98 protein-coding genes and 4 tRNA genes (1 of these 102 running past the window's edge) are annotated in these 115343 nt (G+C 61.6%); 52 read left to right on the forward strand and 50 right to left on the reverse strand.

Annotated elements, in window-relative coordinates; all coding sequences use genetic code 11:
* Window positions 1-478: 478 nt before the first annotated feature.
* Window positions 479-1708, reverse strand: a complete 1230-nt coding sequence (locus TU73_RS18440) for an acyl-CoA dehydrogenase (RefSeq protein WP_043049964.1) — start codon at window positions 1706-1708, stop codon at window positions 479-481.
* A gap of 151 nt (window positions 1709-1859) precedes the next feature.
* On the opposite strand from TU73_RS18440, the gene TU73_RS18445 reads away from it, so the two are divergent.
* From TU73_RS18445 to TU73_RS18455, 3 genes are all read left to right on the forward strand, one after another.
* A complete protein-coding gene (locus TU73_RS18445) occupies window positions 1860-2795 on the forward strand; it encodes a LysR family transcriptional regulator (protein ID WP_043049963.1) in 936 nt (311 codons plus the stop codon).
* 94 nt (window positions 2796-2889) lie between these two features.
* Window positions 2890-3282: a MerR family transcriptional regulator gene (locus TU73_RS18450; RefSeq protein WP_057013421.1), complete on the forward strand. Its 393-nt coding sequence runs from the start codon at window positions 2890-2892 to the stop codon at window positions 3280-3282.
* Window positions 3283-3298: 16 nt separating this feature from the next.
* Window positions 3299-4198: a hydroxymethylglutaryl-CoA lyase gene (locus TU73_RS18455; protein WP_057013422.1), complete on the forward strand. Its 900-nt coding sequence runs from the start codon at window positions 3299-3301 to the stop codon at window positions 4196-4198.
* A gap of 540 nt (window positions 4199-4738) precedes the next feature.
* On the opposite strand, the gene TU73_RS18460 is transcribed toward TU73_RS18455, so the two are convergent.
* Window positions 4739-6376 carry an AMP-binding protein gene (locus TU73_RS18460; protein WP_057013423.1) on the reverse strand — a complete coding sequence of 546 codons (1638 nt, stop codon included), beginning with the start codon at window positions 6374-6376 and terminating at the stop codon, window positions 4739-4741.
* Between the two features lie 150 nt (window positions 6377-6526).
* Here TU73_RS18460 and TU73_RS18465 point away from each other — a divergent pair, with 150 nt between their 5' ends.
* The 4 genes from TU73_RS18465 to TU73_RS18480 all read left to right on the forward strand — a co-directional run bounded on the left by TU73_RS18465 (window position 6527) and on the right by TU73_RS18480 (window position 12171).
* Entirely contained in the window at window positions 6527-7690 is a 1164-nt protein-coding gene (locus TU73_RS18465; protein WP_057013424.1) for an isovaleryl-CoA dehydrogenase, read from the forward strand.
* 11 nt (window positions 7691-7701) lie between these two features.
* Window positions 7702-9309, forward strand: a complete 1608-nt coding sequence (locus tag TU73_RS18470; protein ID WP_057013425.1) for a carboxyl transferase domain-containing protein — start codon at window positions 7702-7704, stop codon at window positions 9307-9309.
* Between the two features lie 133 nt (window positions 9310-9442).
* Window positions 9443-10249 (forward strand): gamma-carboxygeranoyl-CoA hydratase, encoded by an 807-nt coding sequence (locus TU73_RS18475; protein ID WP_057013426.1) that lies wholly within the window; start codon window positions 9443-9445, stop codon window positions 10247-10249.
* A complete protein-coding gene (locus tag TU73_RS18480) occupies window positions 10246-12171 on the forward strand; it encodes an acetyl/propionyl/methylcrotonyl-CoA carboxylase subunit alpha (protein WP_057013427.1) in 1926 nt (641 codons plus the stop codon). The genes TU73_RS18475 and TU73_RS18480 overlap by 4 nt, the downstream gene beginning before the upstream one ends.
* Here the strand turns inward: TU73_RS18480 and TU73_RS18485 are convergent.
* Window positions 12168-12803 carry a LexA family protein gene (locus TU73_RS18485; RefSeq protein WP_057013428.1) on the reverse strand — a complete coding sequence of 212 codons (636 nt, stop codon included), beginning with the start codon at window positions 12801-12803 and terminating at the stop codon, window positions 12168-12170. The two genes, TU73_RS18480 and TU73_RS18485, sit on opposite strands and share 4 nt — an antisense overlap.
* 130 nt (window positions 12804-12933) lie before the next feature.
* On the opposite strand from TU73_RS18485, the gene TU73_RS18490 reads away from it, so the two are divergent.
* Both TU73_RS18490 and TU73_RS18495 read left to right on the forward strand, forming a co-directional pair.
* Complete coding sequence (locus TU73_RS18490) at window positions 12934-13284, forward strand: DUF6124 family protein (protein WP_057013429.1); 351 nt, start codon at window positions 12934-12936, stop codon at window positions 13282-13284.
* Window positions 13285-13748: 464 nt separating this feature from the next.
* Window positions 13749-14900, forward strand: coding sequence for a M14 family metallopeptidase (locus TU73_RS18495; RefSeq protein WP_057013430.1), 1152 nt, complete (start codon window positions 13749-13751; stop codon window positions 14898-14900).
* A gap of 34 nt (window positions 14901-14934) precedes the next feature.
* Here the strand turns inward: TU73_RS18495 and TU73_RS18500 are convergent, their stop codons facing one another.
* The 5 genes from TU73_RS18500 to TU73_RS18520 form a co-directional block, all read right to left on the reverse strand.
* Window positions 14935-15474 carry a cytochrome b gene (locus TU73_RS18500; protein WP_057013431.1) on the reverse strand — a complete coding sequence of 180 codons (540 nt, stop codon included), beginning with the start codon at window positions 15472-15474 and terminating at the stop codon, window positions 14935-14937.
* The gene (locus TU73_RS18505) at window positions 15471-16553 is read right to left on the reverse strand and encodes a catalase family peroxidase (RefSeq protein WP_057013432.1); all 1083 of its coding nucleotides are present in this window, start codon (window positions 16551-16553) and stop codon (window positions 15471-15473) included. The genes TU73_RS18500 and TU73_RS18505 overlap by 4 nt, the downstream gene beginning before the upstream one ends.
* A 120-nt stretch (window positions 16554-16673) precedes the next feature.
* Window positions 16674-17438 carry an enoyl-CoA hydratase-related protein gene (locus TU73_RS18510; RefSeq protein WP_057013433.1) on the reverse strand — a complete coding sequence of 255 codons (765 nt, stop codon included), beginning with the start codon at window positions 17436-17438 and terminating at the stop codon, window positions 16674-16676.
* A gap of 47 nt (window positions 17439-17485) precedes the next feature.
* Entirely contained in the window at window positions 17486-18772 is a 1287-nt protein-coding gene (locus TU73_RS18515; protein WP_082642636.1) for a hypothetical protein, read from the reverse strand.
* Entirely contained in the window at window positions 18765-20372 is a 1608-nt protein-coding gene (locus TU73_RS18520) for an amino acid adenylation domain-containing protein (RefSeq protein WP_057013434.1), read from the reverse strand. Before TU73_RS18520 ends, TU73_RS18515 begins: the two co-directional genes overlap by 8 nt.
* 196 nt (window positions 20373-20568) lie before the next feature.
* Here TU73_RS18520 and TU73_RS18525 point away from each other — a divergent pair, with 196 nt between their 5' ends.
* The 4 genes from TU73_RS18525 to TU73_RS18540 all read left to right on the forward strand — a co-directional run bounded on the left by TU73_RS18525 (window position 20569) and on the right by TU73_RS18540 (window position 24352).
* Window positions 20569-21075, forward strand: a complete 507-nt coding sequence (locus TU73_RS18525) for a sigma-70 family RNA polymerase sigma factor (protein WP_057013435.1) — start codon at window positions 20569-20571, stop codon at window positions 21073-21075.
* Window positions 21072-21809: an anti-sigma factor family protein gene (locus TU73_RS18530; RefSeq protein WP_057013436.1), complete on the forward strand. Its 738-nt coding sequence runs from the start codon at window positions 21072-21074 to the stop codon at window positions 21807-21809. Before TU73_RS18525 ends, TU73_RS18530 begins: the two co-directional genes overlap by 4 nt.
* 111 nt (window positions 21810-21920) lie before the next feature.
* Window positions 21921-23015, forward strand: coding sequence for a cell division protein ZapE (zapE, locus tag TU73_RS18535; RefSeq protein ID WP_057013437.1), 1095 nt, complete (start codon window positions 21921-21923; stop codon window positions 23013-23015).
* A gap of 38 nt (window positions 23016-23053) precedes the next feature.
* Complete coding sequence (locus TU73_RS18540; RefSeq protein WP_057013592.1) at window positions 23054-24352, forward strand: leucine-rich repeat-containing protein kinase family protein; 1299 nt, start codon at window positions 23054-23056, stop codon at window positions 24350-24352.
* Window positions 24353-24473: 121 nt separating this feature from the next.
* On the opposite strand, the gene TU73_RS18545 is transcribed toward TU73_RS18540, so the two are convergent.
* Window positions 24474-25181 (reverse strand): YebC/PmpR family DNA-binding transcriptional regulator, encoded by a 708-nt coding sequence (locus TU73_RS18545; protein WP_005789254.1) that lies wholly within the window; start codon window positions 25179-25181, stop codon window positions 24474-24476.
* Between the two features lie 109 nt (window positions 25182-25290).
* Window positions 25291-26616, reverse strand: a complete 1326-nt coding sequence (locus tag TU73_RS18550; RefSeq protein WP_057013438.1) for an MFS transporter — start codon at window positions 26614-26616, stop codon at window positions 25291-25293.
* Window positions 26617-26874: 258 nt separating this feature from the next.
* Here TU73_RS18550 and TU73_RS18555 point away from each other — a divergent pair, with 258 nt between their 5' ends.
* A complete protein-coding gene (locus tag TU73_RS18555; RefSeq protein ID WP_057013439.1) occupies window positions 26875-27765 on the forward strand; it encodes a LysR substrate-binding domain-containing protein in 891 nt (296 codons plus the stop codon).
* Here the strand turns inward: TU73_RS18555 and TU73_RS18560 are convergent.
* Entirely contained in the window at window positions 27741-28595 is an 855-nt protein-coding gene (locus TU73_RS18560) for a LysR substrate-binding domain-containing protein (protein ID WP_057013440.1), read from the reverse strand. The two genes, TU73_RS18555 and TU73_RS18560, sit on opposite strands and share 25 nt — an antisense overlap.
* A gap of 112 nt (window positions 28596-28707) precedes the next feature.
* Between TU73_RS18560 and TU73_RS18565 the strand changes: the two genes are divergently transcribed.
* The 6 genes from TU73_RS18565 to TU73_RS18590 all read left to right on the forward strand — a co-directional run bounded on the left by TU73_RS18565 (window position 28708) and on the right by TU73_RS18590 (window position 34566).
* Entirely contained in the window at window positions 28708-29817 is a 1110-nt protein-coding gene (locus TU73_RS18565) for a 2-aminoethylphosphonate--pyruvate transaminase (protein ID WP_057013441.1), read from the forward strand.
* 27 nt (window positions 29818-29844) lie between these two features.
* Window positions 29845-30672, forward strand: coding sequence for a phosphonoacetaldehyde hydrolase (gene phnX, locus TU73_RS18570; RefSeq protein ID WP_057013442.1), 828 nt, complete (start codon window positions 29845-29847; stop codon window positions 30670-30672).
* Between the two features lie 114 nt (window positions 30673-30786).
* A complete protein-coding gene (locus TU73_RS18575) occupies window positions 30787-31335 on the forward strand; it encodes a cytochrome b (RefSeq protein ID WP_057013443.1) in 549 nt (182 codons plus the stop codon).
* Window positions 31336-31626: 291 nt separating this feature from the next.
* A complete protein-coding gene (locus TU73_RS18580) occupies window positions 31627-32313 on the forward strand; it encodes an MtnX-like HAD-IB family phosphatase (RefSeq protein WP_057013593.1) in 687 nt (228 codons plus the stop codon).
* Window positions 32306-33700 carry an aspartate aminotransferase family protein gene (locus TU73_RS18585; RefSeq protein WP_057013444.1) on the forward strand — a complete coding sequence of 465 codons (1395 nt, stop codon included), beginning with the start codon at window positions 32306-32308 and terminating at the stop codon, window positions 33698-33700. Before TU73_RS18580 ends, TU73_RS18585 begins: the two co-directional genes overlap by 8 nt.
* Entirely contained in the window at window positions 33697-34566 is an 870-nt protein-coding gene (locus tag TU73_RS18590) for an alpha/beta hydrolase (protein ID WP_057013445.1), read from the forward strand. The genes TU73_RS18585 and TU73_RS18590 overlap by 4 nt, the downstream gene beginning before the upstream one ends.
* Before the next feature lie 13 nt (window positions 34567-34579).
* On the opposite strand, the gene TU73_RS18595 is transcribed toward TU73_RS18590, so the two are convergent.
* Window positions 34580-35473: a 1-aminocyclopropane-1-carboxylate deaminase/D-cysteine desulfhydrase gene (locus TU73_RS18595; RefSeq protein ID WP_057013446.1), complete on the reverse strand. Its 894-nt coding sequence runs from the start codon at window positions 35471-35473 to the stop codon at window positions 34580-34582.
* Between the two features lie 56 nt (window positions 35474-35529).
* On the reverse strand, window positions 35530-37569 hold the full coding sequence (locus TU73_RS18600) for an NADPH-dependent 2,4-dienoyl-CoA reductase (protein WP_057013447.1): 2040 nt from the start codon (window positions 37567-37569) through the stop codon (window positions 35530-35532).
* Between the two features lie 210 nt (window positions 37570-37779).
* Here TU73_RS18600 and TU73_RS18605 point away from each other — a divergent pair, with 210 nt between their 5' ends.
* The 3 genes from TU73_RS18605 to TU73_RS18615 all read left to right on the forward strand — a co-directional run bounded on the left by TU73_RS18605 (window position 37780) and on the right by TU73_RS18615 (window position 41281).
* Window positions 37780-38910 carry a carbon-nitrogen hydrolase family protein gene (locus TU73_RS18605; RefSeq protein ID WP_057013448.1) on the forward strand — a complete coding sequence of 377 codons (1131 nt, stop codon included), beginning with the start codon at window positions 37780-37782 and terminating at the stop codon, window positions 38908-38910.
* Between the two features lie 3 nt (window positions 38911-38913).
* Window positions 38914-39948 (forward strand): AraC family transcriptional regulator, encoded by a 1035-nt coding sequence (locus TU73_RS18610; RefSeq protein ID WP_057013449.1) that lies wholly within the window; start codon window positions 38914-38916, stop codon window positions 39946-39948.
* 328 nt (window positions 39949-40276) lie between these two features.
* Entirely contained in the window at window positions 40277-41281 is a 1005-nt protein-coding gene (locus TU73_RS18615) for a transketolase-like TK C-terminal-containing protein (protein WP_057013450.1), read from the forward strand.
* A 39-nt stretch (window positions 41282-41320) separates the two neighbouring features.
* Here TU73_RS18615 and TU73_RS18620 read toward each other — a convergent pair whose 3' ends face one another.
* Window positions 41321-41791: a MarR family winged helix-turn-helix transcriptional regulator gene (locus tag TU73_RS18620; RefSeq protein ID WP_057013451.1), complete on the reverse strand. Its 471-nt coding sequence runs from the start codon at window positions 41789-41791 to the stop codon at window positions 41321-41323.
* 144 nt (window positions 41792-41935) lie between these two features.
* Here TU73_RS18620 and aceE point away from each other — a divergent pair, with 144 nt between their 5' ends.
* Window positions 41936-44596: a pyruvate dehydrogenase (acetyl-transferring), homodimeric type gene (aceE, locus tag TU73_RS18625; protein ID WP_057013452.1), complete on the forward strand. Its 2661-nt coding sequence runs from the start codon at window positions 41936-41938 to the stop codon at window positions 44594-44596.
* A 1-nt stretch (window position 44597) separates the two neighbouring features.
* On the opposite strand, the gene TU73_RS18630 is transcribed toward aceE, so the two are convergent.
* Together TU73_RS18630 and TU73_RS18635 are read right to left on the reverse strand one after the other, a co-directional pair.
* Entirely contained in the window at window positions 44598-45410 is an 813-nt protein-coding gene (locus tag TU73_RS18630) for a DUF2242 domain-containing protein (protein WP_057013453.1), read from the reverse strand.
* 89 nt (window positions 45411-45499) lie between these two features.
* A complete protein-coding gene (locus TU73_RS18635; RefSeq protein WP_057013454.1) occupies window positions 45500-46399 on the reverse strand; it encodes a LysR family transcriptional regulator in 900 nt (299 codons plus the stop codon).
* Between the two features lie 115 nt (window positions 46400-46514).
* On the opposite strand from TU73_RS18635, the gene TU73_RS18640 reads away from it, so the two are divergent.
* On the forward strand, window positions 46515-47696 hold the full coding sequence (locus tag TU73_RS18640) for an MFS transporter (protein ID WP_057013455.1): 1182 nt from the start codon (window positions 46515-46517) through the stop codon (window positions 47694-47696).
* 117 nt (window positions 47697-47813) lie between these two features.
* Entirely contained in the window at window positions 47814-49157 is a 1344-nt protein-coding gene (gene nhaA / locus TU73_RS18645) for a Na+/H+ antiporter NhaA (RefSeq protein ID WP_057013456.1), read from the forward strand.
* A gap of 81 nt (window positions 49158-49238) precedes the next feature.
* Here nhaA and TU73_RS18650 read toward each other — a convergent pair whose 3' ends face one another.
* The 10 genes from TU73_RS18650 to TU73_RS18695 form a co-directional block, all read right to left on the reverse strand.
* The gene (locus tag TU73_RS18650; protein ID WP_057013457.1) at window positions 49239-51113 is read right to left on the reverse strand and encodes a SurA N-terminal domain-containing protein; all 1875 of its coding nucleotides are present in this window, start codon (window positions 51111-51113) and stop codon (window positions 49239-49241) included.
* Between the two features lie 230 nt (window positions 51114-51343).
* Window positions 51344-51631 carry an HU family DNA-binding protein gene (locus TU73_RS18655; RefSeq protein WP_221034285.1) on the reverse strand — a complete coding sequence of 96 codons (288 nt, stop codon included), beginning with the start codon at window positions 51629-51631 and terminating at the stop codon, window positions 51344-51346.
* Window positions 51632-51764: 133 nt separating this feature from the next.
* On the reverse strand, window positions 51765-54161 hold the full coding sequence (gene lon, locus TU73_RS18660; protein ID WP_057013458.1) for an endopeptidase La: 2397 nt from the start codon (window positions 54159-54161) through the stop codon (window positions 51765-51767).
* A gap of 182 nt (window positions 54162-54343) precedes the next feature.
* Complete coding sequence (gene clpX, locus TU73_RS18665) at window positions 54344-55627, reverse strand: ATP-dependent Clp protease ATP-binding subunit ClpX (RefSeq protein ID WP_017136464.1); 1284 nt, start codon at window positions 55625-55627, stop codon at window positions 54344-54346.
* Window positions 55628-55739: 112 nt separating this feature from the next.
* Complete coding sequence (gene clpP, locus TU73_RS18670) at window positions 55740-56375, reverse strand: ATP-dependent Clp endopeptidase proteolytic subunit ClpP (protein WP_043048706.1); 636 nt, start codon at window positions 56373-56375, stop codon at window positions 55740-55742.
* A 91-nt stretch (window positions 56376-56466) separates the two neighbouring features.
* On the reverse strand, window positions 56467-57777 hold the full coding sequence (tig, locus tag TU73_RS18675) for a trigger factor (protein ID WP_034120380.1): 1311 nt from the start codon (window positions 57775-57777) through the stop codon (window positions 56467-56469).
* A gap of 398 nt (window positions 57778-58175) precedes the next feature.
* Window positions 58176-58251: transfer RNA gene (locus TU73_RS18680), tRNA-His, on the reverse strand.
* Window positions 58252-58329: 78 nt separating this feature from the next.
* Window positions 58330-58414, reverse strand: a tRNA-Leu gene (locus TU73_RS18685).
* 56 nt (window positions 58415-58470) lie between these two features.
* Window positions 58471-58546, reverse strand: a tRNA-His gene (locus TU73_RS18690).
* Between the two features lie 32 nt (window positions 58547-58578).
* Window positions 58579-58655, reverse strand: a tRNA-Arg gene (locus TU73_RS18695).
* A 276-nt stretch (window positions 58656-58931) separates the two neighbouring features.
* Between TU73_RS18695 and folD the strand changes: the two genes are divergently transcribed.
* Both folD and pbpG read left to right on the forward strand, forming a co-directional pair.
* A complete protein-coding gene (folD, locus tag TU73_RS18700; protein WP_057013459.1) occupies window positions 58932-59786 on the forward strand; it encodes a bifunctional methylenetetrahydrofolate dehydrogenase/methenyltetrahydrofolate cyclohydrolase FolD in 855 nt (284 codons plus the stop codon).
* 206 nt (window positions 59787-59992) lie between these two features.
* The gene (pbpG, locus tag TU73_RS18705) at window positions 59993-60916 is read left to right on the forward strand and encodes a D-alanyl-D-alanine endopeptidase (RefSeq protein ID WP_057013460.1); all 924 of its coding nucleotides are present in this window, start codon (window positions 59993-59995) and stop codon (window positions 60914-60916) included.
* 78 nt (window positions 60917-60994) lie between these two features.
* Here pbpG and TU73_RS18710 read toward each other — a convergent pair whose 3' ends face one another.
* A complete protein-coding gene (locus tag TU73_RS18710; RefSeq protein WP_057013461.1) occupies window positions 60995-61657 on the reverse strand; it encodes a peptidase C39 family protein in 663 nt (220 codons plus the stop codon).
* A gap of 211 nt (window positions 61658-61868) precedes the next feature.
* On the opposite strand from TU73_RS18710, the gene TU73_RS29185 reads away from it, so the two are divergent.
* Window positions 61869-62030 (forward strand): hypothetical protein, encoded by a 162-nt coding sequence (locus tag TU73_RS29185; RefSeq protein ID WP_164486381.1) that lies wholly within the window; start codon window positions 61869-61871, stop codon window positions 62028-62030.
* Here the strand turns inward: TU73_RS29185 and TU73_RS18715 are convergent.
* A complete protein-coding gene (locus TU73_RS18715) occupies window positions 62027-62437 on the reverse strand; it encodes a PA0061/PA0062 family lipoprotein (RefSeq protein ID WP_057013462.1) in 411 nt (136 codons plus the stop codon). The genes TU73_RS29185 and TU73_RS18715 overlap by 4 nt on opposite strands.
* A 202-nt stretch (window positions 62438-62639) precedes the next feature.
* On the opposite strand from TU73_RS18715, the gene TU73_RS18720 reads away from it, so the two are divergent.
* The 3 genes from TU73_RS18720 to TU73_RS18730 are packed head-to-tail and all read left to right on the forward strand — an operon-like array spanning window position 62640 to window position 68422.
* Entirely contained in the window at window positions 62640-65861 is a 3222-nt protein-coding gene (locus tag TU73_RS18720) for an efflux RND transporter permease subunit (RefSeq protein WP_057013463.1), read from the forward strand.
* Window positions 65851-67020, forward strand: a complete 1170-nt coding sequence (locus TU73_RS18725) for an efflux RND transporter periplasmic adaptor subunit (protein ID WP_057013464.1) — start codon at window positions 65851-65853, stop codon at window positions 67018-67020. Before TU73_RS18720 ends, TU73_RS18725 begins: the two co-directional genes overlap by 11 nt.
* Window positions 67004-68422 (forward strand): efflux transporter outer membrane subunit, encoded by a 1419-nt coding sequence (locus tag TU73_RS18730; RefSeq protein WP_057013465.1) that lies wholly within the window; start codon window positions 67004-67006, stop codon window positions 68420-68422. Before TU73_RS18725 ends, TU73_RS18730 begins: the two co-directional genes overlap by 17 nt.
* Window positions 68423-68570: 148 nt before the next feature.
* Here the strand turns inward: TU73_RS18730 and TU73_RS18735 are convergent, their stop codons facing one another.
* Both TU73_RS18735 and TU73_RS18740 read right to left on the reverse strand, forming a co-directional pair.
* Entirely contained in the window at window positions 68571-69854 is a 1284-nt protein-coding gene (locus TU73_RS18735) for a Zn-dependent hydrolase (protein ID WP_057013466.1), read from the reverse strand.
* A 46-nt stretch (window positions 69855-69900) separates the two neighbouring features.
* Window positions 69901-71388, reverse strand: a complete 1488-nt coding sequence (locus tag TU73_RS18740; RefSeq protein ID WP_057013467.1) for an NCS1 family nucleobase:cation symporter-1 — start codon at window positions 71386-71388, stop codon at window positions 69901-69903.
* 592 nt (window positions 71389-71980) lie between these two features.
* Here TU73_RS18740 and hydA point away from each other — a divergent pair.
* From hydA to preA, 3 genes are all read left to right on the forward strand, one after another.
* The gene (hydA, locus tag TU73_RS18745) at window positions 71981-73420 is read left to right on the forward strand and encodes a dihydropyrimidinase (protein ID WP_057013468.1); all 1440 of its coding nucleotides are present in this window, start codon (window positions 71981-71983) and stop codon (window positions 73418-73420) included.
* A gap of 145 nt (window positions 73421-73565) precedes the next feature.
* On the forward strand, window positions 73566-74933 hold the full coding sequence (locus tag TU73_RS18750) for an NAD(P)-dependent oxidoreductase (RefSeq protein WP_057013469.1): 1368 nt from the start codon (window positions 73566-73568) through the stop codon (window positions 74931-74933).
* A complete protein-coding gene (gene preA, locus TU73_RS18755; RefSeq protein WP_057013470.1) occupies window positions 74933-76207 on the forward strand; it encodes an NAD-dependent dihydropyrimidine dehydrogenase subunit PreA in 1275 nt (424 codons plus the stop codon). Before TU73_RS18750 ends, preA begins: the two co-directional genes overlap by 1 nt.
* A gap of 121 nt (window positions 76208-76328) precedes the next feature.
* Here the strand turns inward: preA and TU73_RS18760 are convergent, their stop codons facing one another.
* A complete protein-coding gene (locus TU73_RS18760) occupies window positions 76329-76949 on the reverse strand; it encodes a TetR/AcrR family transcriptional regulator (protein WP_043048725.1) in 621 nt (206 codons plus the stop codon).
* Between the two features lie 115 nt (window positions 76950-77064).
* On the opposite strand from TU73_RS18760, the gene copC reads away from it, so the two are divergent.
* From copC to TU73_RS18800, 8 genes are all read left to right on the forward strand, one after another.
* Window positions 77065-77430, forward strand: a complete 366-nt coding sequence (gene copC, locus TU73_RS18765) for a copper homeostasis periplasmic binding protein CopC (protein ID WP_057013471.1) — start codon at window positions 77065-77067, stop codon at window positions 77428-77430.
* 3 nt (window positions 77431-77433) lie between these two features.
* Window positions 77434-78291 carry a copper homeostasis membrane protein CopD gene (gene copD / locus TU73_RS18770; RefSeq protein WP_057013472.1) on the forward strand — a complete coding sequence of 286 codons (858 nt, stop codon included), beginning with the start codon at window positions 77434-77436 and terminating at the stop codon, window positions 78289-78291.
* Window positions 78292-78465: 174 nt separating this feature from the next.
* Window positions 78466-79728, forward strand: a complete 1263-nt coding sequence (locus TU73_RS18775; protein WP_057013473.1) for an OprD family porin — start codon at window positions 78466-78468, stop codon at window positions 79726-79728.
* Window positions 79729-79967: 239 nt separating this feature from the next.
* Window positions 79968-80786, forward strand: coding sequence for an NAD-dependent epimerase/dehydratase family protein (locus TU73_RS18780; RefSeq protein WP_057013474.1), 819 nt, complete (start codon window positions 79968-79970; stop codon window positions 80784-80786).
* Window positions 80787-80816: 30 nt separating this feature from the next.
* On the forward strand, window positions 80817-81692 hold the full coding sequence (locus TU73_RS18785) for an SMP-30/gluconolactonase/LRE family protein (RefSeq protein WP_057013475.1): 876 nt from the start codon (window positions 80817-80819) through the stop codon (window positions 81690-81692).
* Between the two features lie 51 nt (window positions 81693-81743).
* The gene (locus TU73_RS18790) at window positions 81744-82706 is read left to right on the forward strand and encodes a TRAP transporter substrate-binding protein (protein WP_057013476.1); all 963 of its coding nucleotides are present in this window, start codon (window positions 81744-81746) and stop codon (window positions 82704-82706) included.
* A 65-nt stretch (window positions 82707-82771) separates the two neighbouring features.
* Complete coding sequence (locus TU73_RS18795; protein WP_046068737.1) at window positions 82772-83299, forward strand: TRAP transporter small permease; 528 nt, start codon at window positions 82772-82774, stop codon at window positions 83297-83299.
* 2 nt (window positions 83300-83301) lie between these two features.
* Window positions 83302-84582: a TRAP transporter large permease gene (locus TU73_RS18800; protein ID WP_057013477.1), complete on the forward strand. Its 1281-nt coding sequence runs from the start codon at window positions 83302-83304 to the stop codon at window positions 84580-84582.
* 81 nt (window positions 84583-84663) lie between these two features.
* On the opposite strand, the gene TU73_RS18805 is transcribed toward TU73_RS18800, so the two are convergent.
* From TU73_RS18805 to pedF, 12 genes are all read right to left on the reverse strand, one after another.
* On the reverse strand, window positions 84664-85815 hold the full coding sequence (locus TU73_RS18805) for an HlyD family secretion protein (protein WP_043048736.1): 1152 nt from the start codon (window positions 85813-85815) through the stop codon (window positions 84664-84666).
* Complete coding sequence (locus tag TU73_RS18810; RefSeq protein ID WP_057013478.1) at window positions 85812-87458, reverse strand: MFS transporter; 1647 nt, start codon at window positions 87456-87458, stop codon at window positions 85812-85814. The genes TU73_RS18805 and TU73_RS18810 overlap by 4 nt, the downstream gene beginning before the upstream one ends.
* Window positions 87459-87736: 278 nt before the next feature.
* Entirely contained in the window at window positions 87737-89200 is a 1464-nt protein-coding gene (locus TU73_RS18815; RefSeq protein WP_057013479.1) for a DASS family sodium-coupled anion symporter, read from the reverse strand.
* A gap of 77 nt (window positions 89201-89277) precedes the next feature.
* Entirely contained in the window at window positions 89278-90648 is a 1371-nt protein-coding gene (locus tag TU73_RS18820) for an ATP-binding response regulator (RefSeq protein WP_057013480.1), read from the reverse strand.
* Window positions 90632-91795: an alcohol dehydrogenase-like regulatory protein ErcA gene (gene ercA / locus TU73_RS18825; protein ID WP_057013481.1), complete on the reverse strand. Its 1164-nt coding sequence runs from the start codon at window positions 91793-91795 to the stop codon at window positions 90632-90634. The genes TU73_RS18820 and ercA overlap by 17 nt, the downstream gene beginning before the upstream one ends.
* A 103-nt stretch (window positions 91796-91898) precedes the next feature.
* Window positions 91899-91970, reverse strand: a complete 72-nt coding sequence (gene pqqA / locus TU73_RS29025; RefSeq protein ID WP_124086857.1) for a pyrroloquinoline quinone precursor peptide PqqA — start codon at window positions 91968-91970, stop codon at window positions 91899-91901.
* Window positions 91971-92212: 242 nt separating this feature from the next.
* Window positions 92213-93733, reverse strand: coding sequence for an acetaldehyde dehydrogenase ExaC (gene exaC / locus TU73_RS18830; RefSeq protein ID WP_057013482.1), 1521 nt, complete (start codon window positions 93731-93733; stop codon window positions 92213-92215).
* 121 nt (window positions 93734-93854) lie between these two features.
* Window positions 93855-95630, reverse strand: a complete 1776-nt coding sequence (locus tag TU73_RS18835) for a PQQ-dependent methanol/ethanol family dehydrogenase (protein WP_057013483.1) — start codon at window positions 95628-95630, stop codon at window positions 93855-93857.
* Window positions 95631-95737: 107 nt separating this feature from the next.
* Window positions 95738-96667, reverse strand: a complete 930-nt coding sequence (locus TU73_RS18840; protein WP_057013484.1) for a quinoprotein relay system zinc metallohydrolase 1 — start codon at window positions 96665-96667, stop codon at window positions 95738-95740.
* 16 nt (window positions 96668-96683) lie between these two features.
* Complete coding sequence (locus TU73_RS18845; RefSeq protein WP_057013485.1) at window positions 96684-97433, reverse strand: quinoprotein dehydrogenase-associated SoxYZ-like carrier; 750 nt, start codon at window positions 97431-97433, stop codon at window positions 96684-96686.
* A 9-nt stretch (window positions 97434-97442) separates the two neighbouring features.
* Window positions 97443-98318, reverse strand: a complete 876-nt coding sequence (locus tag TU73_RS18850; RefSeq protein ID WP_057013486.1) for a substrate-binding periplasmic protein — start codon at window positions 98316-98318, stop codon at window positions 97443-97445.
* 3 nt (window positions 98319-98321) lie between these two features.
* Complete coding sequence (gene pedF / locus TU73_RS18855) at window positions 98322-98783, reverse strand: cytochrome c-550 PedF (protein ID WP_057013487.1); 462 nt, start codon at window positions 98781-98783, stop codon at window positions 98322-98324.
* Between the two features lie 255 nt (window positions 98784-99038).
* Here pedF and exaA point away from each other — a divergent pair, with 255 nt between their 5' ends.
* Both exaA and TU73_RS18865 read left to right on the forward strand, forming a co-directional pair.
* On the forward strand, window positions 99039-100943 hold the full coding sequence (gene exaA / locus TU73_RS18860) for a quinoprotein ethanol dehydrogenase (protein WP_057013488.1): 1905 nt from the start codon (window positions 99039-99041) through the stop codon (window positions 100941-100943).
* A gap of 164 nt (window positions 100944-101107) precedes the next feature.
* Window positions 101108-101749: a pentapeptide repeat-containing protein gene (locus TU73_RS18865; protein WP_057013489.1), complete on the forward strand. Its 642-nt coding sequence runs from the start codon at window positions 101108-101110 to the stop codon at window positions 101747-101749.
* 44 nt (window positions 101750-101793) lie between these two features.
* Here TU73_RS18865 and TU73_RS18870 read toward each other — a convergent pair whose 3' ends face one another.
* Together TU73_RS18870 and TU73_RS18875 are read right to left on the reverse strand one after the other, a co-directional pair.
* Window positions 101794-102420, reverse strand: coding sequence for a response regulator transcription factor (locus TU73_RS18870; protein ID WP_057013490.1), 627 nt, complete (start codon window positions 102418-102420; stop codon window positions 101794-101796).
* Entirely contained in the window at window positions 102417-103679 is a 1263-nt protein-coding gene (locus tag TU73_RS18875; protein ID WP_057013594.1) for a HAMP domain-containing sensor histidine kinase, read from the reverse strand. The genes TU73_RS18870 and TU73_RS18875 overlap by 4 nt, the downstream gene beginning before the upstream one ends.
* Before the next feature lie 167 nt (window positions 103680-103846).
* Between TU73_RS18875 and TU73_RS18880 the strand changes: the two genes are divergently transcribed.
* The 6 genes from TU73_RS18880 (at window position 103847) to TU73_RS18905 (ending at window position 108872) form a co-directional block, all read left to right on the forward strand.
* On the forward strand, window positions 103847-105019 hold the full coding sequence (locus TU73_RS18880; RefSeq protein ID WP_057013491.1) for an ABC transporter substrate-binding protein: 1173 nt from the start codon (window positions 103847-103849) through the stop codon (window positions 105017-105019).
* Window positions 105020-105047: 28 nt separating this feature from the next.
* Window positions 105048-106007 (forward strand): YVTN family beta-propeller repeat protein, encoded by a 960-nt coding sequence (locus TU73_RS18885; protein ID WP_057013492.1) that lies wholly within the window; start codon window positions 105048-105050, stop codon window positions 106005-106007.
* Window positions 106004-106744 (forward strand): ABC transporter ATP-binding protein, encoded by a 741-nt coding sequence (locus TU73_RS18890; protein WP_057013493.1) that lies wholly within the window; start codon window positions 106004-106006, stop codon window positions 106742-106744. The genes TU73_RS18885 and TU73_RS18890 overlap by 4 nt, the downstream gene beginning before the upstream one ends.
* Window positions 106741-107532: an ABC transporter permease gene (locus TU73_RS18895; RefSeq protein WP_057013494.1), complete on the forward strand. Its 792-nt coding sequence runs from the start codon at window positions 106741-106743 to the stop codon at window positions 107530-107532. Before TU73_RS18890 ends, TU73_RS18895 begins: the two co-directional genes overlap by 4 nt.
* A gap of 107 nt (window positions 107533-107639) precedes the next feature.
* The gene (locus TU73_RS18900; RefSeq protein ID WP_057013495.1) at window positions 107640-108179 is read left to right on the forward strand and encodes a PQQ-dependent catabolism-associated CXXCW motif protein; all 540 of its coding nucleotides are present in this window, start codon (window positions 107640-107642) and stop codon (window positions 108177-108179) included.
* A gap of 27 nt (window positions 108180-108206) precedes the next feature.
* A complete protein-coding gene (locus TU73_RS18905) occupies window positions 108207-108872 on the forward strand; it encodes a response regulator transcription factor (RefSeq protein WP_057013496.1) in 666 nt (221 codons plus the stop codon).
* Between the two features lie 67 nt (window positions 108873-108939).
* Here the strand turns inward: TU73_RS18905 and TU73_RS18910 are convergent, their stop codons facing one another.
* The 5 genes from TU73_RS18910 to TU73_RS18930 all read right to left on the reverse strand — a co-directional run bounded on the left by TU73_RS18910 (window position 108940) and on the right by TU73_RS18930 (window position 114635).
* Window positions 108940-110880 (reverse strand): PAS domain-containing hybrid sensor histidine kinase/response regulator, encoded by a 1941-nt coding sequence (locus TU73_RS18910; RefSeq protein ID WP_057013497.1) that lies wholly within the window; start codon window positions 110878-110880, stop codon window positions 108940-108942.
* Window positions 110822-111967 (reverse strand): nitric oxide-sensing protein NosP, encoded by a 1146-nt coding sequence (nosP, locus tag TU73_RS18915; RefSeq protein WP_057013498.1) that lies wholly within the window; start codon window positions 111965-111967, stop codon window positions 110822-110824. Before nosP ends, TU73_RS18910 begins: the two co-directional genes overlap by 59 nt.
* Before the next feature lie 229 nt (window positions 111968-112196).
* Window positions 112197-113003 (reverse strand): sulfite exporter TauE/SafE family protein, encoded by an 807-nt coding sequence (locus tag TU73_RS18920; RefSeq protein WP_057013499.1) that lies wholly within the window; start codon window positions 113001-113003, stop codon window positions 112197-112199.
* Complete coding sequence (locus tag TU73_RS18925) at window positions 113004-114248, reverse strand: NAD(P)/FAD-dependent oxidoreductase (RefSeq protein ID WP_057013500.1); 1245 nt, start codon at window positions 114246-114248, stop codon at window positions 113004-113006.
* A gap of 51 nt (window positions 114249-114299) precedes the next feature.
* On the reverse strand, window positions 114300-114635 hold the full coding sequence (locus tag TU73_RS18930; protein WP_043048744.1) for an ArsR/SmtB family transcription factor: 336 nt from the start codon (window positions 114633-114635) through the stop codon (window positions 114300-114302).
* A gap of 94 nt (window positions 114636-114729) precedes the next feature.
* On the opposite strand from TU73_RS18930, the gene TU73_RS18935 reads away from it, so the two are divergent.
* Window positions 114730-115343: the 5' portion of an MBL fold metallo-hydrolase gene (locus TU73_RS18935; RefSeq protein WP_057013501.1), read on the forward strand. The gene runs 250 nt beyond the window's last position; the window shows 614 of its 864 coding nt (coding positions 1-614); it begins with the start codon at window positions 114730-114732; its stop codon lies off the right edge, out of view.

Genomic DNA, 115343 nt, shown 5'->3' on the forward strand with positions numbered 1-115343 from the left:
AAGCAGCATCTTGAGCAATGCGGCTTTACGTTCGGGTGAATAGTACTTCACAAGCTGTCTCTTTCCGCCCTCGGTATGCTTTTGGGGGTAAACCAGGAGAGGCGACAACTATCCTGACACCGGGGGCACCACTCGGCACCTCGCTCAGGCTCGGTGTGCCCGTAATTCGCCAGTGATTTGGGGGGTCGCCGCCACGCGCCATCCATGGCGCGGGGCTGCTAAACCGGCATCCCTGCCGGTTTACCCCCCAAACCCCTGTCGAATTCCGGCCAGCGTGGTTTAACGGGGCGCCTAAGATCAAAAGCAGATCAAGATCAAGAGCGACTCGCTTCGCATCGTGGTTACCGTCGGCTGCTACAGCCTACAAAGTTGCGTAGATACCTATGCTCATCGGGGGCAAGCCCCCTCCCACACTTGGATTTGTGAATACAGTCAAAATGTGGGAGGGGGCTTGCCCCCGATTGCAGGCGACGCGGTGCTACTGCCCGCTACGCATCAACTCCCGCGGCACATACTTGCCAATCTCAAACTTGCCGATCGCCGCACGATGCACCTCGTCCGGGCCGTCGGCCAGGCGCAGGGTGCGTTGCATGGCGTACATATAGGCCAGCGGGAAATCATTGGAAACCCCGGCGCCGCCATGGATCTGGATCGCACGGTCGATCACCTTCAAGGCCACATTCGGCGCCACCACCTTGATCTGGGCGATTTCGCTTTTCGCCACTTTATTGCCCACGGTGTCCATCATGTACGCCGCTTTCAAGGTCAGCAGGCGCGCCATGTCGATCTCCATGCGCGAGTCGGCGATCTTGTCGATATTGCCCCCCAGGCGCGCCAAGGGCTTGCCGAACGCGGTGCGGCTGACCGAGCGTTTGCACATCAATTCCAAGGCGCGTTCAGCCATGCCGACCGAGCGCATGCAGTGATGGATACGGCCCGGGCCAAGGCGGCCCTGGGCGATCTCGAAGCCACGCCCCTCCCCCAGTAAAACGTTTTCGTAGGGCACGCGCACGTTGTCGAACAGCACTTCGGCGTGGCCGTGGGGCGCGTCGTCGTAGCCGAACACCGGCAGCGGACGCAGGATCTTCACCCCGGGGGTGTCCACAGGAACGAGGATCATCGAGTGCTGCTGGTGACGCGGTGCATCCGGGTTGCTCAGGCCCATGAAGATCAGGATTTTGCAGCGCGGGTCGCAAGCACCTGAAGTCCACCATTTCTTGCCGTTGATTACCCACTCGTCGCCCTGGCGTTCGGCGCGGGCAGCCATGTTGGTGGCATCCGAGGAGGCCACGTCCGGTTCGGTCATGGCGAAGGCAGAGCGAATCTCACCGCGCAGCAGCGGTTCGAGCCAGCGCTGTTTCTGTTCTTCGTTGGCGTAGCGCACCAGCACTTCCATATTGCCGGTGTCGGGCGCGGAGCAGTTGAACGGCTCCGGGCCGAGCAAGGAGCGGCCCATGATTTCCGCCAGCGGTGCGTATTCAAGGTTGGTAAGCCCTGCGCCCAGTTCGGATTCGGGCAGGAACAGGTTCCACAAGCCCTCGGCTTTAGCCTTGGCCTTGAGTTCTTCCATGATGGCGGTGGGCTGCCAGCGATCACCTTCGCTGACCTGGCGTTCGAACACCGGCTCGGCCGGGTAGACGTAAGCGTCCATGAACGCGGTGACACGTTCACGCAGTTCCTGAACCTTGGGCGAATAGGCGAAATCCATGGGCAGCTCCCTTCTCTGAGAGGTTGTTTAGGGCATGCAATCGATGCTAGAACAGCGCTGATAATTTACCTAGCCTATTCTCGGCGTGTATTAACATTCATCACCGATATATGATCGGCGTATGGACTTCTAACAATAAGAGCGCAACGAAATGAATCTGAGCAAGGTCGACCTCAACCTCTTCATCGTCTTTGATGCGATCTACACCGAAGCCAATCTGACCCGCGCCGGGCAGATCGTCGGTATCACCCAACCGGCGGTGTCGAACGCCCTGGCACGCCTGCGCGAGACCTTCAACGACCCGTTGTTCGTGCGCACCGCCCAAGGCATGGTGCCCACGCCCATGGCGCAGAACATCATCGGCCCGGTGCGCAATGCGCTGTCGTTGCTGCGGGTGTCGGTGCAGGAAAGCCGCATCTTCAACCCGCAGCAGGCGGCCAAGACCTACCGCATCAGCATGACCGACCTCACCGAGGCGGTGATCCTGCCGCAGCTGTTCCAGCGCCTGCGCCGCCTGGCACCGACCGTGGTGATCGAGAGTTTCCTGTCCAAGCGCCGCGAGACCACCAAGGAACTGGCGGCCGGGCGCCTGGATTTTGCCGTGGATGCGCCGCTCAACACCGACCCGCAGGTGCGTCACGTCAAGCTCATGGAAGACCGCTACGTATGCGCCATGCGCAAAGGCCACCCGATGGCGGGCAAGGACAAGTTCAGCCTGGATGACTACCTGGCGTTGACTCATATTCATATCTCCAGCCGCCGTAACGGGCTGGGCCATGTGGACCTGGCCCTGGGCAAGATGGGCATTCAGCGCAAGATCGCCCTGCGTTCCCAGCATTACCTGATGGCCTCCCAGGTGTTGCAGCAGACCGACATGGTAATGACCGTACCCGAGCGCTTCGCCCGCCGTCATGAACTGCACTGGTTCAATTTGCCGGTCAACGACGTACCGCTGGTAGAAACCCACCTGTATTGGCATGAAAGCACCGACCAGGACCCGGCGAACCGCTGGATGCGCGAGCAGATGATCGAGCTATGCCAGCAGGTGACGGCCCATGAAAAGAAACTCGACAAACAACAAGCCTAAGGTTGCAGGAGTCCGCCTGTGGGAGGGGGCATGCCCCTTGACGTTTACGTCAACCTCCAATTAGCTTAGTGCCAAGACCTTCTTGAGCATCGCCATGAGCACCACCTACAGCATCTCCGACCTCGCCCGCGAGCTCGACATCACCACCCGCGCCATTCGCTTCTATGAAGAACAAGGCCTGCTGGCCCCGGAACGCCGGGGCCAGGAGCGCATCTACTCGGCGCGGGACAAAGTCAGCCTCAAGCTGATCCTGCGCGGCAAGCGCATCGGCTTTTCCCTGGCCGAATGCCGCGAGCTGATCGAACTCTACGACCCCACCGGCGGCAACCAGATCCAACTCAACAGCATGCTGGCCAAGATCGCCGAACGCCGTGAACAGCTTGAGCAACAGTTGCTGGATATCGAACAAATGAAACTCGAGCTGGACACCGCAGAAGAGCGTTGCACCCAAGCCCTCGCCCACACCCTCAGCCAAGCCGGCCATTGACCAGAAGGTAACTGCCATGTCCCTCCCCTCACACGTACGCCTGGTGGAAGTCGGCCCACGCGACGGTTTGCAGAATGAAGCCCAGCCCATCAGCGTGGCGGATAAGGTCCAACTGGTGGACGCCTTGAGCGAAGCCGGGTTGAGCTATATCGAAGTCGGCAGTTTTGTCTCGCCCAAATGGGTGCCGCAAATGGCCGGCTCAGCCGAGGTGTTTGCACAGATCCAGCGCAAGCCCGGCGTGACCTATGGCGCGCTGGCGCCGAACCTGCGCGGGTTTGAGGATGCGCTGGCGGCCGGGGTCAAGGAAGTTGCGGTATTTGCCGCAGCATCCGAAGCGTTTTCCCAGCGCAATATCAACTGCTCCATCAGTGAAAGCCTGGCGCGGTTCGCGCCAATCATGGCCGCGGCCAGGCAGCATGGCATCAGCGTGCGCGGGTATGTGTCGTGCGTGCTGGGTTGCCCGTACGAAGGCGCTATCGCCCCAGAGCAAGTGGCGGCCGTCGCGCGTGAACTGTATGCCATGGGCTGTTATGAAGTGTCCCTGGGCGACACCATCGGCACCGGCACGGCGGGGGCAACCCGGCGGCTGTTCGAAGTGGTCGGCGCCCAGGTACCGCGGGACAAACTGGCCGGGCATTTCCATGACACCTACGGCCAGGCCATCGCCAATGTCTACGCCAGCCTGCTGGAAGGTATCCAGGTGTTCGACAGCTCTATCGCCGGCCTCGGCGGTTGCCCCTATGCCAAAGGTGCCAGCGGTAACGTCGCCACCGAGGATGTGCTGTACCTGCTCAACGGCCTGGGTATCGACACGGGTATCGACCTGGAGCGCTTGATTGGCGCGGGCCAGCAGATCAGCAGAGTGCTGGGGCGGCCGACCGGTTCGCGTGTGGCCAAGGTCCGTAACGCCGGATGAGGTAGCACGGCTGTGACAATGTGTTACCGCGAGCCTGCTCGGCGGGTAACGCGGGAACAGAATTTAGCGCACATACGTAAAGATATTTCCTACGAAAAAACTAACTTGTTGATTTTAAAGGGATTTAAAAAGTTGGCACGGCTTCTGCTATCTCTATGGCATAACAAGAATAAAAAGCACCAAACCTAATAAAAATAAGACGAAACGACTCTGACATAACAAAAACAACACGGCAGAGACGCAGCTAACAGATTTTTTTGGAGAAGATGGCTTCTCAGGGTACGGCATGCCGCAACCCGCAACCGGATAGAGAAAAATAAAACTACCTCAGGTAGCTACCCACTGGTTGGATCGTTTACGAAGAAGCAGGTCAGCGTTCAAAAAAATACGTTTGCTCTTGACCCCGGATGGGGGTCGCCAAAAACAGCGGTACGGGCCACGGCTACCAAAAACAACAACAGGCCGCCCCTCAATAATAAGAAAAGAGCAGGCAACGACAAATTAAAGGGGACCTTCGGGTCCCCTTTGTGCGTTCTGGTGTTACTGAGGCGGCTTTCGCAGCTCGTCGATAGAGATTTCGCGCATGCGGAATTTCTGAATCTTGCCCGTCACCGTCATGGGGAACTCCTCCACAAACCTGAAGTGCCTGGGCGTCTTGAAGTGGGCGATACGGTCCTTGCACCAGCTCAACAGTTCCAGCTCGTTGGCCACATGGCCGGGGTGGAACTTGATCCAGGCGACGATTTCTTCACCATAGCGCTCATCCGGAATACCGATGATCTGCACGTCGGCCACGGCCGGATGGGTGAAGAAGAATTCCTCCAGTTCACGCGGGTACACGTTCTCGCCGCCGCGAATAATCATGTCCTTGTTGCGCCCGGCGATGCAGACGTAGCCGTGCTCATCCATGGTTGCCAGGTCGCCGGTGTGCATCCAGCCGGCGTCGTCGATGGCCTCGCGGGTACCTTCGGGGTTGTTCCAGTAACCGAGCATCACACTGTAGCCACGGGTGCACAGCTCACCTATAACCCCGCGTGCGACGGTATTGCCGGCCTCATCGATAATCTTGGTTTCCAGTTGCGGTTGGGTGCGGCCCACCGTGGTGACGCGCCGCTCTATATCGTCATCCGCACCGGTCTGCAGTGACACCGGGCTGGTTTCGGTCATGCCGTAGGCGATCTGCACTTCACTCATGTGCATTTCGTTGATGACTCGGCGCATCACTTCGATAGGGCACGTCGCCCCGGCCATGATGCCGGTGCGCAGGCTGGCCAAGTCAAACTCGGCCCGTCGCGGGTGATCGAGCATGGCGATAAACATGGTCGGCACGCCATACAGGCCGGTAGCTTGTTCTTCGGCGACGGCGGTCAGTGTCAGCAACGGGTCGAAACCGTCATTGGGATAGATCAGGGTGGTGCCATGGGTAATGCAGCCGAGGTTGCCCATCACCATGCCGAAGCAGTGATACAGCGGCACCGGGATGACCAGGCGATCCTGCGTGGTCAAGCCCAGGCTTTCGCCGACCATGTAGCCGTTATTGAGGATGTTGTGGTGACTGAGGGTGGCGCCCTTGGGGAAGCCGGTGGTGCCGGAGGTGTACTGGATATTCACGGGCTGGTCGAAGTGCAGGCTGGCCTCGCGGCTGTGCAGTTGCTCGGGCGGGACACCGGTGCCCAGGCCCGACAGCTGCGACCAGGGCATGAAGCCCGGCGGCGGGCTGGGATCGAGGCTGATGAGGCCGCGCAAATCGGGCTTCAGCGCCTGGAGCATGGCGTGGTAATCGGAGGTCTTGAAAGCACCGGCGCACACCAGCCATTGGCAGCCGGATTGCTTGAGCACGTAGTCCAACTCACTGCTGCGGTACGCCGGGTTGATATTGACCAGGATCACCCCGAGCTTGGCGCTTGCCACCTGACAGATCAGCCACTCGGCGCAATTGGGTGCCCAGATGCCCAGGCGGTCGCCGGTTTGCATGCCCAAAGCCAGGAATGCCCGCGCATGCAGATCAACCGTCTCGGCCAGTTGCCGCCAGGTGTAGCGCCGCTGTTGATGGCGGACCACCAAGGCTTCGCCATCGGGACACTGCGCGGCGGTGCGATCAAAGGCCTGGCCAATAGTCATGGCCAGCAAGGCTTTGTCCTGGGAGCCACGGCTGTAGCTCTGATTCGGTTGATCCATAACGACCCCTGTTGTCTTTTTTGTAGGTTGACGTATACGTAAACTACGATTGACAGCGCCGTAACGCAAGCTTACGTTAACGTAAAGGTGAGCGCCCTCCCCTGGCGCCCAACCCACACAACAACAAAGCTCACATTAAGGTGCCTGTCCATGAATTACCCGTCCCTGAACTTCGCCCTCGGCGAGACCATCGACATGCTGCGCGACCAGGTGCAGGCGTTCGTGGCCAAGGAGATCGCACCGCGCGCGGCCCAGATCGACATCGACAACCTGTTCCCCGCCGACCTGTGGCGCAAGTTCGGGGACATGGGCCTGCTGGGCATCACCGTGCCGGAAGAATACGGCGGTGCCGGCCTGGGTTACCTGGCCCACGTGGTGAGCATGGAAGAAATCAGTCGCGGTTCGGCGTCGGTGGCGCTGTCCTACGGCGCGCACTCCAACCTGTGCGTAAACCAGATCAACCGCAACGGTAACCACGAGCAAAAACTCAAGTACCTGCCCAAGCTGATCAGCGGCGAGCACGTCGGCGCCCTGGCCATGAGCGAGCCGAATGCCGGCTCCGACGTCGTCTCGATGAAACTGCGCGCAGATAAACGCGGCGACTGCTACGTCCTCAATGGCAGCAAGACCTGGATCACCAACGGCCCGGACGCCAATACCTATGTGATCTACGCCAAGACCGACCTGGAAAAAGGCCCCCACGGCATCACCGCCTTCATCGTCGAACGTGACTGGAAAGGCTTCAGCCGCAGCAACAAATTCGACAAGCTGGGCATGCGCGGCTCCAACACCTGCGAGCTGTTTTTCGATGATGTCGAGGTACCTGAAGAAAACATCCTCGGCGTGCTCAATGGCGGCGTGAAAGTGCTGATGAGCGGCCTGGACTACGAACGCGTGGTGCTGTCCGGCGGCCCTACCGGGATCATGCAAGCATGCATGGATTTGATCGTGCCCTACATCCACGACCGCAAGCAGTTCGGCCAGAGCATCGGCGAATTCCAGCTGATCCAGGGCAAGGTCGCAGACATGTACACCCAGCTCAACGCCAGCCGCGCCTATCTCTACGCGGTGGCCCAGGCTTGCGAGCGCGGCGAGACCACGCGCAAGGACGCCGCCGGCGTGATCCTATACAGCGCCGAGCGCGCCACGCAGATGGCCCTCGATGCGATCCAGATTCTCGGCGGCAATGGCTATATCAACGAATTCCCCGCCGGCCGCCTGCTGCGCGACGCCAAGCTGTATGAAATCGGCGCCGGTACCAGTGAGATTCGGCGGATGTTGATTGGCCGCGAACTCTTCAACGAAACCCGCTGAAGGAGCGCGTCATGGCCACCCTGCATACCCAACTCAACCCACGCTCGGCGGAGTTCGCCGCCAACAGTACGGCGATGCGTGAACAGGTCGACGCCCTGCACAGCCTGCTCGCCCACGTGCAACAAGGTGGCGGCGCCAAGGCCCAGGAACGCCACACCTCACGGGGCAAGTTGCTGCCCCGCGAGCGTATCAATCGCCTGCTCGACCCGGGCTCGCCGTTTCTCGAGCTCAGCCAGTTGGCGGCTTATCAGGTGTATGGCGAAGACGTACCGGCGGCCGGAGTCATTGCCGGCATCGGTCGCGTGGAAGGCGTCGAATGCATGATCGTCGCCAACGATGCCACGGTCAAAGGCGGCTCCTACTACCCGCTGACCGTGAAAAAGCACCTGCGCGCCCAGACCATCGCCGAGCAGAACCGCCTGCCATGCATCTACCTGGTGGACTCCGGCGGCGCCAACCTGCCGCGCCAGGACGAGGTGTTCCCCGACCGCGAGCACTTTGGGCGGATCTTCTTCAACCAGGCCAACATGAGCGCCCAGGGCATCCCGCAGATCGCCGTGGTGATGGGCTCATGCACCGCCGGCGGCGCCTACGTGCCGGCCATGGCCGACGAAGCGATCATGGTGCGCCAGCAAGCCACGATCTTCCTTGCCGGGCCACCGCTGGTGAAGGCGGCCACCGGTGAAGTGGTCAGCGCCGAAGACCTAGGCGGCGCCGATGTGCACTGCAAGATCTCCGGCGTGGCCGACCACTATGCCGACAGCGATGAACATGCCCTGGCCCTGGCTCGGCGCAGCGTGGCCAACCTCAATTGGCGCAAGCAAGGCCAATTGGTGCAACGGCCGCCAGTGGCGCCGCTGTACAGCAGCGAAGAGCTGTACGGTGTGGTCCCGGCGGATGCCAAGCAGCCCTTCGATGTACGCGAAGTGATCGCACGGCTGGTGGACGCCTCAGTGTTCGATGAGTTCAAGGCGTTGTTCGGTACCACCCTCGTCTGCGGCTTCGCGCATTTGCATGGCTACCCGATTGCGATCCTGGCCAACAACGGCATCCTGTTCGCCGAAGCCGCGCAGAAAGGCGCGCACTTTATCGAGCTGGCCTGCCAGCGCGGGATTCCCCTGCTGTTCCTGCAGAACATCACCGGTTTCATGGTCGGCCAGAAGTACGAAGCCGGCGGCATCGCCAAGCATGGCGCCAAGCTGGTGACCGCCGTGGCGTGCGCCAAGGTGCCGAAGTTCACCGTGATCATCGGTGGCAGCTTTGGTGCCGGTAACTATGGCATGTGCGGCCGCGCCTACGACCCACGCTTCTTGTGGATGTGGCCCAACGCACGCATCGGCGTGATGGGTGCCGAACAGGCCGCCGGGGTGCTGGTGCAGGTCAAGCGGGAGCAGGCCGAGCGCGCAGGCAACGCGTTCAGCGCCGATGAGGAAGCTTCAATCAAGCAACCGATACTCGACCAGTATGAAACCCAGGGCCACCCCTACTACTCCAGCGCGCGCTTGTGGGATGACGGCGTCATTGACCCGTTGCAGACCCGCGACGTACTGGCCCTGGCCTTGTCGGCCTCGCTGAACGCCCCCATCGAGCCGAGCCGCTTCGGCGTGTTCCGCATGTAACCTGTAGGAGCGAGCTTGCTCGCGAAGAACGTCAGGGCAACGCGAACATCCAGGATACCCGCGTTATCGTTGACGACCTTCGCGGGCAAGCTCGCTCCTGCAGGAGGCCTCTCATTATCATGGAGATCCTTGCATGAACGACTTCAACACCCTCGAACTGATCACCGACAGCCGTGGCTTTGCCACGCTGTGGCTCAGTCGTGAAGCCAAGAACAACGCGTTCAACGCCGAGATGATCCGCGAACTGATCATTGCCCTGGACCGGGTGCAAGGCGACCCGTCCCTGCGTTTTTTGATCTTGCGCGGGCGCGGCAAGCATTTCAGTGCCGGCGCCGACCTGGCCTGGATGCAGCAATCGGCCGAGCTGGACTACCACACCAACCTGGACGACGCCCGTGAACTGGCGGAGCTGATGTATAACCTGTCCAAGCTGAAAATCCCCTCGCTGGCCGTGGTGCAAGGCGCGGCCTACGGTGGCGCCCTGGGCCTGATCAGTTGCTGTGACATGGCCATTGGCGCCGATGATGCGCAGTTCTGTTTGTCGGAAGTGCGCATCGGCCTGGCGCCAGCGGTGATCAGCCCCTTCGTGGTGCAGGCCATCGGCCAACGCACTGCCCGTCGTTATGCCCTGACGGCCGAGCGGTTCGGCGGCCAGCGAGCACGGGAAATCGGCTTGCTGGCAGAAAGTTATCCGGCCGAAACCCTGGATCAGCAGGTGGACCAGTGGGTCGAAAACCTGCTGCAAAACAGCCCGGCGGCGATGCGCGCCAGTAAGGACTTACTGCGTGAAGTGGGTAACGGAGCTCTCACGCCTGCGCTGCGACGTTATTGCGAAAACGCCATCGCACGCATTCGGGTGAGCGCCGAGGGCCAGGAAGGTTTGCGTGCGTTCCTGCAAAAGCGTGCGCCGAGCTGGCAAGCCCAGGAGCCGCGTTCATGAGCACACTCACCACCGTACTGGTGGCCAACCGTGGCGAGATTGCCTGCCGGGTCATGCGCACCGCCAAGGCCATGGGCCTGACCACCGTGGCCGTGCACAGCGCCATCGACCGCGATGCGCGCCATAGTCGCGAGGCGGACATCCGTGTCGACCTGGGCGGCAGCAAAGCCACCGACAGCTACCTGCAAATCGACAAACTGATCGCCGCCGCCCACGCCAGCGGCGCCCAGGCAATCCACCCGGGCTACGGCTTCCTCTCGGAAAACGCTGGCTTCGCCCGTGCCATCGAGGCCGCCGGCTTGATTTTCCTCGGCCCGCCTGCCTCGGCCATCGACGCCATGGGCAGCAAATCGGCGGCCAAGGCCCTGATGGAAACCGCTGGCGTGCCCCTGGTGCCGGGTTACCACGGCGAGGCCCAGGACCTGGAAACCTTCCGCGCCGCCTGTGAGCGTATCGGCTACCCGGTGCTGCTCAAGGCCACGGCCGGCGGCGGCGGCAAGGGCATGAAGGTGGTCGAGGATGTCAGTCAATTGGCCGAAGCCCTGGCCTCTGCCCAGCGCGAAGCGCTGTCATCCTTCGGCAATGGGCAGATGCTGGTGGAGAAATACCTGCTCAAGCCACGGCATGTCGAGATCCAGGTGTTTGCCGACCAGCATGGCCACTGCCTGTACCTCAATGAGCGCGACTGCTCGATCCAGCGTCGCCACCAAAAGGTCGTCGAAGAAGCCCCGGCGCCGGGCTTAAGTGTCGAGCAACGCAAGGCCATGGGCGAAGCAGCCGTGCGTGCGGCCCAGGCCATCGGTTATGTCGGCGCGGGTACGGTGGAATTTCTGCTGGATGCCCGTGGCGAGTTTTTCTTCATGGAGATGAACACGCGACTGCAAGTGGAACACCCGGTGACCGAGGCCATCACCGGTCTCGACCTGGTGGCCTGGCAGATCCGGGTGGCCCAGGGCGAGGCGCTGCCTATCACTCAAGACCAGGTGCCGTTGATCGGCCATGCGATTGAAGTGCGGCTGTATGCCGAAGATCCGGCCAATGACTTCCTGCCGGCCACCGGGCACCTGGCGCTGTACCGCGAGTCCGACCCAGGCCCGGGCCGCCGGGTGGACAGCGGTGTCGAGCAAGGCGACGACGTGTCGCCCTTCTACGACCCAATGCTCGGCAAGCTGATTGCCTGGGGCGAAGACCGTGAACAGGCGCGTTTGCGGTTACTGAGCATGCTCGATGAATTTGCGGTCGGTGGGCTCAAGACTAACCTGGGTTTTCTGCGACGCATCATCGGTCATCCCGCGTTTGCGGCAGCCGAACTGGATACCGGCTTTATCCCGCGCTACCAGGAAGAGCTGTTGCCAGAGCCCGGCGCATTGAGCGACGCGTTCTGGCAGGCGGCGGGCTCGGCGTTTATGCAGAGCCTGCCGATGGGCGATGGCCCGTGGGCCAATAACCAGGGTTTTCGTGCGGGCCTGCCGGCCGAGGTTTCGCTGCACCTGAGCTGCAATGGGCAGGATCGGCTGGTGACATTATCGGGGCACGCGCCACAGCTGTGCGGTGAGCAATTGCTGATCGAGCACCAAGGGGTGCGCCGTGCTCACCTGGCGGTCCGCAACGCAGGCAGCCTGTACCTGCGTTGGGACGGTGAGACGCATGCGGTCAGCCTGTTCGATCCGATTGCGGCGGTGGAGGCCGGGCAATCCCATCAAGGCGGTCTTAGCGCTCCGATGAACGGCAGCATCGTGCGCGTGTTGGTAGAGGTAGGCCAAACCGTCGAGGCTGGCACTCAACTAGTAGTGCTGGAAGCCATGAAGATGGAACACAGCATCCGTGCGCCCCAGGCTGGGGTGGTCAAGGCACTGTTCTGCCTGGAAGGTGAAATGGTGGCTGAAGGCAGCGCGTTGGTGGAGCTTGAAACGGCCGGCTAGAACTTCGCCGTGGCTTGCACCACCACCCCCAGGATGCGGCAATCCTCGGTGAGCAGCGCCTTGGGGTAAGTGGGATTGAGCGGCACCAGGTAACGCTGGCCGCTTTCTTCCTGCAATTGGCGAAAGGTCGCCTGGGGGCTGCCAGCCCATTGGGCAACCACCAGTTTGCCGGGTTCGGGCTCGATGGCCGGGTCCACCAGGATCATCATCCCGGCACCGATGCTCAGGCCCGTGGGGGCAGTCATGGCATCGCTCGTCACTGGTAGCCAGAACGCCTTGCCCTGAGCGTGGTAATCGGTCAATTCGTAGCGACTCGTTCCATAGGCAGCCCGCTCTTCGCGCAACTCACACGCCTGCTTCCAGTCGCTGACCGGGTAGCGGAAATACGGGTTGTAGCGTCGTTCCAACGCCGCCTCTGTTGCGGCCCGCTCGCGAATTTCGAGCGCCACTTCCAGGTCCCCCAACCCCAGTTCCGCGAGCACCCGGTTCATGTCCGCCAGGCTCGGTACGCGGCGCTTGTTGAGCCAGTGGCCGACACCGCCCTGGGACATGCCCAGGCGCTCCGCCAGTTCGCCTTGCGTGACCTTGCGGTCTTTCATGTTGGCCTTGACCAATGCTATCCAGTTATCCATGGCGCCTGACAATACGGCACGTGTTTTTCAGGGCAATAAACAGTTTGTAGTAATCCATAAAACGACATAAATACGATACGTACTATCATCAAGCCTAAGGATTTCGACACCCACCGGAGTACTGCCGCTTATGACGAACAGCCCGTATCCATTGCCCGAAACACCTGAGCACATTGAATTGCACGACATGCACAACAGCGCTGCGGCCCAGCGCGCGCTGGACTATTACTTGAAAGAAGAGATGTCGGCGCCGGCCCAGGATGACGCCATGTTCCTGATCAAACCGGGCATCAGCCAGGAGGAAGCCTTGGTGCATGCCTCGGACCTGTTGCGCAGTGCAGCGGCAACCGCCTATGAATCAGCGTGCAGCCATCAAGGCAATCAACGCGACCTGGCGTTTTCCGTGGTGTATTTGATTGATATGGCAAAGGCGATGGTGGAGCGGTCATTGCAAGGGCCAGTGGCCAAGGCGAACGCGTAACAGGCGTCAAGGAAAAATATTTCTATCCCACGGATAAAAATATTTGACTTGCAAATGATAATGATTATTATTGGACCCAGCTGATCGCGAGATCAGTCGATAGACCAAGAGACCTTAGGTCGGACTCTTGGAATATCTCCTCATCAGGCTAATCACGGTTTTTGACCCGGCTCTTTGGCCGGGTCTTTTTTTGCCAGTTTCCCTGGCGTGGCTTCAGGCTAATGAAGACTGTGTGTTGCTTGATGGCGCGCATGGTAGCAAAAGACTATCGCCTAAAGAAAGCCACTCGACTGCTCTAGCCCGGATCTTTGCGATTTAGCGCTTGAGAATCAATCTCATAGACTCTAAGCTGCGGCGGCGTCAGGGATGACGCCCCCTCCCCCGTGCAACAATTTTGCATCCAGGTTTTGCCTGACGCCTGTGTAATATAGCCGCGACATCACTCATATTCAGGCAACCAGACTATGACCGTGGCCTTGACCTCCATCAAGATCAGCACCGACTTCGACAGCGGCAACATCCAGGTCCTGGATGCCAGCGATGCCTATCAGTTGTTGCTGGCAATCAAACCCGATACCCGCAGCGATCACTTCCAATGGTTCCACTTCAAGGCCGAAGGCATGCACGTGGGGCATACCCACACCTTTCGCCTGAGCAACGCGGGTCGCTCTTCCTATAGACATGCCTGGAGCGGGTACAACGCCGTGGCGTCCTACGACCATATCAACTGGTTCCGGGTGCCGACGCGCTTTGACGGCGAGATCCTGCACATTACCCTCCAGACCCGGGAAAAACACGTCTGGTTTGCCTATTTCGAACCCTACAGCCGTGAACGCCACGACTGGCTGATCGATCAAGCCCTGAAGTACGCCGGCGTCACCCTGCTCGCCACCGGCAAGAGCGCCGAAGGCCGCGATATCCAACTGCTACGACGGGGCAAAGGGGGCGAAGGTCGCCGCAAGGTGTGGATCATTGCCCAGCAACACCCCGGCGAGCACATGGCCGAATGGTTCATGGAAGGCGTGATCGAACGTCTGCAACAGGACGGCGACGACGAGCTGAAAAAGCTGCTGGCCGTGGCTGACCTGTACCTGGTCCCGAACATGAACCCCGATGGCGCCTTCCATGGCCACCTGCGCACCAACGCCATGGGCCAGGACCTCAACCGCGCCTGGCAAAACGCCAGCCAGGAACTCAGCCCGGAAGTTCTGTTCGTCCAGCAACAGATGGAAAAATACGGCGTGGACCTGTTCCTTGATATCCACGGCGACGAAGAGATCCCCTATGTCTTCACCGCTGGCTGCGAAGGCAACCCCGGCTACACACCGCGCATCGAAGCCCTGGAAAAACACTTCCGCCGCCATCTGAGCCACCTGACCCGGGACTTCCAGACCACCCACGGCTACACCCGCGACCTGCCGGGCGAAGCCAACATGACCTTGGCCTGCAACGCGGTTGGTGAGAAGTATGACTGCCTGTCCCTGACCCTGGAGATGCCCTTCAAGGACAACGACGACGCACCCAACCTGCGCACCGGTTGGTCAGGCGATCGCTCGAAACAGCTGGGCAAGGACGTCTTGAGCAGCGTCGCTGATATCGTCGGCCTGTTGCGTTAAGCACGTGTGGCGAGCTTGCTCGCCACAAAAGCCATCAGCCCTTGGTGCCGGTCATGCTTTGCAAGACACCATCGCGGCGGATCAAACCGTGGATCAACGCCGCCGCCAAGTGCACCAGTACCGTGAGAAACAACAGGTAGGCGAGATAGCCGTGAGCCTTGCGCAACAGCGCAAACAACGGCGCATTCGCCCCCACCAGCGCGGGCAGTTGCACGCTACTGCTGAGCATCACCGGATCACCGGCGGCCGAAATCATCGCCCAGCCCAGCAGCGGCAACACCAGCATCAACGCATACAGCAGCACATGGGAAGCCTTGGCCGCCAGGACTTGCCACGCGGGCAAATCCGCTGGCAGCGGCGGCTGTCGTGTGCAAAAGCGCACCACCAACCGCACGATCACCAGGGCCAGGATCGCGATCCCCAGCGGCTTGTGCAGGTGGATCAACCACTCATGGCGCTCAGATACTGACGCGGCCAACCCCGCGCCGATAAACAGCATGGCAATGATCATCAGCGCCATCAGCCAGTGCAGCAGACGTGCCAGGGGGGCAAAAAAGCGGGGCTGGGCATTCATGGCTGCGACTCCTGGGGGGCGCTGTGCAACGGGCTGACTTCACCGGCGCGGCGCAGGTACGAACTGGCATACGCGGCGGAGCGGGCAGCCAGCAACGGGTCATTGGAGGCCTCGATGCCGCTGGGCAAAATCAGCGGGTCAAAGTTGATATCGCGGCAATCACCGTCTGCCTGTGGCTGGCTGCTTTGCAGCACCAGGGTGCCGGCGTTCAGCACCCTGTGCTCGCCGGCCCAGGTCTTGCTCGCGTCATCCAGCGGGTCACCGGGGTTGGCCAGGGTCATGTTCAATTGCCAACGCAACGGCCCCGCTGCGAGGCGTTGCACCAGATCTTTCTCGAGGAAATCGGCGCCACCCGGCGCGGTATCGCCCGGTGCGTCCTGGCTGAGCGGCACCACGCCCCACCGCACGGCCTGGCGTTTGCCATCGGCGCTCACCAGGTAAAACGCATTGATGCCGTTATAGGTTTCAGTCGCGTAACTGGCCGATGGTTTGGCGGTCTTGACCCACGCCAGGAACGGCGCCGTCTCCGGGTGCGCGGCAAAAAATGCCGGCATATTGGCCGGGTTCGGCTTGCCAGTGGCCGGATCGGGCGCGCCCGCCTTAAGCAGTTGGTAGAAAGCCTCGGGAGTGCCCACCGGGAACACCGGCATGCTGTTCATCCCGGTACGCCACTGCTGGCCGTTGGCTTGGCCGAATTGCACGGCAAAACTGCGGATCGGCACACTGCTGTCCGGTGCATAAGGGTTGCCGCTGGGCAAGGCAAAGCGGCCGATGACCGGGGTCTTGTCCGCGCTGAACACTTGGGCACTGGAGTACGCACGCGCCTCGGCACTGCTCTCGAAGTAACCGGCCACGCACACGCCCTTGGCGTGGTTACGGCGAAAGCCGGGGTGCACGCCGTTATTGGCTTCCAGGGCGTTGACCAAGGTCTTTGGCCGCAGGCGTTGTGGGTCGAGGGTGCCGTTGACGTAGGCAAATGCCCCCACCACCACCGCCACCACGCCCCCTATACACGCCAGCCTGACGAGCACACTTGTAGTACCAAGAGGCGGACGCGGCGGTAAAGAGTGATCAACCATAAAAAACTCCAGGGCCCGTGGCCACAGGGGAAAAGTGTCATGAGACGAATCTCACGCAGGCTTATTCCCCCTTCACTGTAGTTTTTTTGTAGCAGAGGCACAGAAAGATCCTCTCCTGCCCTAGGGCTGGTTAAACAATGGCTGTCGTTTGTGAAGAAATGCCTGCATGCCTTCTTGCTGATCAGGCGTGGCGAACAGGCCATGGAACAACCTACGCTCATGACGCACCCCTTCGTGCAATCCGACCTCCAGGGATTGTTCCACCGCCTCCCGTGCCGCGCGGGTGGCCGTTCGAGAAAAGGAGGCAATTTGTGCCGCCACTGCCAGTACCTCATCCAGTAGGTTCGCCGCCGGGTAAACGCGAGACACCAACCCTGCCTGCTCGGCTTCCTGGGCGGTCATCGCCCGCCCCGTCAATACCAGGTCCATGGCCTTGGCCTTGCCGATCAAGCCCGTTAAACGTTGGGTCGCCCCCATGCCCGGAATAACGCCCAACCTGATTTCTGGCTGGGCAAAGGTGGCGGTATCAGCGGCGAAAATCATGTCGCACATCATCGCCAGTTCACAGCCCCCGCCGAACGCATAACCTGTCACTGCGGCAATCGTGGGTGTGCGCAAACGAGTGAAGCCCTCCCAACCGGCGAAGTAGTCTTCGTTGAGCATGTCCAGATAGGACTTACCGTTCATCTCTTTGATATCGGCCCCCGCCGCAAAAAACTCAGGGGTCCCCGTAATGACAAAACACCCCACCCCCAGGTCTTGGTCCAATACAGCCAACTGGCCGATCAATTCCGTCATCATCGCCGAGCTCAGCGCGTTTTTGGCTTCAGGGCGGTTGAGTTTGATCAAGACCACCCGATCATGACGTTCCACTAAAATGTTCATAGGCATCTCCAGTGATGTAATAGGTGTCGCTCATACTTAAGGCCGTCTCAGGAATCCCAGATTGCGCCATAGGCGGGAATCCCCCGGGCTTCCAGCTCTTGCACCACGCGCTGAGTCAACGCCTGGTTGGCAATACAAATCACGGCTTCGGCGCCACAGGCTTGCACCGCGCCATAGGCCAACTGCACCAGGTCCGGCTTACCGCGCTCATCGGTGTCCCAGATCAATGCCTGTGGCTGGGCCCGCAGAATTTCCTCAACCAGTTCATCGCCGTAGGTCTTCCTCGGGCTGCGCGTGGACCAGATCAACTGAATCGGTACCTGAGCCGCGAGCAGGTGTGGCATGACAGGCCCAATACCGCTACCTGTGGCGATGTACACCACAGACTTGAACAGGGTTTCTACATTGGCAACGCCGGCCGTGGTAATGCCCTTGACCCATACGTAGCGCGGCAAGTCCTCAATAAATTGCCCGGTCCAATCACCTGCACGGGAGATGATCAGGCGAAACCCCGCCTCGCCTGGCGCGCAAATATTGGCAAAGGAGTGCCACTCCAGCAGCGGGCTGCGGCTGATTGAGCTGGATGAACCGGCGAATGGCGAGGTATGGCTCAAGCGTGTAATCACGGCATGCGCGGAAGGTCGCGTGTGTTCCACGACTACCTTGCGCAGCCGCAACCAGGGCAGCAGGATGCTCAAGGTCAGCAGGACCAGCACCCAGAACGAGAGGTTGTGCGGCAGGTTCGATGTGGTCAACAACGTTTGCCACCAGAACAACAGCAACGCGCTCCAACCGGCGAACCGATGAACCCGTTCAAACCCGTTGTGAAAGCGGCTTCGAATGCGTGGTTGAGCCATAACCACCATGAACAGCAACACGCTGAGCAGCACAACGTTGATCCCGAGCGAACCTGCCGAAACACTGTCAGGTTGCTGCAGATAACGCGTGACCTGCACGCCGACCAGGCCCGCAAACCACCCCGTGGCCGCCAAGGCTGCGCCACTGTGCAGCCCTCCGAAGTGGTACACCTTGGCTGCGCTGCGGCGCACTCCGAGCGGCCATGTGCGCGGTATCCGCGTCGCCAGCCAAAACAGGCCATTGATCAGGTATTGCTGGCGAATCAGGATGGCAACCGACAGGTTTATCAGCACCATGTCCGATAGGGTCTGTACCGCAATGGCCTCCAGGTCCACAGCCAACAGCACAAACACCGCGTTGCCGATCAGAACCCCTGACGCCAGGCGGTTGTAATAAGAAAACATCGGCAGTGAAGCCCAGCGTCGCCAAAGTGCCGGCTTGGGCGGTACAACGGTACGGGTCAGCGCATCAATCATGACCGGGCTCCTCGGTCGCAACCGCTTGCGCCGCTATCTGGGCGTCCTGGGCCACTTGCAGCAACAATGCCTTGTCGATCTTGCCCCTGGCGGTCAGAGGAAAGTCCTCCACCGCGTAGATGAACTGTGGCACGCAGTAGTAGGCCAGGCGCTGTTGACAGGCCAACCGACAAGCCTCTATGTCAGCGCTGGCTGGGGAGACGAAGGCCACCAACGTACGATTGTCCAGCTTCAACGTGACCGCGCGGATGCAGTTCGCACCAGCCTCCAAAGCTGCCGACACAGCGTCCAGTTCTACGCGAAAACCGCGAACCTTCACCTGATCATCCACGCGGCCCAGATGTTCGAGTTGCCCGTCAGATACCCAGCGCCCAAGGTCTCGCGTACGGAACATCAGGGCATCACCGCCGCGAAAGGGATCCGGGCGGTACCGGTCCAAGGTCAATGCCCTGTTGTTCAGATAGCCCGCCGTCACCCCCGCACCACCGGCCCACATCTCGCCCATTTCACCCAATACGCAGGCACGCCCCTGGTAGTCGAGTACATAAACGGTGTTATTGGGCGTTGGCCTGCCGATAGTCAATGGCGTGCCAGGAACATGCAGGTGCAAGGTGTTAACGATAGTGGTTTCGGTGGGCCCGCACCCGTTGTAGAACGTACAGTGCTCGGCCCAACGGTCTGCCAGCGCTTGGGAGCAGGCCTCCCCCGCCACGGCAATGAACTTGAGGTCGGGACATTGCCGAGGGTCAAGGGTGGCCAGTATCGACGGCGTTGCGATCAACACATTGCACTGGGCGGCTGTCTGCGCGATATCTTTGCCGCGAATCAGCAAGGTCGCGCCATGCGCCAGGCAACCGAGTATTTCCCAGGCAGCCATATCAAAGCCGATGTTGAGGATCTGCCCAACGGTACGATCCGGTGCCATTCCCATCTGCCCAGGTTGGGTCAACAGAATGTTGCACACGTTGCGGTGGCTGACACACACGCCGTTGGGACGCCCGGTGGTTCCGGACGTGAACAGCACAAAACACAGGTCATCCGGTTTGACCTCGGCGAACACGCAATCATTGTCCTCTGCCACCCAAGGGGCTTGTGCAATGAACGTGTCCAGACACAGGCAGCGGGAGGCCGCGTCTGCCGGAATGTGCTCCAGCAAGTTCGACAAAGTCAGAATGACCGGACTGGACAACGACGCCAGGACCATGCCCAACTGCAGGGTGGGCACGATTCTGGCGTCCTGTGGAACATACGCGGCGCCTATCTTCAACACCGCCAAAAGCCCGACCAGCATCGGAATCGAACGTTCGACGAACAACCCCACCGTGTCACCCCGCTTCACACCCTTTGCAAGCAGGTACACAGCCAAACGGTTGGCTTGTCGGTTGAGCTGCTCATAGCTGATACGTTGGCCCGCGCATACTGCCGCTGTGGCGTGAGGCGCCAACTTCGCTTGCGCTTCGATGGCGTGGTGTACGTTGCCGTAGGGGGGCCGCGCTGAAGGACCGCAGCCCCATTGCTCAAATAAAACTCGCTGCGCGGCAGGTAAATGAGCCAGCGAGGCGCTGGAAAAAAACTGTTTATCGCTCGGTGAGTACGTCATGAGCACCCTCTCACTATTGGCCTGCCGGCTGAATACCGACAGATACAAGGGTGGATAGGGGACTGCGCACGAGATTACAGCCTCTCAAACTATGCAGAAGCTTCCCACTCATGCCCGAAGAGGTTTCTTTGCAGAGTGAATGGAATAACCTACAGAGACCGACGTCTACCTCAACACAAGTGAGTAGACTCGTCCCATGCATGAACTCGACGAACAGTTACGTGAACTCATCCCCAGGTTGCGGCGTTTTGCCGTGTCGCTGACGCGCAACACCAGCAGCGCCGACGACCTGGTGCAGGCCACCCTGGAACGGGCGATCATCGCCTGGGCCGATAAACGTCTGGAAGGTGACCTGCGCGCCTGGCTGTTCTCGATCCTCTACCGGCAGTTCCTCGACGCCCACCGCCGCAGCCGACGCTATGCGCGCATGCTCGAGTTCTTCACCGGCCGCGATGACGCGCAGCCTTCGGTGGAGCGCACGGTGATGGCCCAATCCACCCTGCAAGCCTTCGACCAGCTCAACGCCGAACAGCGTGCCCTGCTGCTGTGGGTGTCCGTCGAAGGCTTGAGCTACAAGGCCGTGGCCGACATCCTCGACGTGCCCATCGGCACTGTGATGTCACGCCTGTCCCGCGCACGCCAAGCGTTGCGTCAACTCAGCGATGGCGAAATTGCCGGCCCAGCCCTGCGGAGACTCAAATGATCAGCCTGCCCCCCAGCGAACGCGACTTGCATGCCTACGTCGATCACCAATTACTGGAAAATGACCGCCGTGTGCTTGAAACCTGGCTCGCCAGCCACCCCGAGGTGGCGGCGCAGGTGCATGCCTGGCAACAGGATGCGCAATTATTGCGTGCATCTTTAAGCGGCGCCCTGCAACAGCCGGACAACCCGGCACTGGACCCGGCGCTGATTCGCCAGCGTATCAAGCGTCAGTCCCGCCGCCACTTCGCCACCGCGGCGCTGCTGCTGATTGCCGTGAGCCTCGGCGGGATAGGCGGCTGGCAGGCCCGCGAAGCCACCCAGCCGCCGCTATTGCCAATGACCGATGCCATGCAGGCCTACCGCCTGTTTGCCCAGGACGGCATCATGCCCGCCGACTTCAGTGCCGAGGGCAGCGGCAATATGCAGGCCTGGCTCGACCGCTATTTCAATCAGGCCCACCGCCTGCCCGACCTGAGCCAGGCGGGGTTCAAGCCGGTCAGCGGGCGCCTGCTCACCACCGACCAGGGCGCGGCAGCCATGGTGCTGTACCAAGACCCGCAAGGCCGGCGTATCAGCTTCTATATCCGGCCGCCAGGCCCGAACAACGGTTTCCTGCCCCGGGGCAGCCGCAGCGCCGATGGCTTGCAGGCCCAGTACTGGTCAGGCGGCGGCTACAACTACGCGATGGTCAGCCCGGTGGACCAGCCCACCACGGGGTTGATGAAGTTCTAGAAACCAACGTCCAGCATTAGGTTTTCGAGCCAGTTGGCCGCCCCGTCCCTATTGGTCAAATCAAGGCGGGCGCCCTAAAGTAAGCGACCACCGCAGCACAGAGTGACTCCATTGGCCGTGCTTTCCCTGCTCCAGCGCCTGTTCGCGAAACCATCCAGCGTCTCGGACGCCTCGCCTGTCCCGGCGTATTTCCAAAGAAAGGCCGAGCAACAGGGCTACACCCTCAGTGATGGGCAAATGCGGGCGATTACCGCCCTGAATCGCCAGGCACAGCGCCTGCTCAACGGCCAAGCCACCCGCAGCCTGTACTTGCACGGCCCGGTGGGACGCGGCAAAAGCTGGCTGCTGGACGGGTTCTTCAAGGCCCTGCCCATTGCCGAAAAGCAACGCGTGCACTTTCACGATTTCTTCGCCCGCCTGCACCAAGGCATGTTCCTGCACTGCGGGCATGGCGACGCCCTGGCCGTCACCCTGGATCAGCTGCTGGCGGGCTGCCGCGTGCTGTGCTTCGACGAATTCCACGTCCACGATATCGGCGATGCGATGCTCATCAGCCGTTTGTTCAAGGCGCTTTTCCAACGCGGCGTGCTGGTGCTGGTGACCTCCAACTATCCGCCCGAAGGGTTGCTGCCCAACCCGCTGTACCACGAACGATTCAAACCGGTGATCGACCTGATTGCTGCGCGCATGGACGTGCTGGAGGTCAGCTCGCCCCAGGACTTTCGCAGCCTGCCCCAGGCCCACGCACAACAGCGTTTCACCAGCGGCCAGTATGTGTGGCCCGGTACGCCGAGCCAGCGTGAAAGCCTCGGGCTGCCCACCACGGATTGCCCGGCGCAGCCCCTGACGGTCGGCACTCGGCAGCTGCTGTGCCGCGGCCATCAGGCGCAAACCATCGTGTTCACCTTCAACGACCTGTGCGAGCAGCTCACGGCGGTCATGGATTACCTGCTGCTGTGCGAGGATTTCGACCACTGGATCATCGACGGCTTGCCGCATCTGGCCGAATGCCCAATTGCCGTGCAGCAGCGTTTCATCAACCTGGTGGACGTGCTCTACGACCAGGACAAACGCCTGACGCTCATCGGCCACCAGCCCTTGGATAAATGCCTGGAAGGCCAGGCCATCGACCTCGCCCGCACCGCCAGCCGCCTGCGCCAGTTGCAAACACCCTGCGCGCAAAGCGCCCCCGACCCGGTATCATGAGCGCCTTTTACGCCCCCCATCCGAGTGCCGCGCTGTTCATGAATACCCTCGCCCAACTCAAGGCCGGCCAATTGGCCGGCGCCACGCGCCTGGACCTGGCCTGCGGGCTGACCGAATTTCCCCGGGAAATCTTCGAGCTGGCCGACTCCCTGGAAATCCTCAACCTCACGGGCAACGCCCTGACCAGCTTGCCCGCCGACCTGCATCGCCTGACGCACTTACGCGTGCTGTTCTGCTCGGACAACGCCTTTACCGAGCTACCGGAGTGCCTGGGCCAGTGCGCGAAGCTGAGCATGATCGGCTTCAAGGCCAACCGAATCACCCACGTGCCCGCCGCCGCCCTGCCGCCCCAGTTACGCTGGCTGATCCTCACCGATAACTGCATCAGCCAATTGCCCGATGAACTGGGCCAGCGCCCGTTACTACAAAAACTGATGCTGGCCGGTAACCAACTGACGCACCTGCCGCATAGCCTGGCCCAATGCAAAAACCTGGAGCTGATCCGCATCGCCTCCAATCGCCTTACACACCTGCCGGATTGGTTGCTGACGCTGCCGAGCCTGACGTGGCTGGCCTACGCCGGCAACCCGGTGGAAATGGCGGTGACAGTGACGGGCGATGATGGGACGCCGAACATTCCCTGGTCTGAACTAGAACTGGGAGAAGTATTGGGCGAAGGCGCTTCCGGGATCATTCACAAAGCAATCTGGAAACCCCAGGCGCTGCCGGTCGCGGTCAAGCTATACAAAGGCACTATCACCAGCGACGGGTCACCGCTGCATGAAATGCAAGCCTGCATTGCCGCCGGGCTGCATCCCAACCTGATCAAGGTGCAAGGACGCGTCATCGGCCATCCCGACAGCCAGGCCGCCCTGGTAATGGACCTGATCGACCCGAGTTATCGCAACCTCGCGGCCCTGCCCAGCCTGGCGTCGTGCACACGGGATACCTACGAACCCGGCACCCGTTTCAGCCTGGACGTGGCATTGCGCATGGCACGTGGAATCGCTTCGGTGGCGGCGCACCTGCATCGGCACGGCATTACCCATGGTGACCTGTATGGTCACAATATTTTGTGGAACGCAGCGGGTGATTGCTGGCTGGGAGACTTTGGCGCAGCGTCATTCCATGCCACGGCGGACACCCTGGAAACCCGGGCGTTGCAGCGTATTGAAGTGCGTGCGTTCGGGGTGTTGCTGGGGGAGTTGTTGGAGCGGGTTGAGGCCAGTGAAGACACTTTGCAGGCACTGCAACAACGCTGCTGTCAGGCGAATGTACTGGCCCGACCGGGCTTTGAGGAAATTGAGGTCCTGCTTAAATCCATGCAGCGCCACTAAACCAATGTGGGAGCGGGCTTGCTCGCGAATGCGGTCCTTCAGCCAGGTATTTATTGGCTGATACACCGCATTCGCGAGCAAGCCCGCTCCCACATGTTGACAGCGTGTACTCAGATAAACATCAGCCAGCCAGGCCGACAAACATATCCTGCACATCATCATGGTTGTCCAGGCCTTCCAGGAACGCCTCGACTTCGGCCATCTGCTCATCCGTCAAGCCACTGACCGGGTTCTTCGAGAGGTAGCCCAATTTGGCCGACAGCACGGTGAAACCCTGTTCCGGCAAGGCCTTTTGCACGGCATCCAGGTCGGTGGTTTCGGTGATGAACAAGGTGGTGCCCTCTTCTTCACCGTCTTCGAAGTCCTGGGCGCCGGCTTCGATGGCGGCCATTTCCGGATCCGCGTCCGGGGTATCCGGCGAGGCTTCGATCAGGCCGACATGGTTGAAGTCCCAGGCCACCGAGCCGGAAGCGCCCAGTTGGCCCTTGCGGAATGCCACGCGGATTTCCGCCACGGTGCGGTTGATGTTGTCGGTCACGCACTCGACGATCAACGGCACCTGGTGCGGGGCAAACCCTTCGTAGGTCACGCGATGGTACTGCACGGTTTCACCGAGCAGACCAGCGCCCTTCTTGATCGCGCGGTCCAGGGTTTCCTTGGGCATCGAGGCTTTCTTGGCCTGCTCCACCACCAGGCGCAAGTGCGCGTTGGTCGCGGTATCGGCACCGTTACGGGCGGCGATGGTGATTTCTTTCACCAGCTTGCCGAAGATCTTGCCCTTGGCATTGGCTGCCGCTTCTTTATGTTTGACTTTCCACTGTGCGCCCATGACTCACTCTCTACTATCCATGGCGCCGAAACGTCTACTGGCCGGCGCTTTGGGGGCAGAGTTTATAGCGCAAAAACACTCTAATCCACCAAAAAACCGGCCAGGTGCCTCAGGTGCGCAGGGGTTTGATCGTGACGTTGCGATCGACGACGAAGTCCCCGACCTGGGCCAGTACCGCAGGCCTGGCGTTCCAGTAGGGCATCAGCACCAGCGACGAAAACAGCGCCGCGCCGGCAAAGACGATAAATACCGTGACAGTATCGAAGTAGCCCGGCAGCAAACCGCCAAGGATCGCCCCCACTGAACCGCAACCATTGACGAAACCTGCCGCCGTGGCGCCGGCCTTGGCCGTGCCGAAGTCGATGGCCGCCGTGCTGCTGATCATCGAATCAGGGCCGTACAGGGTCAGGCCCATCACAAACAGCAAGGCCATCACCAGCACCACGCTGCCGGTGTGCAGCGCGCCCATGAACAACGCCAAGGCTACGGTCAGCGCCAGCAGGCTGAGCACACAGGCGGGCATGCGCCGGGCGCCGAACAGTTTGTCGGAGGCCAGGCCGATCAGCACCGGCCCGAGCAAGCCGGCCAGCTCAAACGCGGTAGGCACGATGGCCGCGCCGACCTTGCCCACCGACGGCATCTGCTCGTAGACGATCACCGGGCCCCACAACAGGATCGCGTAGCGCGCCGGCTTGAGCAGGAAGTACGCCAGCCCCAGAGTCAACACCGTGCGGTTGCGCAGGATTGCGCGCAATGGTTCGAGCACGCTGATGCGCTTTTGAGCAGCAGCCTCTTCGGCGCTCAAGACCGGCTCGGGCTCCACCGCCGGCAAGCCTACATCCTGCGGGGTATTGCGCTGGAACATAAAGAACAGCACGGCCACTACCGCCACCACCGCGGCACTGGAGATAAACGCCGCGTGCCAGCTGCCGATCAGCGTATACGCCCACCAGCCGGCAAACGGCGAAGCAACCAAGCCGCCAAAGGCGTAGCACGAACTCCACAGCCCCAACACCCGCCCCCGCTGCTGGGCGGGAAAGAAACTGCCAAGGTTCTTGCACAACCCCGACCAACCGGTGGATTGCGCCAAGCCCTGGATCAACATGCAGGTGACGAAGATCGGCAAGGTGGCGAACGTGCCCATCACCAGCGCCGCGGCGGCGGAAACCAGCAAGCCGCCGAGCACCACCACCCGTGGCCCGAAGCGGTCGGCGAGCATGCCCCAGGTGAACTGGCCCACGGCGTACGCGGCGAGGTAGAGGCCATCCAGGTTGGCCATCATCATTTTATCGAGGGGGAAACCCGGGTCGTCACCGATCCCCAGCTTCGCTACCGAAAATGCCTTGCGAGTGAAATAGAAAGCGGCGTACGCCAGCCAGGTGATGGCGAAAATCTGCACGCGCCAACGCTTGATGCTACCCATAGGGATATTCATGGTGGTTCTGACCTCAGGTGTGAGTGTGCCGGCAGAATCGAAAGAAAACGCCTGTTGTTTTTATGGTTGAGCACTGCAATGCCGGGCCGTAGGGGGCGCAACATTGGTCAGATGGGTGCGGTATGCCTGCGCCCATGGCCACCGAGGTTGTAGGACTCAACCTACGGCGACTGAGGTGCATCAAAGCAATGGCTGACTAATAGGTAAAATCGATTTATCGTATTTCAAATATAAGTCCAGCTTGTAAGAGGATGCGCCATGTCGGTTTCCCACGCCCAGCTCAAGGCCTTCCACGCGGTGGCCGTCCACGGCAGTTTTACCGGTGCCGCCGAGCGGCTGTTCCTGACCCAGCCAGCAATTTCCGACCAGGTACGCAAACTCGAAGAGCGCTTCGGCGTATTGCTGTTTCACCGCAACAAGCGCTCGGTACGCCTGACCGACCTCGGTGAACGCCTGCTGGGCATCACTCAACGTCTGTTTGTGATTGAGGCCGAAGCCGAGGAATTGTTGCAGGACTCCCGCGCCCTGCTTACCGGCACCCTCACCCTGGCGGTGGATGCCCCGGTGCATGTTCTGCCGCAGATTGCGCGCTTCTGCCAGCTGTACCCCGGAATCAGCGTGAAGATCGAAACCGGCAACACCGATGAATCATTGTTTCGCCTGTACAACTATCAGGCTGACCTGGCGCTGCTGGGGCGCGATGTCGACGATGCGCGCCTGGTGTCGCTGCCCTTGCCCGACGACCAACTTCTGGCGTTTGTCGCACGCAACCACCCTTGGGCCGGACGCGAGTCGATCTGCCTGGCCGACCTCGACGACACACCCTTGGTATTGCGCGAAATCGGCTCCGTCACCCGTCAGACCCTGGAGCAGGAAATGAGCCAGGCCGGCCTGCGCATTCGCCCGGCGATCCAGGTGGAAGGCCGCGAAGCCGCCCGCGAGGCGGTGGTGGTGGGCATTGGCGTGGGCGTGGTGTCGGCGGCTGAGTTCGGCGCCGACGCACGGGTGTACGCCATGCCGATTCGCGATTGCACCCAGCGCATGAAGGAAACCCTGGTGTGCCTGAAGGAACAGAGCTCACGCCGGGTGGTGGCAACCTTTTTGGAAATCGTGCGTGAGAGCCTTCACGCCAATTCGAAAAATGCCTGAATCAAGCGCAGCGAGCGGCGCCGCTCCATGCACCCGAGCATATGCCGGTTGAGCAACCCATCGCCCAGGATCGGCACGGCTTGCACACGCGGGTCCGGGCTGACTTCCATCGACGACACCACACCCACGCCCAACTCTGCCGCGACCGCTTCGGTCACGGCTTCACGGCTGTCCAACTCCAGCAGCACCTTGGGCTGCACATGCGCCGCCAGGCAGGCGTCGTCAAAGGTGCGCCGGGTGATGGAGCTGGGCTCGCGCAGCACCATGATCACCTCGTGCAAGTGCGTCAGTTGAATGCCTTCGGGCTGGTTTGCCCACGGATGCGCAGCCGGCACCAGCGCGCAAATCCGTGACTCGTCCAAAGGCTGCAAGTGCAGGCCATTGCGCGGTTCCACCTCGGTGAGCACCGCCACGTCCGCATGTTCGGACAGCAGCGCCGCCAAGGCTTCCTGGGCATTGCCCAAGCGCAGGTTCACGGTAATGCCCGGGTAGCGCGAGCGCAGGCTGGCGATCATCGGCATCACCAAGTGCGGGCCATCGGCGGCCACTTCCAGGCGTCCAGTGAGCAACTGGCGGTTGGCCTCCAGCATGGTCTGCGCCTCGTCCACCAAACCGAAGATCGCCCGGGTAATGGCCGCCAGGCGCGCGCCCTCCTCGGTCAACTCCACGCGCCGGGCGGTACGGCGCAGCAACGGGATCTGGTAGTGCTCCTCCAACGCCTTGATATGCCCGGTCACAGCCGGCTGGCTGATAAACAGCCGAGCCGCTGCCCGGGTAAAACTGCCCTCGCGGGCCACCGCATCGAATGCACGTAGTTGGAACAGGTTCATAGTTATCGGCCTCACTGATAGCTCGCATAACAACAAACAATTTGATTGATAACAAGCCAAACTGCAATTTAGGCGCCGTAGCTTCAACCCCGATACCTTGCGAGGACTTGAGATGACCACTGCCGCGCCGATCCTGTTGACCCCTGGTCCCCTGACCACATCAAACCGCACCCGCCAGGCGATGATGGTGGATTGGGGCTCATGGGATGACCGCTTCAACCAGCTCACCGCCAGCGTTTGCACGCAGCTGCTGGCGATTCTCAACGGGGCCGACAGCCATCATTGCGTGCCGTTACAAGGCAGCGGCACCTTCGCCGTCGAAGCCGCCATCGGCACCCTGGTACCCCGCGAGGGCAAGGTGCTGGTGCTGATCAACGGCGCCTATGGCAAGCGCCTGGCGAAGATCTGCGAGGTGCTTGGCCGCACGTTCAGCACCTTTGAAACCGCCGAAGACGAGCCCACCACCGCTGCCGATGTGGATCGCCTGCTGCACGCTGACGGCGCCATCACCCACGTCGCGCTGATTCATTGTGAAACCAGCACCGGCATTCTCAACCCGCTGCCGGAGATCGCCCAGGTGGTCAAACACCACGGCAAACGCCTGATCATCGACGCCATGAGTTCCTTCGGCGCGCTGCCGATCGATGCCCGCGAAGTCCCGTTCGAAGCGTTGATCGCCGCCTCCGGCAAATGCCTGGAAGGCGTGCCGGGCATGGGGTTTGTCTTCGCAGAAAAACATGCGCTGGCCGCTGCCCAAGGCAACTGCCATTCCCTGGCGATGGACCTGTTCGACCAGCACAGCTACATGACCAAGACCGGCCAATGGCGCTTCACCCCGCCGACCCACGTGGTCGCCGCCCTGCATGAGGCCTTGCTGCAATACGCCGAGGAAGGCGGACTGCCCGCCCGCCATCAACGCTACGCGGACAACTGCCAGGCACTGCTGGATGGCATGGCCGCACTGGGCCTGCGCAGTTTTCTGCCGGCGGCGATCCAGGCGCCGATCATCGTCACCTTCCATGCACCACAAGACCCGCGCTACCAGTTCAAGGACTTCTACGAACGGGTCAAGGCCAAGGGCTTCATCCTTTACCCGGGCAAGCTGACCCAAGTGGAAACCTTTCGCGTGGGCTGCATCGGCCATGTCGACGCGACCGGCATGCGCGCAGCGGTCAAGGCAATCGGCGAGGTGCTGCAAGAAATGGAAGTGTTGGACATTTGACTCCCCCATTACCACAGGATCTGAACCATGAACTATCAAAACCCCAATACCCTCCAGGCCGTTATCCTCGACTGGGCCGGCACCGTGGTCGACTTCGGCTCCTTCGCGCCCACGCAGATCTTTGTCGAGGCGTTTGCCGAGTTCGACGTGCAAGTCTCTATCGAGGAAGCCCGTGGCCCGATGGGCATGGGCAAGTGGGACCATATCCGCACCCTCTGCGACCAGCCGCAAGTTGCCGAGCGCTACCGCAAGGCGTTCGGCCGCACGCCCACCGACGACGACGTGACCGCCATCTACCAGCGCTTCATGCCACTGCAGATCGAGAAGATCGCCGAACACTCGGCGCTGATTCCCGGCGCCCTCGACACCATTGCAGCGCTGCGGGCGCAAGGGATCAAGATCGGCTCCTGCTCCGGCTATCCCAAGCAAGTGATGGACAAGGTCGTGGCCCTGGCCGCCACCAACGGCTACGTCGCCGACCATGTCGTGGCCACCGACGAAGTGCCCAACGGCCGCCCGTGGCCGGCACAGGCGCTGGCTAACGTGATCGCCCTGGGCATTGATGATGTGGCGGCCTGCGTGAAAGTCGACGACACTGTGCCGGGCATCCTTGAAGGCCGTCGCGCCGGCATGTGGACGGTGGCGCTGACCTGCTCGGGCAATGCCCTGGGCCTGACCTTCGATCAATTCCGTGCCCTGGACAGCGCCACACTGGCCAGCGAGCGCCAGCGTATCGAAGCGATGTTCGAAAGCTCGCGCCCGCATTATCTGATCGACACCATCACCGATCTGCCGACTGTCATCGCTGAGATCAATGCTCGCCTGGCCCGCGGGGAAATGCCGCAGAGCGACTGACCAGGATCAAAACAACGGCATTTGCAACGAGCGAACCGCTTGAAACGGGCATACAGTTAACACACTCCGTCGCCAAAGAACGGAGGTATGCCCTGATGAGAGAGGAACCCAGCAATGCCGTGGAAAAATTCCGATTCACGCTACAGCACCATGTCGATTGCGCTGCACTGGTTGATGGTGGTGCTGCTGGCGGTGGTCTACGCCTGCATTGAACTGCGCGGGCAATTCCCCAAAGGCAGCGGTGCGCGCACGTTGATCGTCGAAATGCACTTCATGCTCGGCCTGACCGTGTTTGTGCTGGTGTGGCTGCGCCTGTTTGCACGCAGCCTGGGGGTGGCGCCGAAGATCGTGCCGGCACCGCCGCCATGGCAGAGCCTGCTGGCGACGCTGATGCACTGGGCGTTGTATGCGTTGATGATCGGCTTGCCGATTGCCGGTTGGTTGATCGTCAGTGCCAAAGGGCATTCGGTGATGTTCTATGGGATGGAGTTACCGCCGCTGATCGCAGAAAACAAGGCGTTGGCCGAGGAGATTGAAGGCTGGCATGTGCTGTTCGCCCAGGTCGGTTATTGGTTGATCGGGCTGCATGCGCTGGCGGGGATTTTTCATCATTACGTGATGCGCGATAACACGGCGCTACGCATGATGCCCAAAGGCAGGTAACGACTTTGCCTGGCACTCCAAACGTGCCAGGCAAACCATCCTACATCGTCTATACATTTTCTACTTATAGTTTCGATTTAACGCTTTTCACTTGGGATTACTCCTACGACATCCACCAGAAAAAACCCGTAATGTTTTGTCGCACAGCAGTGCTCCAGCAATTGGACACTCGCGTCTGACAACGAACTGAATGGGATTTTTATGGAAGGTGCCTCAAGTAACGGTCGCCAGCACGCTTGCGGGGATCAGGGGGTCGCTACAGCACCTCCGACTTTCAGCCAGTGGTATGTGCTGTGTGACTTCGACGGGACCATTACCCCCACGGATGTCATCGACAACGTCCTCCAACGCTTCGCCGGCCCCGAGTGGGAAACCATTGAGCAGGAATGGCTGGATGGGCATATCGGTTCACGCGAATGCCTGAGCCGCCAACTGGCGCTGATCAAGGCTACCCCAAGTGAACTGCTGGCGTATTTCGACAGCGTCGAGATCGACCCGGACTTTCCGGATTTCGTCGATCACGTCATGGGCCTGGGTGCTTCCATCGAAGTGGTCAGCGACGGCATCGAACAAGGCATCGCCCGCATCTTGTCCCGCCACTACGTGACCCTGCTGCCGATTCTCGCCAACCGCCTGCGCCAGGTTGACCACAACAGCTGGCGCATCGACTACCCCTATGCCAGCGATGCGTGCCGCGCCGCGTCCGGCAACTGCAAGTGCAAATCCACCCCGCGCAACAAGCGCGTGCTGGTGATCGGCGACGGCAAATCGGACATGTGCGTGGCCTCCACCGCGGACTTCGTGTTCGCCAAAGGCAGCCTCGCCGAATATTGCGTCGCCAACCAGATTCCTCACGCGCGCTTCGACACCTTCGCCGAAGTGCCTGCATTGCTGGCCAAGCTGCCACAGGGCATCGCCGCCAACGCCACCACCTTCAATACCTCTGCTGACAATCAGGAACTCTTCCATCATGTCTGATATCCGTATCGCTACCGCCGAAGACCAGGTTCTGCTGGATAAAGAAGCCAAGTACTGCTCCTACGGCGACACCGTTCACTACATCGAGCCGCCGCGTATTTTCAGTCGCTGCGAAGGCTCTTATGTTTGGGACACCGAAGACCAGGCCTACCTCGACCTGCAAATGTGGTACTCGGCGGTCAACTTCGGCTATGCCAACCCGCGCCTGAACAACGCGCTGAAAAAGCAGATCGACACCCTGCCGCAAATCGCCAGCCAGTACCTGCACAAAGGCAAGATCGAGCTGTCGGAAATGATCGCGGTCGACGCCAAGAACAAGTTCGGTCTCGACGGTCGCGTGCACTTCAACGTCGGCGGTTCGCAGTCCATCGAAGACTCCCTGAAAGTGGTACGTAACGCCACCAACGGCAAGAGCCTGATGTTCGCCTTCGAAGGCGGCTACCACGGGCGTACCCTCGGCGCGTCGTCGATCACCTCCAGCTACCGCTACCGTCGTCGCTACGGCCACTTCGGCGAGCGTGCGCAATTTATCCCGTTTCCATACCACTTCCGTGGCCCGAAAGGCATGACCAAGGAAGAGTACGGCAGCCACTGCGTGCAGCAATTTGCCCGTCTGTTCGAGACCGAATACAACGGCGTGTGGGACCCGAAAGTCGGCCAGAGCGAATACGCTGCGTTCTACGTCGAGCCGATCCAGGGCACCGGCGGCTACGTGATCCCGCCGATGAACTTCTACCGCGAACTCAAGCATGTGCTGGACCAGCACGGCATCCTGATGGTATCGGACGAAATCCAGATGGGCTTCTATCGCACCGGCAAGCTGTGGTCGATCGAACACTTCGACGTACAACCGGACGTGATCGTGTTCGGCAAGGCGCTGACCAATGGCCTCAACCCACTGGGCGGCATCTGGGCCCGTGAAGAGTTGATCAACCCGAAGATTTTCCCGCCAGGGTCCACTCACTCCACCTTCGCCTCCAACCCACTGGGTACGGCGGTGGGCCTGGAGATGTTGAAGATGACCAGCGAAGTCGACTACGGCGCGATGGTCATGGCCAAGGGCAAATACTTCCTGGAAGGCTTGCAAGACCTGCAGAAACGCTTCCCCGTCATTGGCGACGTCGATGGCCTGGGCCTGGCGCTGCGCTGCGAAATCTGTGGGCCGGACGGCTTCACACCGGACAAGGCGACCCTGGATTACATGGTCGAAGAAGGCATGAAAGGCGACATGGTCGTAGACGGCCAGAAACTGGGGTTGATCCTCGACGTAGGCGGTTACTACAAGAACGTGATCACCCTGGCCCCGTCCCTGGAAATCAGCTACCCGGAAATCGACCTGGGCCTCAAGCTGCTCGAGCAGTTGCTGGTGCGAGCGACCCAGCGGTGAGTGCGCACGGTATTGACCTTGGTGAAGGCGATGCCGGTTTCGTACTCGGTGAAGGTCCGGTCGGGATCCTGTTGATCCATGGCCTGACCGGCACCCCGACGGAATTGCGCCAGGTTGCCAAGGGCCTGGCCAAGGCGGGTAACTGCACGGTGTATGTGCCGACGTTGGCCGGGCACTGCGGCGACAACAGCGACCTGCAAGCCACCGGTTGGCTGGACTGGTACGAAGGCGTGCGCAAGACCTTCGTACAGGTCAGGCAACGCCACGAGCAGGTGTTTGTCGGTGGCTTGTCCATGGGCGCGGTAATGTCGATGTACGTGGCCGCCGAACACCCGGGCCAAGTCGCCGGGCTGTTGTTATACTCCCTGACTTTACGTAACGATGGCTGGAACGCCTCACCTGTCACACGATTAGTGCCTTGGGTGACTCGAATTCCCTTTGTGTTGGACTTTTGCGTATTCAATGAGCGGCCGCCATACGGTATTAAAAACACGCGGCTGCGAGCCATTGTCGAACGGCAGATGAAAATGGGTGAAAGCAGTGCAGCAGGCTTGCTGAGCATGTCTGGCAAGAGTCTGCGGCAAATGCATAAACTGACGACTCGAGTGAAACGGAGTATGCCGTCGATTAAAGCGCCCGCCCTGATCATTCACTCCATCGAGGATGATGTCAGCGGCAGGTGGAACGCCGACTACACCGAACAGAAACTCGCAGGCCCTGTCACCAAAGTGCTGTTGAATAACTGCTATCACATGATTACGGTAGACCTGCAATACAAGGAGGTGGTCGCCCTGAGTGCCAACTTCATCCAAAGCCATATTTCTGTTCGAGGGGAACCATCAGGCAGCCGATGCCCCATTGCCTGATTTATCAGCCCTTTCAAATGAGCGCCACACTTCGGCGGCCTTGTAGGCCGCCGGTATGGATGAAGATCAGGCGAGTGCCGGGAGCAAAGCGTCCGGCCTCTATCTGCTGCTTCAATGCCAGCAGCGCCTTGGCGGTGTAGAGCGGCTCCAGTGGCACACCGCAGGCCCGTTCAGTGTGCTGGATAAACTCGAGCAACACCGGATCGACCTTGGCAAAGCCGCCTCGGCTGGCCTCCAGCAGTTCATAACCGCCCTGCACCAGGGCCCTCACATTCTGCGCCACTCCGTGGTCATCCGGCACTGCCAGGGCGCCGTACACCGGATGCGCGCCCGCCTCGGCCAACACCAACCCGGCCAATGTCGTGCCGGTACCCGCCGCCAACCACCAAGCGTCGTAATCCGTCCACCCGAGGTGGCTCAACTGCGCCCGCGCCTGCGCCACTAATACCCCACAGCCCAGCGCACCAGCCAGCCCACCGCCACCTTCGGGCACCGGATGGAGGCGGGGATATTGTTCGCGCCAAGGCAGCCAAAAGCCCGGCTCGTGGCGTGCGCGATAGCCGCCATAACCGAGCCAATGCAGTTGCATGCCGAAGGCCTTGAGGTCGAGCACGGTGGGTGTGTCTTGAGGATGGCCCCGCAACAGGCCGACTGTGGGAAAATCAAAGCGCTTGCCCGCCGCCGCCAGTGCGTGCAGATGATTGGAGTAGGCCCCACCGAGGCTGATTACCCCTTTGGCGCCGATAGCGCGGGCCTGAGCGAGGTGCTCAGTTAGCTTGAACCACTTGTTGCCGCTGATCAGCGGATCGATACGGTCCAGGCGCAGCACGGCCAGCTCGACACCGTTCAGCCAATCCAGCTGCAAAGGTTCAAGGGGCGCATAAGGCAGCCAATCGAAAGGGCCCATCGGCAGGTATCTGAATGAAAAAGGGGCGGTAGTCTAACACCGCCCCTCTCGTCGTCTTACAACTCGGCAGCCAGGCGCGAGCCCTGGTTGATGGCGCGCTTGGCATCCAGCTCGGCCGCCACATCGGCACCGCCGATCAGGTGTACGTTCTGGCCGGCGGCGACCAGGCCGTCGTGCAGCTCGCGCAGCGGGTCCTGGCCCGCGCAGATGACGATATTGTCCACCGCCAGCACCTTCGGTTCGCCCTCGGCGCCGATACGGATATGCAAGCCTTGATCATCGATCTTCAAGTACTCGACACTGTTGAGCATCTGCACCTGCTTGTTCTTCAAGCCGGTACGGTGAATCCAGCCGGTGGTCTTGCCCAGGCCGTCGCCGACCTTGGAGGCCTTGCGTTGCAGCAGGAACACTTCACGGGCCGGTGCATGGCGCTCGGGCTTGATCCCGGCCACACCGCCACGCGCTTGCAGCTGGGTGTCGATGCCCCACTCTTTCCAGAACGCCTCGCGAGCCAGGCTGGTGGACACGCCTTGGTGTACGAGGAATTCCGACACGTCAAAGCCGATGCCGCCTGCGCCAATCACGGCTACGCGCTTGCCCACCGGCTTGCGCTCAAGGATCACGTCCAGGTAACTCAAGACCTTGGGGTTTTCGACGCCCGGGATCGCCGGGGTACGTGGCGCGATGCCGGTAGCCAGGATCACCTCGTCATAACCACCCGCCACCAGTTGCTCGACACCGACGCGAGTATTCAGGCACAGCTCGACGTGGGTGGTCTGCAATTTGCGCTTGAAGTAACGCAGGGTTTCGAAGAACTCCTCCTTGCCCGGCACGCGCTTGGCGATATTGAACTGGCCGCCGATCTCGCTGGCGGAATCGAACAAAGTCACCTGGTGCCCGCGCTCGGCGGCCACGGTGGCAGCAGCCAGGCCCGCAGGGCCGGCGCCGACCACCGCGATTTTCTTGATCTGCTTGACGGGCAGGTAATTGAGTTCGGTTTCATAGCAGGCCCGTGGGTTGACCAGGCAGGTGGTCAGCTTGCCGCTGAAGGTGTGGTCCAGGCATGCCTGGTTGCAGCCGATGCAGGTATTGATTTCATCGGCGCGCCCGGCTGCGGCCTTGTTGACGAACTCCGGGTCGGCGAGAAACGGGCGCGCCATCGAGACCATGTCGGCATCGCCTTCGGCCAGGATCTGCTCGGCGACTTCCGGGGTATTGATGCGGTTGGTGGTGATCAGGGGTATCTGCACCGCGCCGCGCAATTTGGCCGTGACTTTGCTGAACGCGCCACGGGGCACCTTGGTGGCGATCGTCGGGATGCGCGCTTCGTGCCAACCGATACCGGTGTTGATAATGGTCGCGCCGGCCTGCTCGATGGCCTTGGCCAACTGCACGACTTCTTCCCAGACGCTGCCACCTTCCACCAGGTCGAGCATCGACAAGCGAAAGATAATGATGAAATTCGGGCCCACGGCTTCACGCACACGGCGCACGATTTCCACCGCCAGGCGCATGCGGTTTTCAAAGCTGCCGCCCCAGCGGTCGGTGCGGTGGTTGGTGTGGGCAGCGAGGAACTGGTTAACGAAGTAGCCTTCCGAGCCCATGATTTCCACGCCGTCGTATTCGGCGACCTGGGCCAGCAACGAACAGGTGACGAAATCCTGGATCTGCTTCTCGATGCCCTCTTCATCCAGTTCCCTTGGCTTGAACGGGTTGATCGGCGCCTGGATCGCGCTGGGTGCTACCTGCTTGGGACTGTAGGCGTAGCGCCCGGCGTGGAGGATCTGCATGCAGATCTTGCCACCCGCCTCGTGCACGGCCCGGGTGACAATCTTGTGTTTCTGCGCTTCTTCGTCAGTGGTCAGCTTGGCGGCACCGGCGTACACACCGCCCTCATCATTCGGACCAATGCCACCGGTGACCATCAGGCCCACGCCGCCACGGGCGCGCTCGGCAAAGTAGGCCGCCATGCGCTCGAAACCACCGGATTTTTCTTCCAGGCCGGTGTGCATCGAGCCCATCAGGGTGCGGTTGCGCAAGGTGGTAAAACCCAGGTCCAACGGGGCCAGCAGGTGCGGGTAGGCAGCAGCGGTCATGGTACAGCTCCACAACGGATCATCACGGGACGTGGCGCACTCGAACGGCGTGCCATCGGTTTATGTCCCACAGACTAAGAGGCAGTGGACCACCGCTCAATGACTGAAACTAACAAGTTATTGATCCAAATGCACAGCGCCCCTTGGCAAGCCACGCCATGGGCCCTACCCTAGTCGCGAACCCTGTACCCGGTCTGTTGTCTGTTGCCCATGCGTAAACTTCTAGCGTTCACCGTCACCATGGCCCTGGTTGCCGCCCTCGCCGCGTATCTGGTCTGGACCCAGGAGCGCCCCGTGGCGCATTACCTGTCTGACCTGCGTATCACTCTCGCCGTCAATGAGGGCCAGCCGGCCGAGCGTGGCAACCTGCTGGGCATCCAGCCGGAGCTGTTTCCCGCCGACTACCAGAGCCTGGAACGCCTGCACCTGAAACTGTCGGCCTACCTGCAAAACGCGCGTGACCTGGGCCTGATCAACCCCAAGACCATCGTGGTACTGCCCGAACATATCGGCACCTGGCTGATGCTCAGTGGCGAAAAAAACGAGCTGTACCAGGCCGCGCATCTGAAGGACGCCATGCACTGGCTGTCGATCAGCAACCCGCTGCCCTTCATGCGCGCCTGGATCAGCGCCACCGGTGACAACCGCATGGACGACGCGTATTTGCGCATGAAAGCCCCGGCCATGGCCCAAGACTACCAAGTGCTGTTCGGCGGCCTGGCCAAGGAGTTCGGCGTGACCCTGGTGGCCGGCTCCATCGCCCTGCCCAACCCGACTGTCAGCCAGGGGGTGCTGCAGGTGGGCCACGGCGCGCTGTACAACGCCAGCCTGGTGTTTGCCGCCGATGGCTTGCCATTGGGCCAGCCGCAGCGCCAGCTCTACCCGATCTACGATGAACGCGGGTTTATCGCGCCAGGAGATGAAAACACCCTCAGCGTGGTCGACACGCCCGCCGGGCGCCTGGGCATTCTGGTAGGCAGCGACAGCTGGTACCCGGACAACTACCGCAAGCTCAACGAACAGGGTGCGCAACTGGTCGCGGTGCCAGCCTTTGTCACCGGGCGCGACACCTGGGACCGCCCATGGCGTGGCTTCAAGAGCGTGTCGACGCCTGCTGAAGTCAGCCTCAAGCCCGAAGAAACCAGCGAGGGCGCCGCCTGGCGCCGCCTGACCCTGATCAGCCAGCAACCCGTCAGCCAAGCCACGGCGGGCATGAGCGTATTTTTACGTGGGCAGTTCTGGGACCTGGGCAGTGCCGGCCAGAGCTTTCTCAGCAGCAACGGGCAAGTGTTCGCCGACAGCGACGCCCGCGGTGCGCGCCTGCTGAACATCTGGTTGTAGCCCTTGAAGCCGGTGCGCCTGGGGGATCTGTCGGTGGGCTTCGTGCACACCCTGACCGACGCCATCCACAGCCACGGCCTGGACCCGCAACCGCTGCTGCTGCAATACGGCCTCGATCCGGCGCGCCTGGCCGAGGCCGGCGCACGCTTATCAATCCCGCGCTACATGCGCCTGGGTCACGCGGCCATCCAACTGACCGGCGACCCGGGCCTGGGCCTGCGCATGGGCCAGCTCAGTCGCTTGAGCCAGGCTGGCCTTGCCGGCGTCACCGCCGCCCAGGCGCCCAATGTGCGCGAAGCAGCGCGCGCACTGACACGCTTTGAAGCGCTGTACGGCTCCAACTATCGCGGGCAATCGAGTTTTCACGAGGATGCCAAGGGCGCTTGGCTGCGGTTCTATTCCATCAGTCCCTACAACGCCTATAACCGCTTTGTCGTCGATTCGATCATCGCCGGTTGGCTGCAGCAACTGTCTGGCCTGGCGCAGCAGCCGGTGCAGGCGCAACGGATCGAAATCGAATTCCAAGCGCCGGACTACCACGAACAATACAGCGTGCTGGGAGACGGCCTGGTGCACTTCGGCGCCGACGCCAATCAACTGCGCCTCAGCCAACCGACCCTGGCCCTGCGCAACCCACAGCATTGCCCCAGCACCTGGCACCTGTTGTTGCAGCTGTGTGAGAGAGAGTTGGAGCAGTTGACCCGCACCCGTAGCCTGCGCGAGCGCATCACCCAGTTGCTCGGGCCGATGCTCAATGGTGGCCGGGAACCCGACCTGGAAGAGGTGGCGGCACGCTTGAAACTGCCGACCTGGACACTGCGGCGCAAACTGGCCGAGGAGGGCACGCAGTTTCGCGCCATTCTCAACGACACCCGCCGCAACCTGGCCATGACCTACATTCGCGATACGGAGCTGGCATTCGGCGAAATCGCCTACTTGCTCGGTTTCGCTTCGGCCCAGGCCTTCCAGCGGGCCTTCAGGCGCTGGAACAACCAGACCCCAGGGGAATTTCGCCGCAGTCAGCGGCATTCCACCTGAAGTCGGTTTTACAGCTCGGTGGCATCGTCGCCGGGATCCAGTGGATCCAGCTCGAATGCCTGGTACTCCAGCAATTCTTCCTGGTATTCGTCCATGGTGAACTCCTTCTTCAATTGAAAGCGGTTGCAGATAAATGACCTGCGAACCCAGCCTAAAGTGCCGTCATGACGAAAAAATGTCGACGTGATGACATTCCGGTATTTCAGGGTTAAACGCGCCAGGGACGGGATGATTTAACCGCGAGACTTTTAAGGTGCAATTGCAATCATTGCAAATGCAACCATATTTCCATTAGGGTACGAGCATCCGTTGAAAGGAGCTTCGCCCCATGCCTGCTTCCACCGCGCATTCTGCGCTGCGCTGCATCGATGCACTCGACACCGCCGCCAGCCCGGGCAGCTCGCCGTTGTATGCGGTCATGACCATGGCCAATATCCTGGAATCCAGCCGACAAGCCTGGGTGATCCGTGGCCAGTCACGCAGCCGCCGCGTGGGCAACTGGCCCACATGGTTTGCACGCAATCGCGGCGAAAAACCTTTGCTCTACCTGCACAGCGCGACATCGTCGGCACAGCTGTGTGCACTGTCGGACCAGACCGCCCAGCGCGGTATCTTGTGCAATGACATCGAAAACCAGCCCTCCCCATGGCCCAAGGGCGCGCACCCATCGCTGCCGTTGTGGCTGGCGACCCAACCGCGCTGCACCCCTTACGATCCCGCCTCGGGTGACGAAGCCAGGGCGATTGTGCTGGCGGGGCTGCGCACGCTGTACGTCGACGGGCAGCCGGGCTTTTATTACCTGGCGCTGCATGATCAGGACGCTAGCACCACGCTGGATAGCCAGGACCGTGCAGACGCTCACAAAGGCATGTATCCGATCCAACGTGGCCAAGTGGCAGATGTGCGCCTGCTCGGCGCTGGCCGGGCGCTTGAAGAAGTCATGCTCGCCGCTCGGTTGCTGGCACAGGACTGGAATATCACGGCGCAGGTATGGAGTTGCCCCAGCTATACACGGCTGGCCCGTGAGGCGGCGGCGGCCGAGCGCTGGAATCGCTTGCACCCCCTGGCCCCCAGGCGCAGTTGCCATTTACGTGAGTGCCTGGCGGGAAATACAGCGCCGGTGATTGCAGTGACCGGCTATCCGCAGGCGATTGTCGATCAGTTGCGGGCGCACGTGGGTACGCGGTTTATAGCATTGGGCGCTGGGTCGGTGCAGGCGACGGCGCCGAGTCGGTATTGGGTGGTGGTATCGGCGCTCAGGGCGTTGGCGGAGCAAGGACGGATCGACGCATTAGACGTGAAGAAGGCAACGGCCCGCTACCCACTTGGATGAGCTGGAATGTTCGGGCTTGCATTGGTTTTTCATTGTTGCTCAGCGCTTGCCGCGGCTGCGGGTCGGCACGCCCGCCTCCATCGCAAGCCCCGCAGTGCGCTCCAGGGCATCGGCAAACGCCTGGCGTTGCCCAGGTTCGATCTGCGACAGGAACAGCTCGTCCACGGTGCTTTCGTAGATCTTCCACATTTTTTTGCGCAGCAGCCGGCCGGCGTCCGTGATCGAGGCAAACGCCGCACGACCGTCACCGTCGGAACGCGAGCGCACCACCAGGCCGTCCTTTTCCAGGCGGTCCACCAGGCGCGTGAGGTTGTAGCGCTCAATAGCCAGCACATCGGCCAATTCGTGCATGCGCCGGGTACCGTCGGGCCCGCTTTCCAGGCCCCACAAGGCGTCGTACCAGGCATACGGCGGCAGGTCCGCCGCGGCCAGCCGCCGCTCGATTTCACGGATGACCGTCCTGTGGGCCCTGACAAAACGGAACCAGACATCCGGTTCTTTCGACGACATGCAACACCATCCGAGGGATTTCAAGAAGGTTGCAATAGTAGCTCATCCCGCGCTAGATTCCGTCATGTCGTTGCAATTGCAACTACATTTGCGCCACTCCCACAAGGAGCTCGCCGCTTGAATCCGCCTACCCTGGAGCCTCACATGACCTCGAATAACACAGCAAGACTCGACGATGATCCACAGGAAACCCGCGAATGGCTGGAGTCCATCGAATCGGTGTTGTCCACCGAAGGCCGCCCCCGCGCCCATTACCTGATCGACCAGTTGCTGGATTTCGACGTCGCGCGCCATGGCGACTTCTACGGGCGGGTCACCACCCCCTACGTCAACAGCATCCCGGTCGAACGCCAACTGCCCTACCCCGGCAACCTGGATATCGAGCGTCGCACCAATGCGTTTATCCGCTGGAACGCCATGGCGATGGTCTTGCGCGCAGGCAAACACTCAGGTGTAGGTGGGCATATCGCCACCTACGCATCAGCGGCGGTGTTGTATGACGTCGGCTTCGATCATTTTTTCCGTGGCCGAACCGACACCTTCGACGGCGACCTGGTGTACATCCAGGGCCACTCCTCCCCAGGCATCTACGGCCGCGCTTACCTGGAAGGCCGCATCAGCGAAGCCCAACTCGACAACTTCCGTCGCGAGGCCGGCGGCGAGGGATTGTCGTCCTACCCTCACCCACGGCTGATGCCCGATTTCTGGCAATTTCCCACTGTGTCCATGGGCCTTGGGCCGATTACCGCCGCGTACCAGGCGCGGTTCATGCGCTACCTGGAATTTCGCGCCCTCAAGCAACACCAGGGCCGCAAGGTCTGGGCCTTCCTCGGCGACGGCGAAATGGACCAGCCGGAATCCCTGGCCGCCATCTCCCTGGCAGGCCGCGAAAAACTCGACAACCTGATCTTCGTCGTCAACTGCAACCTGCAACGCCTGGATGGCCCGGTGCGCGGCAACGCCAAGGTAATCCAGGAGTTCGAGAGCCTGTATCGCGCCGCCGGTTGGAATGTGATCAAGGTGATCTGGGGAGGCGGTTGGGACGCACTGCTGGAGAAGGACCAGAGCGGACTGCTGCGCCAACGCATGATGGAGTGCGTGGACGGCGACTATCAGAACTACAAATCCCAGAACGGCGCTTATGTGCGTGAACACTTCTTTGGTAAATACCCGGAGTTGCTGGCGCTGGTTGCGGACATGTCCGACGACGATATCTGGAAACTCTCACGGGGCGGGCATGACCCGGACAAGGTCTACAACGCCTACGCCGCCGCCGTGCGCCACAAGGGCCAGCCCACGGTGATCCTGGCCAAGACCGTGAAGGGTTTTGGCATGGGTGAAGCCGGCGAAGGCCAGAACATCAACCATCAGTTGAAGAAGATGGGCGCCGACGCGGTAAAAGCCTTTCGCGACCGCTTCGGCCTGGAAGTCGCCGATGACCGGCTCGACGAAATCCCTTACCTCAAACCCGCCACCGACAGCGAAGAAGCTCGCTACTTCGCCGCAAGACGCCAAGCCCTGGGCGGCTATATACCGGCGCGCCACTCGGCCGTCGCGCCGTTGCAGATCCCCGAACTGAGCGCGTTCGCCACCCAACTCAAAGACACCGGCGAGCGTGCCATCTCCACCACCATGGCCTTTGTGCGCATCCTCGGCACCCTGCTCAAGGACCCGCACCTGGGCAAGCTGATCGTGCCCATCGTGCCGGATGAGTCGCGCACCTTCGGCATGGAAAGCCTGTTTCGCCAGATCGGCATTCACTCCGCCGTCGGGCAGCTTTATACCCCACAGGACGCTGGGCAATTGAGCTACTACAAGGAGAGCAAGGACGGACAGATCATGCAGGAAGGGCTGAATGAATCCGGCGCCATTTCTTCGTGGATCGCGGCGAGTACGTCCTACAGCAATCATGGCCTGATGACTGTGCCGTTCTACATTTTCTATTCGATGTTCGGCTTCCAGCGCGTTGGCGACCTGGCCTGGGCCGCGGGTGATGCCCGTGCGCGCGGCTTCCTGCTGGGGGCCACGGCCGGGCGCACCACGCTGATGGGCGAAGGCTTGCAGCACGACGACGGGCACAGTCATATCCTCGCGTCGGTGATTCCGTGCTGCGTGGCGTATGACCCGACGTTTGCCTACGAGCTGGCGGTGATTATTCGCGAGGGCATGCGGCGCATGTATGTCGAGCAAGAGGACATCTATTACTACATCACCCTGCTCAACGAAAACTACCCGCACCCGGCGATGCCCGAAGGCGTTGAAGAGGCAATCCTCAAGGGCATGTATCCGCTGAGCACCCACCCGCAAGCGCAGGTGCAACTGATGGGCAGCGGCTCGATCTTGCGCGAAGTGATCGCCGCAGCCGAGCTGCTCGCCAAGGATTTTGCCGTGCACAGCGATGTCTGGAGCGTCACCAGTCTGACCGAGCTGCGTCGTGACGGGCACGCCGCCGAACGCTGGAACCTGCTGCACCCGCAAAGCGAGCCGCGCCAGAGCTACGTCGAAGCCTGCCTCGCCGGGAGAACCGGAGCGGTGGTGGTGGCCACGGACTACATGAAGTTATTCGCCGACCAGATTCGCCCCTTCGTGCACGGCCGCCGTTTCGTCGCGCTGGGCACCGATGGGTTCGGGCAGTCGGATACCCGCGAAACATTGCGCGAGTTTTTCGAGGTCGACCGCCACTTCATTGTGCTGGCGGCCTTGAAAGCGTTGGCGGATGACGGTGTGATTGGCCGAGACAAAATCGCCCTGGCCATCAGCCGTTACGGGATCAACGTCGACAAGGTAGATCCCGTAGCCGTCTGAGTCACTGTGGCAGGGGCGGAATAACCTCTGTTGGCGCCGGCAGACTGGGATTGATTGGCGCCGGCGCCGGCTCCGTTGCTGGCATTGGAGTCGGGGCCGGCTCCGACGCAGGCTCTGGGTTCGGCGCGATCGGCGCGGCCTCAGGTGGCGGCGCAAGCGGTTGCGCGGCGGCAGGCTGCGGTGTGTCCTGCGGCGCCTCGACCTTCTCGGCTACCGGCGCAGCCTTGGGTTCGGGCATGCCCAGGTCAGCCTTGGGCTTTTCGGGAATATGCTCGGCCTGTTTCACCTCCTGGGGCAGAAACACATCCACCAGGGCGAAGTACCGCTCGTAGAACTTCGGCGCCGAGACGGTCTCGCTCGCCACCTTCACCATCGAGTCATCGGTGGAGCCAATCGGCATCGACACCGAGCCCAGTACACCCACGCCCAGGCTGGCGGAGTTGTTGACCTTCTTCAACGCATAGCGATCCTGCAAGGCATTGGCAAACATCGTCGAGTGATTGCTGCCCTTGCCATCTGCGGCACACACCACATTGAAGCTGATCTGCAGGTGGGTCTCGCCGGTCTGCTGGAAACTCTTGTTGCCGGCCACCAGCTTCGGATCGCTGCTGGTGATGATGTAACCCTGGCTCAGCAACGCACGGCGCGCCGCTTCACAGGCGGCCACGTCGCTGACCGGGTAATCACGGGAAAACGTACCGGAGTCATCGAAATTCTCGTGTTCATAGATAGCGGTCTTGGGTGACGAGCAACCCGCTGCGCCCGCCAGCACCAGCGCCAACCCGAGGCTGCGCAAGTGAAATGATGTCGACATTGAAAATCCTGAGGAAAACGGTCCGGACGGTATTGTGCAACAGAACGAGCCTTGGAGGCGCGCATTCCTGTCGGCAAAACGTCACAGGCTTAGGGAACCGCGCCGGTAGGAAAAAGCCCGGCACACATATGGTCGATGAATACCCGCAGTTTGGCCGAGGCATGGCGACTGGCCGGCCACAACAACCAGAAACTGCCGCGGTGCTCGAGATGCTCGTCCAGCACTCGCTGCAATTGCCCTTTGCTTACCGCCTGGTTGACCATGTAGTCCGGCAAGCATGCAATACCGAGACCTTCCTGCACCACATGATAGAGCGACTCGATGGTGGTACTGACCAATGGCGTGCGCAGGCTCGGCTCCGTTGATCCCGGAACATGGCGCAGGGGCCAGGGCTCCAGCTTGCCGGTGGCGCAGAATTTATGCCGCAGGCAGGCGTGGTGATTCAGGTGTTGCGGCTGACTTGGAATGCCGTGCTGCTCAAAGTAGCCGGGCGTGCCGACGAGGACCAATTGGTAGTGCCCCAGATGGCGCGCCATCAAGCGTGAATCTTCCGGCTTGCCGGTGCGAATCACCACATCGAAGCCCTCTTCGATCACGTCCACCATGCGATCGGAAAAATCCACGTCCAACTCGATTTCCGGGTAGGCACGCATAAAGTTGCTGATCACCGGCATCAACAAACCACGCACCTGGGGCACGCTGATACGCAACTTACCCCGAGGCGTGGCGCTGGCCTGGGTCAACTCCTGTTCCGCCGCCTCCACTTCCGCCAGGATGCGTCGCGAGCGCTCCAGGAACAGCGCGCCCTCACTGGTCAGGGTGATACTGCGGGTGCTGCGATGAAACAGCCTGACGCCCAGGCGCTCTTCCATCCGCGCGATGCTTTTGCCTACCGCCGAGGATGACACACCCAATATCCGGCCCGCCGCGGTGAAGCTGCGGGTGTCCGCGACCTGTACGAATACCGAGAGACTGCCCAGGGTGTCCATGGTGATGCCTTGGATGATTGAGGACAAAAACGTCCGATAAGTTAGGAACCTTAGCCTGTTTTTCCGCACGCCGCAGCCCCCTACCCTGTCTCCTTGCCCCTTCAAGGAGAACCCCATGAACGACAGCCCTTTATTGGCCGGTACTGCCCCCCAGCATGAAGCCCTCCCCCTGGCAGGCTTGCTGGCCCTGGCCTCGGCTGGCTTTATCACCATTCTTACCGAGGCGATGCCCGCCGGATTGCTGCCGCAAATGAGTGCAGGTCTGGGCGTGTCCCAGGCCCTGGTCGGGCAGCTGGTCACGCTCTACGCCCTCGGTTCGTTACTCGCGGCCATCCCCCTGACGCTACTGACCCGAGGCTGGCGCAGACGTCCCCTGCTATTGATTGCCATTGGCGGCTTTGCCTTGGTCAACAGTGTTACCGCGTTTTCCAGCCACTATGGCCTGACCTTGATCGCACGCTTTTTCGCGGGTGTGTTCGCTGGGCTGCTGTGGGCACTGCTGGCGGGTTATGCCAGCCGCATGGTTGCGCCTCACCTGCAGGGCCGGGCGATTGCCGTGGCCATGCTGGGCGCGCCGCTGGCCTTGTCACTTGGTGTACCTGCCGGCACGTTGCTGGGTACGCTGGTCGGTTGGCGCACCAGCTTCGCCATCATGACCGGCCTGACCCTGTTGCTGCTGGTATGGGCGCGCTGGCAACTGCCGGACTTCGCCGGTGAACCGGCAAGCAAGCGCTTGGGCTTGCATAAGGTACTGACCTTACCGGGCATTTGTCCGGTGCTGTGGGTGACCCTAACCTACGTGTTGGCCCACAACATCCTCTACACCTACATCGCGCCGCTCCTGGTGCCGGCCGGGATTGGCGGCGACATCGACAGGGTATTGCTCGTGTTCGGCTTGATGGCCCTGTTGAGCATCTGGCTGGTAGGCATCTGGATTGACCGGCACCTACGGCTACTGACCCTCATCAGTTGTGCGATGTTTGCCGTGGCCGCCTTGCTGCTTGGCCTCTGGATCAGCTCGCCAATCAGCCTCTACATCAGCGTGGCGTTGTGGGGCCTGGCGTTCGGTGGCCTCGCGGCCCTGTTGCAAACCGCCCTGGCCAAGTCGGCGGGCCACTCGGCCGATGCCGCGCAATCAATGCTGGTCACAGTGTGGAACCTGGGCATTGCCGGGGGAGGATTGGCAGGTGGTTTATTGCTGCAAAGCTTCGGTGTCGAGGTATTCCCCTGGGCAGTTTTAGGCCTGATGGCGCTGGCGGTGGGCGCAATCCTGAGTAAGACAAAGCCCGTACGATGACAAGTTTGTTTACAACTTATTCATCAGCTTCCTATCATCCCCCTGGGTGCGTCGCTGCATAAAGTACGGCGCAGGTTAAAAGCCAAGCATTGGTCGGGCCGCCAATGGAGATTTGTCGTGCCTGATAAACACCCTGCGATCCCTCGCCCTCAACGTCTGGCTGAGGGCGCGCTGTCTGCCCTTGAGCGCTTTTCCCGTATCGAAGCCGTCAGCGGTATCGTCCTGCTGCTGGCGGCCATTGCGGCGCTGATCTGGGCCAACAGCCCCGCCGCGGCGACCTACGAGCACTTCTGGAACACCCCCATCACCCTGGGGCTGGGCGACTACAGCGTCTCACGCTCCCTGCACTTTCTGGTCAATGACGGACTGATGACCATCTTCTTCCTGGTGGTCGGTGCCGAGATCCGCCAGGAAATCAAGGACGGTGCCCTCGCCAACCTCAAGCTGGCTACCCTGCCGTTGGGCGCGGCGCTGGGCGGCGTGCTGATGCCGGCGCTCATCTACACCCTGCTCAACCACGGCACTGGCGCCGCGAGCGGCTGGGCCGTGCCCACCGCGACCGACATCGCCTTTGCCGTGGGCGTGCTGGCGTTGCTGGGCAAGTCGATTCCCAGTGGCGTGCGTATCCTGCTGCTGGCCCTGGCGATCATCGATGACATCGTGGCGATCCTGATCATCGCGATCTTCTTCACCGCCAGCCTGGACTACATGGGTTTGGTGATTGCTACAGGCGGGCTGGCCCTGGTGCTGGTATTCCAGCGCATGGGCATCGGCAAGGCCGCGATCTATCTGCTGCCAGGCGCGATTGTCTGGTTTGGCCTGCTCAAGACCGGCGTGCACCCTACCCTCGCCGGGGTCATCCTTGGCTTGATGACGCCGGTCAATTCCAAGCCCACCACTGAACGTCCGCTGGAGACCATCGAACGCACGTTCAACGAACTGATGGAGCGCTTCTCGCACCCGGCACAAGGCCCACAGCAGGTTGCCCAGCCCCTCAAGCAACTGCGCGAAGCCCAGCGGGAAATATTGCCGCCGGTACAACGGGTGCAATCGGCACTGCACCCATGGGTAGCGTTCGGCGTGATGCCGCTGTTCGCGCTGGCCAATGCCGGAGTGAGCCTGGACGGTTTCAACCTGGATGACCCGTTGGCCCACGGTGTGTTCATCGGTGTCATCTTCGCCCTGGTGCTCGGCAAGCCGTTGGGCGTGATGCTGGCGAGCCTGGCCCTGGTCAAGCTCAATATCTGCAGGCTGCCCGATGGTGTGACCTGGACCGGGGTGGGCCTGGTCGGCCTGTTGGCGGGGATCGGTTTCACCATGTCGATCTTTATCTCTTCCCTGGCCTTCTCCGACCCGGCCCTGCTGTCGGCCGCCAAGCTGAGTGTATTGGCCGCTTCGACCCTGGCGGCGTTGATCGGCCTGACCTGGGGCAAGCTCAAGTTCGCCGGCAAGCCTACTTAAGACAAGTTCAGCAGCGCTTTATCGAGGGACAAAAAAAGACCCCGGCCTTTTCAGGACGGGGTCTTTTTATTCAGGCCGGCATCAATACTTCTTGATGTCTGCCTGGGTTTCCAGCTGCTTGCGGTACGCCGCGAAGTCCTGCTGGCCGATACGGGAAGCGAGGAACCGACGGTATTGCGCCTTTTCTTCGTCCGTAGGTGCTGCCGCTTCGTTGACGCCGTTCAAGCGCACAATCACCAGGCTACCATCGCGCAGGGTCACAGTGGTGAAGGTCGGCTTGTCCTTGGCCGCAGGCTTGGGCATACGGAACAGGGCTTGCAGCACGGCCGGGTCGATAGATTCCTGACCACGGGTCGCCGCTTCAGTGACCTTCCAGGCTTGGCCGTCAATCGGCTGGTCCAGCGCGGTCTTGCCATCGCGCAGGCTGGCGATCAACTCGTCGGCATGGGCTTTGGCAGCAGCGCTCGCGCGCTCCTTGGTCATCTGTGTGCGAATGGCCGCCTCGACCTTCTCGAGCGGCAGTTGGGCCGGCTTGAGATGCTCCTTGGCACGCAGCACGATGATGGTTTCAGGGTCCAGCTCGATGGCGCTGCTGTTGGCACCTTCATCCAGCACTTCCGGACTGAATGCGGCGGTGACCACGGCACGGTTGGCCGCGACGCCTTCGCCACCTTCGCGGCCAAACGGCGCGGAGGTATGGACGGTCAGTTTCAGGTCAGATGCTGGCTGGGCCAGGTCGGACGCCTCAAATGCCGCATCTTCCAATTGCTTGGTCGCTTCGACAAACCGCTGTTCTACCTGCTGGGTCTTGAGCTCGCGGGTCAGCTTGTCTTTCAGGCTGGCGAACGATGGCACCTCAGGTGCTTCAACGCCCAGCAACTTGATCAAGTGCCAACCGAAAGCACTGCGCACCGGCGCAGATACCTGGTCTTGCTTCAAGCCGTACAAGGCGGTTTCGAAGTCCGGATCGTAAACGCCCGGACCGGCAAAGCCCAGGTCGCCACCATTGTTGGCCGAACCTGGATCCTGGGAGAACTCCTTGGCCAGGGCTTCGAACTTCTCACCCTTGGCCAGGCGCGCCTGGATCTCTTCGATCTTGGCCTTGGCTTGCGCCTCGGTGACCTTGTCGTTGACTTCAATCAGGATGTGCGCGGCACGACGCTGTTCAGCGAGGTTGGCGGTTTCCTTCTCGTAGGCAGCCTGCAGCTCATCGTCCTTGACGGTGACCTGGTCGAAGAATGACGATTTCTTCAGCTCCAGATAGTCGATGACCACCTGGTCCGGGGTCATGAACTCCTTGGCGTGCTGGTCGTAGTAAGCCTTGACCTCGTCATCGGTGAGTTTCACCGCCGCAGGGTCAGCCTTGATATTGACGGTGGCGAAATCGCGGGTCTGCTTTTCCAGACGGGCGAATGCCAGCACCTCGGCGTCGGTCACGAAACCGCTGCCGGCGATACCTGCACGAACCTGGCCGATCAGCATTTCCTGGGTCAGCATCTGACGGAATTGCATACGGCTGTAGCCCAGCTGACGGATCACCTGGTCAAAGCGTTCGGCGCTGAACTTGCCGTCCACCTGGAATTCCGGCGTCTGCAGGATCACCTGGTCCAATGCCGCTTCCGAGAAGCCGAACTTGGAATCAGCAGCGCCTTGCAGCAGCAGCTTGCGATCGATCAGGCCCTTGAGGGCCGCGTCGCGCAGCAGTTTTTCGTCCAGCAGGGAAGCGTCGAAATCCTTGCCCAGCTGTTGCATCAGCTGGCGCCGTTGCATGTCGACGGCCTGGCTCAATTCGGTCTGGGTGATTTCCTCACCGTTGACCTTGGCCACGTCCTGCTTGTTGTTACCCGAAGCCTGGAAAATAGCCTCGATACCGGTGAACGCCATCAATGCGACGATGATCCCGATAATGGTCTTGGCAATCCAGCCTTGTGAATTGTCCCTGATATTTTGCAGCATGCGTCCCCCAGAAACGGTTGAACTTCAAATTTAGGCAACCGTGGAGCGTGGGTAGAGTCCGGATAGAAGAAAGGCGCATCCGAGGATGCGCCTTCTCGTAACTGGCGGAGCGGACGGGGGTTAGAACCCACACCCCCGGCATGGCGACCCAATGGATATGTGGGTCAACTGCCGCTCCGCTGCCAGGCCAGACCTGCGTCTAACCCGGGTAGGTAAGGCAAGAACGAAGCTTAGTTAACCGCTTCTTTCAGGGCTTTACCGGCTTTGAAACCTGGTTTCTTGGCAGCAGCGATTTGCAGTGCTTTACCGGTCTGTGGGTTACGGCCAGTGCGAGCTGGGCGATCGGTCACAGAGAAAGTACCGAAGCCTACCAGTACCACGGAGTCGCCGGCCTTCAGAGCGCCAGTGACGGATTCGATTACTGCGTCCAGCGCACGGCCAGCAGCAGCTTTCGGGATATCAGCGGATGCGGCGATAGCATCAATCAGTTCCGACTTGTTCACTCTAAGTCCCCTTATATATCTATTGAGTATAATTCTAAGTTTTTTGGTAAAAGCAAAAACCAGTGCTGAATGGCCTACAGACACTTAAGAGCCGCTTTATAACAAGGGCTCTAAAAAGCTGTCAAGGAAGCCCCCAGGCTTTAACACATTAATGCGTGCTAATTCTTTCCTTGGAATCGGACTCGCGTTTTTCGTCCTTCGCGACTATCTCCGGAACCACATCCGGCAAGGGCTCCGGCGCGTATTGCAGCGCAATTTGCAGGACCTCGTCAATCCATTTAACCGGTTTAATCTGAAGATCCTGCTTGATGTTGTCAGGAATTTCCTTCAAATCGCGAACATTCTCTTCAGGAATGATCACGGTCTTGATTCCACCCCGGTGCGCGGCGAGCAATTTCTCTTTCAAGCCACCGATGGCCAATACCTGGCCACGCAGGGTAATTTCCCCGGTCATCGCTACATCGGCGCGCACAGGAATGCCGGTCAAGGCCGACACCAAGGCGGTGCACATGCCTACGCCAGCGCTGGGGCCGTCCTTCGGAGTCGCCCCTTCCGGCATGTGGATGTGGGTGTCGTGCTTCTCGTGGAAGTCCAGGGGGATGCCCAGGCTGCGGGCGCGGCTGCGCACCACGGTCTGCGCGGCCGTAATGGATTCGACCATCACATCACCCAGGGAGCCGGTCTTGATCAATTGGCCTTTGCCCGGAATTACCGCGGCTTCGATGGTCAGCAACTCGCCACCCACCTGGGTCCACGCCAGACCAGTCACCTGCCCGACCTGATCCTGCTGCTCGGCCAGGCCATAGCGGAACTTCTTCACGCCCAGGAAGTGTTCCAGGGAGTCAGCCACCACCTTCACGGAGAAGCGTTTTTCCAGGGCGTGTTCCTTGACCGCCTTGCGGCAGATCTTCGCGATCTGGCGTTCGAGGCCCCGCACGCCGGCCTCGCGAGTGTAGTAACGCACGATGTCGCGGATCGCCTCGACGTCAAATTCGATCTCGCCCTTCTTCAGGCCGTTGGCTGAAATCTGCTTGGGCGCGAGGTATTTGACCGCGATGTTGATCTTCTCGTCTTCGGTGTAGCCCGGCAGACGAATCACCTCCATCCGGTCCAGCAACGCTGGCGGAATGTTCATGGAGTTGGAGGTGCACAGGAACATTACGTCGGACAGGTCGTAGTCGACTTCCAGGTAATGGTCGTTGAAATTGTGATTCTGCTCTGGATCGAGGACTTCAAGCAGCGCCGACGCAGGATCGCCACGCATGTCGCTGCCCATTTTGTCGATTTCATCGAGCAGGAACAGCGGGTTGCGCACGCCCACTTTTGTCATCTTTTGAATCAATCTTCCTGGCATCGAACCGATGTAGGTACGGCGATGACCACGGATTTCCGCCTCATCACGCACGCCGCCCAGGGCCATGCGCACAAACTTGCGGTTGGTGGCGCTGGCAATCGACTCCGCCAGGGAGGTTTTACCTACACCTGGAGGGCCGACCAGGCACAACACCGGGCCACGGATTTTCTTCACGCGCTTTTGTACAGCGAGGTACTCGAGGATGCGTTCCTTGACCTCTTCGAGGCCGTAGTGGTCGGCATCGAGGATCTCTTCAGCACGGGCCAGGTCCAGGCGCACCTTGGTCTGGGCCTTCCACGGCACCTGCACGAGCCAATCGATGTAGGAGCGCACCACAGTGGCTTCGGCCGACATCGGCGACATCTGCTTGAGTTTGTTCAGTTCAGCGGTGGCCTTGGTCAAGGCGTCTTTCGGTAAGCCAGCGGCATCGATACGCTTTTTCAGCTCTTCGATTTCGTTGTGGCCTTCCTCACCGTCACCGAGCTCTTTCTGAATGGCCTTCATCTGCTCATTCAAGTAGTACTCGCGCTGGCTGCGCTCCATTTGTTTCTTCACGCGGCCGCGGATGCGCTTCTCGACCTGCAACAGGTCGATTTCGCCATCGAGCAGCGCCAGCACGTGTTCGACACGTGCCGGCAGGTCAATGATTTCGAGGATGTCTTGCTTCTGCTCGATTTTCAGCGCCATGTGCGCCGCCATGGTGTCGACCAGACGGCTTGGCTCATCAATGCTGTTGAGGGAAGACAGGACTTCAGCCGGGACTTTCTTGCCCAACTGCACATACTGCTCGAACTGCGAGAGCAGGCTGCGTACAAACACCTCGGACTCACGCTCCGGGGCCTCGATTTCTTCAATCAGCGCTACTTCGGCGCGCAGGTGGCCGTCCACCTCCATGAAACGTTCTACCGCACCGCGCTGCTCGCCTTCTACCAGCACCTTGACGGTACCATCGGGCAACTTGAGCAATTGCAGTACCGTCGCAACAGTGCCGACGCGATACAGGGCGTCTTCGCCTGGATCATCATCAGCTGGATTCTTCTGGGCCAACAGCAGGATTTGCTTGTCGCCCGTCATCGCGGCCTCGAGGGCTTCGATAGACTTCTCGCGCCCCACGAACAGCGGGATAACCATGTGCGGATAGACGACGACATCACGCAACGGCAGGAGAGGCAATTCGATGGTTGTCTTCATGATTTCGCCTCTATGACAGTTGAAAAGTAAGCTTGAAACCAAGATGGGGGTTCGATGCAAAAAAAACAAGCTCAATGCCAGCAGTTAAACGCATGAATAACCGCGAATTTAACCACTACCCTGAGAAACCACCCCAAAAAACAAGGGGCCCCTGAAGGCCCCTTGCTTATACCGCTGGACGCTTACGCGTCTGGCGCAGCCTTGGCAGCCGGCTCACTGTTTTCGTAGATATACAGTGGCTTGGACTTGCCTTCTATAACGCTTTCGTCGATCACCACTTTACTCACCTCGGACTGCGAGGGGATTTCGTACATGGTGTCGAGCAGCACGCCTTCAAGAATCGAACGCAGGCCACGTGCACCGGTCTTGCGCTCCAGTGCCCGCTTGGCCACCGATTTGAGTGCGTCGGTACGGAACTCGAGGTCTACGCCTTCCATCTCGAACAGCTTGGCGTATTGCTTGGTCAAGGCGTTTTTCGGCTCGGTGAGGATCTGAATCAGAGCAGCCTCATCCAGCTCGTCCAACGTGGCCAGGACCGGCAGACGGCCAACGAATTCCGGGATCAGACCGAACTTGACCAGATCGTCAGGTTCGACTTCACGCAGGGACTCGCCCACTTTCTTGCCTTCTTCCTTGCTGCGCACTTCTGCGCCGAAACCAATGCCGCCACGGGTAGAGCGCTGCTGGATAACCTTCTCCAGACCGGAGAACGCACCGCCACAGATGAACAGGATGTTACGCGTATCAACCTGAAGGAATTCCTGCTGCGGGTGCTTGCGGCCGCCTTGGGGCGGTACGGAAGCAACCGTGCCTTCGATCAGTTTCAACAGGGCCTGCTGCACGCCTTCACCGGAAACATCCCGGGTAATCGACGGGTTGTCGGACTTGCGCGAAATCTTGTCGATTTCGTCGATATAGACAATACCCATCTGGGCCTTTTCTACGTCGTAGTCGCACTTCTGCAGCAGTTTCTGGATGATGTTCTCGACATCTTCACCCACGTAGCCAGCCTCGGTGAGGGTGGTGGCGTCGGCAATGGTGAACGGAACGTTCAACAGGCGAGCGAGGGTTTCAGCAAGCAAGGTTTTACCCGAGCCTGTAGGACCGATCAGCAAGATGTTGCTCTTGCCCAGTTCGACCTCGTCGCCTTTCTTGTCACGCTGGTTCAAGCGCTTGTAGTGGTTGTACACCGCTACGGCCAGAACCTTCTTTGCACGCTCTTGACCAATCACATACTGGTCAAGGATGCCGCTGATTTCTTTCGGCGAAGGTAATTTATGCGCACTGCTCTCGGCCTGGGCTTCCTGCACCTCCTCGCGGATGATGTCATTGCACAGGTCGACGCATTCGTCGCAGATAAACACCGAGGGGCCGGCAATCAATTTGCGCACTTCATGCTGGCTTTTGCCACAGAAGGAGCAATAGAGCAGCTTGCCGTTGTCCTCGCCGTTGCGGGTGTCAGTCATTCGTTCGATCCAAATCCGATAGGCTTGCAACACAAGATGAAGGCTTATGCGGGCTTTTTCAAGCCCGCCAGTGGTCGGACATGCCGACCAGCCCTATTTTGAGCGGCTTATATTAAGCGGGGCGCTTGTCGATCACTGCGTCGATCAACCCGTATTCTTTCGCGGCTTCAGCGCTCATGAAATTGTCACGGTTGGTATCGCGCTCGATTTCTTCCAGGGTGCGCCCGCTGTGGTGGGCCATCAGTTTATTGAGACGCTCGCGGATGAAGAGGATTTCCTTGGCATGGATTTCGATATCCGACGCCTGGCCCTGGAAACCGCCCAGTGGCTGGTGAATCATCACACGCGAGTTCGGCAGGCAGTAACGCTTGCCCTCGGCACCCGCGGTCAGCAGGAACGCTCCCATGCTGCAGGCTTGGCCGATACAGGTGGTCGACACGTTTGGCTTGATGAACTGCATGGTGTCGTAGATCGACATGCCCGCCGTCACCGAACCGCCCGGCGAGTTGATGTAGAGATGGATGTCCTTGTCCGGGTTTTCCGCTTCAAGGAACAGCAGTTGCGCACAGATCAGGTTGGCCATGTAGTCCTCTACCGGGCCCACCAGAAAGATCACTCGCTCCTTGAGCAGGCGCGAGTAGATGTCGTAGGCGCGTTCGCCACGAGCGGACTGCTCGACAACCATCGGGACCAGGCCGCCTGCGGCCTGGATATCAGAGTTCTGCTGAATATAGGAATTACGGAACATGCTCTGCAGTTACTCCCAAATAGTCATGTCTTGAAAACGCATAAGCCAGCGCGAGGCTGGCTTATGGTTGAATTTCCAACGAGTTGGACAATCAGTCGGCTTGTGCTGCTTCCGCCGGTTTGACTGCTTCTTCGTAAGAGACCGCTTTATCGGTCACCTTAGCCTTCTGCAGAACAGTATCCACAACTTGTTCTTCCAGCACAACCGAACGTACTTCGTTCAGCTGCTGGTCATTCTTGTAGTACCACGCCACGACCTGTTCAGGCTCCTGGTAGGCCGACGCCATTTCCTGGATCATTTCGCGAACACGGTCTTCGTCTGGCTTGAGGTCAAACTGCTTGACCACTTCAGCCACGATCAGGCCCAGCACAACGCGGCGCTTGGCTTGTTCTTCGAACAGCTCGGCCGGCAGTTGGTCAGGCTTGATGTTGCCACCGAACTGCTGCACAGCTTGTACACGCAGGCGATCCACTTCGTTGGACAGCAGGGCCTTAGGCACTTCGATCGGGTTGGCGGCCAGCAGACCGTCCATGACCTGGTTCTTGACCTTGGACTTGATCGCCTGGCGCAGTTCACGCTCCATGTTCTTGCGAACTTCGGTGCGGAAGCCTTCGATGCCGGTTTCCTTGATACCGAACTGAGCGAAGAATTCTTCGTTCAGCTCTGGCAGCTTAGGCTCGGAAACGCTGTTGACGGTCACGGTGAACTCGGCGGCTTTGCCGGCCAGGTCCAGGTTCTGGTAGTCAGCCGGGAAAGTCAGGTTCAGCACGCGCTCTTCGCCGGCCTTGGCGCCAACCAGGCCGTCTTCGAAACCCGGGATCATGCGGTTGGAACCCAGCACCAGCTGGGTGCCCTTGGCCGAGCCGCCAGCGAAGACTTCGCCGTCAACCTTGCCAACGAAATCGATGTTCAGCTGGTCCTCGTTCTGGGCAGCGCGGTCGGCCACTTCAAAACGGGTGTTCTGCTTGCGCAGGATTTCCAGCATGTTGTCCAGGTCCGAATCAGCCACTTCGGCGCTCAGGCGCTCGATGGCGATACCGTCGAAACCGGCCACTTCGAACTCTGGGAACACTTCGAATACGGCAACGTATTCCAGGTCCTTGCCCGCTTCCAGGGACTTAGGCTCGATCGAAGGCGAGCCAGCCGGGTTCAGCTTCTGCTCGACAACGGCTTCGTAGAAGGAAGCCTGGATCACGTCACCTACAGCTTCCTGGCGCGCATCGGCACCAAAACGACGCTTGATTTCGCTCATCGGCACTTTGCCTGGACGGAAACCAGCGATCTTGGCCTTCTGGGCAGTCTGCTGCAGACGCTTGTTGACCGCAGTCTCGATACGCTCTGCCGGCACGGTGATGCTCAGGCGGCGCTCGAGAGCAGTAGTATTTTCAACAGAAACTTGCATGGATATTCCTCGTTGCACAGACATTAGCCGGCCATTTCCGACCCCAATCAAGGGCATGCATTCTAGTGGGTCAAACTCAAGAAGTCACCCTACTGGAAATACACCGGAAAACCGCCGGCAATTTATCGGTACGAAGGCACTGATGTACCTCGCCCCGGTGACAAATACAGCCAATTGCGCCAGGGCCCTGCGCCGCCTCTTTATATATAGAAGGCGAAGCCGTTCATCTCCCTGGCGGCCCGCCCTGCGAACAGAGCGGGCAGGCAGCGCGTATCATCGAGATACACAAATACGATGAAACGCCCTGCCGATGCGGCCCAGTATCTGCAACCGCCGAATATTCAAACCCCTGAAACCAAAAAAGGCGCCAGACTGTTAAATCTGGCGCCTTTCGAATATGGGGTGGACGAAGGGGATCGAACCCTCGACAACGGGAGTCACAATCCCGTGCTCTACCAACTGAGCTACGCCCACCATATTGCGTTAACAAAGAAACCAAACCACTTCTTCTTTGTCGAGCCCTACTGGCCTGACGGCCGAGCAAAGCTTAATTGGTGCGGATGAAGAGACTCGAACTCTTACGCCTCGCGGCGCTGGAACCTAAATCCAGTGTGTCTACCAATTCCACCACATCCGCGCTTGAAGCTCTTAAAGCAAAGGCGCCAGATGATTAATCTGGCGCCTTTCAAAATATGGGGTGGACGAAGGGGATCGAACCCTCGACAACGGGAGTCACAATCCCGTGCTCTACCAACTGAGCTACGCCCACCATATAGCGCTACTTGTGCCAAAGCTGCCTAATGGCGCACCCGGCAGGACTCGAACCTGCGACCATCCGCTTAGAAGGCGGATGCTCTATCCAGCTGAGCTACGGGCGCCTTATTAATCTGTACTCTTGGAGGATTACAAACTAAGTGCTTCCAGCCTTGCAGGACAACTATTCTGCTCGACCTTCTTAACCAGTGCTAGGCTGTGCCCGACAAGTGCGACGAATAGTATAGATGCCCCGGAAACCCGTCAAATCTTTTTTTGAAAAAAACTGATTTTATTTAAGGAGTTAGGGCAATTTGCAGACCAAGCGCCTTTGCCCTCGCGCCTTGGCGTGCGAGAATGCGCGCACTTTTCTTCCCCCTCTCGATGGTTAATCACGCGTAATGACTGCACAACTTATCGACGGCAAATCAATCGCCGCCAGCCTGCGCCAGCAGATCGCCAAACGAGTCACCGAGCGCAGCCAGCAAGGCCTGCGCACGCCGGGCCTCGCGGTGATCCTGGTCGGCAGCGATCCTGCCTCTCAGGTTTATGTCTCGCACAAGCGTAAAGACTGTGAAGAGGTCGGCTTTATTTCCAAGGCCTATGACTTGCCTTCCCAGACCACCCAGCAGGCCCTTACCGACCTGATCGACGGCCTCAACGAAGACCCGGCGATCGATGGCATCCTGCTCCAGCTGCCATTACCCGAGCATCTGGACGCTTCCAAGCTGCTGGAGCGTATCCGCCCGGACAAAGACGTCGACGGTTTTCACCCTTATAACGTCGGCCGACTGGCCCAGCGCATCCCGCTGCTGCGCCCCTGCACACCCAAAGGCATCATGACCCTGCTGGAAAGCACCGGTGTCGACCTATACGGCCTCGATGCCGTTATCGTCGGCGCATCCAATATCGTCGGTCGCCCGATGGCCATGGAGCTGCTGCTGGCCGGTTGCACCGTGACCGTCACCCATCGCTTCACCAAAGACCTTGCCGGCCACGTCGGTCGCGCCGATCTGGTAGTAGTGGCAGCCGGCAAGCCGGGGTTGGTCAAGGGTGAATGGATCAAGGAAGGCGCCATCGTCATCGATGTAGGCATCAACCGCCAGGACGACGGCAAGTTGGTCGGCGACGTGGTGTATGAAACCGCCCTGCCCCGCGCCGGCTGGATTACTCCGGTACCCGGCGGTGTCGGCCCTATGACCCGGGCCTGCCTGCTGGAAAACACCCTGTACGCCGCGGAAACCCTGCACGGTTAATAACCAGGCGCAATGAAGAAGCCCTGCCTTATCGCGGGGCTTTTTATTGCCCGCTAAAAAACTGTTTTTTGTTAGTTTTTAGGCACTTTCGTCTGGTTCTAGAAGAACATTCGACAGTTCTTCATCCATACTCCTAAAATGTAACGCCATTTATCATAAAACCCGTTCCCAAACGGTATTTCTTACTTTTTAGCGAGTTCATCCGCGTGAAAATTCGTCTCTCTATTGTCAGCCTGTTTTTCGCTTTCACAGGCACCTTCGCCCACGCCGCCGAATCCACCTTGGCCCCGCGTGACGCCTCCAAGCTGCAAATTGCCTCCGGCAGCGCCATGCTGGTCGATCTGCAAACCAACAAGGTCATTTATTCCAGCAACCCAGACGTGGTGGTGCCTATCGCTTCGGTGAGCAAGCTGATGACCGGCCTGATCGTCCTCGAAGCCAAGCAGGATATGGACGAATACATCGACATCAACATCACTGACACGCCAGAGATGAAAGGCGTGTTCTCGCGGGTAAAGATCGGCAGCCAGATGCCACGCAAGGAGATGCTGCTGATCGCGCTGATGTCCTCGGAAAACCGCGCTGCGGCAAGCCTGGCCCACCACTATCCAGGTGGCTACGCGGCCTTCATCGCAGCGATGAACGCCAAGGCCAAGTCCCTGGGTATGACCAGCACCCACTATGTTGAGCCCACTGGCCTGTCGATCCATAACGTGTCGACCGCCCGCGACCTGAGCAAGCTGCTGGCCTATGCGCGCAAATTCCCGATGCTCAGCCAATTGAGTACCACTAAAGAAAAGACCGTGGCGTTCCGCAAGCCCAACTACACCCTGGGCTTCTCCAACACCGACCACCTGATCAACCGCGCCAACTGGGACATCAAGCTGACCAAGACCGGCTTTACCAACCAGGCCGGGCATTGCCTGGTGCTGGTGACCAGCATGGGTAATCGCCCGGTTTCACTGGTGATCCTGGATGCCTTTGGCAAGTTCACTCATTTTGCCGATGCCAGCCGCATTCGCAGTTGGGTCGAGACCGGCAAAGGCGGCGCAGTGCCGGATGTGGCGTTGCGCTACAAGGCTGACAAGAATCTGAAGAACCGGGGGAATGCGGTAGAAGTTCGCCGCTAACCTCATCAACATTACTGAAGCACCGCAAACCAATGTGGGAGGGGCAAGCCGAATCGTCGCACCGCCCCTCCCACATTCTTATATGCGTTCTGCCAGGACTTTGAGCGCTTGGGCCGCGGCCCCTTCCTGCCCCGCCTGGGCCGTTGCATTCGCCGCCTCACGCCAGCGCTGCGCATCCACATTCGCCGGCAGCTGACTCGGGCGCTGAGTCAGGATGGCCCAGTGCCCCGCGCTCTTCCACGCCGACTCAAAATCACTGAACCCCATGGTCAATCGGCGCTCGTTCCCAGAACGCAGCAACACCGTACTCTTCTGCTGGTTGAACCCGACCACCACGACATAACGCGCCCCGGACCAGAAGCTGGAGCTGATTCGCGCCATTACCGGGTAACCTGCCGCCACCTGCGCCAGCACTGAGGTCAGCTTGGCGTCCAACGGGTACACCATCAGCCCGTACTCACGCGCCAACGCCTGCATGTTGCCTTCCAGGTTCGCCTCAGCGCCTGGAAGACGCAGCGGCTTATCCAAGAGCCCCGGTGTCATGACAATGCCTTGTTGCGACAGCATGCTGGCCAATGCCGTAGGACCGCTCTGATAAGCCTCGCTGCGGAAGGTCGGCACGCCGTTGAGTTCGACGCGCTCCGGCAAGCCAGGCAATTTCGACGGCTGGCTGGAACAGGCCCCGAGCCCCAGGGCAACAGCCAGCAGAAAGGAAGTTCTAACGTTCGACCGTGTGCGCAATTTTTTGACTCTCTTGATCAACTGCCGGTAAAGGCCCCGATCATAGGACGCTCTGCTACGTGGGTATAGCCCACTGAGCTAGTAAAGCTTTGCTGATAGAGCAAACAAGTTGGACAGACTCGACCATTGGTCAATAGCAGGCAACCGCCGTATAGCTAGACTGTCCATTGAGAAGACTGTGTGTGCCCCGACTGGGCGAAAGGAGGCCCGAATGAGCCTTGCTACGACGATTTTCCTGTTGATCTGCGGTTGGCTGGCGGTCGCCGCCGCCATGCTGTGGGGTGTAATGCGCGTGACCCGCAGGCATCATCACCCCCACGTCAAACCCGAAGCGCCCGCCAAGCCTTCCAAGGCGACGGCACATCACGCCTAGCCGGGCATGCAATTGAAGTCCTGGGTCGTCGCGATTTCCTTGCCGTGGCCATCCTTGAGGGTCGCCCGCACGGTGGTGCCCAGGCTCGACTCCACCAGGGTGTAGTGTTCGCCCGCCTTGAAATGTTTGTACTCGATCCGGCCCTGGCAATCCTGCTGGTTGTCGTCGCCTGGCTCTTCTTCAAATAACGTCACGTCCAGGCGATGGTCCCCCGGGGTTACTTCAAAATAGCGGCCATCATCCACGCGCTGGCCGTCGACGCGCTCAGCCATCAGGTCATTCGGCGCTTCTTCCTTCAAGCCGATCCAGGCTTCGCTGGGGTCAGCCTTGGGGATTGGGCCGGCGCAGGCCGAGAGCAACAATACAACGCCAAGTGCGGGAATCAACAACAGTGGTTTAAGTGACATGGCAGGGCTCCAAAGGCATCAAAAAAGGTGTATCCGATGGCTGACAAGCTTGATCAGCCCGCCTTTGTAGAACAAATGAATACATATGAAACGATCTTCAGCCGTTAACTAAATCTTCCTTCACCTGGCTGAAAGGTGCGTGTTAGGTGGGTCGGGCGAGACTGCCGGGGTTTGCAACCCTGCTTTTCTCGGAGACTCACGCATGCTCGGGCTGGTAAAGACCGCACTGCAAAAGCCGTACACGTTCATCGTGTTGGCTATATTCATCTGCATCATCGGGCCCATGGCGGCCCTGCGCACACCTACTGACGTGTTCCCCGATATCGGTATCCCGGTGGTCGCCGTGGTCTGGCAGTACAACGGCCTGTCCCCGGACGCCATGGCCGGGCGGGTGATCTACACCTATGAACGCTCCTTGAGCACCACCGTCAACGACATCGAACATATCGAATCGCAATCACTGCCCGGCATGGGCATCGTCAAGATCTTCTTCCAGCCCGGCGTCGATATCCGCACCGCCAACGCCCAGGTCACGGCGGTGTCACAAACTGTGCTCAAGCAGATGCCACCGGGCATCACCCCACCGCTGATCCTCAACTACAGCGCCTCCACGGTGCCGATCCTGCAAATGGCATTCTCCAGCCCCAGCCTGTCGGAAGCCAGGATCCGCGACCTGGTGCAGAACAATATCCGCCTGCCCCTGAGCGCCCTGCCCGGCCTGGCCATGCCCACGCCGATGGGCGGCAAGCAACGGCAGATCACCCTCGACCTTGACCCGCAGGCCCTGGCCGCCAAAGGCTTGTCGGCCCAGGACGTGGGCAATGCCCTGGCGTTGCAGAACCAGATCATCCCGGTGGGCACCGCCAAGCTCGGCCCCAACGAATACACGATTTTGCTCAACAACAGCCCCAAGGCGATCGATGAGCTCAACGATCTGCCGATCAAGACCGTCGATGGTGCGCTGATCACCATCGGCCAAGTGGCCCACGTGCGCGACGGCTCACCACCGCAGACCAACATCGTGCGCGTCGACGGTCATCGCGCAGTACTGATGCCGGCGCTGAAAAACGGCAGCATCTCGACCCTGTCGATCATCGACGGCATCCGCCAGATGCTGCCGCGCATCAACGAAACCCTGCCGCCTTCACTGAAAACCTCGCTGCTGGGTGACGCTTCGGTGTTCGTCAAGCAATCAGTGGGCAGCGTGGCCCAGGAAGGCATCATCGCCGCGTTGCTGACCAGCGCGATGATCCTGCTGTTCCTCGGCAGCTGGCGCTCGACCCTGATCATTGCCGCGTCGATTCCCCTGGCGGTGCTGTCGGCCATTGCGCTGCTGGCGGTCAGCGGGCAAACCCTCAACGTGATGACCCTCGGCGGGCTGGCGTTGGCGGTTGGGATCCTGGTGGACGACGCCACGGTGACCATCGAAAACATCAACTGGCACCTGGAACAAGGCAAGGCGGTAAAGACTGCGATCCTCGACGGTGCCGCACAGATCGTCGGCCCGGCGTTCGTCTCGCTGCTGTGCATCTGCATCGTGTTCGTGCCGATGTTCTTGCTGCAAGGCATCGCCGGTTATCTGTTCCGGCCGATGGCCCTGGCGGTGATCTTTGCCATGGCCAGTTCGTTCATCCTGTCGCGCACTCTGGTGCCGACACTGGCGATGTTTCTGCTCAAGCCGCACACACCGGAGCCAGGCGTTGGGCATCATCCTGAAGACGTGTTCATCAACCACCATGAAGGCGAGCAGCACAAGCAGCCGCGCAATGCCGCGCTGCAAACCGTGTTGAATTTCCAACAAGGTTTCGAGCGCCACTTCTCGAATATCCGCGACACCTACTATGGCTTGCTGACGTTGGCCCTGGGTCATCGCAAGCGATTTATCGTGGGTTTTCTGGCCTGTGTACTCGCGTCATTCCTGCTACTGCCAAGCCTTGGCCAGGACTTTTTCCCAGCCACCGATGCAGGAGCCCTGGCGCTGCACGTGCGTTTGCCGCTGGGCACGCGCATCGAGGAAAGCGCCGCGGCCTTCGACCGCATCGAAGCGCGGATCCGTGAAGTGATCCCCGCCGAAGAACTGGACACCATCGTCGACAATATCGGCATCCCGCTCAGCGGCATCGACATGGCCTACAGCAGCAGCGGCACCATTGGCCCGCAGGATGGCGACATCCAGGTCACGCTGAAAAAAGACCATGCGCCCACTGCCGACTACGTGAAAAAACTGCGTGAAGCCCTGCCGCAAAGTTTTCCCGGCAGCCACTTCGCCTTCCTGCCGGCCGACATCAGCAGCCAGATCCTCAACTTCGGCGCGCCGGCCCCGCTGGATGTAAAAATCTCCGGGCGCAGCGATGAAGAAAACCGCGCCTACGCCGTGGAACTTGAGCGGCGCCTGCAACATGTGCCGGGCATCGCCGACCTGCGTATCCAGCAGTCCACTGGCTATCCATCGTTGCAGGTGAATGTCGACCGCATGCGCGCCAATGGCCTGGGCATCACCGAGCGTGACGTCACCAATAGCATGGTCGCCTCCCTCGCCGGCAGCTCGCAAACCGCGCCGACCTTCTGGCTCAACCCAGCCAATGGCGTGTCCTATTCCATCGTTGCTGCCACCCCGCAATACCGCCTCGACAGCTTGCCGTCCCTGGAAGCGCTACCCGTGACCGGCGCCGATGGCCAGTCGCAGATCCTTGGCGGAGTGGCCACCATTTCCCGTGTGCAAAGCCCGGCGGTGGTCACCCACTACAACATCGAGCCCACCCTGGACCTGTATGCCAACGTACAAGGCCGTGACCTCGGCGGCGTCGCCCGAGACGTGCAAAAAGTCTTGGATGACACCGCCGCCATGCGCCCCAAGGGCGCGACGATCAGCCTGCATGGGCAGATCGATGCGCTGCATGAGGCGTTCAGCGGCTTGAGTTTCGGTTTGCTCGGCGCGGTGGTGCTGATCTATCTGCTGATCGTGGTCAACTTCCAATCCTGGGCCGACCCCTTTGTGATCATCACGGCCTTGCCGGCTGCACTGGCGGGCATCGTGTGGATGCTGTTCCTCAGCGGCACCTCGTTGTCGGTGCCGGCCCTTACCGGAGCCATCTTGTGCATGGGCGTGGCTACCGCCAACTCGATCCTGGTAGTGAGCTTCTGCCGTGAACGCCTGGCCGAACATGGCGATGCATTGAAGGCGGCGCTGGAAGCTGGCTACACACGCTTTCGCCCGGTGTGCATGACCGCCCTGGCAATGATCATCGGCATGCTGCCCCTGGCGATTTCCGAAGAGCAGAACGCCCCGCTCGGCCGTGCGGTCATCGGCGGCCTGATCTTCGCCACCCTCGCCACCCTGTTGTTTGTTCCCGTGGTCTTCAGCCTGGTCCACGGTCGTCACCCTACTCGCGCTGCAGCTGGAGAAACCGCACATGTCGTCTGATCAAAAACCCTCGCGCAAGCGTCTGATGCTCATGGGTGCCGGCGGCCTGACGTTGGCCGCCCTGTTGGTCGCCAGTGGCCTGCACGCCCGCACGCTGCACGAACAATCGGTCACTGCCTGGACCGAGGCCGCCGCCATCCCCCAAGTGATGGTGTTTGAACCCAAGCAGAACGCCGCCGGCGATACCCTGCGCCTGCCCGCGCACCTCGAGGCCTGGAGCAAGGCGCCGATCCATGCGCGGGTCAGCGGCTACTTGAAGGACTGGAAAGTCGACATTGGTAGCCAGGTCCAGGCCGGGCAGATCCTCGCCGAAATCGATAGCCCCGACCTTGATCAACAACTGGCCCAGGCCCATGCGCGGCTGATCCAACAACAAGCGAATGCGCGCCTGGCCGCCACCAGCGCGACCCGTTGGCAAAACCTGCTGGCCAGCCACTCGGTATCGCGCCAGGAGGCCGATGAAAAAGCCTCCAACGCCGCGGCGGCCAAGGCCAACGCCCAGGCCGCCGCTGCCGACTATGCGCGACTGTCGGCGCTGGAAAGCTACAAGACCATTCGTGCGCCATTCGCCGGCACCATTACTGCGCGCAACACCGATATCGGCCAGTTGATCAAGGCCGATACCGACAGCGGCCCTGAGCTGTTCAACCTTGCCGACACTCACCAGTTGCGCCTGTATGTGCCAGTGCCACAGAACTATGCAGCAGTGATCCATCCTGGCCTGGAGGCCGAGCTGACCGTGCCCGAACACCCAGGGGAGCACTTCAAGGCGCGCCTGATCGGTGACTCCACCGCCATCGACCGCCGCTCCGGCACCCTGCTTGCCCAGTTCGTTGCCGACAACCCCAACGGCGAGCTGCTGCCCGGCGATTACGCCGAAGCCACCCTGCCGATCCCGGCCGACACCCATGGCGTGAGCATCCCGGCCAGCGCCTTGATCTTCCGCGCCCAGGGCACCCAGGTTGCGGTGCTGGACAAGCACAATCATGTGCACTTGCAAGCCATTCATATCGGCCTCGACCTGGGCGAACGCCTGGTGATCGACCAAGGCTTGAAGCCCGCCGACCGCATCATCGACAACCCGCCTGACGCCCTGCGCGAAGGCGACCCGGTGCAACTGGCTGACGCCTCCGGAGGTGCCCATGCGCCCAAGGCTTAAACCCCTCGCCGCACTGATGCTGCTGGCATTGCAGGGTTGCTCGATGGCGCCCACCTACACAGTGCCGAGGGTGGACCTGCCGACTCATTACCGCGAACAGACCAGCGACGGCCCGTGGCACAGCGCACAACCGTCCGATCAATTGGCGCCCGAGTGGTGGAAGCTCTACAACGACCCTACCCTGGATAACCTGCAACAGCGCCTACTCAAGGCCAACCCCGACCTGGGGGCAGCGCTCGCGCATTTCGACGCGTCCCAAGCGTATGCCAGCCAGTTGCATGCCGGCCTGTTCCCGCAAATCACCGCCAGTGCACAACCGCTGCGCCAGCGACAATCGGATTCACGACCGTTGCGGGGGAGCACGCAGCCGTCGGTGTACAACAGCAACATCGCCGGCTTTTCCCTGGGCTACGACCTCGACCTATGGGGCAAAATCCGCAACCAGGTGGCTGCCGGTGATGCCCAGGCGCAAGCGTCCGCGGATGACCTGGCGGTGGCGCGATTGAGCCTTCAACACCAATTGGCCAGTTTGTATGTGCAGCTCAATGGGTTGGATGCACAGGGCCGGATACTCGACAGCTCACTGGAGGACTTCCACCAGGCGCTACAACTGACCCGCAATCGTTATGAAGGCCAGATTGCTTCGGAACTGGACCTGACAAGAGCGCAAAACCAACTGGCGCAAGCCAAGGCCGAACGCGATGAAGTGCGTGGGCAACGCAACCTGACCGAGCATGCCATTGGTGAATTGGTGGGGGTGGCGGCCAGTGATTTTTCATTGCCGCCCAGCCCGCAGCTGCTTGCGTTGCCAGGGGTCCCTTCGCAGTTGCCGATCCACCTGCTGCAACGTCGCCCCGACATCGCCGCGGCGGAACGGCGGGTGTTTGCGGCCAACGCGAATATCGGCGTGGCCAAGGCCGCGTGGTATCCGGATTTCAGCCTGACCGGGTTGATTGGCGGGCAAACCCAAGGCGTGGGTAACCTGCTGTCGGCAGGCAATCGCTATTGGGCGCTGGGGCCGCTGGTGAATCTGCCAATCTTCGATGGCGGGCGGTTGAGTGCCAACGAACGCCAGGCCAGAGCCGAATTCGAAGAGGCCTCGGCGCAATACCGCAGCCAGGTGTTGAAAGCCGTGAGAGAGGTCGAAGATAACCTGGGGCAGCTAAGGGATTTGCAGCAGCAAGCGCAGGATGAACAGGCCGCGGCGGATGCGGCACGGCATACCCAAACCCTGGCGATGAACAGCTATCAGGCCGGGGCGGTGAGTTACCTGGATGTAGTCACCGCGCAGACGGCGGCGTTGCAGGCGCAGCGGACATTGCAGGCGGTGCAGACGCGGCAGTTGCAGGCGAGTGTGGGGCTTGTGACCGCACTCGGCGGCGGCTGGCAGCCTGGGGCCTGACATCATTCTACGACCTAGCACAGCCCTAAATGTGGGAGGGGGCTTGCCCCCGATTGCGGTATTTCAAACACTGCATCATTGACTGACCGGCCGTCATCGGGGGCAAGTCGAATCGTCGCACCGCCCCTCCCACATTTTTTACTGCATTTCAAGCGGCTAACTTGCCGCTGGCGATTGCCGCCGAGGCCGCCACCATCGCACGCAACAACACTGCACACCCCGCCGCCAAGTCATCCGGTGCGGCGTTCTCGATTTCGTTATGGCTGATACCACCTTCACACGGCACGAAGATCATCCCCGCCGGGCCCAGCTCGGCGACGAAGATCGCGTCGTGTCCTGCCCCGCTGACGATATCCATGTTCGACAGGCCCAGGCTATTGGCCGCATCGCGAACGGCATCGACACAGCCTTTGTCAAAGTACAGCGGCGGGAAATCGGCGGTGGGTTCCATCTCATAAGTCAGACCCTGTTTGGCACAGGTGTCATCGATCACCTCGCGTACCTGGGCAATCATCGAATCCAACCGCGCAGGTTCCAGATGACGGAAGTCGAGGGTCATGCGCACTTCACCGGGAATCACGTTGCGCGAGCCCGGGTACGCCTGCAGGCAACCCACGGTGCCGCATGCATGCGGCTGGTGCCCCAGCGCGGCTGCATTCACCGCCGCCACCACCGCTGCCGCGCCCACCAGGGCATCCTTGCGCAGGTGCATGGGCGTCGGCCCCGCATGGGCTTCCACGCCACGCAGTTTCAGGTCGAACCACTTTTGCCCCAGGGCGCCGAGCACCACGCCGATGGTTTTCTTTTCATCCTCCAGGATCGGCCCCTGTTCGATATGGGCCTCGAAATAGGCACCGACCTTATGCCCACTCTCAGGACGGGTGCCCGCGTAGCCAATCGCGTTCAATGCCTCGCCGACGCTGACGCCATCCACATCGACCTTGGCCAAGGTATCGGCCAGGCTGAACTTCTCGGCGAACACCCCGGAGCCCATCATGCACGGTGGGAAACGCGAACCTTCTTCGTTGGTCCACACCACCACTTCCAGCGGCGCCTCGGTTTCGATCTTTAGATCATTGAGCGTACGCAGCACCTCCACGCCGGCCAACACACCAAAACATCCGTCGAACTTGCCGCCGGTGGGCTGGGTGTCGATGTGGCTGCCGGTCATCACCGGTGGCAAGTCGGGATTGCGGCCAGGGCGGCGCGCGAAAATATTGCCGATGCCGTCGATGGTCACGGTGCAACCGGCCGCTTCACACCACTGCACGAAGAGGTCGCGGGCCTTGCGGTCGAGGTCGGTAAGGGCCAGGCGGCATACCCCGCCCTTCGGGGTGGCGCCGAGTTTCGCCAGGTCCATCAGCGACTGCCACAGACGGTCGCGGTTGATGTGCTGATGGGTCGATTGCAGAACGTCGAGGGCAGCGTTCATGGGGATCTCCTCAGGCTGAATTTCTTATGATTGCATTTCACATTCACTACAACGGTGATTTGGCAGTCGCCGGGTTAATTGCGCGCTTGGCATTCAAGCCGTAATACAACACTCCACCCAACGCCGAACCGGTAAACCAGCCATAGCTGTAGAACCAGCTGAACGCATCGCTGCCCAGGGACAGCAGCGTCAGCACCACCGGCACGCCAAAGGCGATAAAACCGCTCCAGTTCCACGCCGGGTACACGTCGTCGCGGTACAGCCCCGCCAGGTCCAGTTGCTGTCTGCGGGTAATGAAATAGTCCACCACCATGATCCCGGCAATCGGCCCCAGCAGGCTCGAATAGCCCAGCAGCCAGTTGGAATACACGGTCTCCAGGCTCACATCGGAAACGATCAAGCCGAGTTTTTTCAGCAGCTCATGGGCCATCAGCGCCAGCCCGACCAGGCCGGTCAGGATCACCGCCGTAGTGCGGTTGATCAGCTTGGGCGCAATGTTCTGGAAGTCGTTGGTGGGCGAGACAATGTTCGCCGCAGTGTTGGTGGACAAGGTGGCGACAATGATCAGCGCCATAGCCACGGCCACCCATACCGGGCTCTGGATATGGCCGATCAGGGTCACCGGGTCGGAGACACTGACCCCCACCAGTTTTACCGAGGCGGCGGTCATGACCACGCCAAGGGCGGCGAACAGGAACATGGTCAGCGGCAAGCCGAAAATCTGCCCGAGGATCTGGTCTTTCTGGCTCTTGGCGTAGCGGCTGAAGTCAGGGATGTTCAGCGACAAGGTAGCCCAGAACCCCACCATCGCCGTCAGCCCCGCCATGAAATAGCCGGTGAGGTTCGCGCCTTCGGGGCGCTTGGGTGGGATCGCCATCAGCTCGCTGAGGGATACATTCGGCATCGCCCACACCAGCAGGCCAACCCCCACGGCCACCAGCAGCGGCGCCGACAAGGTTTCCAGGCGCTTGATCGACTCGGCGCCACGCAGCACCACCCACAGGTTCAAACACCAGAAGATCATGAAACCGATCACCTCACCGGTGCCACCGAGTGCCTTCCAGCCGTCGAAAATCGAACCCAGGAACAGGTGGATCGCCAGCCCGCCGAACATGGTCTGGATACCAAACCAGCCGCAGGCCACCAGCGCGCGGATCAAACACGGCACGTTGGAGCCAAGGATGCCGAATGAAGAGCGCAGCAGCACTGGAAACGGAATGCCGTACTGGGTGCCGGGAAACGCGTTGAGGGTCAGCGGGATCAGCACCACGAGATTGGCCAGCAGGATCGCCATGAGCGCCTCTCCCACCGACAGCCCGAAATACGCGGTGAGCACACCGCCCAGGGTGTAGGTGGGCACGCAGATCGACATGCCGACCCACAGCGCGGTGATGTGCCACTTGTTCCAAGTGCGCTCGTGCACCTTGGTGGGTGCCATGTCGTGGTTGTAGCGAGGGCTGTCGAGGACGTCGGGGCCGGCGTCGAGTTCGTACAGGCCGTTGCGCTCGATGACTTGCGATCTGTTCTGTTGCATGGCCGCTCCACGGTGTTTTTAAAATTATTGTTGCTCACCTGCACGTTGTGTCCAGGTGGCCGGAGTACCGCGTAAACAACATGACATCACGGGCTCCTGCCAGCCGCCACCGCACTCAATTACCGTGCCGACAACCCAACTTGAACCCGCACCGCTTATATAACGTGCTGATGTTATTCAACTTTCAGATTGCATCCAGACAACTGTCCAGGTTACGCAGGCTGCCTAACGGGAAGTTATCCGAACCGTCCGGACTCAATCTGGTGCAACACAATTATTTTTATTTTTCGACGCCGTCAAGCGGCATGTCTCAAGCGCCTGATTTGCAATAAGAAATGTTGCTTATAAGTGGAACCTGTCAAGTGCGTCAAAACGGTGAGGCAGTGCTACATTTTGGTGTATTTATAATTTTTACCATACAAATCAATATATTAGCGTCAGAAAAAGCTTAGGAAAAATCTTCTTGCCCAATCCAAAAACTCGGGCTAGTTTCTATTCCTGTCACCGATGACAGGAATTAACCGACCATCGGCGTGCAGCATTACAACACTTAGAACTGGCACAAGCCGGTCAAGCCTGTGAGGAACTCGACATGTCGCTGTTGATCCGTGGCGCCACCGTTATTACCCATGATGAAAGTTACCGCGCCGATGTTTTATGCGCAGGCGGTCTAATTCGCGCCATTGGCACGGATCTGGATATACCCGCGGGCACTGAATTACTCGATGGCAGCGGCCAATACCTGATGCCGGGTGGCATCGACCCCCATACCCATATGCAACTGCCCTTCATGGGCACGGTGGCCAGTGAAGACTTTTTCAGTGGCACGGCGGCGGGTCTGGCCGGTGGCACCACATCGATCATCGACTTCGTGATTCCCAACCCGCAGCAATCGCTGATGGAAGCGTTTCACCAGTGGCGCGGCTGGGCAGAGAAGTCCGCCTCCGACTACGGCTTTCATGTGGCAATCACTTGGTGGAGCGAACAGGTACGCGAAGAAATGGCCGAGCTGGTCAGCCATCACGGCATCAACAGCTTCAAGCATTTCATGGCCTACAAGAATGCGATCATGGCCGCCGACGACACCCTGGTGGCCAGCTTCGAGCGCTGCCTGGAACTGGGCGCAGTGCCCACCGTACATGCCGAAAACGGCGAGCTGGTGTATCACCTGCAACGCAAGCTGATGGCCCAGGGCATCACCGGGCCGGAAGCGCATCCGCTGTCGCGCCCATCCCAGGTGGAAGGCGAAGCGGCCAGCCGGGCGATTCGTATTGCCGAGACCATCGGCACGCCACTGTACCTGGTGCATGTGTCGACCAAGGAAGCGCTGGATGAAATCACCTATGCCCGAGGCAAGGGCCAGGCGGTTTACGGCGAGGTGCTTGCCGGCCACTTGTTGCTGGATGACAGCGTCTACCAGCACCCCGACTGGCAGACCGCCGCCGGCTATGTGATGAGCCCGCCGTTCCGCCCGCGCGGGCACCAGGAGGCTCTATGGCACGGCCTGCAATCGGGCAACCTGCACACCACCGCCACCGATCATTGCTGCTTCTGCGCCGAACAAAAAGCCGCCGGGCGCGACGATTTCAGCAAGATCCCCAACGGCACCGCCGGTATCGAAGACCGCATGGCGCTGCTGTGGCACGAAGGCGTCAACACAGGGCGCCTGTCGATGCAGGAGTTCGTTGCACTGACCTCCACCAACACCGCGAAGATCTTCAATCTCTACCCACGTAAAGGCGCGGTGCGCGTAGGTGCCGATGCCGACCTGGTGCTGTGGGATCCGCAAGGCACGCGAACCATTTCGGCCAAGACCCACCATCAGCAGGTCGATTTCAACATCTTCGAAGGCAAGACCGTACGCGGCGTGCCGAGCCACACCATCAGCCAGGGCAAGCTGGTCTGGGCCGATGGCGACCTGCGCGCCGAACGTGGCGCCGGGCGCTATGTGGAGCGGCCGGCGTATCCGTCGGTGTTTGAGCAGTTGAGCAAGCGGGCAGCGCTTTCCAAGCCAGTGGCAGTGAACCGCTAAACCCTTTCGCGAGCAAGCCCGCTCCCACATTTGATCGAGTTCACATAGATCCAGTGTGGGAGGGGGCCTGCCCCCGATGAGGCCAGTACAGGCAACAAAAATGCCCACTTAGAGGCAATCCAAAAAAAACCGTGAGGCCATCACCGTGATCCAGACCCTGACCCACCTCCCCCATCCCCGCGAAGACGGGGCCACCCTCGCCAGCCAATTCACCGACCTGGCACCACCCCTCAACGCCCGCCAGGCCCAACTGGAAGCCTCGCGCTGCCTGTACTGCTACGACGCGCCTTGTGTGAATGCGTGCCCCAGCGAGATCGACATTCCGTCGTTCATCCGCAATATCCACACCGACAACGTCCAGGGTGCCGCGCAGAAAATCCTTTCGGCCAACATCCTCGGCGGCAGTTGCGCCCGGGTCTGCCCGACGGAGATCCTTTGCCAGCAAGCCTGCGTGCGTAACAACGCCGAAGAATGCGCTCCGGTGCTGATCGGCCTGTTGCAACGCTACGCCATCGACAACGCGCACTTCAACGAACACCCGTTCCAGCGCGCCGCGCCCACCGGCAAACGCATCGCCGTGGTCGGCGCCGGGCCGGCGGGCCTGGCCTGTGCCCATCGTGCCGCATTGCACGGCCATGACGTGGTGATTTTCGAGGCCCGGGAAAAAGCCGGTGGCCTGAACGAATACGGGATCGCCAAGTACAAACTGGTGGATGATTTTGCCCAAAAGGAACTGGATTTCCTCCTGCAGATCGGCGGCATCGAAATCCGCCACGGCCAGCGCCTGGGCGACAACCTGAGCTTGAGCGAACTGCACCAGCAGTTCGATTCGGTGTTCCTCGGCCTCGGCCTGGCGGCCAGCAAACAGCTCGGTTTACCCCACGAAGACGCCCCGGGCCTACTCGCCGCCACCGACTACATCCGCGAACTGCGCCAGGCCGATGACCTCAGCCAATTGCCCCTGGCCGACCGCTGCCTCGTACTCGGCGCCGGCAATACCGCCATCGACATGGCCGTGCAAATGGCCCGCCTCGGTGCCCGGGATGTGAACCTTGTGTACCGCCGCGGCTTGGCGGACATGGGCGCGACCCACCACGAACAGGACATCGCCAAGGCCAATCAAGTGCGGCTGTTGACCTGGGCCCAACCCGAGGAAGTGTTGCTCGACGATCAGGGACGCGTAAGCGGCATGCGTTTCGCCCGCACCCGCCTGGACAACGGGCGCCTGCAGCCCACTGGCGAAACCTTCGAGCTGGCCGCCGACGCAATCTTCAAGGCCATCGGCCAAGGGTTTGACGGCGACGCGCTGCACGATCCATTGGCCCAGCAACTGCACCGCGTGGGCGAGCGCATCTTCGTCGACGAACAGTTGCGCACCAGCATCCCTGGCGTGTATGCCGGCGGTGATTGCGTCAGCCTCGGCCAGGACCTCACCGTCCAGGCCGTGCAACATGGCAAGCTGGCCGCCGAGGCCATGCACGCCCAACTCATGCTGAATGTGGAGGCTGCGTAATGGCCGATCTCTCGATAGTATTCGCCGGTATCAAGGCCCCCAATCCATTCTGGCTGGCCTCCGCGCCACCCACCGACAAAGCCTATAACGTGGTCCGCGCCTTCGAAGCCGGCTGGGGCGGCGTGGTGTGGAAAACCCTGGGGGAAGACCCCGCGGCGGTCAACGTGTCGTCGCGTTACTCAGCGCATTACGGGGCCAATCGCGAAGTGCTGGGCATCAACAATATCGAACTGATCACCGACCGTTCCCTGGAGATCAACCTGCGGGAAATCACCCAGGTCAAAAAGGACTGGCCCGACCGTGCGCTGATCGTATCGCTGATGGTGCCGTGCGTTGAAGAATCCTGGAAAAACATCCTGCCCCTGGTGGAGGCCACCGGCTGCGACGGCATTGAACTGAACTTCGGCTGCCCCCACGGCATGCCCGAACGCGGCATGGGCGCCGCCGTCGGCCAGGTGCCGGAGTATGTGGAGCAAGTAACGCGCTGGTGCAAGACCTACTGTTCGTTGCCAGTGATCGTCAAGCTCACGCCGAACATCACCGACATCCGCGTGGCGGCGCGGGCAGCGTATCGCGGTGGTGCGGATGCGGTGTCGCTGATCAATACCATCAACTCCATTACCAGCGTGGATCTGGAGCGCATGGTCGCCCTGCCGATGGTCGGCACCCAGAGCACCCATGGTGGTTACTGCGGCTCGGCGGTGAAGCCGATTGCCTTGAACATGGTGGCTGAAATTGCCCGTGACCCACAGACCCAGGGCCTGCCGATCTGCGGTATCGGCGGTATAGGCAACTGGCGCGATGCCGCGGAGTTCGTCGCTTTGGGCTGCGGCGCGGTGCAGGTGTGCACAGCGGCGATGCTGCATGGGTTTCGCATCGTTGAGGAGATGAAGGATGGCTTGTCGCGGTGGATGGACAGCCAGGGCTATACCAGCCTGCAGGCATTTTCCGGGCGGGCGGTGGGCAATACCACGGACTGGAAGTACCTGGATATCAACTACCAAGTCATCGCCAAGATTGACCAAGCGGCCTGCATTGGCTGTGGGCGTTGTCATATTGCCTGTGAGGATACCTCGCACCAGGCCATTGCCAGCCTGAAGCAGGCGGACGGCACGCATAAGTATCAAGTGATCGATGATGAGTGCGTGGGCTGCAACCTGTGCCAGATCACCTGCCCGGTGGCGGACTGTATCGAGATGGTGCCGATGGATACGGGCAAGCCGTTTTTGAATTGGACCCAGGATCCGCGTAATCCGTATCGGGAAGCTGTGTAGCCTTTAGACCGCTATCGCAGGCAAGCCAGCTCCCACAGTTGACCGCATTTTGTCTGAAGGAATGCAATCGAATGTGAGAGCTGGCTTGCCTGCGATGGGGCCCTCAGCCTCACCACAAAGCTCAAGGCTCCAACCCAATCCCCCGCAAAATCACACTGGTTACCGTCTGGATCGCCTTCTCGAACTGCATGTCCGACAACGGCTGGTGGTCGTTCAGGATCTTCACCTGGTGGTCAAAGTCGGCATAGTGCTGGGTCGAGGCCCAGATCATATACAGCAGGCTCGAAGGCTCCACCGGCAGGATGCGTTTGTCTTCCACCCATTGGCGAATCTTCGCCTCCTTCATCTTGGCCCAGTCGTACAGGCTTTCATCCAATGCCTCACCGAGGGTCGGCGCGCCGTGGATGATTTCATTGGCCCAGACCTTGGAGCCATAGGGTCGCGTCCGCGAGCGCTGCATCTTGGCGCGGATATAACTGCTGAGCACCACCCGCGGGTCGTCGAAGGTCTCGAAGCTCAGGGCGTCCTGCTTCCACAGCTCGAGCAGGTCGAACAGCACCGCGCTGTACAGCTCGCTCTTGGTGGTGAAGTAGTAATGCAGGTTAGAGCGCGGCAGTTGCACCTCTTCGGCGATGTCGGCCATGGCGGTGCTGCCATAGCCTTTTTCGGCGAAGACTTTTTCTGCGGCCAACAGGATTTTCTCGACGTTGACTCGACGAATTCCACTCTTGTGATTGCCCATAAGGGCTCCCTGACAACAACACGGCCTAAAGACTACCATCGGCTCTAGATCGGGGCGACAGGCGCGGTGCAAACTTCGTACACTGCTTGTCCTTCCCATTGATTGGTATTGAACAATGTTGATCAAGAAAGCCCTGACCATCGTCACTTTGCTGGCATCCCTGCTGGGCGCTTCGGCAGCGTTTGCCCACGCCCACCTCAAGAGTGCAGAACCTGCGCCCGACAGCAGCGTCGCCTCGCCGAAAGCCCTGCGCCTGACCTTTACCGAGGGCGTCGAAGCCACCTTTACCAAAGTATCCCTGAGCAAGGACGGCACCGAAGTCGCCATCAAGGGCCTGCAAACCCCGGACGCCGACAAGAAAGTCCTGGTGGTGACGCCCGCTGCACCGCTCGCGGCTGGCACGTACAAAGTCGTGTGGAACGCCGTGTCGGTCGACACCCACAAGAGCAACGGCGAATACAGCTTCAAGGTCGGCCAATAACCCATGGCAACGCTGCTGGTGCTGTGCCGTTTCCTGCATTTTGTAGTGGTGCTGATGATGTTCGGGGCCTGGGTGTTCAGGCCCTGGCTGCTCGGCACTCAAAGGCAGCCGGCACTGGACCGGCAATTGCTGCGCATCACCCGTGGCCTGGCCTGGGTGGGGCTCGGTTCCGGCCTGGTGTGGTTGCTGTTGATCACTGCCAGCATGGCCGGCAGTTGGGACGCAGCGCTGCAACCGGCCACCGTCCAACTGGTGCTGGGCAAGACCTTCTTCGGCCAGGTGTGGGCCTGGCATCTGCTGCTGAACCTGCTGCTGGTGATCGCGCTGATCAAGCCCTGGCCAGCCTTGCGCCTGCCATTGATCGCCCTGCTGCTGGCGACCCTGGCCCCTGTTGGCCATGGCGCCATGCTCGATGGGCTGAGTGGGCAATTGCTGATCCTCAACCAGGTGGTGCACCTGCTGTGCGTAGGAGCCTGGCTGGGTGGGTTGCTGGTTCTGGTGCTGATCCTCAGACACGCGCAAGAGCACCGGTTGGAGCCGATTCTGCGCCGCTTCAGCGGCGTGGGTTATGGCCTGGTTGCAGGCTTGCTGGTAACCGGCTTGATCAACGTGCGCGTGCTCACCGGGCAACTGTGGCCCACGCCGTTGTTCAGTGGTTTTGCCCTGATTCTGTTGATCAAGGTGATGCTGGTGCTGGGCATGTTGGCACTGGCGCTGCTGAACCGGTTGCGCCTTGATCGCTGCGAACAGCGGCTGGGCAGCTTGAAGGCCAGTGTGATGGTGGAATGGCTGCTGGGAGTCTGTGCAGTAGCCGCCGTTTCACTCCTTGGCACCCTGCCGCCGATGGTCCTGGCGGGATAAAAAACCAAGTCTGACTCCCTCCCACATTAACCCTGCCCGCTTTAAATCAGGCCACACGCAGTCATCGTATAACTTCTGCTTGACACACCCCGAAAACCCCGCAAATATCCCGCTCAATGTTGTACGACGACGTATAACAAAAAATAAAAACAACAAAAGAAAGGGAGCCTCACTGTGAGTCAATTCGCCCGCAATTCCTCCTCGTGCCTCGGACTTATCGGTCTCGGTGGCCTGGCGCTGACCCTGCCCCTCGCTACCAATGCCGAAGGCTTCATCGAAGATGCCAAGGCCACGCTCAACCTGCGCAACGCCTACTTCAACCGCAATTTCACCAACCCCACCAACCCCCAGGGCAAGGCCGAAGAGTGGACGCAGAACTTCATTCTCGACGCCAAGTCTGGCTTTACCCAAGGCACCGTGGGCTTCGGGATCGATGTACTGGGCCTGTATTCGCAAAAACTCGATGGCGGCAAAGGCACCGCCGGCACCCAGCTGCTGCCGGTGCATGAGGATGGCCGCCCCGCCGATAACTTCGGCCGCCTGGGCGTGGCGCTGAAGACCAAACTGTCGAAGACCGAATTGAAGGTGGGCGAATGGATGCCGGTGCTGCCGATCCTGCGTTCCGATGATGGCCGTTCCCTGCCCCAGACCTTCCGTGGCGGCCAGGTCACGTCCAATGAGATCGCCGGCCTGACCCTTTACGGCGGCCAGTTTCGCGGCAACAGCCCGCGCAACGACGCGAGCATGGAAGATATGTTCATGAACGGCAAAGCCGCCTTCACCTCGGACCGTTTCAACTTCGGTGGCGGCGAATACACCTTCAATGACAAACGCACCCAGGTTGGCCTGTGGTACGCCGAACTCACCGATATCTACCAGCAGCAATACCTCAACCTCACCCACAGCCAACCCGTGGGCGACTGGACCCTGGGCGCCAACCTCGGCTTCTTCAACGGCAAGGAAGACGGCAGCGCCCTGGCCGGTGACCTGGATAACAAGACCGTGTCCGCCCTGCTCTCAGCCAGATACAACGGCCACACCTTCTACGTCGGCCTGCAGAAGCTCACCGGCGACAGCGTGTGGATGCGCGTCAACGGCACCAGTGGCGGCACCCTGGCCAACGACAGCTATAACGCCAGCTACGACAACGCCAAGGAAAAATCCTGGCAGTTGCGCCATGACTTCAACTTCGTGGTGCTCGGCGTCCCCGGGCTGACCCTGATGAACCGCTATATCAGTGGCAGTAACGTGCACACCGGGGCGATCACCGATGGCAAGGAATGGGGGCGTGAATCGGAGCTGGCTTACACGGTGCAGAGCGGTGCGTTGAAGAACCTCAACGTGAAGTGGCGCAATTCGACGATGCGGCGCGATTTCAGCAATAACGAGTTTGATGAGAACCGAATATTTGTCAGCTATCCGATTTCACTGCTCTAAAGACCGCAGATGGTCTGTCAGCCACTGCACTACCACTGTGGGAGGGGGCTTGCCCCCGATGAGGAAGTGTCTGGAAATACATTCTTCGCTGACCCACCGCCATCGGGGCAGGTTGAATCGTCGCACGCCCCTCCTACATGTGATCTCACTCGTCTGGAAGGGCGTTGACAACACAGGGAATCCCTAACACTATTTCGACATAGTCATACGACAACCTACAACAAAAATCTGGAATGCCCATGACCACCACAACGCCCGCTCCCTTCAACCGCCTACTGCTCACCGGCGCCGCCGGCGGCCTCGGCAAAGTCCTGCGCGAACGCATGCGCCCTTACGCCAAGGTACTGCGCCTGTCGGATATCGCCGACATGGCCGCCGCTGCCGGCGCTCATGAAGAAGTACAGCCCTGCGACCTCGCCGATAAACAAGCCGTGCACCACTTGGTGGAAGGCGTCGACGCCATCCTGCACTTTGGCGGCGTATCGGTGGAGCGCTCCTTCGAAGAAGTCCTCGGCGCCAATATCAGCGGTATTTTCCATATCTACGAAGCTGCCCGCCGCCATGGGGTCAAGCGTGTGATCTTCGCCAGCTCCAACCATGTGATCGGCTTCTACAAGCAGGGCGAACAACTCGACGCCCACTCCCCGCGCCGTCCGGACAGCTACTACGGCCTGTCCAAATCCTACGGCGAAGACATGGCCAGCTTCTACTTCGACCGCTACGGCATCGAGACCGTGAGCATCCGCATCGGCTCCTCGTTCCCGCAACCCCAGAACCGCCGGATGATGCACACCTGGCTGAGCTTCGATGACCTGACCCAGTTGCTCGAACGCGCGCTGTATACGCCCAATGTCGGCCACACCGTGGTGTACGGCATGTCGGCCAACCTCGACACCTGGTGGGACAACCGCTACGCCGCGCACTTGGGCTTTGCGCCCAAGGACAGCTCCGAAGTGTTCCGCGCCCAGGTCGAAACCCAGCCGCCAGTGGCCGCCGATGACCCGGCCGCGGTCTACCAGGGCGGGGCCTTTTGCGCGGCAGGGCCGTTCGGTGACTGAGTGCACAGCAACCCAAGGGAATGAGTGGCCATGAGCGCTGAATTGATTGTCGATGCCCGCAACGCCGTAGGCGAATGCCCGGTGTGGGTGCCCGAAGAAAACGCCTTGTATTGGGTGGATATCCCCAACGGCGGCCTGCAACGCTGGGACGCCTCCACCGGCCACCTTAGCGCATGGAAAGCGCCACAGATGCTCGCCTGCATCGCACGCACCGACGCGGGTCACTGGGTAGCCGGCATGCAAACCGGCTTTTTCCAATTGACGCCCCACGCTGACGGCAGCCTCGACACCACACGCCTGGCCAATGTCGAGCACCCGCGTCCGGACATGCGCCTGAACGATGGTCGCTGTGATCGCCAGGGCCGTTTCTGGGCAGGAAGCATGGTGCTGGACATGGGCTTGAGCGCGGCCGAGGGCATTCTGTACCGCTATGCGTCCGGCGCCGCGCCCCACGCTCAACTGGACGGCTTCATCACCCTCAACGGCCTGGCCTTCAGCCCCGATGGCCGCACGATGTACGCCTCGGATTCGCATCCGCAGGTGCAGCAGGTGTGGGCCTTCGACTACGACACCAACACCGGCACGCCGTCCAATCGCCGCCTGTTTATCGATATGAACCACTTCCCCGGCCGCCCCGACGGCGCTGCCGTGGACGCCGACGGCTGCTATTGGATCTGCGCCAATGACGCCGGGCTCATCAACCGTTTCACCCCCGAGGGCCGTCTTGATCGTTCTCTCAGCCTACCGGTGAAAAAACCCACCATGTGCGCGTTTGGCGGCAGCCGCCTGGACACCCTGTACGTCACCTCGATCCGTGACGATGCGACTGAACAGTCGCTGTCCGGCGGCGTATTCGCGCTCAACCCGGGCGTCAAAGGGCTGGCCGAACCGCACTTCATCCTCTAGCTGTACTGCTGTGCCTTGAATACAACAATAACAAGACAGGAGTGACACCCCATGGACTTCAAACGCACCTTGCTCGCCGCCGCACTCATCACCCTCAGCAGCGCCGCCCACGCGCTGGAAATCAAGTTTGCCGACATCCACCCCGCCGGCTACCCCACCGTGGTCGCCGAAGAAAACATGGGCAAGGCCCTTACCAAAGCGAGCAACGGCGAACTGACCTTCAAGTACTTCCCCGGCGGTGTGCTCGGCTCCGAGAAAGAGGTGGTCGAACAGGCCCAGGTCGGCGCAGTGCAGATGACCCGCGTCAGCCTCGGCATCGTCGGCCCGGTGGTGCCGGATGTGAACGTGTTCAACCTGCCGTTCGTGTTCCGCGACCAGGCGCATATGCGCAAGGTCATCGATGGCGAGATCGGCGACGAAATCCTCGCCAAGATCACCGACTCCGAGTTCGGCCTGGTGGCCCTGGCCTGGATGGATGGAGGCACGCGCAACCTCTACACCAAGAAGCCGGTGCGCAAGATCGAAGACCTCAAGGGTATGAAGATCCGCGTGCAAGGCAACCCGCTGTTTATCGATGCCTTCAACGCCATGGGCGCCAACGGCATCGCCATGGACACCGGCGAAATCTTCAGCGCCTTGCAGACCGGGGTCATCGACGGTGCGGAAAACAACCCGCCGACCTTGCTGGAACATAACCACTACCAGAACGCCAAGTACTACACCCTTACCGAGCACCTGATTCTGCCCGAGCCTATCGTGATGTCGAAAATCACCTGGAACAAGCTCACGCCCGCGCAGCAGGACATGGTCAAGCAAGCCGCCAAGGCCGCCCAGGCCGACGAGCGCGTGCTGTGGGACGCCAAGTCCGCCAGCAGCGAAGAGAAACTCAAGAAGGCCGGCGTGGAGTTTATCAGCGTCGACAAAAAGCCCTTCTATGATGCCACCGCCCAGGTGCGCGCCAAGTACGGCGCACCGTATGCAGACATGATCAAGCGCATCGACGCCGTTCAATAACCTCCCTGCTCCCTGCATAAGGCCCGGCGCGGTCGTTATCGACGCGCCCGGTCACGGTGAACGCCATGAAGAATTTACTGCTGCGCATCAACGACCGTATCTACATGACCTGCATCTGGGTTGCCGGCCTCTCGGTCCTGGGGGTTGCGCTGATCATTCCTTGGGGCATCTTCGCCCGCTACGTCCTCGGCACCGGTTCCAGCTGGCCGGAGCCCACCGCCATCCTGCTGATGCTGGTGTTCACCTTTATCGGCGCCGCCGCCAGTTACCGCGCCGGCGCGCATATGTCGGTGGCAATGGTCACCGACCGCCTGCCCCCCGCTCAACGCCGCATCGTCGGTATTTTCTCGCAACTGTTGATGGGCACCATCTGCCTGTTCATGACTCTCTGGGGCACCAAGCTGTGCCTGTCGACCTGGAACCAGTTCATGAGCGCGATCCCCACCCTGCGCGTGGGCATCACCTACATGCCGATCCCCATTGGCGGCCTGCTGACCCTGATCTTTGTGGTGGAAAAACTCCTGCTCGGGGACCAGAGCAACCGGCGCGTCGTGCGCTTTGACCTGGTGGAAGAAAGCGAAGGGGCTGCCTGACTATGGACGCATTGATTCTGTTGGGCAGCTTTATCGCCCTGATCCTGATTGGCATGCCGGTGGCCTACGCCCTCGGGCTGTCGGCGCTGATCGGCGCGTGGTGGATCGACATTCCCTTCCAGGCCTTGATGATCCAGGTGGCGGGCGGGGTGAACAAGTTTTCGCTGATGGCGATACCGTTCTTCGTGCTGGCCGGTGCGATCATGGCCGAGGGCGGCATGTCGCGGCGCCTGGTGGCGTTTGCCGGGGTGCTGGTGGGCTTTGTGCGTGGCGGCCTGTCCTTGGTCAACATCATGGCCTCGACGTTTTTCGGCGCGATTTCCGGCTCGTCGGTGGCCGATACCGCCTCGGTCGGTTCGGTGCTGATCCCGGAAATGGAACGCCGTGGCTACCCGCGGGAGTTCGCCACGGCGGTGACCGTCAGCGGCTCGGTGCAGGCACTGCTGACCCCGCCCAGCCACAACTCGGTGCTCTACTCCCTGGCGGCGGGCGGCACGGTGTCGATCGCCTCATTGTTCATGGCCGGCGTGGTGCCGGGCCTTTTAATGAGCGCGTGCCTGATGGTGCTGTGCCTGATCTTCGCAAAAAAGCGCAACTACCCCAAAGGCGAAGTCATCCCGCTCAAGCAGGCGCTGAAAATCTGCGCCGATGCGCTCTGGGGCCTGATGGCCATGGTGATCATCCTTGGCGGCATCTTGTCGGGCATCTTTACCGCCACCGAGTCCGCGGCCATCGCGGTGCTGTGGGCGTTCTTCGTGACCATGTTCATCTACCGCGACTACAAGTGGAACGAGCTGCCCAAGCTGATGCACCGCACGGTGCGCACCATTTCCATCGTGATGATCCTCATCGCCTTCGCCGCCAGCTTCGGCTACATCATGACCCTGATGCAGATCCCGGCGAAGATCACCACGTTGTTCCTGACCCTGTCGGACAACCGCTACGTGATCCTGATGTGCATCAACGTCATGCTGCTGTTGCTCGGCACGGTGATGGACATGGCGCCGCTGATCCTGATCCTCACGCCGATCCTGTTGCCGGTGGTACTCGGTATCGGTGTCGACCCGGTGCACTTCGGCATGATCATGCTGGTCAACCTCGGTATCGGCTTGATCACGCCTCCGGTGGGCGCGGTATTGTTCGTCGGCGCGGCGGTGGGCAAGGTCAGCATCGAGAAGACCGTGACCGCGCTGCTGCCGTTCTATGCGGTGCTGTTTCTGGTGCTGATGGCCGTCACCTACATCCCGGCGTTGTCGTTGTGGTTGCCGAGCGTGGTGCTGTAAACCGACCTTTAGATCCCCGCGGATCAAAAATGTGGGAGGGGGCAAGCCCCCTCCCACATTTTGCTCTGCACTGCGTCAGTGTCAGGGTGGGCTATTTTTCAGGCGCCCGGCAGTATCGATACTCACCACCACCGACAGCCCCGGCCGCAACCGCTCACTCTCGGCCTGATCCGGGTCCACGGTAATCCTGACTGGCACACGCTGGGCGATCTTGACGAAGTTGCCGGTGGCGTTGTCGGCCTGCAACAGGCTGAACTCGGACCCGGTTGCCGGTGAGATGTGCTGCACCGTGCCATGGAATTTGCGGTGGTTCAGCGCGTCCACGGTGAAGGTCACCGGCTGGCCCACCTGCACATTGTCCATCTGGGTTTCTTTCATATTGGCGATCACCCACAGTTGCTTGGGCACCAGGGCCATCAATTGCGCGCCGGAATTGACGTAGGCGCCCAGGCGCACGCCGATCTGCCCGAGCTGGCCGTCGCGCGGGGCGGTGATGCGGGTGTTGGACAAATCGATCCGTGCCAGTTCCACCGCCGCCTCGGCACTCGCCACTGCCGCTTCCAGGGAGCCGCGGTTGACGATGACGGTCTGCAGGTCCTGGCGGGCAATTTCCAGGCTGGCCTGGGCCTGGGCCACGGCGGCGATGGTCTGGGCATTGGCGGCGCGGGTCACGTCCAGCTCGCGCTTGGACACAGAGCCGTCGCTGATCAGCTCTTCATTGCGGCGTAGATCCGCCGTGCTCTTGCGCGCCTGGGCCTGGCTGTCCACCAACGCGGCCTGGCGCAGCTTGATGGTCGCTTCGGCGCTGTTGCGTTGCTGCACCACATTGGCCAGCGACGCCTTTTGCACCGCCAGTTGCGCCAGCGCCTGGTCAAGGCGCTGCTTGTAAATCCGGTCGTCCAGGCGCACCAGCAGGTCGCCGGCCTTCACATACTGGAAATCCTGCACCGGCACTTCGAACACATAGCCGCTGAGCTGCGGGCCGATAATCGTCACCTGCCCGCGCACCAGGGCATTCTCGGTGGTCTCCACCGCGCTGCTGAACGGTGGCAGTTGCCAGGCGTACAACACGATCAGCACACCGATGATGGCGATGGCGGCAAAGCCCAGGGACGAGACGATACGCACCCGCAGGGAACGCGGCTCGGTCACCGTGGCGCCGGGGGGCGTGGTGCCTTCGGGGGTCGCGGCAATGGCGTTGGTGGTCGTGGTGGTAGAAGTCGGTTCGGTCATGAAGAAGCGCCGCTGGGTTGAACGGGAGGGGTTGCTGCCTTGGTGGTGCTCATCAGCCACAGGCTGCGGGTAAAGATCCAGAGCATGGTCAGGATCGCGATAATCGCGATCAGCATGAAGACATCGTTGTAGGCCATTACGTTCGCCTCACGGGTGGCCGCCGTGGCCAGGCTGCGGATGCCCATGAGGTTGCGCAACTCCGGGTCGGCGACGATCCCGCCATAGGCCGAACCGCCGCTCTGCACCCGCGCCGCCACACGCGGGTCGATCAGGCTCAGGTGCTCGACGATCATGCTCGAGTGATATTTCTCGCGCACGATCTGGAAAGTGCCGAGCAAGGCCGCGCCGATCAGGCCGCCGAGGTTCTGGCAAATCCCGAACATCACCGAGAAACTCACCAGGTTGCGTGGGTTGGTCAGCACGTTTTTGGTGCCCAGCACCATGGTCGGCCCGAGGAAGAACGTGCCGCCAAAGCCTAGCAGGAACTGGCTGATGTAGAGGTTTTGCGGGCGGGTCAGGTTACTGGAGAAACTGTCCATCACCGAGCCTGTGGCCATCAGCGCCAGGGAAATCACCAGGGGCATCAGCAGGTGCGCCGGGTTGATCGTCAACGCGCTGACCACCAGCCCGGCGATCGCGCCGGCCAGCATCACCACATACAGGGTATGCATCTGCTGGTAGCTCATGTTGAGCATCTGCATGAACCCCACCGCACCGGTGGATTGCTCGGACAGCACCATGCGAATCAGCACCACCGCCAAGGCCAGGCGAATCATCGCGCCGCTGCCCAGCCAGCGCGTCATCAGCATCGGGTTGCTGCGATTATGCTCGATGGCCAGACCCGTCATGATCAGCATCAGGGAACAGGCCGAGGCCACGCCGATCCAGGGTGCTTCCAGCCACCAGTCGATACGCCCCAACGACAGCACCGCGCAGAGCAAAGCCACGCCGCTGGCGAGGATGGCGAAGGTGAGGAAGTCGAGTTTTTCAAAGGTCTTGAAGCGGTCGCCAGGCGGCAGCTTGAGCAGGAACACACAGCCCAGGCAGATCAAGGCCAGGCCCAATTCGAACAGGTATAACCCGCGCCATTCGGCAATCTGCAGCAAGTCTTCGGAAAACAACCGCGCCAACGGTAACGCAAGCTGCGCGGTGCCCAGGCCGAGCACCAAGGCTTTCAAGCGCCACTTGGCCGGGAAGGCCTGGATCATGTAGTACAAGCCCAACGAACTCAGCGCCGCGCCGACCATGCCATGGGCGGCGCGCACGGCGATGGCCGAGTTGAGGTCGTTGACAAACAAATGCCCGAAGGTCACCAGCGCATAGAGCACCAGGAACACCTCGGTAAACGCACGCAGGCCGAACTGCTGGCGAAATTTCACAAGCAGCAGGTTCATGCACACGTTGGTCATCACATAGGCGGCGGGCAGCCAGGCCATTTCCGCCGTGGTCGCGCCGAGGGCGCCTTGCAGGTATTGCAGGTTGGCGATGACCAGGGCGTTACCGAGGCCGCCGGTAATGGCGACCAGCACACCCACCAGTGCGAACAGCCAGCGCTTGTGCGTGGGGTGCAACGGTGTCGACGGCGAACCCGGCAGGCTCGGGCGCTCGTGGGGTTCCCAGGTGTGGGGGGTGTATTTGTCCATTCGATGACCTGGATGAGCCGACGGGGTGCGTCGCCGGGGGCTTTATTCAGGGAGTAGTAAACCTGAATGGAGTTCATCTTGTCATGTTGGGGGGGGAATTGAGATCAAAAGCCAGAGCCAGGGCCAGAGCAGACTGAGGCCTATCTGATGGATGGAGATCAAAACTGTGGGAGGGGGCTTGCTCCCGATAGCGGTGTGACAGTAACAGATGTAGTCCCTCATCGGGAGCAAGCCCCCTCCCACACTGGATATCATCGGTATCTAAAGCGCATTCCAAATCAGATCCAACCCAGCCAACTCCAATAAGTCGCCGCAAACACCAGCATCAACCCGTACCCAATCAGCGTCACCAGGATGCCCACCTTGGCAAACTGCCGCGCCGTGAACGTCCCCGTGCCCAGGCACACCATATTCTGCGGCGCGTTGATCGGCAGGATAAACCCGTAGCTCATCACAAACCCCAACAGCATGGTCATCCCCAACCGGCTGAAATCCCCCGGCAAGGTCTGCAGCACCGCAATCAATATCGGCAGCAACGCCGAGGTCAATGCCGTGGCGCTGGCGAACCCCAGGTGAATCACGATCAAGAACGCCCCCAGGATCGCAAACACCCCCAACGGCCCCACCTGATCCAGCCCCGTGTGGGCCACCACCGTAGAACCCAGCCACTGCCCGGCCTGGGTGGTCAGCAGCGCCGTGCCCAGGCTGATGCCCACGCCGAACACAATCACCGTGCCCCAGGGAATCCGCGACTGCACGTCCTTCCAGGTCATCACGCCAATGCCCGGCAGCAGCAGGAACACCAACCCGGCGTAGGTGGTCGAGGTGGTGTCGAAACTGTGCAGGCGCCCTTCCGTGGCCCAGGCCAGCAGCAGCAACACCGACACGCTCAACAGGCGCTTCTGCGGGCCGGTCATGGGGCCGATGTCGACCAGCGATTGCGCCACCGCCTCCTTGCCGCCGGGGATGCTGTCGGTTTCCGGGGGCAGCAACTTGAGCACCAGAAACAGCAACACCGCCGACATGATCAGCGCCCACGGCGCACCGGCGATCAGCCAGTCGATCCACGACACGCGCTGGCCGAGCATTTTGTCCATGAAGCCCACGGTCAGCAGGTTCTGCGCCGCGGCGGTCTGGATGCCGACGTTCCAGATGCTGGTGCCCTGGGCCACCACGATCATGATCCCGGCGGCGATGTTGGAGCGTTTGTCGACGCCGAACGCGGCGATCACGCCCATCATGATCGGCACCACACAAGCGCTGCGCGCGGTGGCGCTGGGCACCACCAGGCTGAGCAAAATAGTCACCGCAATCGCCCCCAGCAGGATGCGCCGGGTGCTGGTGCCGACGCGGCTCAGGGTGACCAGGGCGATGCGCCGGTCCAGGCCGGTGTGGGTCATGGCGGCAGCGATAAACAGCGCGCCCGCCACCAGCGCCAGCGCCGGATTGGAAAACCCGGTGAGGGCCATGCTGATGGCCGGGCTGGTGCCGATCAGGTGCGTGGGGTCCTGCATCGACGGCGCGGTGCCAAGCAAAAACGCCATGAGCGAGGTGATCATGATCGCGCTGGCTTCATAGGACACCGCTTCGGTGATCCACACCACCACCGCAAACGCGAGGATCGCCAGCATCCGCTGCCCCGCCACCGGCAAATCGGCGGGCAGCGGCAACAGCAGCACCCCGGTCATGATCAGCACGGCGACCAGCAGGCCCAGGGGTAATTTGAAGAATGCCGCGCTCATGGGGTGCTCCAAGGCTCTAGATCAGGCCTTGAGCATGAGGCAAAGCGCCGCGCCGCGTGTTGACAGGTGTCAATGGGCTAGCCCAATAACTGGCTCAACACCGCCCGCAATTTCCCGGGCTTGACCGGTTTGTTCAACAGCGGCGCATCCAGCCGGCGCAGTGCACGACGGCACTGGTCGGTGCGGTCGGCGGTGATGATCACCGCCGGGATTTTCTGCGCGAAATGCTCGCGCAACTGCCGCACGACCTGGCAGCCCAGCATTCCGTGGTCCAGGTGATAGTCCGCCAGGATCAGCTCCGGCGCCCTGCCCTGCAACGCCAGCAGCGCGCCGGCCTGGTCGGTGGCGGTGACCACCTCGCAGCCCCACTGGCCGAGCAAGGCACGCATGCTCTCGAGGATGCTGACTTCGTTGTCGATCACCAGCAAGCGCCGGCCCGGCAGCGGGTTACCCGTGGTCGGTTGCACCGGCAGTTGGCCGATCGCCGCTGGCATCTCGGCGCTCAGCGGCACTTCGATGCTGAACATCGAGCCACGCCCCGGCCAGGAGCGCACCGCAATCGGGTAGCCGAGCACCTCGGCGATACGCTCGACAATCGCCAGGCCCAGCCCCACACCCTTGCGGTCGGAAGCCCGGCCCACATCCAGCTGGTTGAACTCCAGAAAGATCGCCTCCAGCCGGTCGGCCGCAATGCCGCGCCCGGTGTCCCACACTTCCAGGCGCAGGCAGTCACCCCGGCGGCGTGCGCCGAGCAGGATGCAGCCTTCCTCGGTGTAGCGGCTGGCGTTGCTGAGGAAGTTACGCAGGATCCGCGTGAGCAGGCGCAGGTCGGTACGCACTGCGTAGTGCCCCATGCGCACGCGCAGGTTGAGGCCGGCGGCCTGGGCCACCGATTGAAATTCAGAGACCAGCGGCGCAAACACCTCTTCCAGCCGATACAGGGCGACGTCCGGCTTGACCGCCGCCTGGTCCAGCCGCGAGATATCCAGCAAGTCGGTGAGCAGGTCTTCCGCGCCCTCCAGGGCCTGGTGGGTGCGCTCCACCAGCACCTGCTCGACGCTGGGCAAGCTGCGCTCACGCAACGTGGCGATCAACAAGCGCGCCGCGTTCAGCGGTTGCAGCAGGTCATGGCTGGCGGCGGCGAGGTATTTGTCCTTGCTGCGGTTGGCGGCCTGGGCCGCATCGCGGGCGTCGCGCAGGGCTTGCTCGACCTGCTCGCGCTGGGCGATCTGCTGTTGCAGCTTACGGTTGGCTTCCAGCAGCTCGTCGGTGCGCGCGGCCACGCGCTGCTCCAGTTCGTCGTTCAGCCGGATGTAGCGGTTGCGCTCGGCTTCCAGCTCATCCAGCCGTGCCGTCAGCTCCGGGTAGTGACTCTTGCGTGCCGACTGGTCGCCCAGCCCCAGCAGCCCGGCCAGGGCGCGTTGCTGGTCGTCAGAGCGCTTCGCCATACACAACCTCGACGTCACGCTGGCTGGACTCACGGGGGTTGGTGAGGATGCACGGGTCGTCCATCGCATGCGCGGACAGGAACGGAATATCCGCCACACGCACCCCATGCAGGCCGAGGGTTTCGTGGAAGCCGATGGCATGTTTCAGCGCGATCAGGTGCTCCACCAGCCGCCCACGGATCTGCCGATGGTTGAGGCCCCGGCAGTCGATGCCGAAGGTCTCGGCAATCACCTTGAAGCGCTCCGGCGCCGAGTTGTAGTTGAACGCCACCACATGCTCCACCAGCACCGCGTTGCACAGCCCGTGGGGCAGATCGAGAAAGCCGCCGAGGCTGTGGGACATGGCGTGCACCGCGCCGAGGATCGCATTGGAAAACGCCAGGCCCGCCTGCATGCTGCCGAGCATGATTTTTTCGCGCAGGGCGATGTCGCCGGGGTTGGCGATCATCTGCACCAGGTTGCCGTTGATCAGGCGCATGGCTTCCAGCGCATGGGGGTCGGTCAATGGGCCATGGCCGGTGGACACGAACGCCTCGATGGCATGCACCAGCGCGTCGATGCCGGTACAGGCCGACAGGAACGGCTCCATGCTGGCCGTGGTTTCCGGGTCGATCAACGACACGTCCGGCACCACCGCCTTGCTGACGATGGAGAACTTCATGCGTTCCTGCTGGTTGGAAATGATCACGAACTGCGACACATCCGCCGAGGTGCCGGCGGTGGTGGGGATCAGGATCAGCGGCGGGCTGGGCACGCGGATGGTGTCCACCCCTTCGAATTCAAGGATGCTGCGCCCATGGGCCACCACAATGCCGATGGCCTTGCCGCAGTCCATGGGGCTGCCGCCGCCGATGGCCACGATCACGTCGCAGTGGTTTTCGCGGTACACCTCGGCACCGAGCATCACTTCTTCGACGCGGGGGTTGGGCGACACGGCGCTGTACAGGCAGTAGTCGATGCCGATGGCCTGCAGGCTGGCTTCCACATCCGCCACCCAGCCGGCGGCGATCACGCCGGGGTCGCTGACCACCAGCACCTTGCGCGCACCGAAGGTCTTGGCGTAATTGCCCACGTTATGCCGGCAGCCGGCGCCGAAGATGATTTCAGGCGAGACGAATTTACGCAGAAGACTCAGATTGGGGCTCATTGGAAAGCCTGTTTTTATTATTTTGGAAGATGCGCTCCACACTAACCGATCCGGCTGCGAATGCAATCAGACCAAAGAGGCATCCTCCGTGCAGTGCCCGCGATCAGCGGTTGGCGAAGTACATGGTGACTTCGAAGCCGATACGCAGGTCAGTGTAGGTCGGTTTAGTCCACATGGGGGGTAGTCCTCTTGTTGTGCCGGAGGGTTCCGGTACAGGCATTAATGCATGGGAGGATGGGGAGGCGAATGCTACTTTCGAAGGAGTGAGAGCACTGCATTAGTCGCGAATGTACATAGAGCAAAATGTGGGAGGGGGCTTGCTCTCGATAGCGGTGTCTCAATAACAGATGAGCTGACTGACACACTGCTATCGGGAGCAAGCCCCCTCCCACAGGGGACCGCATTGCAATCAGGGGATCAGAAGAACCCCAACGGGTTGATGTCGTAGCTCACCAGCAGGTTCTTGGTCTGCTGATAGTGATCGAGCATCATTTTGTGGTTCTCACGCCCCACTCCCGATTTTTTGTACCCGCCAAACGCCGCATGCGCCGGGTACAGGTGGTAGCAGTTGGTCCACACACGCCCGGCCTTGATCGCCCGGCCCATGCGGTAGGCGCGGTTGATGTCGCGGGTCCACAGGCCGGCACCCAGGCCGAACTCGCTGTCGTTGGCAATCGCCAGGGCCTCGGCTTCGTCCTTGAAGGTGGTGATGCCCACCACCGGGCCGAAGATTTCTTCCTGGAACACGCGCATCTTGTTGTGGCCCTTGAGCAGGGTCGGCTGGATGTAGTAACCGCTGGACAGGTCGCCCTCCAGGCGCTCGGCCGCGCCGCCGGTGAGCAGCTCGGCGCCCTCTTCCTGGGCGATCTTGAGGTAGGAAAGGATCTTGTCGTATTGCTGCTCGGACGCCTGGGCGCCGACCATGGTCTCGGTGTCCAGCGGGTTGCCGCGCTTGATCTTGACGATCTTCTTCATCACCACTTTCATGAAGTCGTCGTAGATAGACTCCTGCACCAGCGCCCGCGACGGGCAGGTGCACACTTCGCCCTGGTTGAAGAACGCCAGCACCAGGCCTTCAGCCGCCTTTTCGATGAATTGCGGCTCGGCCTGCATGATGTCTTCGAAGAAGATGTTCGGCGACTTGCCGCCCAGTTCCACGGTAGAGGGAATGAGGTTCTCGGCGGCCGCATGCATGATGTGCGCGCCGATGGGAGTGGAGCCGGTAAACGCGATCTTGGCGATGCGCTTGCTGGTGGCCAGCGCCTCCCCGGCTTCGCGACCAAAGCCCTGGACGATATTCAGCACGCCCGGTGGCAGCAGGTCATTGATCAGCTCGGCAAATACCATGATCGACAGCGGCGTCTGCTCGGCCGGCTTGAGCACGATGCAGTTACCGGCAGCGAGGGCCGGGGCGAGTTTCCAGGCGGCCATCAGCAGCGGGAAGTTCCACGGGATGATCTGCCCGACCACGCCCAACGGCTCATGGAAGTGATAGGCGGCGGTCAGTTCGTTGATCTCGGCGGCGCCGCCTTCCTGGGCGCGGATGCAGCCGGCAAAGTAGCGGAAGTGGTCGGCGGCCAGCGGCACGTCGGCGTTAAGGGTTTCGCGCACGGCCTTGCCGTTGTCCCAGCTTTCGGTCACGGCCAGCACTTCGAGGTGCTGTTCAATACGGTCGGCAATTTTCAGCAGTACCAGGGAACGGTCCTGGGGCGAAGTCTTGCCCCAGGCTTCGGCGGCGGCGTGCGCGGCGTCGAGGGCCTTGTCGATGTCGGCGGCGTTGGAGCGCGGGAATTCTGCGATCACTTCACCGGTGACCGGCGAGGTGTTGGTGAAGTACTCACCGCTGAGCGGGGCAACGAATTCACCACCGATGTAGTTACCGTAGCGCGGTTTGAAGGTGACGATAGCGCCAGGGGTGCCAGGTTGTGCGTAGATCATGTTGAAGCCTCTGTCTGGGTCCGGGCCTGTCGGTCAACAGGCGATGACCCGATAGTAAAGAGCCCCCGCTGCCGGGCGAATGCGCCGTTGGCAGGGGGGTGATTGTCATTTGGTCGTAGAGTCAGTGCCTGGCGACCAGTTCTTTGGGCAATTTGAAAGTCCAGAGCATGCCGCCCTGGTTGAAGTCCTTGATGCGCTTGGCCACCTCGCCGCCCCACAACGGCACCGCGCCGCCCCAGCCCGAAAGCACCGACACGTACTGTTCGCCGTCCATTTCCCAGGTCACGGGCGAGCCGAGCACGCCGGAACCGGTCTGGAATTCCCAGACCTTCTCGCCGGTTTTGGCGTTGAACGCCTGCAGGAAGCCTTCCGGCGTGCCGGTGAACACCAGGTTGCCCTTGGTGGTCAGCACCCCGCCCCACAGCGGCGCGAAGTTCTTGTGGCGCCAGACTTCCTTGCCGGTCTTGGGGTCGATGGCACGCAGCACGCCGATGTAGTCTTCGTTCAGTGGCTTGATGGTGAAGCCCGCGCCCAGGAACGCCGCGCCTTTCTTGTAGGCGATGCCTTCGTTCCAGATGTCCATGCCCCACTCGTTGGACGGCACATAGAACAGCCCGGTGTCGCGGTTGTAGGCCATCGGCATCCAGTTTTTCGCACCGAGGAACGCCGGCGCGACGAACACCGAAGTGCCCTTGGTTTCACTGCCCGGCGCGCCGGGGCGGCTAGCTTCGTTGTAGATCGGCCGGCCGTCCTTGTCCAAACCGGTGGCCCAGGTGATCTTGTCGACAAACGGGAAGCCACGGATGAACTTGCCGTTGGTGCGGTCGAGCACATAGAAAAAACCGTTGCGGTCGGCGGTCGCCGCCGCTTTGATTTCCTTGCCGCCTTCGGTGTAGTTGAACGAGACCAGCTCGTTCACGCCGTCATAGTCCCAACCGTCGTGGGGCGTGCTCTGGAAGTGCCACTTGATGGTGCCGTCGTCCGGGTTCAGCGCCAGGCGCGAAGACGAATAAAGGTTGTCGCCAGGACGCAGGTGCGAGTTCCACGGAGCCGGGTTGCCGGTGCCGAACAGCAACAGGTTGGTTTCCGGGTCGTAGTAGCCGCCCAGCCAGGGGGCTGCGCCGCCGGTCTTCCACAGGTCGCCGGGCCAGGTCTTGCCCGCCTCGCCACCGGAGATACCATTTTCCACGGCCTTGCCGTCCTTGTAGACGTAGCCCATATGGCCTTCGACGGTCGGACGGCTCCACAACAGGTCGCCGTTTTTCGGGTCGTAGGCTTCGATCTTGCCCACCACACCGAACTCGCCCCCGGCCACGCCAGTGATCAGCTTGCCGTTGATCACCAGCGGCGCGGCGCTGATCGAGTAGCCTTCCTTGTGGTCGGCGACTTTCTTGCTCCACACCACTTTGCCGGTGTCTTTGTTCAGGGCCACCAGCTTGGCGTCGAGGGTGCCGAAGAACACCAGGTCGCCATACAGCGCCACACCACGGTTGATCACGTCACAGCAGGGGCGGATGTCATCGGGCAGACGCGCATCGTACTGCCACAGCTTTTTGCCGGTGCGCGCGTCCACCGCAAACACCCGCGAGTAGGAACCGGTGAGGTACATCACCCCGTCCTTGACCATGGGCTGCGCCTGCTGGCCGCGCTGTTTCTCGCCGCCAAACGAAAACGCCCAGACCGGGCGCAGGTCCTTGACGTTGTCCACGTTCAGGCTGTCGAGCGGGCTATAGCGCTGGCCCTGCACGCCCAGGCCGTTGGTGACGATCTGCCCGGGATTTTTCGGGTCCTGGAGGATGTCCTGGTCGGTCACGGCCGCCATGGCCTGGCCGGACAACAGGATGGCACCGAGCAACACACTCAAGGCGAAGGGTTGGCGACGTGCGGGTTGGGTCATGACGGCTACCTCTGCGGTTTTTTGTTATACCCGGGAAATTTTCCCGGTCTGGTGCAGATTCTTGGGCGCAGGGGCCATTGTCACAATTGACCGCAGTATCGAGATTGCTAGTTCCTTAGTAGCGGATGCATCTGTTCGCGCTCGTAACGCGGGTACAGGTGGCTGACGCTGCGGATCAGCTCGTAGCGGCTCAGGCTGATCGCGGCGAAGCGTTCGGGGATGGGGCTGCGAATCAGCTCGGCCATGTCGTTGCCCTGGGCGGCACCGTCGCGCAGCAGTTGGTCGAGCCAGGTGAGGTAGTCGCGCATCTGCATCAAGGGCTGCGCATCGCTGGCCACCGGGCCATGGCCGGGCACGATCAGCGTCCAGGGCAAGGCTTGCAGGGTGTCGAGGTCGGCCAGCCACGCCGCCAGCCCCGGGCTGTTGGGGGTGGTGAGGGCGCGCTGGTAGAACACCAGGTCGCCGGCAAACAATACGCCGGTGCGCTGGTCGAGAATCGCCAGGTCGGCACCGGTATGACCGGTGAGCGCGAGCAGGCGCAGGTCGTGGCCGCCCACGCTGAGTACGCCGGGCGCCAGCACCTGGGTGGGCAACACCACTTCGGTGCCGCGCATCCAGTCGCCGACCATGCGGTAAAGGTTCTGCGCCATGCTGTCGCCCTGCTCGTGCAGCAGGCGCGTGGTGTCGGCCAGCGCGCCAATGGGAACATCCTTGAAGGCCTGGTTGCCCAGCGCATGGTCGGGGTGATGATGGGTGATCAGCACCTGGACCACCGGTTTGGCGGTCACCCTGGCGATGGCCTGGCGCAGGGCTTCGCCGTAGCGCCGCGACGGGCCGGTGTCGATCACCACCACGCCGGCCTCGGTGACGATAAAGGCGGTGTTGACGATATTGCCGCCGTTGGCCTTGGCGAAGTTGTCGGTGCTGCCTTCGAGCAGCCAGGTGTCGTCGGCGATCAACCGGGGTTGCAGGGCGTAGTCGAGATCTGCCAGGGCGGGCAGGCTCAGGCCCAGGCACAACAAGAGAATCCAGCGCATGCCGCGCTCCTTCTGGTCAGGGGATGGCCGCGTCGAACTGGTTGCCATTGTTGTCGCGCAGCACCAGGCGGGTGGGCCCCGGCGCGTCGGTGTCGAAGGTCAGGTTGGGGTTTTCGCTGACCGCCGGGAACAGCTCCAGCTCGGCCAGCACCTGATCGTCCTGGCCACGCAGTTGCGCATGGTTGATAAAAAATTCCGGGATGCCGCTGACCATGCCGTTGTCCATCGGGTGCGCCACCTGCACGCGCACGCGGCTGAACTCGCCACGCGGGTAACGCCCGCCGAGCACTTCGCCGATATGCTCCTCCCACCCCGGCTGGGTACGCACCACGCTGGGCGCGGTGCAGCCACCACCGGCGGCGTCGATCAGGGTCGAGCCCACATGCCACAGCCCATCGTCGGTGAGTACCGCCGCGCGCAACGGCGTGGCCTGTTCGATACGAATCCGCAGCGACAGCCACGGCAGCACACCAGCCTTGGGCTGAAACTCGACAATCTTCGGCAGCGGGTTGAGCTCGGCCCAGGCGAGGATTTTCACCACCTGTCCTTTGAACGCACGGGCGTCGATTTCCAGCGGCACCTGGCGCGCGTCTTCGGCGAACGGCGGCGCCAGCAGCTTGACCCGCTCGTCGAACACAAACGGCGCATCCGCCAGGAACTGCTTGTGGTAGAACGCCCACATCACCGACGGCACCGGATCGACCTGTGCGGCGTGAGCCGCCAGCGGCAGCCAGCAAGCCAGAATGCAGCTCAGTCGCCAGTTCATCGCCTGCTCCTATTGGTACATCTCGGGCACTTCGTACTGCAGGCCGTAATGGGCATAGATGGCTTGCACCGCACCGTCGCGGATCAGGCCTTCCAGCGCCTCCTCCACCGCATAGGCCAACTGGCGATTGCTCTCGTGCACCGCCATGCCGATTTCCCAGCGCTGCTTGCCCATGTTGGGGTAAGCGTTTTGCGCCAGGGCCAGTTGCGGGTCATGGGCCTCGTGCACCTGCCAGTCGATTTCACCGCGCATGGCCATCACCGCGTCGACCTCGCCGGCCTTCATCGCCGCAAAGGCCTGGGGCACGCCGGGGTAGTGACGGGTCTTGCCGGCGAGCATGCCGTTGAACACCGAGGTGAGGTAGAACGACGGCACGCTGTCGACTTCGACGCCAATCGGATGCTGCTCGAACACCGCCACGCTGGCGACCTTGTCCAGGCGCCGGCGGTCGTAGGCCACCTGCCATTGTTCGTTCTGGTACGGCCCGAACATCACCACATGGCCGTTTTCCAGCTCGCCCTGGTCGTTGCGTTTTTGCGCGTAGGCGTGGTCGTAGGGCGCACGCAGCATCAGGTCGGCCAATTGCTGGTTGTGCAACGGGCTGCCGCGCCAGATGTAGTCGCGCAGGTCGTCGTCGAGTTTCTCGCCGGCCGGCGCCCAGATCAGCGTCAGTTGCACGCCGAGCGCCTTGGCCAGGGCCTGGGCCAGTTCCACGTCGACACCCCGTGGGGTGCTGCCGTCCTGGAAGCTGTAGGGGGCGAAGTCCTTGTACACCGCCACCTTGATCTCGCCGGCGGCGATCATCTGGTCGTAGCTGCGCACCTGCGCCTGTGCCGTCTGGCAACACAGCAGGGCCAGGCCAAGCACATACGCGAACAGGCGCATGGCTTACTCCTCGACGCGCACGGAGTCCAGGTAGGTACGCACCGCCCACAAGGCTTCCTGGCTCAGGTAGTCGGCCATTTTCGGCATGTACACCCGGCCGTCGCGCACCGCGCCATGGCGCACGCGCTCGACAAACCATTCATCACCGGCCTCGCCCGCATCGAGCATGCGCAGGTCCGGGGCGATACCGCCGGACTTGGCTTCCAGGCCGTGGCAGGCGGCGCAGTTCTGGTTGTAGGCGGACGAGCCGATTTCCAGCGCCTTGTCATGTTCCGGCGAGGTGCGGTACGGGTTCGCCGCCGCCCAGCCGTCGGCGTCCACCGGTACACCGGCGTCCTTGATCGAAGTCAGACCCTTGGTCTCCACCGCTTGCGGAACGACGTTGCCATGGGCCCAGGCGGAGCCGGCACCGATCACACCGACCAACAGCCCGGCGACGAGCAAGGCATTGTGTTTTGTTGTCATTATTTTTGCCCTCAGGATTGCACGCAAAACCTCATTGCAGAGGTTATGGCAACCATCTTAGAAACCCCGGGGCATGGGCCGTATGCTGCTTTGGTGGCCGCCCTCTCCTTCCTTGGTAGTAGGGCTTGTGGGGCACGCCTAAAACAGCGGCGGTCCGGGAAGTCTTCCCGGCCACAGCGGGACTTTTTCCGTATCCGCCCACTGCCCCGGCGCTCCACCCTGTGCAGGCCAAAACCTCCACTGGGAACTGCAACCATGACAATAAGATCGCTACCCGCCCGCTCACCGTTGAGCCTTGCCGTGCAGGCCTTCCTGCTGGTCGGCAGCCTGTCCCTGAGTGCAACCGGCTTCGCCGCCGCCGAGCCTGCCCCTTCTATTCAAAAGCCGACGCACAACGTCACTTGGGAAGACATCGCCAACGATCACCTGACGACCAAGGACGTGCTGCAATACGGCATGGGCACCAACGCCCAGCGCTGGAGCCCGCTGGCCCAGGTCAACGACAAGAACGTGTTCAAGCTCACGCCGGCCTGGTCCTACTCGTTCGGCGACGAGAAGCAGCGCGGCCAGGAATCCCAGGCCATCGTCAACGACGGCGTGGTCTATGTCACCGGTTCCTACTCCCGCGTGTTTGCCCTCGACGCCAAAACCGGCAAGCGCCTGTGGACCTACAACCACCGCCTGCCCGACAACATTCGTCCATGCTGCGATGTGGTCAACCGTGGCGCGGCGATCTTCGGCGACAAGATCTACTTCGGCACCCTCGACGCGCGCCTGATCGCCCTCGACAAAAACACCGGCAAAGTGGTGTGGAACAAGAAATTCGGCGACCACGCCGCCGGCTACACCCTGACTGGCGCCCCGGTGCTGATCAAAGACAAGGTCAGCGGCAAGGTGCTGCTGATCCACGGCAGTTCCGGCGATGAGTTCGGCGTGGTCGGCCAGTTGTATGCGCGCGACCCGGACACCGGCGAAGAAGTGTGGATGCGCCCGTTCGTGGAAGGCCATATGGGCCGCCTGAACGGCAAGGACAGCACGCCGACCGGCGACGTGAAAGCACCGTCGTGGCCGGACGACCCCACCACCGAAACCGGCAAGGTCGAGGCCTGGAGCCATGGCGGCGGCGCGCCCTGGCAGAGCGCGAGCTTCGATGCCGAGACCAACACTATTATCGTCGGCGCCGGCAACCCCGGCCCGTGGAACACCTGGGCACGCACGTCCAAGGACGGCAACCCCCACGACTTCGACAGCCTCTACACCTCGGGCCAGGTTGGCGTCGACCCCAGCACTGGCGAAGTGAAATGGTTCTACCAGCACACCCCGAACGATGCCTGGGACTTCTCCGGCAACAACGAGCTGGTGCTGTTCGACTACAAGGGCAAGGACGGCAACGTGGTCAAGGCCACCGGCCACGCCGACCGCAACGGTTTTTTCTATGTGGTCGACCGCAACAACGGCAAGCTGCAGAACGCCTTCCCGTTCGTCGACAACATCACCTGGGCCAGCCATATCGACCTGAAGACCGGCCGCCCGGTGGAAAACGAAGGCCAGCGCCCGGCCAAGCCGTTGCCGGGTGAAACCAAGGGCAAGCCGGTGGAAGTCTCGCCGCCGTTCCTGGGGGGCAAGAACTGGAACCCCATGGCCTACAGCCAGGACACCGGGCTGTTCTACATCCCGGGCAACCAGTGGAAAGAGGAATACTGGACCGAAGAGGTCAACTACAAGAAGGGTTCGGCGTACCTGGGCATGGGCTTTCGCATCAAGCGCATGTATGACGACCACGTCGGCACCTTGCGGGCGATGAACCCGACCACCGGCAAAGTGGTGTGGGAGCACAAGGAAGCCTTGCCGCTGTGGGCCGGCGTACTGGCCACCAAGGGCAACCTGGTGTTCACCGGCACCGGCGATGGTTTCTTCAAGGCCTTCGACGCGAAAACCGGCAAAGAACTGTGGAAGTTCCAGACCGGCAGCGGCATCGTCTCGCCGCCGATCACCTGGGAACAGGATGGCGAGCAGTATGTCGGCGTGACCGTGGGCTATGGCGGCGCGGTACCGCTGTGGGGTGGCGACATGGCCGAGCTGACCAAGCCGGTGGCGCAAGGCGGGTCGTTCTGGGTGTTCAAGATTCCGAGTTGGGATCAGAAAACCGTCCAAAAATAGCCCTGGATCATGCGGAGCGGCTTTTGTGGCGAGGGAGCTTGCTCCCGCTGGGCTGCGAAGCGGCCCCGCTTTTCTCCAGCACCACCGTGCAGTCAGGTTTCACGACTGCTGCGCAGCCGAGCGGGAGCAAGCTCCCTCGCCACTGGTATCACAGAGATCTCACGATGAACTACCTGCCCTTGTTACTCCTGCTCTCCCTCCCCCTGGCCCACGCTGACGACGACGCCCCGCTGGTGATCAACGGCTGCACCCTTGCCGAACACAGCCAGTGCCCCGGCGCCAACCTCAAGGGCGCCGACCTGCGCAACCAGAACCTCGGCAAAATGAACCTGGCCGGCGCCGACCTGCGCGGTGCTGACCTGCGCCACGCCAACCTCGACCTGGCCAACCTGGAAAAAGCCCAGCTGCAAGGCGCCAACCTCACCCGCGCCAGCCTGCAACAAAGCAACCTGCGCCTGGCCGACTTCACCGGCGCCACGCTGATGGCGATCCAGGGCTGGGGCCTGTTTGCCCAGGGCGCGCAGTTTGAAAATGCCAACCTCAGCGCGGCGTACCTGCAATTTGCGCGGTTGTCGGGGGCGAAGATGCACAAGGCCAACCTGCGGGCGGCGGATCTGGAAATGACGTGGTTGAGCAAGGCGGATTTGCAAGGGGCCGACCTGAGCGATGCGAATTTGCAGGAGGCCAAATTCGGTGAGAGCAACCTGGAAAACGCGACGCTCACCGGCAGTCGCCAGCACTATGCAAACTTTCAGGACGCCAATATGGAAGGCTGCACGGACTGCCCCACCACCTGGGACCGCTGAAACAACGCCATTCAAATGTGGGAGGGGGCTTGCACTGGCCCCGCTTATCCAGCCACCCGCACCACCCCCATATCAATCCCCAAATGCACCAACTCAGCATGTGAACTCACCCGCAACTTGCTCTTGAGCAAGGTCAGGTGGTTGGACACGGTCTTGCTGCTGATATTCAGCCGCTCGGCAATCGCTCGGGTCGGCGTGCCCCTGGCCAGCATCAGGAAGATCTCCAGCTCGCGCGGGGTCATGCCCTGCAAACGTTGATCGCTGGGGGTGTAGGCCAGTTCGGTGGCCAGGGCCTGTTCGATATAGGCGTGGCCATCAAGGATGCGCCGCACCGCTTCGATCAACACCTCGGGCGCCGAGCTTTTGGTCAGGTAGCCCGAGGCCCCCACCTCCAGGGCCTGGCGCACCAGCGGCAACTCGTCGTGCATGCTGAAAAACAGCACGCGCAACTGCGGCAGGCGCTGGCGCAGACGGCGGGTGGTTTCCAGGCCGCTGATGCCGGGCAGGCCGAAGTCCATGATCACCAGGTTCGGCACCGCTTCCTGCACCCGGCTCAAGGCCTCTTCGCCACTGGCCGCCTCGCGCACCTCGATGGCCGGCAGCAGCGCGCGCAACAGGCTGGCATAGCCCTGGCGCACCACCGCATGATCGTCCACCAACAGAATATTCATATGGCCTCCAACGGCATGTTCAACACCAGTGCCCAACCGGCGCCGGGGTGGCTGAGGATCTTCAGTTCGCCGCCCAGGCAGCGCGCGCGTTCGGCCATGGAATACAGGCCCACGCCGGGGCGCTGGGGCGTCTGCGCGCCGCGCCCGTTGTCGCGTACCCACAGGCGCAGGCGCGAACCGCGATGCTGCAGGCGCACATGCACCTGGCTGGCGTCGGCATGGCGCAGGATGTTGGTCAGGGCTTCCTGGAGCAGGCGGTAGAGATGGGTCTTGTTGGCACCCGACAACGCCGGCAAATCAGCACTGACCTGCAAGTGGCACGGGATGCCATGGCTGGCCTGCCACTGCCTCACCAGCATGGCGAACGCCTCGGCCATCGGCAGGTGTTGCAGGGCCACGGGGTAGAGGTCGTGGACCAACGCGCGAAAACCCTGCTGCAAGTGCTCACAGTGTTCCTCCAGCAGCCCTACCGTGCGCGTAAGCACCTGGGGCTGATCGGCCACCAGGCGCAACAGGCACGCCTGGGCGCGGATACCCGCCAGGTACTGGCCAAGGTCGTCGTGCAGGGTCTGGGCCAGGTGGGTGCGCTCCTGTTCCTGCACCGCCAGCAAGGTCTGGGTGAGCTGGGTGTTGTCGGTGCGCGCCTGCTCCAGGGCGTCGGTCATGCGGTTGAAGTGCAGCGCCAGTTGCCGCGCTTCCGGCGAGCCATGCGTGTGCAGGCGCACAGTGAGCTGGCCGGCGCACACCTGTTGCAGGGCGCGCAGCAGTTCATCCAGCACGCCCATGCCACGGCGCACCGCCCAGCGGATGGTCAACAGGCTCAGCGCCAGCGCCAGGGCGCACAGGGCCAGCAGTTGTTGCAGGGAATCCCAGACCTCGTCGATTTCATCCCGTGGGTCGACCGCGATGGAGACGCGCCGACCATCCGGCAAGCCCAGCACCTGGGCCGTGCGCCGCGCCTCGGCGAACAATAGGCGCCCGAGCCAGGCATCCAGGCCCTCCGACGCCGGCGCCTGCACGCTCTCGCCAGGCTTGAGCCAGTGCACGCGCACATGGCGCAGGCTGGCCGTGAGCTTGGGTTGCAGGCTGGCAGGGTCGCGCTCGGCGGTTTCGCTCAGGTAATGCACCACCGCTTCGGCCGATTGCAATTCGCGCTCCACGTCCGCCAGGGCCTGGTGCAACAACAGCGCGGTGCAGGCGCAGGTCACCAGCGCGAAGAAGCCGCACACCCACAGGTTGATCCGCCACAAGGCCGACAAGACGCGCATGCTGGTGTCACTCCTGTGAATAGGCCCTGGGTGCTCCATGCTAAAACCGCACCGCTTTCTCGGGGTTACTACCTTGGTACTGGCCCGGCGGTACTTTCTGCATATTTGCAGCGACCCTAAGGCTTCCTATGCTGGCGCTACCTGTCATGGAGTGCCTTATGCGCCAGCTCGCCCCTTACGCCGTGGTCTGCCTGCTGGCGATCGCCTGGGCCACCAGCGGCCAGGCTGCCGACACGCCGTTGCAAGTGCAGATCGGCTACCTGGGCTATCGACCTGACCCGGGGCCACTGCTGTCCAACGTGATTGCCGAACCCGCCGATGCCGGGCAACGCGGCGCCGAACTGGCGATCATCGACAGCAACAGCACCGGCGCTTTTCTCAACCAGCGCTACAGCCTGGCCACCGCCACCGTGGACACGGCCGACGCGCTGCTCACCGCCGCCAAGGTCCAGCATGACCAGGGCCTGCGCCTGTTCGTGGTCAACGCCCCCGCCGCCAGCCTGCGCCAACTCAGCGCCGCGTTGCCCGACAGCCTGTTGTTCAACGCCGGCAGCCCCGACGACAGCCTGCGCAGCACCGACTGCCTGGGTAACGTGCTGCATACCTTGCCCAGCCGCGCGATGCTTGCCGACGCCCTGGCGCAGTTCCTGGTGCTGCGCAAATGGCAGAAGGCGCTGCTGATCGTCGGCCCCACCGACGATGACCAGGCCTACGCCGCCGCCCTGCGTCGTGCCGCCAAACGCTTCGGCGTGCAACTGGTGGCGGAAAAAGCCTGGCGTTTCGATAACGACCAACGCCGCAGCGCCCAGGCGGATATGCCGCTGTTCACCCAGACCGCCGAATACGACGTGGTGCTGGTGGCCGACGAGCGCGGTGACTTCGGCGAGTACGTGCCCTATCAGACCTGGTACCCGCGCCCCGTCGCCGGCACCCAGGGCTTGACGCCCACCGGCTGGCACAAAACCGTCGAGACCTACGGCGCGGCCCAATTGCAAAAACGCTTCGAAGCCCTCGCCGGGCGCTGGATGAACGACCGCGACTTCGCCGCCTGGATGGCCGTGCGCAGCGTCGCCAGTGCGGTGAGCCGGTTGCGCCAGGCAGGCCCGATGGCGATCCGCCAACTGGCGATCAGCGAACACCTGCCGCTGGACGGTTTCAAGGGCCGCAAGCTCAGCTACCGCTCCTGGAACGGCGAACTGCGCCAACCGATTCCCCTCGTGCAACCACGCGCACTGGTCAGCACCTCGCCCCAGGACGGTTTCCTGCACCCCACCAATGAAATGGACAGCCTGGGCTATGACAAGCCCGAGGTGACTTGTCGCTTTCCCTGATCGCCCCCACAATAATAAGGAATCCGCCATGCGCCGCACCCTGCTCTCATGCGCCCTGCTGCTTGCCGCCGGGCACGCCGTGGCCAGCACCGCCTGGGTCTCCAACGAGAAAGACAACAGCCTGAGCCTGATCGACCTGCAGACCCTGCAAGTCACCGAGACCCTCAAGGTCGGCCAGCGCCCACGGGGCCTGCTGCTGTCCCATGACAACAAGCTGCTGTACATCTGCGCCAGCGACTCGGACCGTGTACAGGTGATGGACGTGGTCACGCGCAAGATCGTCAAGGAACTGCCCTCCGGCAAAGACCCCGAGCAGTTTGCCCTGCACCCCAACAACCGCTGGCTGTATGTGTCCAACGAAGACGATGCGCTGGTCACGGTGATCGACACCGAGACCGCCAAGGTGCTCGGCCAGATCAACGTCGGCGTCGAGCCCGAAGGCATGGCGGTGAGCCCGGACGGCAAGTGGGCGGTGAACACCAGCGAAACCACCAACATGCTGCACTGGATCGACACCAGCACCCAGACCCTGGCCGACAGCACTCTGGTGGACCAGCGCCCGCGGTTTGTCGAGTTCAATCACGATGGCTCGCAGCTGTGGGCCTCGGCGGAAATCGGCGGCACCGTGACCATTCTCGACGTGGCCAGCCGCGCGGTCCTCAAGACCCTGACCTTCACCATCAAGGGCGTGCACCCGGACAAGGTGCAGCCGGTGGGCATCAAGCTCAGCGCCGATGGCAAATACGGTTTTGTCGCCCTCGGCCCGGCCAACCATGTGGCGGTGATCGACGCCAGGACGTTCGAGATCCTCGATTACCTGCTGGTGGGCCGCCGCGTGTGGCAGATGGCGTTCACCCCGGACCAGAAGCAACTGCTGGCCACCAACGGCGTGAGCGGTGATGTGTCGGTGATCGATGTGGACAGCCTCAAGGTGATCAAGTCGGTGAAAGTCGGGCGCTACCCCTGGGGTGTGGTGGTGACGCCATGAGCGCCCTGGAAGTACGCGCGCTGAGTTTCGCCTACGGCCCGCGCGAGGCCTTGAGCGCAGTAAGTTTCAGCCTGGCAGCGGGACAATTTGCAGCATTGCTGGGGCCCAATGGCGCCGGCAAATCGACGTTGATTGCCTTGCTGACCCGCCTGTATGACCTGCAAACCGGCGACATCCGCGTGGGCGGGTATTCCCTGCGCGAGGCGCCGCGTGCCGCCCTCACCCAACTGGGCGTGGTGTTCCAGCAAAGCACCCTGGACCTGGACTTGAGCGTGGAGCAGAACCTGCGTTACCACGCCGCGCTGCATGGCTTGTCGCGGCGCCGGACCGACGCACGGGTCGAGGCCGAACTGGCGCGCCAGGCCCTCACCGAGCGCCGCCGCGAAAAGGTTCGCGCACTCAACGGCGGGCACCGGCGGCGTGTGGAGATTGCCCGTGCGTTGCTGCATGAGCCGCGCGTGCTGTTGCTCGACGAGGCCAGCGTCGGCCTCGACCCCGCCAGCCGCCTGGCCTTGAACCAACATGTGCGCAGCCTGTGCGCCGAACACGGCATCAGCGTGCTATGGACCACCCACCTGCTCGATGAGGTGCAGGCCGACGATGCATTGATGATTCTGCATCAGGGCCGTTTGGTGGCCAGCGGGCAAGTCGCTGTGCTCACCCAGCAACAGGGCGGCGACCTCGGCAGCCTGTTCGCCCGGCTGACCCGCCCCACCACCACCGGGGCGGCGGCATGAACGCTTATTGGCAATGCCTGCGCGGCATCGTGCTGCGCGAGTGGCTGCGCTTTGTGTTGCAGCGCACGCGGTTTCTCAGCGCCCTGGTGCGCCCGCTGTTGTGGCTGGTGGTGTTTGCCGCCGGGTTCCGCGCCGCGCTGGGCATCTCGGTGATCGAGCCCTACGACACCTACATCCCCTACGAGGTCTACATCATCCCCGGCCTGGCTTGCATGATCCTGCTGTTCAACGGCATGCAAGGCTCGCTGTCGATGGTTTACGACCGCGAGATGGGCAGCATGCGCGTGCTGTTGACCAGCCCGTTGCCGCGCACGTTTTTGCTGTGCAGCAAACTCTTGGCCACCGCGTTGATTTCGCTGTTGCAGGTGTACGGCTTCCTGGCGATTGCCTGGGTGTATGGCGTGCAACCACCGGCCATGGGGCTGTTGCTCGCCCTGCCCGCGTTGCTGCTGGTGGCGTTGATGCTCAGTGCCCTGGGCTTGTTGCTGTCGAATGCGATTCGCCAATTGGAGAACTTCGCCGGGGTGATGAATTTCGTGATCTTCCCGCTGTTTTTCCTGTCCTCGGCGCTGTACCCGCTGTGGAAGATGCGCGACTCCAGCGAGTGGCTGTACTGGTTGTGCGCGATCAACCCGTTTACCCACGCCGTGGAACTGGTGCGTTTTGCCCTGTATGAACGCTTCGCCGGGCCGGCACTGGCGGTGTGCCTGGGGCTTACCGCGCTGTTCGCGCTATTGGCGGTGCTGACCTTCAACCCCCAGCACGCGGCGCTGCGCAAAAAGGGTTGATGGCGGCAAAACTACTACTTTAGTACGGGTTCTGCTGTCTATCGTCGCATTCCCAAGGCAGCGGGACTCACGTGTAATGGCGGCATAACGATAAGGATTACACCGTCATGCTGCCTTCCCGACTGCCCCTGTTGGCGTTGCTGTGCCTGCTCGGCATCAACGCCCAGGCCGACACCCCGCTGTTTTCCGCCGAGGGCTATCGCATTGGCCTGTACCGCAGCCCCACGCCCGACCACCTGCCGGGCGTCACGATTATCGACACCGCTGCCCTGCAAACCCTGCTCAAGCAAACACCGGCACCGGTGCTGATCGACGTGTACCGCCGCCAGTGGCTGCAAGGACGCTTCATCGAAGACCAGCCCCACGCCAACCTGCCCGGCAGCCATTGGCTGGCCAACACCGGCGACGGCGACCTCACGCCCGAGTGGCAGGGCTACTTCGTGCGCCACCTGTACAGGTTCACCGGCGGCGACCTCGCACGCCCGCTGGTGTTCTACTGCCGCGCCGATTGCTGGCTGAGTTGGAACGCGGTAAAACGTGCCGCCAACCTGGGCTATACCTCTGTGTATTGGTATCGCGATGGGTTGGACGCGTGGGAAGCGGAAAAACTGCCGGTGACGGCTGCGACACCCGAACCTTTTCAATAAAAAACCACAACAAGAAGGTGAACGGCCATGTACAAAATCCTGATAGCCGACGATCACCCGCTGTTTCGCGAGGCGATCCACAACGTCATCAGCGACGGCTTCCCCGGCAGCGATGTGATGGAAACCGCCGATCTGGACAGCGCCCTTGCGCTGACCCAGGAACACGACGACCTCGACCTGATTCTGCTGGACCTGAACATGCCCGGCATGCACGGCCTCAACGGTTTGATCAACCTGCGCAACGAGGCGCCGACCATTCCGGTGGTGATCGTCTCGGCCGAACAGGACAAGCAGATCGTGCTGCAGGCCATCACCTATGGCGCCGTGGGCTTTATCACCAAGTCCTCGCCGCGCCTGCAGATGACCGAGGCGATCCAGCAGATTCTCAACGGCAACGTGTACCTGCCGCCGGACATCATCCGCAGCCAAAAACCCGGCACCCACCGACGCCTCAACGAAAACCCGGGCTTTGCCCCGGAGCTGCTGCAGGCCCTGACGCGCAAGCAGTTGCTGGTGCTGGAGCGCATGACCAAGGGCGAGTCGAACAAACAGATCGCGTACACCCTGGAAATTGCCGAGACCACGGTGAAGGCGCATGTGTCGGCGATCCTGCGCAAGTTGAATGTGCATAACCGGGTGCAGGCGATTTTGAGTGCCGGGGATATCGATTTCGGCTCGTACCTGCGCCGCTGAGCCCCCAGAAACAACACAGCACAGCCCCCTCCCACATTTTGATCTCCATTTGTGGGTATTTCGGCGTTCATTTGCCGAGCAGGTGGCTCATCGCGGTTTTCAGCTTCATCGGCCGCACCGGCTTGTGCATCAACGTGTGCCCCAACTCACGGATCTGCAGCTTCAGCTCATTGCTGTAGTTGGCGGTGATCATCAGTGCAGGTATTGCGCGACCGCGTCGTCCATTGATGCGGGCCACGGCGTCGACGCCGTTCTGGTCGTCATCGAGGTGGTAGTCGGCAATCAGCAAATCCGCCTCGGCATGGTAGTTGTCCACCTGCCGTGCCAGGTCGTCCTCGGACAATGCCGTCACGACCTGGCAGCCCCAGCCTTCGAGCAAGGTGCGCATGCCGGCGCAGATCGCCGCGTCGTTATCCAGCACCCAGACTTTCGCGCCCTGCAGGCGTTCGAGCATCGGTTCGCTCATGGTCGGCACGGGCAAGGGCTTGGGCGCGGTGGCGCTCAACGGCACCTCCACGGCAAACATCGACCCCTTGCCCGGCCAGGACTTGACCGTGATGCGGTGCCCCAGAATGCCGGCGATCTTTTCCACGATCGCCAGCCCCAGGCCCAAGCCGCGGTCCTGGTCCGGGCGCTGCACATCGCCGCGCTTGAACTCCTGGAAAATCTCCTCCAGGCGCTCCTCGGCAATGCCCATGCCGCTGTCCCACACCTGGATCGACAAACGCTGATGCTGGCGCCGGCACCCCAGCACAATGCGCCCGCTGTAGGTGTAGCGAATCGCATTGCTCAGCAGGTTGCGCAGAATGCGCGCCAGCAACTGGATGTCGCTGCGCACCAGCGCCGAACAGCCGATGAAGTGCAGCTCCAGCCCTTCGCTGCGGGCCAGTTGGGTGTATTCCACGGCCAGGTTGTCGAGCAGTTCGCTCAAGGCGAACGGTGCGATATCGGCCTTGATCACCCCGGCGTCGAGCTTGGAAATATCCACCAGGGTGCCGAGCAGGTTTTCCACGTCTTCCAGGGAATTGCTCACGTTGCGCACCAGTTTTTCACTCGGGCGTTCGAGCAACGCACTGGTGAACAGCCGCGCGGCGTTGAGCGGTTGCAGCAGGTCGTGGCTGACGGCCGCGAGGAACTTGGTTTTCGACAGGTTGGCCTGTTCGGCCTCCAGCTTGGCCTCGCGCAGGCGGGTTTCCATGCGCCGGCGCTCGTCGATTTCCTTGAGCAACTGGTCGTTGAGCGCGGTGAGTTCCGAGGTGCGCTGGGCCACGCGCTGTTCCAGGTGCTGATAGGCCTGGTGCAGGGCTTCGGCAGTGCGGCGGCGTTCGGTGATGTCGCGGATCAGCACGAAGATCCCCACCACTTCGCCGCTGGCCAGCATGTTCGGTACATAGGAGCGCAGCATGTAGCGTTCCTGGTTATTGATGTTGGTCTCGGCGAACTCGAAGGTCACGCTCTCGCCGGCCAGGGCGCGCGCGACGTAGGCGTCCAGCCGCTGGCAATGCTGCTCGCTGTGCACTTCGCGCAGGCTCTGGCCAAGCATCATGCCGCGCGGCCAGCAGTACCATTGTTCGTAGACTTTATTGGTGAACTCATAGACCAGGTCGGCATTCAGGTAGCCGATCAGCGCTGGTACGTTGTCGGTGATGAGGCGAATCCAGCGTTCGCTTTCCTGGGCTTTCTGCGCCGCCACTTGTTCGCCGCGCAGGGTTTCGGCACGCAGTTGGGCGTTGATCAGCAAGTGGTTGCTGGCCTTGAGTTCGGCCATCGCCTGGTTCAGCGCGTCGGTGCGTTCGCGCACTTGCTCGGCCAACACCACCGAGTGCTGGAAGGTGGTGTACGGGTTGTTGCCCTGGCTCATGCCGGACTCGATACGCTCGATCAGCGCCGCATTGATCCGCGCCAGCTTGTGGTTGTCCTGTTGCAGCCGGGCCACCTGGGCGCGCAGGTCAGCGTCGGCCTCGGGCAATGGCGACCCCGGTGAAGGTCTGGTTGATGTGCATGCCATTGAACTGTTCTCCGTAGGTGTTGAAACCCATCACCCGTTTGGCTTGCAGGAAGTTGCCGATCTGTTCCAGGTCGCCGGCGTCTTGCAGCTCCAGGCGGCGCAGGAAGCAGTCGCAGCCGAGGGTCAGCAGCAGGTCGCCGAGGCGTGAGTGCAGGCCGTCGAACAGGCTTTCGAGGTTAGGCAGGATCGGGCCGGGCTTCATCACGGTCAGCACGATGCCGTTTTCCACGGCGCAGTAGAAACTCAGGCTCAGGTCTGCGTGCACCTGTTGGATGGCGCGCACGTAGTACTGGTCATGGATACGCACCGCCAACGGATGGGCGGCGAAGACGCGGTGGTCGAGGTCGGCCACCGCCACGCCGATATGCCGCGCGTACTCTTCGGCAGCGGGTTCGGCGTTGAGCTCATAGACCCGGCGCGACGGGCTGTCGGCGCCGGTCACCACCAGTTTCTCCGCACGCGGCAGGATGTGGTGGGTGGTGAACACCTCGAAATCCAGCCAGGTATTGACCAGCACCACCACCGCCGCGCCGCTGTGGAACGCGCCGTTGAAATACACATGGGTGTGGGTAAGGAAGTTGTCGTCGCCGGCTGAGCCGCCGAAGTGCGGAATATCGCCAAGCGCGGCGCTGAGGGCCGCGAGCACCATCTCTTCACGGCTGGACAGGCCATCGAGCAGGGTCAGGGCAAAGGTGTTGCCCTTGATCGGCGCCAGCGTATTGCTGCGACAGCCGCCGACCAGACGTTCGACCATGTGCTGGGCGTCGATCAGGCTGAAGTGTTCCACCTCGTCGATCAGCTCGGTGGCGATGGAAAAATGCGCGTGGTTAAAGCCCACCGCCGTGACGCAGTTGCGCCCGTAGCCCTGGGGCGTGATCTCACCGGCGCTGGTGCAACCCACCACGCGCACCGTGCCGAAGCACTGCTGCAAGGCGTTGCCCAACGCCTCCAGGTCGTAGGAGGCCGAGCAGAAAAACAGCACGAAACCCAGGTAAGGGTGCAGCAGCTGGCGCGCCAACTCTTCGGCGGCCTGCCCGGCATCCACGGCCTGGGACATGGCACTGACTACGCCTTCACTGTTGTGCATCGCTGGTTTCCCCCTCTGAGGCACGAGTGTACGAAGGGCCGGGGGCGGGACCTATGCTACTTGGGTACTGGGTGGGGGGATGCGATGGGATGAGTCTCTCAAAAACAATGGAGATCCAACTGTGGGAGGGGGCTTGCTCCCGATGGCGGGATTTCAGTCAAATAGATGTTGACTGACCCACCGCCATCGGGAGCAAGCCCCCTCCCACATTGGGAATTGTATTTCAGGTTCAGAGGACGGCGTTGACCAGCATTCCAACTGCCACCACCACACACAGCCCGGCAAACCCCACCTGCAAGGCACGCGCGGGGATCACCGAGCACAGGCGCCGACCGGCCAGCATGCCGACGATGCTCGCGCCGATAAACACCCAGCCCAGCGGTTCGATGCGCACGCCGGCATGGAACGCGCCGGCCACGCCGATCAGCGAGATCAGGCTGATGACCATCAGCGACGTGGCGACGATGCCGCGCATCTGCACATCGGTGAGCTGCTTGAACGCCGGCACGATCAGAAAGCCGCCGCCCACGCCGAGCAGGCCGGACACCGCACCGGTCACGGCACCCAACGCGGCCAGGGTGGCGCTGCATTTGGCGGTCCAGGCCAGGCGCCCGGTCTGCTGGTTGAGCATGCAGTTCTTCTGGCCCCAGGAGGCCGCGCCATGGTCGCTTGGCCCGGCCTCAAGCTTTTCGCGCTGCAACATGCGCCAGGCCACCAGCACCATCAGCGCACTGAACAGGCCCATCAGCATTGGCTCCGGCAATTGGTGAGCAAAGAACACCCCCAACGGCGAAAACAGCCCACCCAGCACGGCGATCAACAGCGCGGCGCGGTAACGCACCAGGCCATGGCGCAACCCGTCAATCGCACCGACCGCCGCCGCCGCGCCCACGGCGAGCAACGACACCGGCGCGGCCTGGGTCATCGTCAAGCCCAACCCCAGCACCAACGCCGGCACCCCGAGGATGCCGCCGCCCGCGCCGGTCAGGCCCATGACCAGGCCCATCAATAACCCCAACACACTGGCCAGCAGCATTCAGTCCACCTTGCTCAGGCGGGTCAGCCACTCGCGGCCCTTGAGCATGCCGTTCCAGTAGAACCACGGCAGCAGCGTAGCCTTGAGGAACCACATCGAGCGACGCGCCCGGGTCGGGTCGAGGGGAAAGGTCGGCAGCAGCTTGCCGCCATAGCCGAACTCGGCGAGTACCACCTTGCCCTTCTCCACCGTCAGCGGGCAGGAGCCATAGCCGTCGTACTTGAGCGGCAGCGGCGCCTGTTTGCGCAGGGCCAGCAGGTTCTCGGCCACCACCACGATCTGCTTGCGCACCGCCGCCGCGGTCTTGGCGTTGCTGGTGCCGCACACATCCCCCAGGCCGAAGATGTGCGGGTAGCGCAGGTGCTGCAGGCTGTGGGGGTTCACTTCGCACCAGCCGGCTGCATCGGCCAGCGGGCTCTGGCGGATAAAGTCCGGGGCCACCTGTGGCGGCACGACGTGCAACATATCGAAGGTTTTCTCCTCGACGTTCACGTTGCCTTCGCTGTCTTTGACTTCGAACCAGGCTTTGCGAGCCGGCCCGTCGACTTTTACCAGGTTGGAATTGAAGGCCAGGCGCGCGTTGTACTTCTCCACGTATTTCATCAGCGGCGGCACAAAGGTCGCGACGCCGAACAGCGCGGCGCCGGCCAGGTTGAATTCGACATTGATATTGTTGAGATTGCCCTGCTTGAGCCAGTGGTCGCAGGACAGGTACATGGCTTTCTGCGGGGCGCCGGCGCATTTGATCGGCATGGCCGGCTGGGTGAACAGCGCCTTGCCGCCCTTGAGTTGCTGCACCAGTTGCCAGGTATAGGCGGCGTGCTCATAGCTGTAGTTGGAGGTCACGCCGTGGCGGCCGAGGGAGTCCTGCAGGCCCTCGATTTTCTCCCAGGCCAGGCGCAGGCCGGGGCAGACGATCAGGTTGTTCCAGGTCACGCGCTGGCCGCTGTCGAGCACCAGGGTTTGCTCGTCGGGCAGCAGCTCGCTGACGGCGGCCTGCACCCAGCTGACACCGTTGGGCAATACGTCGGCCAGAGGGCGGCGGGTCTTTGCCAGGTCGTAGGCGCCACCGCCCACCAGGGTCCAGGCCGGCTGGTAACAGTGGTAGTCGTTGGGTTCGATCAGGGTGATGTTCAGGTGCGGGTCGCGCTTGAGCAGGCTGGCCACCAGGCCGATGCCTGCCGAGCCGGCACCGATAACGACGATATCGCCACTGATGGTGGGTCCCCAGTGTTGTTCGGTCATTGTCTACTGCCTTTTTGAGTCAATGCACACAAGGGTCGCTGCCGGATGGCGTCACGCCCAGCTTTTTATGACCGCGCCGCAATACAGGCCGGACAGGGTCTTCATTACTTGAATCACTTCGTGGCTCGCCAGGCCATAGAAAATGTATTTGCCTTCACGACGGGTTGCCACCAGCCCTTCATCGCGCAGGATGCCCAACTGTTGGGACAGGGTGGGCTGACGCACGCCAGTCAGGGCTTCCAGCTCACCGACGTTACGCTCGCCCTGGGTCAACTGGCACAGGATCAACAGCCGGTCTTCGTTGGCCAGGGCCTTGAGCAGGCAACAGGCCTTGGACGCCGACGCCCGCAACTGGGCGACTTCGCCCTCACTCAAGGTAGATTCCATTTGCTTCGGGTCCTTTATGTCACTTAAGCTCAAGACATTATGTTTAAACATAAACTGATTGTAACCAATTTTTTCTTCATCGGGGACAGCCGCCATGCCAGCGTTGATTCAAGCCTTTCTGGATGACGCATCGTCGACCTACACCTATATCGTCTATGAAGCAGATGGCGGCCCCTGCGCCATTGTCGACTCGGTGCTCAATTACGATCCGGCGTCCGGGCGTACCGACACCGCCCAGGCTGACAAGGTCATTGCCTTTGTGCGCGAGCACGGCTTGCAGGTGCAGTGGTTGCTCGAAACCCACGCCCATGCCGACCACCTGTCCGCCGCGCCCTACCTCCGTCGCACATTGGGCGGCAAGATCGCGATCGGCGAGTCGATCAGCAAGGTGCAGGGTGTGTTCAAGCACCTGTTCAACCTGGAGCCGGAATTTCGCGTCGACGGTTCGCAGTTCGATCACCTGTTCGCGCCAGATGAAATCTTTCATATCGGCGGTTTGAAAGCCCAGGCCCTGCATGTGCCGGGACACACCCCTGCCGACATGGCCTACTTGATCGACGGCCGCTTGATCCTGGTGGGCGACACCCTGTTCATGCCCGACGTCGGCACCGCCCGCTGCGATTTCCCCGGCGGCGATGCGCGGCAGTTGTACGCGTCGATGCGCAAGCTGTTGGCGTTCCCTTCGGACACCAAGCTGTATGTGTGCCA

This window comes from Pseudomonas libanensis, from assembly GCF_001439685.1.
Taxonomy (GTDB): Bacteria; Pseudomonadota; Gammaproteobacteria; order Pseudomonadales; family Pseudomonadaceae; genus Aquipseudomonas; species Aquipseudomonas libanensis.

Excerpts from the sequence above, each read along its gene's own strand:
- TU73_RS18440 (WP_043049964.1), bottom strand. The coding sequence starts at position 1,708 with ATGGATTTCGCCTATTCGCCCAAGGTTCAGGAACTGCGTGAACGTGTC.
- TU73_RS18445 (WP_043049963.1), top strand. The coding sequence starts at position 1,860 with ATGAATCTGAGCAAGGTCGACCTCAACCTCTTCATCGTCTTTGATGCG.
- TU73_RS18450 (WP_057013421.1), top strand. The coding sequence starts at position 2,890 with ATGAGCACCACCTACAGCATCTCCGACCTCGCCCGCGAGCTCGACATC.
- TU73_RS18455 (WP_057013422.1), top strand. The coding sequence starts at position 3,299 with ATGTCCCTCCCCTCACACGTACGCCTGGTGGAAGTCGGCCCACGCGAC.
- TU73_RS18460 (WP_057013423.1), bottom strand. The coding sequence starts at position 6,376 with ATGGATCAACCGAATCAGAGCTACAGCCGTGGCTCCCAGGACAAAGCC.
- TU73_RS18465 (WP_057013424.1), top strand. The coding sequence starts at position 6,527 with ATGAATTACCCGTCCCTGAACTTCGCCCTCGGCGAGACCATCGACATG.
- TU73_RS18470 (WP_057013425.1), top strand. The coding sequence starts at position 7,702 with ATGGCCACCCTGCATACCCAACTCAACCCACGCTCGGCGGAGTTCGCC.
- TU73_RS18475 (WP_057013426.1), top strand. The coding sequence starts at position 9,443 with ATGAACGACTTCAACACCCTCGAACTGATCACCGACAGCCGTGGCTTT.
- TU73_RS18480 (WP_057013427.1), top strand. The coding sequence starts at position 10,246 with ATGAGCACACTCACCACCGTACTGGTGGCCAACCGTGGCGAGATTGCC.
- TU73_RS18485 (WP_057013428.1), bottom strand. The coding sequence starts at position 12,803 with ATGGATAACTGGATAGCATTGGTCAAGGCCAACATGAAAGACCGCAAG.
- TU73_RS18490 (WP_057013429.1), top strand. The coding sequence starts at position 12,934 with ATGACGAACAGCCCGTATCCATTGCCCGAAACACCTGAGCACATTGAA.
- TU73_RS18495 (WP_057013430.1), top strand. The coding sequence starts at position 13,749 with ATGACCGTGGCCTTGACCTCCATCAAGATCAGCACCGACTTCGACAGC.
- TU73_RS18500 (WP_057013431.1), bottom strand. The coding sequence starts at position 15,474 with ATGAATGCCCAGCCCCGCTTTTTTGCCCCCCTGGCACGTCTGCTGCAC.
- TU73_RS18505 (WP_057013432.1), bottom strand. The coding sequence starts at position 16,553 with ATGGTTGATCACTCTTTACCGCCGCGTCCGCCTCTTGGTACTACAAGT.
- TU73_RS18510 (WP_057013433.1), bottom strand. The coding sequence starts at position 17,438 with ATGAACATTTTAGTGGAACGTCATGATCGGGTGGTCTTGATCAAACTC.
- TU73_RS18515 (WP_082642636.1), bottom strand. The coding sequence starts at position 18,772 with ATGATTGATGCGCTGACCCGTACCGTTGTACCGCCCAAGCCGGCACTT.
- TU73_RS18520 (WP_057013434.1), bottom strand. The coding sequence starts at position 20,372 with ATGACGTACTCACCGAGCGATAAACAGTTTTTTTCCAGCGCCTCGCTG.
- TU73_RS18525 (WP_057013435.1), top strand. The coding sequence starts at position 20,569 with ATGCATGAACTCGACGAACAGTTACGTGAACTCATCCCCAGGTTGCGG.
- TU73_RS18530 (WP_057013436.1), top strand. The coding sequence starts at position 21,072 with ATGATCAGCCTGCCCCCCAGCGAACGCGACTTGCATGCCTACGTCGAT.
- TU73_RS18540 (WP_057013592.1), top strand. The coding sequence starts at position 23,054 with ATGAATACCCTCGCCCAACTCAAGGCCGGCCAATTGGCCGGCGCCACG.
- TU73_RS18545 (WP_005789254.1), bottom strand. The coding sequence starts at position 25,181 with ATGGGCGCACAGTGGAAAGTCAAACATAAAGAAGCGGCAGCCAATGCC.
- TU73_RS18550 (WP_057013438.1), bottom strand. The coding sequence starts at position 26,616 with ATGAATATCCCTATGGGTAGCATCAAGCGTTGGCGCGTGCAGATTTTC.
- TU73_RS18555 (WP_057013439.1), top strand. The coding sequence starts at position 26,875 with ATGTCGGTTTCCCACGCCCAGCTCAAGGCCTTCCACGCGGTGGCCGTC.
- TU73_RS18560 (WP_057013440.1), bottom strand. The coding sequence starts at position 28,595 with ATGAACCTGTTCCAACTACGTGCATTCGATGCGGTGGCCCGCGAGGGC.
- TU73_RS18565 (WP_057013441.1), top strand. The coding sequence starts at position 28,708 with ATGACCACTGCCGCGCCGATCCTGTTGACCCCTGGTCCCCTGACCACA.
- phnX (WP_057013442.1), top strand. The coding sequence starts at position 29,845 with ATGAACTATCAAAACCCCAATACCCTCCAGGCCGTTATCCTCGACTGG.
- TU73_RS18575 (WP_057013443.1), top strand. The coding sequence starts at position 30,787 with ATGCCGTGGAAAAATTCCGATTCACGCTACAGCACCATGTCGATTGCG.
- TU73_RS18585 (WP_057013444.1), top strand. The coding sequence starts at position 32,306 with ATGTCTGATATCCGTATCGCTACCGCCGAAGACCAGGTTCTGCTGGAT.
- TU73_RS18595 (WP_057013446.1), bottom strand. The coding sequence starts at position 35,473 with ATGGGCCCTTTCGATTGGCTGCCTTATGCGCCCCTTGAACCTTTGCAG.
- TU73_RS18600 (WP_057013447.1), bottom strand. The coding sequence starts at position 37,569 with ATGACCGCTGCTGCCTACCCGCACCTGCTGGCCCCGTTGGACCTGGGT.
- TU73_RS18605 (WP_057013448.1), top strand. The coding sequence starts at position 37,780 with ATGCGTAAACTTCTAGCGTTCACCGTCACCATGGCCCTGGTTGCCGCC.
- TU73_RS18615 (WP_057013450.1), top strand. The coding sequence starts at position 40,277 with ATGCCTGCTTCCACCGCGCATTCTGCGCTGCGCTGCATCGATGCACTC.
- TU73_RS18620 (WP_057013451.1), bottom strand. The coding sequence starts at position 41,791 with ATGTCGTCGAAAGAACCGGATGTCTGGTTCCGTTTTGTCAGGGCCCAC.
- aceE (WP_057013452.1), top strand. The coding sequence starts at position 41,936 with ATGACCTCGAATAACACAGCAAGACTCGACGATGATCCACAGGAAACC.
- TU73_RS18630 (WP_057013453.1), bottom strand. The coding sequence starts at position 45,410 with ATGTCGACATCATTTCACTTGCGCAGCCTCGGGTTGGCGCTGGTGCTG.
- TU73_RS18635 (WP_057013454.1), bottom strand. The coding sequence starts at position 46,399 with ATGGACACCCTGGGCAGTCTCTCGGTATTCGTACAGGTCGCGGACACC.
- TU73_RS18640 (WP_057013455.1), top strand. The coding sequence starts at position 46,515 with ATGAACGACAGCCCTTTATTGGCCGGTACTGCCCCCCAGCATGAAGCC.
- TU73_RS18650 (WP_057013457.1), bottom strand. The coding sequence starts at position 51,113 with ATGCTGCAAAATATCAGGGACAATTCACAAGGCTGGATTGCCAAGACC.
- lon (WP_057013458.1), bottom strand. The coding sequence starts at position 54,161 with ATGAAGACAACCATCGAATTGCCTCTCCTGCCGTTGCGTGATGTCGTC.
- clpX (WP_017136464.1), bottom strand. The coding sequence starts at position 55,627 with ATGACTGACACCCGCAACGGCGAGGACAACGGCAAGCTGCTCTATTGC.
- clpP (WP_043048706.1), bottom strand. The coding sequence starts at position 56,375 with ATGTTCCGTAATTCCTATATTCAGCAGAACTCTGATATCCAGGCCGCA.
- tig (WP_034120380.1), bottom strand. The coding sequence starts at position 57,777 with ATGCAAGTTTCTGTTGAAAATACTACTGCTCTCGAGCGCCGCCTGAGC.
- folD (WP_057013459.1), top strand. The coding sequence starts at position 58,932 with ATGACTGCACAACTTATCGACGGCAAATCAATCGCCGCCAGCCTGCGC.
- TU73_RS29185 (WP_164486381.1), top strand. The coding sequence starts at position 61,869 with ATGAGCCTTGCTACGACGATTTTCCTGTTGATCTGCGGTTGGCTGGCG.
- TU73_RS18715 (WP_057013462.1), bottom strand. The coding sequence starts at position 62,437 with ATGTCACTTAAACCACTGTTGTTGATTCCCGCACTTGGCGTTGTATTG.
- TU73_RS18720 (WP_057013463.1), top strand. The coding sequence starts at position 62,640 with ATGCTCGGGCTGGTAAAGACCGCACTGCAAAAGCCGTACACGTTCATC.
- TU73_RS18725 (WP_057013464.1), top strand. The coding sequence starts at position 65,851 with ATGTCGTCTGATCAAAAACCCTCGCGCAAGCGTCTGATGCTCATGGGT.
- TU73_RS18730 (WP_057013465.1), top strand. The coding sequence starts at position 67,004 with ATGCGCCCAAGGCTTAAACCCCTCGCCGCACTGATGCTGCTGGCATTG.
- TU73_RS18735 (WP_057013466.1), bottom strand. The coding sequence starts at position 69,854 with ATGAACGCTGCCCTCGACGTTCTGCAATCGACCCATCAGCACATCAAC.
- TU73_RS18740 (WP_057013467.1), bottom strand. The coding sequence starts at position 71,388 with ATGCAACAGAACAGATCGCAAGTCATCGAGCGCAACGGCCTGTACGAA.
- hydA (WP_057013468.1), top strand. The coding sequence starts at position 71,981 with ATGTCGCTGTTGATCCGTGGCGCCACCGTTATTACCCATGATGAAAGT.
- preA (WP_057013470.1), top strand. The coding sequence starts at position 74,933 with ATGGCCGATCTCTCGATAGTATTCGCCGGTATCAAGGCCCCCAATCCA.
- TU73_RS18760 (WP_043048725.1), bottom strand. The coding sequence starts at position 76,949 with ATGGGCAATCACAAGAGTGGAATTCGTCGAGTCAACGTCGAGAAAATC.
- copC (WP_057013471.1), top strand. The coding sequence starts at position 77,065 with ATGTTGATCAAGAAAGCCCTGACCATCGTCACTTTGCTGGCATCCCTG.
- copD (WP_057013472.1), top strand. The coding sequence starts at position 77,434 with ATGGCAACGCTGCTGGTGCTGTGCCGTTTCCTGCATTTTGTAGTGGTG.
- TU73_RS18780 (WP_057013474.1), top strand. The coding sequence starts at position 79,968 with ATGACCACCACAACGCCCGCTCCCTTCAACCGCCTACTGCTCACCGGC.
- TU73_RS18785 (WP_057013475.1), top strand. The coding sequence starts at position 80,817 with ATGAGCGCTGAATTGATTGTCGATGCCCGCAACGCCGTAGGCGAATGC.
- TU73_RS18790 (WP_057013476.1), top strand. The coding sequence starts at position 81,744 with ATGGACTTCAAACGCACCTTGCTCGCCGCCGCACTCATCACCCTCAGC.
- TU73_RS18795 (WP_046068737.1), top strand. The coding sequence starts at position 82,772 with ATGAAGAATTTACTGCTGCGCATCAACGACCGTATCTACATGACCTGC.
- TU73_RS18800 (WP_057013477.1), top strand. The coding sequence starts at position 83,302 with ATGGACGCATTGATTCTGTTGGGCAGCTTTATCGCCCTGATCCTGATT.
- TU73_RS18805 (WP_043048736.1), bottom strand. The coding sequence starts at position 85,815 with ATGACCGAACCGACTTCTACCACCACGACCACCAACGCCATTGCCGCG.
- TU73_RS18810 (WP_057013478.1), bottom strand. The coding sequence starts at position 87,458 with ATGGACAAATACACCCCCCACACCTGGGAACCCCACGAGCGCCCGAGC.
- TU73_RS18815 (WP_057013479.1), bottom strand. The coding sequence starts at position 89,200 with ATGAGCGCGGCATTCTTCAAATTACCCCTGGGCCTGCTGGTCGCCGTG.
- TU73_RS18820 (WP_057013480.1), bottom strand. The coding sequence starts at position 90,648 with ATGGCGAAGCGCTCTGACGACCAGCAACGCGCCCTGGCCGGGCTGCTG.
- ercA (WP_057013481.1), bottom strand. The coding sequence starts at position 91,795 with ATGAGCCCCAATCTGAGTCTTCTGCGTAAATTCGTCTCGCCTGAAATC.
- exaC (WP_057013482.1), bottom strand. The coding sequence starts at position 93,733 with ATGATCTACGCACAACCTGGCACCCCTGGCGCTATCGTCACCTTCAAA.
- TU73_RS18835 (WP_057013483.1), bottom strand. The coding sequence starts at position 95,630 with ATGACCCAACCCGCACGTCGCCAACCCTTCGCCTTGAGTGTGTTGCTC.
- TU73_RS18840 (WP_057013484.1), bottom strand. The coding sequence starts at position 96,667 with ATGCGCTGGATTCTCTTGTTGTGCCTGGGCCTGAGCCTGCCCGCCCTG.
- TU73_RS18845 (WP_057013485.1), bottom strand. The coding sequence starts at position 97,433 with ATGAACTGGCGACTGAGCTGCATTCTGGCTTGCTGGCTGCCGCTGGCG.
- TU73_RS18850 (WP_057013486.1), bottom strand. The coding sequence starts at position 98,318 with ATGCGCCTGTTCGCGTATGTGCTTGGCCTGGCCCTGCTGTGTTGCCAG.
- pedF (WP_057013487.1), bottom strand. The coding sequence starts at position 98,783 with ATGACAACAAAACACAATGCCTTGCTCGTCGCCGGGCTGTTGGTCGGT.
- exaA (WP_057013488.1), top strand. The coding sequence starts at position 99,039 with ATGACAATAAGATCGCTACCCGCCCGCTCACCGTTGAGCCTTGCCGTG.
- TU73_RS18865 (WP_057013489.1), top strand. The coding sequence starts at position 101,108 with ATGAACTACCTGCCCTTGTTACTCCTGCTCTCCCTCCCCCTGGCCCAC.
- TU73_RS18870 (WP_057013490.1), bottom strand. The coding sequence starts at position 102,420 with ATGAATATTCTGTTGGTGGACGATCATGCGGTGGTGCGCCAGGGCTAT.
- TU73_RS18880 (WP_057013491.1), top strand. The coding sequence starts at position 103,847 with ATGCGCCAGCTCGCCCCTTACGCCGTGGTCTGCCTGCTGGCGATCGCC.
- TU73_RS18885 (WP_057013492.1), top strand. The coding sequence starts at position 105,048 with ATGCGCCGCACCCTGCTCTCATGCGCCCTGCTGCTTGCCGCCGGGCAC.
- TU73_RS18890 (WP_057013493.1), top strand. The coding sequence starts at position 106,004 with ATGAGCGCCCTGGAAGTACGCGCGCTGAGTTTCGCCTACGGCCCGCGC.
- TU73_RS18895 (WP_057013494.1), top strand. The coding sequence starts at position 106,741 with ATGAACGCTTATTGGCAATGCCTGCGCGGCATCGTGCTGCGCGAGTGG.
- TU73_RS18900 (WP_057013495.1), top strand. The coding sequence starts at position 107,640 with ATGCTGCCTTCCCGACTGCCCCTGTTGGCGTTGCTGTGCCTGCTCGGC.
- TU73_RS18905 (WP_057013496.1), top strand. The coding sequence starts at position 108,207 with ATGTACAAAATCCTGATAGCCGACGATCACCCGCTGTTTCGCGAGGCG.
- TU73_RS18910 (WP_057013497.1), bottom strand. The coding sequence starts at position 110,880 with ATGGCATGCACATCAACCAGACCTTCACCGGGGTCGCCATTGCCCGAG.
- nosP (WP_057013498.1), bottom strand. The coding sequence starts at position 111,967 with ATGCACAACAGTGAAGGCGTAGTCAGTGCCATGTCCCAGGCCGTGGAT.
- TU73_RS18920 (WP_057013499.1), bottom strand. The coding sequence starts at position 113,003 with ATGCTGCTGGCCAGTGTGTTGGGGTTATTGATGGGCCTGGTCATGGGC.
- TU73_RS18925 (WP_057013500.1), bottom strand. The coding sequence starts at position 114,248 with ATGACCGAACAACACTGGGGACCCACCATCAGTGGCGATATCGTCGTT.
- TU73_RS18930 (WP_043048744.1), bottom strand. The coding sequence starts at position 114,635 with ATGGAATCTACCTTGAGTGAGGGCGAAGTCGCCCAGTTGCGGGCGTCG.